We start from the raw sequence: 100,126 nt of genomic DNA, 5'->3' as shown, positions 1-100,126 counted from the left end.
CCGCTGCCGCCGGCACCGCCACACCCGCTGCCGGCGGCGCCAAGCGCGGCCGCAAGCCCAAGGCCGCGGCCGCCAACGAAGCCCCTGCGAGCGACGTCGACCTGTCGGACATCGAAGAAGACCTGGCGGGCGACGAACCCGTGGCGACCGAAGAAAAGGTCAAGCCGCTGCGCATGAAGATCAGCAAGGCGAAAGAACGCGCCTTGATGAAGGAATTCGGTCTCGACGAGACCGTCCTGTCCGAGGAAGACCTGGCCAAGCGCCGCTCCCGCCTCAAGACCCTGATCACGCTCGGCAAGACTCGCGGGTACCTGACGCACGGCGAAATCTCCGATCACCTGCCCGACAAGCTGGTCGACGCCGAAACGATGGAAGTCGTGGTCACCATGCTCAACGACATGGGCGTGGCCGTCTACGAGCAGACCCCCGACGCAGAAACCCTGCTGCTGAACAACACGGCCCCCACCGCCACCACGGTGGAAGAAGCCGAAGAAGAAGCAGAAGCCGCGCTGTCCACCGTCGACAGCGAATTCGGCCGCACCACCGACCCGGTGCGCATGTACATGCGCGAAATGGGCACGGTCGAGTTGCTGACGCGCGAGGGCGAAATCGAAATCGCCAAGCGCATCGAAGGCGGCCTCATGGCCATGATGGAAGCCATCTCGGCCTCGCCCGCCACCATCGCCGAAATCCTGCGCCTGGCCACGGACATCCGTGAAGGCAAGGTCGTCATCTCCACCATCGTCGACGGGTTCTCGAACCCGAACGAGGCCGACGACTACGTGGCCGAAGAAGACTTCGACGAGTTCGACGAAGAAGACGACGACGACGGCAAGGGCGGTTCGAAGGCCCTGACCAAGAAGCTCGAAGAACTGAAGAACGAGGCCCTGACGCGCTTCGACCGCATCGCCGGCCTCTTTGAGAAGGTCCACAAGGTCTACGACAAGGAAGGTTACGGTACGCCCACGTACCAGAAGTCGCAGCACGCCTTGTCCGAAGAGCTGATGACCATCCGCTTCACGGCCCGCACCATCGAACGCCTGTGCGACCTGGTTCGCACCCAGGTCGACGACGTGCGCAAGAAGGAGCGCGAACTGCGCCGCATCATCGTCGACAAGTGCGGCTTTCCGCAGGAGGAGTTCATCCGCGACTTCAGCGGCTACGACAAGAACGGCCACCGCGTGGCGTCCAACCTGCTCAACCTCAAATGGGTCGAGAAGCAGTCCGCGGCCGGCAAGCCCTGGAGCGCCGTGCTCGCGCGCAACATTCCGCCGGTGCAGGAACTGCAGCAGAAGCTCACCGACATCCAGTCGCGTGTGGTCGTGCCGCTGGCCGAGCTCAAGGACATCAACAAGCGCATGAACGAGGGCGAATCGTCCTCGCGCGATGCCAAGAAGGAAATGATCGAGGCCAACCTGCGCCTCGTGATCTCCATCGCCAAGAAGTACACCAACCGCGGCCTGCAGTTCCTCGACCTGATCCAGGAAGGCAACATCGGCCTGATGAAGGCGGTCGACAAGTTCGAATACCGCCGCGGCTACAAATTCTCGACCTACGCGACGTGGTGGATCCGCCAGGCCATCACCCGCTCGATCGCCGACCAGGCGCGCACCATCCGCATCCCGGTGCACATGATCGAGACCATCAACAAGATGAACCGGATCAGCCGGCAGCATCTGCAGGAGTTCGGCTTCGAGCCCGATGCCGGCATCCTGGCCGCGAAGATGGAGATCCCGGAAGACAAGATCCGCAAGATCATGAAGATCGCCAAGGAGCCGATCTCGATGGAAACCCCCATCGGCGACGACGACGATTCGCACCTGGGCGACTTCATCGAGGACAGCAGCAACACGGCCCCCATCGAGGCCGCGATGCAGGCCGGCCTGCGCGACGTGGTCAAGGACATCCTCGACAGCCTGACGCCGCGCGAAGCCAAGGTGCTGCGCATGCGCTTCGGCATCGAGATGTCGACCGACCACACGCTCGAAGAAGTGGGCAAGCAGTTCGACGTGACGCGCGAGCGCATCCGCCAGATCGAGGCAAAGGCGCTGCGCAAGCTCAAGCATCCTTCGCGTTCCGACAAGCTCCGCAGCTTTATTGATACCCTCTGATCCCTGGCGGATCAGCACACATGCCCGCTTGCCTCACGGCAGCGGGCATTTTCTTTTCCGTGCACGACAAACACTCGAACAAGCAAGACCGGAGACTTCTCGCATGAACCCCGACGCCGACAAACTCTGGCACGCGCCGCGTTGGGCGCTCGCCGTGCTGTTGGCGGTGCTGGGCATGCTCGGGCCCTTCTCCATCGACACCTACATCCCGGCGTTCTCGGGCATCGCCAGCAGCATCGGTGCGACCCCGGCCCAGATGCAGCAGACGCTGTCGGCGTACTTGTTCGGCTTCGCTTTCATGAACATGTTCCACGGTGCGCTGTCCGACAGCTTCGGGCGCCGGCCGGTCGTGCTCTGGGGCCTTGCCGTCTTCACCATCGCATCGCTGGGCTGCGCGCTTTCGCAGACCATCGCGCAGCTCGTTTTCTTCCGCGCCTTGCAGGGGCTGTCGACAGGCGCCGGCATCGTGGTGTCGCGCGCGGTCATCCGCGACATGTTCCCGCCAGCCGAGGCGCAACGGGTGATGAGTCAGGTCACGATCTACTTCGGCGTCGCGCCGGCCATCGCGCCCATCATCGGCGGCTTCCTGTTCGTGCACTTGGGCTGGCACAGCGTGTTCTGGTTCCTGGTGGCCGTGGGCGTCGTGCTGTTCGCCGCCAACTACAAGCTGCTGCCCGAAACCCTGCACCAGAGTCAGCGCCAGCCTTTCGAGGTGCGGCACCTGATGCGCGGCTACTGGAACCTGTGTTCCGACCCGCGCTTCCTGCTGCTCGCGCTGGCCAGCGGCGTGCCCTTCAACGGCATGTTCCTTTACGTGCTCGCCGCGCCCGCCTTCCTGGGCGACCACCTCGCGCTCGCGCCCACCCAGTTCTTCTGGTTCTTCCTGCTGACCATCGGCGGCATCATGGCCGGCGCGTGGGCCAGCGGCCGCATGGCGGGCAAGGTGGCACCCAAGCGGCAGATCCGCGACGGCTTCCTGATCATGCTGTTGACCTCGGTCGTCAACGTCATCGCCAACGCGCTTTTCACGCCGAACGTCTACTGGGCGCTCTGGCCACTGGCGGTGTTCGCCTTCGGCTGGGCGCTGATGGTGCCGGTGATCACGCTGCTCGTGCTCGACCTGCACCCCGCACGGCGCGGCATGGCGTCGTCGTTGCAGGCCGTGATCGGCTCCACTGCCAACGGCATCGTGGCCGGCATCGTCGCGCCGCTCGTCATGCATTCCACGCTGGCCCTGGCCCTGACCTCGATCGTGATGATGGGCGTGGGCCTGGTGGCCTGGGTCTGGCTCCATGCGCGCTGGCCGGAAGTCGGCCGTCGCGTCGCCGGAGAGCCTGCGTGATGGCTGCGCGCGAAGCGCTGCGCACGTTCGCCCGCTCCTGGCTGCCGGGCCGGACCAACGTCGATGCGCGCGAACGCCTTCGTGCCGTCACCGGTGCCGGCCTGGGTCTGCTCATCACCTCGCTGATCGTTCAGCTCGCCGGCGGCGGCGCCGACGGCCACTGGCTGATCGCGCCGCTGGGCGCGAGTGCCGTGCTGGTGTTCGCGCTGCCGGCGAGCCCGCTCGCGCAGCCGTGGCCGGTGGTCGCGGGCAACATGTTCTCGGCGCTGGTCGGCGTGGCCTGCGCGCGGTGGATGCCCGAAGGCCTGTGGGTCGGCCCGGCCGCGACCGCGCTGGCCATCGCGCTCATGTTCGGGCTGCGCTGCCTGCACCCGCCCGGCGGCGCGGTCGCGCTGCTGGTGGCCTTGAACCACACGACCCACTTCCCCTTTGCGATCCAGCCCGTGCTCTTCGACTCGGTGCTGCTGGTGCTGGCCGGCGTGCTCTACAACACGTTGACCGGTCGGCGCTATCCCCACGTGCAGCTGGCGCCCCGGGCACCTGCCGCCGATGCGCGCTTCAGCTCGGCCGACGTCGATGCGGTGCTGGCCCGCTACAACCAGGTGCTCGACATCAGCCGCGACGATCTGGAAACCCTGATCCGCGAGACCGAGGTCGAGTCCTACCGCCGCCGCCTCGGCACCGTGCAATGCGCCGACGTGATGACCCGCGATCCGGTGGTCGCCGAGTTCGGCACGCCGCTGCAGGAGGCCTGGGCCCTGATGCAGGCGCGCCGCATCAAGGCCCTGCCGGTCACCGACCGCACGCGCCGCGTGGTCGGTATCGTCACGCAGGCCGACTTCTTCCGCCACATCGACCTGGAACACCACGAGGGCTTGGGCGGTCGGCTGCGCGATTTCATCCGCGCGACGCGCACCGTGATGTCGAGCAAGCCCGAGGTGGTGGGCCAGATCATGACGCGCCAGGTGCGCGTGGCCAGCGAAGACCGGCCGCTCGTCGAGCTGGTGCCGCTTTTCTCGGAAGGCGGGCACCACCACATCCCGATCATCGACGCCGAGCGGCGGCTGGCCGGGATGATTACGCAGTCCGACTTCGTGCGTGCGCTGTACCGCGCCGTGGGGCCGGAGGACGCGCCGGCGGCCAGTGCGCCGGGTCGCTGAAGCGTTCCACCAGAAAGTCCAGCATCGCGCGCAAGGCGGCCGGCATCTGCCGGCGCGAGCTGTAGACGCCGTACACGCCCAGCGGCTGGGGCTCCCAATCCGTCAGCAGCGGCACCACCAGCCCGCTCGCCACCAGCGGCGCGGCCGAATACACCGGCTGCATCGCGATGCCCGCCCCCTCCAACGCGGCCATCAGCAGCACCCGCGATTCGTTGGCGCTCAGCCGGCCACCCACCGGCACCGCAACCTGTTCGCCACGCCGGTCGAACTGCCACAGGCTCTTGCCGAAGTACGAATGCGTCAGGCAGTGGTGCAGCGCCAGCTCCTGCGGCGTGCGCGGTGTGCCGTGCGCAGCCAGGTAAGCCGGTGTGGCGCACACCACCGAGGGGCACTTGGCCAGCGGCCGCGCGATCAGGTTCGGGTCGAGCTCGTTGGTGATGCGGATCGCCAGGTCGATGCGTTCCTCCACCAGGTTGACCATGCGGTCGTTGACCTGCAGGTCCACCGAAGTCTGCGGATGCCGGCGCAGAAAGGTCGCCACCGCCGGGGCGATGAAGTCCTGCGCCAGCGATTGCGCGCAGCTCAGCCGCAGCAGGCCGCGCGGCTCGTCGGGGGCGGCGTCGGCGGCGACCGGCATCTGCCCGGCGATCTCCAGCATCTGGCGGCAGCGCGCCAGGGTTTCCTCGCCGGCCGGCGTCAGGCTGATGCGGCGCGTCGTTCGGTGCAGCAGCCTGACGCCGGCCCAGGCTTCCATGTGCGCGAGGTAGCGCGTGACCATGGCGCGGGACATGTTCAGGGCCTCGGCGGTGGCGGTCATGCTGCCGCGGTCGGCGACGTTCATGAAGACTTGCGAGGCGGTGATGCGGTCCATTGGGGCAAGCGCTTGATTCGATCGTTCAGTGCAACAAACCATTGCATCGTAGGCGGTTTTTCGATCGGATCAAGAAACATACGATGGCTTCATCCCATCCAGGATTCACCAGGAGTCAAGCACCATGAGCCACATCGCCATCCTCGGCATCACCGGCCGCGCCGGTTCCCGCATCGCCACCGAACTGCTGCAGCGCGGCCACACCGTCACCGGCATCGCCCGCAACACCGACAAGGCAGAGCCCCGTCCCGGCCTGAGCCTGAAGCAGGCCGATGCCACGCAGCTCGCCACGCTCGTGCCGCTACTGCGCGGCCACGATGCCGTGATCAGCGCCACCCACTTCAACGGCGGCATCGACGCTGCCACCGCCGTCACCGCCACCAAGGAAGCCGGCGTGCCGCGCCTGCTGGTGGTCGGTGGCGCCGGCAGCCTGGAAGTCGCGCCGGGCCGCGCCCTGGTCGACACACCCGAGTTCCCGGACGCGTACAAGGCCGAGGCCCTGGCCGGCCGCGCCTTCCTGCAGACGCTGCGCGCCGAGAAGGCGCTCGACTGGACCTTCCTATCCCCGTCCGCCCTCTTCGAGCCCGGCTCGCGCACCGGCGCTTATCGCCTGGGCGGCGACCAGCTGCTGGCCGATGCCCAGGGCAAAAGCTGGATCTCGATGGAGGACTATGCGATCGCATTGGTCGACGAAATCGAGCGCCCCGAGCACCCGCGCCAGCGCTACACCGTCGGCTATTGAACCGATTGAACAGGCGATGAAGAAGACGCCTCGAGCGTCCTTTTCATCGCCCGCATGCCCTCGTCGATCATCCCGGCGATGGGCGCCGCCATTTCATTCGGCAGCAGGTCGGCGATCCATACGAGCCGGCTGCGCCCGCCGCCTTCGTCGAAGACCTGCAGCGATGCGTTGTGATGCGTGAGCCGCCCGCCGCTGGCCGACCACACCACGCGCCGCGCGGCGTCGTCCACGTCGACGATCAGTTCGCGCGCCACGATGCCGTTGCCGAAGGTGACGATGCGCGCGTCGCCTTCCAGCTTGCAGTCGGTGACGAAGCCGGGTACGAGCCGGCGATGGATCGCGCCGATGTCGCGCACTGCGTCCCAGATGGCGCCGGCATCGCCGTCGACCTGCATCTCGCGTCGAATGGTGGCCATGTGCTGCTCTCCTTGGCTTTTTGGTCGGCCAGTGTAGGCCTGCCGAACCGCCGCGCTTCAGCGCGACACGCCCAGCAATCGCTCCAGCACCTCGGGCTGCGCCTTCAACGCGGCCGCCCTGTCGGCATGCACCACCGTGCCATGGTCCAGCACCACCGCTTCGTCCGAAATCGCGAGGATGGCCTGCGGATGCTGCTCGACGATGATCGCGGCCAACCCCTCGTCCTGCGTGATGCGGCGAATCGCGCGCAGCAGCTCTTCCACGATGATGGGCGCGAGCCCCTCGAGCGGCTCGTCGAGCAGCAGCAGCCGCGGGTTCAGCACCAGCGCGCGGCCCACGGCCAGCATCTGTTGCTCGCCGCCCGACAACTGCGTGCCCAGGTTGCGCCTGCGCTCGGCCAGGCGCGGGAACATCTCGTACACCCGCTGCGGCGTCCAGCGGCCGGGCCGCTCCACCGCGCTCAGGTTCTCGTGCACGCTGAGCGACTTGAAGATGTTGCGCTCCTGCGGCACCCAGCCGATGCCGGCCGCGGCGCGCTGATGCGACGACAGCCGGTGCAGCGCCACACCGCCGAGCGAGATGCTGCCGCCGTGCTGGCGCGTCGCGCCAGCCAGCGTGTTGATCAGCGTGGTCTTGCCGGTGCCGTTGCGGCCCAGCAGGGCCAGCGTCTGGCCTTCGCCCAGTGCCAGCGACACGTCGTGCAGGACCACGGCCTCGCCGTAGCCCGCGCTGAGCTTGTCGATGCGCAGCAGCTCAGACATGCTCGGCTCCCTGGCCAAGATAGACCTCCTTGACCTTGGGATCATTGGCGATCGTGTCGGGATCGCCTTCTGTCAGCAGCGCACCGTTCACCAGCACCGTCATCCGGTCGGCGAAGCTGAACACCAGATCCATGTCGTGCTCGATCAGCAGCACCGACACATCGGCCGGCAACGCCGCCACCGTCTGCAGCAACTCCTCGCGCTCGCCGGCCGGCACGCCGGCCACCGGCTCGTCGAGCAGCAGCACGCGCGGCTCGCAAGCCAGCGCGATGGCGATTTCCAGCAGCCGGCGCTTGCCGTAAGCCAGCTGCCGCGTGGGCTGACCTGCCACGTCGGCCAGATGAAACTGCTCCAGCAGTTGCGCCGCCCGCTCCGTCACGCGGGCCGACGACCCCAGCGGCCGCCACCACTGCGCGCCCAGGCCCGTATGCTGCGACACCACCAGCGCCAGCGTCTCCAGCGGCGTCATCGAATCGAAGAGCTGGTTGATCTGGAAGGTCCGCACCATGCCGCGCGCCACCCGCGCATGCGGCGCCATGCCCGTGATGTCCTCGCCTTCCAGCACGATGCGGCCCGCCGTCGGCGTCAACACGCCCGTCAGCAGGTTGACCAGCGTCGTCTTGCCCGCGCCATTTGGCCCGATCAACGCGTGGCGCGCGCCGCGCCGCAGGTTCAGCGTCACGTTGTCCGTGGCCACGATGCCGCCGAAGCGCTTCACCAGGCCCGTGGCCGAAAGCACCGTGTCGGTCACAGAGGTACCGTCGCCTTCGGCTGCGGTATTCGCCTTGGGAACGGCCCGGCGGCTCATGCCCCGCTTCCCTTCCGCGCCCCGAACCAGGCCCAGGGCTTCAGCAGCCGATCGCGCCCCACCAGCACCAGCAGCACCAAGATCAGCCCGATCCAGAACATCCAGTACTGCGGCGTCACGGTCGACAGCATGTCCTGTAGCAGCTTGAAGACGATCGCGCCCGCGATGCCGCCGTAGAGCCAGCCCACACCGCCGATCACCAGCATCAGCAACACGTCGGCCGATCGGTCGAAGGCCAGCACGTCCAGCGAGGCGAAGCCGGTGGTCTGCGCCAGCAGCGCGCCGGCCGCACCGGCCACCGCGGCCGCCACCGTGTAGATCACCGCAATGCGCGACACCACCGGAATGCCGATCGCCATCGCACGCAGCCGGTTGTCGCGGATGGCCTCGAGGGTCGCGCCGAAGGGCGAGTGCACCAGCCGCCGCATCACGATGAAGACCACGAGCAGCACGGCCATCGAATACCAGGCCGCCGTGCGCCCGTAGAGGTCGAACTCGAACAGCCCCAGCACCGGCCCCATCACCACGCCCTGCAGGCCGTCAGCGCCGCCGGTCAGCCAGTCGAGCTTGTTGGCCAGCTCCAGCAGCAACAGCGCCGTGCCCAGCGTCACCATCAGCCGCGTCAGGTCGCTGCCGCGCAGGATGGTGATGCTGGCAAGCGCACCCAGTACACCCGACGCCAGCACGGCGACCAGCAGGCCGACCGTCGGATCGGGCAGCACATGCTTGGCGAACAAGGCGGCCGTGTAGGCACCGAACCCGAAAAAGGCCGCATGGCCCAGCGAGACGATGCCGGTATAGCCCAGGATCAGGTCCAGCGAGAGCGCGAACAACGCGATGATCGCGATCTCGTTGATCATCAGCGCCTTCGAAGGCAGCAGCGCCGGCAGTATGAAGACCAGCGGCCAGAACACGAACTCCAGGGGCCGCCAGCGCGCATTGCGCAGCAGCGTGTCACGCGCATCCATCGGCTAGCCGCCTCCCCGGCGCGTGAAGAGCCCTTGCGGCCGCCACATGAGAATCAGGATCATCAGCAGGTAGACCGTGAAGGCCCCCATCTTCGGGATGAAGTACTTGCCGGCCACGTCCGCGATGCCCAGCAGCAGCGCGGCCAGCAGCGGCCCGGTGATCGACGAGGTGCCGCCGACCGACACCACGATCAGGAAATAGATCATGTACTTGAGCGGGAAGGTCGGGTCCATGCCCAGGATCTCCGCGCCCAGCGCACCGCCCAGGCCGGCCAGCCCCGAGCCGACCGCGAAAGTCAGCAGGAACACCATGTTCACGTTGATGCCCAGGCCCGCCGCCACGCGCGGGTCGTCCACCGCGGCGCGCAGGCGGCTGCCGAAGCGCGTCTTCGACAGGATCAGTTGCAGCACCACGGTCAGCAGCGCGCAGATCACGATGATGAAGATGCGGTAGTGCCCCATGCCCAGCATCAGCGGGCCGTCGCCGATCTCGGTGCGGCCGCGCAGCCACTCGGGCAGGTGGATGTTCTGCTGCGACGAGCCCACGAAGTAGTCGACCGCCGCCACTGCCATGAAGGCCAGGCCGATGGAAAACAGCACCTGGTCGAGGTGCGGCTTGCCGTACATGGGCCGGTAGAGCGTGCGCTCGAGCAGCGCGCCGAGCAGCCCCACACCCACGAAAGCCAGCGGCAGGCAGACGAGGAAAGGAACGCCCGCCTTCTGCATCGCGAACACGGTGAGGTAGCCGCCCGCCATCGCGAAGGCCCCGTGCGCCAGGTTGATGAAGTTCATCAGCCCCAGCGTCACGGCCAGCCCGACGGCGAGCACGAACAGCAGCATCCCGTAGGCGATGCCGTCGAAGAGGATCGTCAGCATGCCGTGATCGGGACGAGTGGGTGGCCGCCGCCGGGCCGCCCCAAGGCGGCCACGCCCCCCACTCGGGGGGTGGAGTTACACGTCGCGAAGCGACGTGAAAAGCCGGGGGGCATATTCACTTCGCCTTGCCCGGGTCCTTGACCGCCTTGATGACGTCGAACTCCACGTTGTAAAGCTGCCCGTCCTTCTTCTCCACCTTGCGCAGGTACACGTCCTGCACGATGTCGCGCGTCTGCGCGTCGATCAGCACCTGGCCGCGCGGGCTCTCGAAGATCTGGCCTTTCATCGCGGCCAGAAGCGCGTCGCCGCCGCCCTGCCCCTTGGTCGCCTTGAGCGCCTCGTAGATCACGCGCATGCCGTCGTAGCCGCCCATGGCCATGAAGTTGGGCCGCATGTTCTTGTTGGCCTTCTCGAAGGCCTCGACGAACTTCTTGTTGGCCGCCGACGGATGCGCCGCCGAGTAGTGGTGCGAAGTCACCACGCCCATCGCGCCGTCGCCCATGTCGTTGAGCTGGTCATCGTCCGTCACGTCGCCTGTGGCGATCAGGCGGATGCCGGCCTTGTCCATGCCGCGCTCGAGAAACTGCTTCATCACCGCCGAGCCCGCGCCCGAGGGCACGAAGACGAACAGCGCATCGGGCTTGGCGTCGCGCACCTTTTGCAGGAAAGGCGCGAAGTCGGGGTTGCGCAGCGGCACGCGCAGCTTGTCGAGCACCTTGCCGCCGTTGAGCTGAAAGCGCTCGGCGAAGAACTTCTCGGCATCGTTGCCCGGCCCGTAGTCGGTGACCAGCGTCACCACCGACTTGATGCCGTTCTTCGGCGCCCAGTCTCCCATCGCCACCGACACCTGCGGCAGCGTGAAGCTGGTCCGCACGATGTATGGCGAGGCCTCGGTGATGCTGGACGTGGCCGCCGCCATCACCACCATCGGCGTCTTAGACTGCGTGGCAATCGGCGCCGTGGCCATGGCCGACGGCGTGATGCCGAAGCCGGCCAGCACGTTGACCTTGTCGTTCACCACCAGTTCCTGCGCGAGGCGCTTGGTCACGTCGGGCAGGCTGGTGTCGTCCTTGACGATCAGCTCCACCTTCTTGCCGGCGACGGTGTCGCCGTTCTGCGCCATGTACAGGCGCGCGGCCGCCTCGATCTGGCGGCCGGTGGTGGCCTGCTGGCCCGTCATCGGCAGCACCAGGCCGATCTTGAAAGTGTTGCCCTGGGCCTGCGCCAGCGGCATGGCCAGGGCGAAGGCCGCGAGGCCGGCGGCCTGGACGAGATGGCGACGTTGCATGGATATCTCCTTTATTCGTTGGGATGCGAGACGGACAACTGAAAAGCAACCGTGATTGTGAACAAGCGAAACAGCGCTGGCGCCCGAGGCAAACACCTAGCGGCGGCTTTCCACCCTGCAAGTTCTGCGCGATAAACCGATCCGGCGCGCGATCATCGCGCAAGCGGCCCGGGCAGTTTCACGGCGCATCTGGACGCCAGGCCGAATCGATGGTGAGCGTGCCGACGGCCCGCGATACGCAGGCGCAGATGCGGCGGCCCTCGCGCTTCTCGTGTTCGGCCAGGAAAACGTCGCGGTGGTCGATCTCGCCGTCGACGGCCAGCACGTCCATCGCGCACAGGCCGCATTCGCCGCGCCGGCAATCCCACAGCGCCTGTACGCCGGCGGCTTCGAGCGCTTCGAGCAGGCTGCCGTCGGCCGGCACGGTGATGCACAGGTCATGGCGCGGAATGCGCACCTCGAAGGCTTGCGCAGGCAGCCGGCCGCTGCTTCCGAAGGTCTCGAAGCGCAAGTCTGCGGCAGGCCGGCCGGCGGTGGTCCAGGCGCGGCGCACCGCTTCGAGCATCGGCACCGGACCACAGGTGTAGAGCTGGCCACCGGGCGGCAGCGCTGCGATCGCGGCGGCGAAGTCGATGGGCGCTGCGCCCACGTGCGCTTCCACGCCCTCCCCCAAGGCCTTCTGAAGCTGCGGCAGATAGGCCAGCTCATCCCGGCTGCGCGCACCGTAGAGCATGCGCACCGGCACGCCACGGCGCGCGGCGAGGCCGCCCAGCCGCTGCGCCATCGACACCAGCGGCGTGATGCCGATGCCGCCGGCCACCAGCAGGTAGCCGGGCGCGCCGGTGTCCAGGCCGAAATGGTTCTGCGGCTGCGCCACCAGCAGGCGGTCGCCGGGCGCCAGGCGCCACATCGCGCGCGAGCCACCGCGGCCGTCGTCCAGCCGCTTGACCGCGATGCGCCAGGCGCTGCCATCGGGTTCGCCGATCAGCGAGTAGTGGCGCGTCTGCACGCGACCGGCGCCGGGCTCGCCGATCAGCACCTGCACCTGCAGATGCGAGCCGGGCTCGTAGGCGCTCGCATGCCCCGACTCGGGCACGATCTCGAACTCGCGCACCGTAGGCGTCAGGTCGCGGCAGGCCGCGATGCGCGCGGGCATCCAGTGAATGTCGCTTGTCATGGGTCGTCGTTCTTCAGGCGCGGCGGCGGATCAGCTGAACGCCGGGCAGCGAGTGGTCGTGTGCGCCGTGCAGCGCCTCGCGCAGGTTGCGCTGCGCGAGCCGGCTGTGCTCGCGCATCAAGGCCTCGGCACGCGCGCCTTCGCGGTTCTCGATCGCGTCGAGCACCTGCTCGTGCTGGTCCTGCGCGATCACCAGCATGTCGCGCGCGGCCGGCGAATTGGCCTGCACCACCACGAAAGCCGAGGGCGAGGCGAAGGGCAGGTTCACCACCCGCTCCAGCTGCTTTGCCACCAGCGTGCTGCCCGCCATCTCCGACAGCAGCCGATGAAATTGACCGTTGAAGTCGACGTAGCGCGAGAAGGCCGCGTCGTCGAGCGCCGGTTGCCGCAGAAGCTCGTCGATGCGCCGCAGGCAGGCGCGCGCCTCGCGCAGCACCACCGGCGCGGCGCCCCGCTCGGCCGCGAGCCGGGCCGACAGGCCTTCGAGCGTGCCGCGCAGCTCGATCGCGTCGGCCACGTCGCGCTCGGAAAAGGTCCGCACCGCGAAGCCGCCATTGGGCAGCGATTCGAGCAGGCCCTCTTGCTCGAGCCGCATCAGCGCGCTGCGCACCGGCGTGCGCGAGATGCCGAGCTGCTCGGAGATCGCGACCTCGGCGAGCCGCGTGCCGCCCGGCAGCTCGCCGGCCAGCACCATCTCGCGCAGGCGCAGCTGCGCCTTGACGGCTTGCGAGCCGCCGGCTTCGTTCGGCTCGTTCGCGCTCATGCGTGCGCCATCGGTTCGGGCCGGATGGGAATCGCGGTCATGGTCGGCCGCTCCTTCGCGATCATTCCGTCGATCAGTCGCCGGGCCCACATCGCACCCGCGTCGATGTTGAGGTTGTGGAACTCGCGGCCTGGCCGGTCGTCCATGGCGCGCTGCTGCGCCTCCAGCACCAGTTCGTCCTCGCGGAAGATGCCGGCCACGCCCTCGCGCAGCTCGTGCGTCAGGCGCTGCTCGCCCACGCAGTAGTTGCGCGCGAAGGCCCAGAAGTACAGGCAGGTGGTGTCGGTTTCGGGCGTGATGGTGTTGAGCACGTAGCCGTTGACACCGCCGCTGCGGTCGCCGGCATCGCCCTCGCGCGGCACCGCGCCGCTGCCGGCCGGGGCCACGCCCACATCGATGTTGACCGTGCAGGGCCCCTCGAAACGGATGATCTGCCAGCGGTCGACCTTGCCTTCGTAGCCGCGGGCATGGCGGATTTGCGCGGCCCAGAAGGGCGGTGCATCGATGTTCTCCATCCAGCGCGTAACGGTGGCCGAGCGGTCGCCGTGCGTCGCGACGAAGGGCGCCTCGGCCACTTCCCGGTTGCCGATGGAGGAGCCGTGCACGAAGGTCTCGTGCGTCAGGTCCATGAGGTTGTCGACCACGAGCCGGTAGTCGCAGGCCACGCGGATCATCTTGCCGTCGCCGGCCCAGGCCGGGTCGTCGTTCCAGTGCACGTCGGGCACCAGGGCCGGGTCGGCCAGTGCCGGGTCGCCCGGCCACACCCACACGAAGCGGTGCTTCTCCACCACCGGGTAGGCGCGCACGCAGGCCGATGGGTTCAGCGTCTCCTGGCTCGGCATGTGCGTGCAGCGGCCCTGGCTGTTGTAGACCAGACCGTGGTAGCCGCAGACGAGTTCGTCGCCCTCCAGGCGGCCGAGCGACAGCGGCATCAGGCGATGCCAGCAGGCGTCTTCGAGGGCCGCCACCTGGCCGTCGCCGCGCCGGTAGAGCACGAGCTTCTGGTTGCAGATCGTGCGTGGCAGCAGGCTGTGGCGGACTTCGACGTCGTAGGCCGCGGCGTACCAGGCGTTCAGAGGAAAGGGTCGGCTAGTGGGCGTCATGGAATACGCAATGTATTCATTGATACCCTGAAAGCCAACTGAAATAGCACTAATTAAGGGTAAACACGCATATCGATGTATCCATTGCCGATCATCCCAGTGCGTTTACGATCGACCGTTCTTTTCCCGACTCCACGGAGCAACCATGTCCCAGCACGCCCGCCTGCCTGCCCGTTACGACCACGTCGGCAGCTTCCTGCGACCCAAATACCTGCTCGAAGCGCGCGAGCAAAAAGCCAAGGGCGAGATCACGCCCGAGCAGTTGCGCGAGGTCGAGGACAAGGCCATCACCGAGATCGTGAAATTCCAGGAAGACATCGGCCTCAAGAGCATCACCGACGGCGAATTCCGCCGCACCTACTTCCACATCGACTTCCTCGAACAACTGGGTGGCGTGAAGACCGACATCCCGGTCACCATCCGCAAGCCCGACGGCACCGAGGAACTGGCCCCGCCCGTGATGCGAGTCATCGACAAGGTCACCCACGCCAAGGCCATCCAGCTGGCCGACTTCGAATACCTCAAGAGCCAGGTCTCGGCCGGCCGCACGCCCAAGGTGACCATCCCTTCGCCCACGATGCTGCACTTTCGCGGCGGCCGCGCCGGCATCAGCAAGGAGGCCTACCCCGAGCTCGACCCGGTGTTCTACGACGACGTGGCCCGCGCCTATGGCGACGAGCTGCGCTCGCTGGCCGCCGCCGGCTGCACCTACGTGCAGATGGACGACACCAACCTCGCCTACCTGTGCGACGAGCGCATGCGCGAGGCCGCCCGCCAGCGCGGCGACGACCCCAACGAGCTGCCGCACCGCTACGCCGCCTTCATCAACAAGGTCGTCGCGCAGAAGCCCGAGGGCATGACGCTGGCCATGCACCTGTGCCGCGGCAACTTCAAGAGCACGCACGCCGCGGCCGGCAACTACGAGCCGGTGGCCGAAGCCCTGCTCAAGGAGATGGACCTCGACGCCTATTTCCTCGAATACGACGACGCCCGCTCCGGCGACTTCCGCCCGCTTCGCTACTTGCCCAAGGGCAAGACCGTGGTGCTCGGCCTGGTGACCACCAAGTTCGGCCAGCTCGAAGACAAGGACGAGCTCAAGCAGCGCATCGAGGCCGCAGCCAAGTACGCCCCGCTGGAACAGCTGGCGCTCTCGCCGCAATGCGGCTTTTCCAGCACCGTGCACGGCAACAACATCGCCGTGGACGACCAGCGCAACAAGCTGCGGCTGGTAGTCGAAACGGCGCAGGAGGTCTGGGGCTCGACCTGATCCAACGGGCCGGTGAAGTGGCATCATCGCCACCAGCATGAAGCTCTACACCGGCCCCCTCAGCATGTTCGGAGCCAAGGCACAGATCGCTGCGCTCGAAAAAGGCATTGCGATCGACGCCGAGATGGTGCCCTTCGACAAGGACGACAACTACCTGCCCAAGCACCCCGAGGTGCTGCGGATCAACCCCAAGCGCCAGGTACCGGTGCTGATCGACGGCGACGTCGAGCTCTTCGACTCGACCCAGATCTTCGAGTACCTCGAAGACAAGGTGCCCTCGCCGCCTTTGTGGCCGCGCGACGTCGCCGGCCGCGCACGGGCGCGCCAGCTGGAGCACCTGTCGGACGAGGTGTTCTTCCCACACGTGATCCGCCTGATGGGCCTGCAGCACGACATGGGCAGCGAGGCCGCGGTGACCGCCTGCACGGCCTGCGCCCATTTCTACGAGCGGATGGACGAGCGCCTTGCCCGCGCCGATTACCTGGCCGGCGACTACTCCTTCGCCGACATCGCCTTCTACATGGCGCAGGTCTTCGCCGACCGCAAGGGCGCCGGCATGACCGACGCGACGCCGCATCTTCTGGCATGGCGCGAGCGCGTGGGTTCGCGCCCTGCCGTGCGCGCCGTCGTCGGGCCGATGATGCGCTTCCTGGCCTCGCAGGGCCGGGGCGTTCCCGTGTCACTTCAGTCGCACCTGGCGTGAACCGCATCGACGACTGGCTGGACTGGCTCCCCTCGCCGGCGCAGCACCTGCTGGTCGTCACCGTCGCGCTGCTGGTCTACGTGCTCAGCACGCGGGCCCGACGCGAGCAGCGCGCCCCCACCACCGCCATCGCGTGGGTCATGGGGCTGGTGCTGCTGCCCTACTTCATGCTGCCGATGTACCTGCTGTTCGGCCAGCGCAAGCTGCGCCCCGCTGGCTCGCCGCGGCCGCCGCGCTCGCTGCCGGCAGGTCATTGGGCGGCAGACCTCATCGAGAGCTTCGGCCTGGCCCCGCCCGGCCCATGCAGCGTGCGCTTTCACGCCGACGGCGGCGTGGCGCGCGATGCGCTGTGGCAGGTCATCGAAGGCGCGCGGAAGCGCATCGACGTCTGCACCTTCATCATCGGCGACGACGCGCTGGGCCACGAGGCCATCAACCGCCTGTCGCGCCGCGCGCGCGAGGGCATCAAGGTGCGCGTGCTGCTCGACGGCTTCGGCGCGCTGTCGCTGCCGCGCCATCACTTCGAAAGCCTGCGCGAGGCCGGGGCCGAGGTCGCCGTGTTCCGCCCCTTCTTCACCCTGCGCCGCGCCGGGCCGCGCAACCTGCGCAACCACCGCAAGTTCACCATCGCCGACGACGGCTGGCTCTGGTCGGGCGGCCGCAACCTGGCCGGCGAGTACTTCCTCGGCAACGACGAGTACCCCGAGCCCTGGCGCGACCTCTCCTTCGACCTGCGCGGCAGCGTGGCCGTGGCGGCAGCCCGCCAGTTCGACCATGACTGGGCATCCGTTCGAGGCCGGAAGCCGCGCACCATCGCGGCCGAAGCGCCGGAAACGGGCGGCCTCGCGCAGTTTCTCCCCAGCGGCCCGGACCAGACCGAAGACACGGCCCACGCGCTGCTCATCGACGCCTGCTTCCGCGCCGAGCACCGCCTGCTCGCCGTCACCCCCTACTTCGTGCCCGGCGACGGCCTGCGCGATGCGCTGCGGCTCGCGGCCCGCCGCGGCGTCCAGGTCACCATCGCCATGCCCGCGGTGTCCAACCACCGCCTCGCCGACTTCGTCCGCGCCCGCGCCATGCGCGACCTGGCCCGCGCCGGCGTCACCTTTCGCATGCTGCCTTTCATGGTCCACGCCAAGGCGGTGGTCGTGGATGAAGAGCTGGCCCTCTGCGGCTCGATCAACCTCGACATGCGCAGCCTCTTGCTCAACCATGAAGCGGCGGTCGTGTTCTATGGCGCGGAAGACATCGACTGGCTGGCCCAGTGGATCGAGACGACGGCTTCGGCGGGCGAGACCTATCGCGCCAGGCGGCCGGGGCTGGTGAGGGACATTGCCGAGGGGCTGCTGTTGACGGTGGCGTTTCAGCTGTAGCGCGTCGAACCGAGCCACGGCTGACTATGGAACGCGTCGTCACTCATGGCGACAAAGAGGCCAGTGCATTCACGCGTCCTACCTCTTCGGTCACGCGCGGCTCGATTCAGGGCTTGGGCTTGTTGGTGTAGCTCACATTCCCCAACCCCGTCCCGATCGTCAGCACCGCCCACCGCTTCACGTCTCGCATGAAGGGCAGTTCGCTCAAGCCTTGCACGACCGCATCGTTGTGCATCAGCACCATGGTCGGCACGCCGCGGATGGTCGGGATCTTCTTGCGCAGTTCGGTGGGCAGGTGGAAATGCTCGCTGGTCCAGTCGCCCGGCATGTTCTGCGCGCCGCGGGCGATGGAGCCATCCTTGCGGATCAACCCTGGGCAGCCGATGCCGACGAAAGGCGCGAGGCGGATGCCCTTCTTCTTGCAATAGGCCACCTGCTCCTCGAGCATTTCGGCCAGCCGGGTGACCAACAGGCGGCGGTTGGGGCCGTCGTCCTTGTGGCGCCACTTCTCGCGCCGAAGCACCTTCGCCTTCGACAGGTCCTTCGCACGATCGAGCCTCAGCTTGACGATGCCGCAGCGCACGTTGGTGCCGCCGATGTCGAGCGCCAGGATCGCGTCGTAGTGCTCAAGCAATTCGGGCGGCGCCAGGTGCACCCAGCCCAGCAGGCCGCCGTCGTCGGTGTCGTGGCAGATGCGGGCCAGCGGCACTTTCTCGCCCAACTCCTGCAGGATGGCCGTGGCCTCCAGCACGGCGCGCTCGCCGACGTCGCTTTCGGGAAAGCCACCGCCGATCACGATGCGCTCCACGCCTTTCCATGAGGGCTGCCGCATGAAGCCGCGGATCACCTGGGCCAGCCCCAGCGCGAATTCCTCGATGGCCGCATGCACGATGTCGGTGGCCTCGGAGGCCTTGCCCGACTTCAATGCCGCGTCGAGCGTGCCCTTGGCCAGGTCCTTCGAATGCTTGTCGCCCAGCGGGTCTTTTTTGCCCTTGCGGCGATGGCGCCGGCGCCATTGCTCGAGCAGTTCGCGAAAGGCCGTCTGGCTGGCCTGGTCGCCGAGAAACCCGCCCTCGTCGCGCAGTTGCAAGCTGTAGCCCTCCACCAGCACGGTCGGCAGCTCGCGCGCGCCGTGGATGTCGTGGACGGGCGCCGCTTCGTGCTCGTCGCTCTTCTTCTGCTTCTTCGATCGCTTCTTCGGGTCGTCTGATGCCATGGGTTCCTTCTCTTGGGGCGCCGTTCAATCGGCGGTGGCTTCGAGGATAAGCCGGGTCGTTTCATCCGGCGCATCCCAATGCGGATAGTGGCCGCACTGTTCGAACCAGTGCAGCCGCGCCTCGGGAAACAGCTTCTGCACGCGGGCCGCCTGGCGGGGCAGGCAGATGCGGTCGAGCCGCCCCCAGCCGATCACCAGGGGTCGTTGGAGCCCGCCCACGGCGATGCCGAGCGGCGCGGGCCCGCGGATCAGTGCACGCAGCACCACGTCGAAAGAAGGCGAGGCGGCGCGGCTGCGCATGTCTTCCAGCACGAGCGCGGGGGTGAGCGAAGCCGATTGCGCCGACAGCTGCGCCAGCAGCAATCGGCGCGACCAGGCATGCGAAATGATGGCCGGCATCGCGAACTGCAGCGCCCGGACCGCACGCACCGAGCCGCAGGTCGACACCTGGAAGAGCGCGCGTTCCCAGCCCTTCCAGAAGCCTCCCGGGCCCAGCGACACCACCGCGCCCACTACGCCGTCGCGGCGCGCGAGTTCCAGCAAGAGCTGGGCGCCGATCGAGCTGCCCACCGCGTCGGTGCCGACGAGTTGATGCTCGCGCAAGAACTGCGCGACCGCGTCGGCCATCGTCTCGACCGACACGGTGCCATCGAGCGGAGGACTCTTGCCGAAGCCCGGCAGGTCGATCGCGATCACGGTGCGCTGGGCCGCGAGCGGAGCGATGATGCCGCGCCACGAACGCCAGTTGCTTCCGAGTCCATGCACGAGCAGTAGCGATTTGCCTTGACCCCGTCGGATGTAGTTGATGAGCACGGTCGCCAATGTGCCCGGCCCTTTCTCATGGCCGCATCAGCTTCGCGCACCAACTGCTGTAGGAGCGCGACGGGTGCCGGCCGCGCGCATGGCCGCGCCTATACACTGCGCCGGATGCACTGCCTGCGACGCCTGTGGCCCACTGCCCTGTTCTGCTTCGGGCTCCTGTGGACCCTGCTGCCCGCGCAGGCGCTGGCACAGGATCAAAGCGGCGCCCTGCGCGTCGGCTCGAAGCGCTTCACCGAGTCGTACATCCTGGCCGAGGTGCTGGCGCAGACCGCAGCGCCGCAGCTCAAGTCGCCACCACAGCTGCGCCAGGGCTTGGGCAACACCGCGATCGTCTACGAAGCGCTCCGCTCCGGCAACATCGACCTCTATGCCGAATACACCGGCACGATAGCCCTCGAGATCCTCAAGAGCCCGCAGCAGATGACGCGCGAAGCCATGAACGCTGCACTGGCGCCGCTGGGCCTCGGTATCGCGATTCCGCTCGGCTTCAACGACGGCTACGCGCTTGCCATGCGCGCGGCCGATGCCGACAAGCTCGGCGTTCGCACCCTGAGCGACCTGGCCCGCCATCCCGATCTGAAGCTCGGCTTGTCGAACGAGTTCATCGGCCGCGCCGACGGCTGGCAAGGACTCGCCGCGCGCTACGGCTTCGCGCAAAAGCCCACCGGCCTCGACCACGGCCTGGCCTACGACGCCATCTCGGCCAAGCAGATCGACGTGATCGACATCTACACCACCGACGCCAAGATCGACCACCTGGGTCTGCGCGTGCTCGAAGACGACCGCGCGTACTTCCCGCGCTACGACGCCGTGGTGCTGCACCGCCTCGACCTGCCGACGCGCCTGCCGCAGGCCTGGGCCGCGCTTCAGAAGCTCGACGGCCGCATCGACGAGCGCGCGATGATCGCGATGAACGCGCGCGCCGAGTTGCAGGGCGTCGCCTTCGACGTGATCGCGCGCGACTTCCTCGCGTCGCAGCGCGGCGGCGCCGCCCCGCCGTCCGGCAGCGAGGCTGCGCGCGGCTTCGTCGGCAAGCTCTTCGGCTCGGACCTCGGCCGGCTCACGCGCCAGCACCTGCTGCTGGTGGCTGTGTCGGTCGGCCTCGCGATCGCGATCGCGCTGCCGCTCGGCATCCTCGTCTTTCCGCATCTGCGGCTGCGCGCCTTCGTGCTCGGGCTCGCCGGCCTGCTGCAGACCGTGCCTTCGCTCGCCATGCTGGCCGTGCTGATTTCGCTGATCGGCGCCATCGGCACCCTGCCGGCGCTGATCGCGCTCACGCTCTATTCACTGCTGCCCATCATGCGCAACACCGTCACCGGCCTCGCCGAGGTGCCTGCCGGGGTGCGGCAGGCCGGCACGGCGCTGGGCATGACCGACAGCCAGAGCATGCGGCTGGTGCTGCTGCCGCTGGCGTTGCCCACGCTGCTGGCCGGCGTGCGCACGGCCACCACCATCGCCATCGGCACGGCCACCATCGCGGCCTTCATCGGTGCGGGTGGCTACGGCGAACGCATCGTGACCGGCCTCGCCCTGAACGACCGCGAACTGCTGATCGCAGGCGCCTTGCCGGCGGCCGTGCTGGCGCTGCTCAGCGAAGCGTTGTTCGAGCTGATCGAGTATGGGATGCGCCGAAGCCGGGCCGCCTGATCACTTCGCGTGGTCAGGCTCAATGCGCCCGCACCCCACCACTGACCTGCTCTCCCCTGGCCTGCGCCAGTTCTTTCGCCGCCACACCCAGGGCCCGTATCCCCGCCACGATCTGCCCCGACGGAATCGACGACAAGCGCAGCCTGAAGAAGGGGCACGGATACGGCGGCTTGCCGAAGAACACGTCGCCCGCTTCGATCAGCACGCCGTGGTTGCGCGCCATCAGCGCCAGCTCGCCGGCATCGACCCACGACGGCGCTTGCACCCAGATCGAGGCACCGCCCGAAGGCAGCCGGAACTCGAAATCAGGCAGGTGGTCGCGCAAGGCCTGCGCCGCCAAGGCCAGGCGTTCCTGCATCGCATGGTTGACCCGCCGCGCATGCGACTCGTGATGGCCCAGCGATAGAAAGAGCGCGTAGGCCTGTTGCAGGAAGGCGCTGGGGTGCCGCAGCATCGCGTGCCGGATCACGCGCAGTTCCTTGATCAGCGCGCGCGGGGCGACGATGAAGCCCAGCCGCAGCGCCGGCGACAGGCTCTTCGACACCGAGCCGACGTAGATCACCCGGCCGGTCTTGTCCAGGCTCTTGAGCGCGGGCATCGGCGTGCCCTCGTAGAGGTTCTCGGCCTCGTAGTCGTCCTCGATGATCACGAAGTCCTGCAGCTCGGCCTTGCGCAGCAACCACTGGCGCCGCTCCAGGCTCAACGTGGCCGTGGTCGGGCTCTGGTGCGAGGGCGTACAGAAGAGGTAGTCGGCGGCCGGCAGCGCGTCGACCACCAGCCCGTCTTCGTCGACGTCGATCTCCACCCACTTCGGGTTGCGCAAAGCGAAGCTGTTGCGGGCATGCGGATGGCCCGGCTCTTCCAGGCCGACGCGCGTTTGCTCGTCGAACAAGGCCTCGGCCAGCAGGTAGTAGGCATGCTGTGCGCCCAGCGTGACCAGGATCTCTTCCTTCAGCGCGAACACGCCGCGCTTGGGCAGGAGGCGTGTGCGGATCTGCTCGACCAGCTCGGGCACGTCGTCGGTCTCGAAATCCGGCGTCCAGGTCGGCAGCTGCGAGCGCGCCAGGCTGCGGGCGCAGCACTCGCGGAAGTCCTCGGTGGGAAACAGCTGCGGATCGTAGGTGCCGTAGACGAAGGGATAGGGGTAGTCGCGCCAGCGTTCGGGCTTGGCCAGCGTGGGCCGGTCGATCAGCGAGCGCCGCACGCGCGCCGCCCACTCCGGCGGCTGGCCCGATTGCCCGCTGCGCCCCACCAGCGGCTCAGCCGGCTCGGCCGAGAGCGGCCGGGCGTTCTGGGCCACGAACACGCCGCTGCGCGGGCGCGCTTCGAGAAAGCCCTCGTCCATCAGCTGCAGGTAGGCCGAAGTCACGGTGTTGCGGCTCAGGCCCAGCAACGTGGCCAGCTCGCGCGACGAGGGCAGAGGCGCACCGGGGCTCAGGCGGTCTTCGAGGATGGCCTGCACCACTGCGGCACGCAGGCGGCCCTGCAGCGGCAGGCCGGGTTGCTCGGGCAGCGCGAAGAGCTGCGCCCATTGGATCGATCGTGGGTGGGGCATGTCGCGGGCAGTTTAGACCTTCGATGCCGACGCGGCCCCTGCGGTTTGCGCTCGCCCGGCCCACTGGCTCGGTCGAATCTCCGCATCTGGCCCTATCGCCGCCCGCGCCGGCTCCTTACGCTGTGGCCCATCGAACAAGGACAGGAGTTTCGCGTGACCGCAGCCGTATCGCCCGCCCCCGTGACCGTCGCCACCCTCGAGGCCTTCAGCAACGCCTGGAACCGCCACGACATCGATGCCCTGATGGGCTTCATGCACGAAGATTGCGTGTTCCAGACCGCCGCCGGCAGCGAAGCCTGCGGCACCCGGCACAGCGGCACCGCCGCCGTGCGCAAAGCCTTCGCCGCGGCCTGGGAGACGGTGCCCGACGCGCAGTGGACCAAGGGCAAGCACTTCGTCTCGGGGGACTTCGGCACCTCGCAATGGACCTTCACCGGCACCGCCGCCGACGGCAGCCGAATCGAAACCGACGGCATCGACGTCTTCAGCTTCAAGGACGGCAAGATCGCCCTCAAGAACGTGTTCCGCAAGGCCCGCCCCAACCTGCCGGCCGCCAAGTAGCCCACGCGGCCGACCGACACGCCATGACGACCAGCACCGCAGGCACCGCGCAGTTCACGGCCGCAAGCCCCTCCGCGCCGGCGCGCAAGCCCTACGACCCGCGCTACGACCCGCTGCTGGCACCCGACCCCGGCGCTGGCCGCGCCTACGCCCCCACCTGGTGGGTGGCCAGCGCGGGCACGCCGCCCGAGGACGACGGCCCCGTCACGCGCGACATCGACGTCGACGTGGCCATCATTGGCTCGGGCGCCACGGGTCTGTCGACCGCGCTCTACCTGGCGCAGGAGCACGGCATCCAGGCCACGGTGCTGGAGGCCAACCAGGCGGCGTGGGGTTGCTCCAGCCGCAGCGGCGGCCAGGGCCAGAACGCGAGCGGCCGGCTCAAGCGCTCGCAGTGGATCGAGCGCTGGGGCCTCGACACCGCCAGGCGGCTCGATGCCGAGATTCGCACCGGCTTCGAGAACTTCCGCCAGCTCACCACCGAGATCGACTGCGACGCCTTCGACGGCGGCCACCTCTACCTGGCCCACCGGCCCGAAAAACTGCCCGGCCTGGAAGCCGAAGCACGCCTGATGCGCGAGAAGTTCGGCTACGCCACCCGCATGCTGAGCGCCGAGGAAGTGCGGCGCGACTACTGCGACGAGCGCGAGGCGGTCGGTGCGATGTTCGAGGCCGAAGGCGTGGGCATCCACCCGCTGAAGTTCAGCTTCGGCCTCATGCGCAAGGCCCGCGCCCTGGGCGCGAAGATTCACACCTCCAGCCCCGTGCAGGGCTGGGAAGCCATCGACGGCATCCACCACCTGCGCACCCCCGGCGGCACGGTGCGCGCGCGGCGCGTGGCGGTGTGCACCGGCGGCTACACCGGCCAGGCGCTCAACCCCATGCTGAAGAACAGGATCATGCCGATCCTGTCGAACTCGGTCGTCACCCGGCCGCTGACCGATGCGGAGCTCCAGGCCACCAACTTCAAGTCGCTCACCTTCCTGACCGACACCCGCACGCTGCGCTTCTACTACCGGCTGCTCAAGGGCAACCGCCTGCAGTTGGGCAGCCGCAGCTCGGTCAGCGGCGCCGATGCCGAGGGCGCCGTGCACCTGAAGCTGCTCACCGACGCCATCGCCCGCAAGTTCCCGCCGCTGGCCGGCATCCAGATCGACTATTCCTGGTGGGGCTGGGTCGACGTGAGCCACGACATGATGCCGCGCATCACGCAGCCGGAGGCCGACAAGAAGATCTGGTACGCCGTGGGCTACGGCGGCAACGGCGTCTCGTTCTCGACCTGGGCCGGCAAACGCCTGGCCGAACGCGTGGCCGGCAAGGACGGCGGGCGCGAGGTCTTCGAACTGCCCATCTACCACTCGCCCCTGCCCTTTCCCAATGTGATGGGCCTGGTCGAATCGCCGCTGTTCGCGCCGTTCCGGCGGATGGGGCAGCGGGTGCTTTACAAGTGGTATTGGTTCAGGGACGAGAAGTAGCGGGCTTCAACGCTCGCCGCTGCGGCGGATCTCGGCCTGAAGCACCGGGCTGCAGATGTCGTCCAAGTCGCGGAATGCAGAGGCCAGTTGATCCATGAGGCGGCCCGGTGCGCGCCATGCGTCGAGGTGCGTCTTCCATTGGCGTACCTCGCCCCACACGCGGCGCAGGATGCCGAGGGCATCGGCACGTTGCGGCATGCTCGTCGGTCCTCTCAAAACAAGCACACCGGGCGACTTCGAAACTCTCGTTGCGCTATGTCAGAAGTCCAGCTGTCGGAGTTCGGCATCAGACAAACGACGCACGCGCTTCGTCGCCTCGCGCTCCGACAGCGCTTGAAGCGACGGGTCCTTGTCCAGCATCAGGTCCAGCAGGGTCTGACCGGGTGCGATGGCGTGCAGGTAACGCAGAAGCTGGGCGAGTGTGCGCCCGGGGTCGCCCTGCTCGATCAGCACAGCGGTAGAACGCGAAATGCCAGCAAGCTCGGCCGCGTCCTGCTGCCGAAGGCGACGTGCCTTGCGCAGTCGCGCGAGCTTGCCGCCAAGGGTTGCCGCGTCGGCCAAGCTCTCGAAGGACAGAAGCGGGGTTTCATCGTACTTCATGTCCGTATTATCAAACATTAACCACTTAATGTCTTTGATTACGGTCATGACGACTCAAGCCCGCCCGACTGTCGCGGTACTGCAGGCTGCTAAGTCGACCGCTGCAGCCGCATCGACACCGCGAACCGATCCGCCGGATGCACCGTGACGCTGGCCTCGAACAGTTCGCCGTCCTTGTCCAGATAACGACGCACGATCTTCAGCGCCGCGGTGCCGGTCGACACGCCGAGCGCCTTGGCCGTGGCCTCGTCGTCGATCGAAAACGCCCGGATGTCCTGCCGGATCTCCGCGATCTGGCGGCCGTAGCGGGTTTCGATCAGCGCGCTGATCAGCACGTCGGGTGTTTCGCGAACCAGCTCGCCGATGTCCTTGTAGGCCGGGTCGACGTAGACGTCCGTCCAGCCGATCGGTGAGGTCTGCGCGTCGCCCACCAGGCGCAGGCTGGAGATGCGCAGCCAAGGCGTGCCGTCGCGGCAGCCCAGCTCTTCGGCCAGCCCGCCGGCCGCCACGGTCTCTTCGATGCGCTGAACGGCGCGCAGGTGCTCGGCGCCGAACTGCACGAGGTCGTCCACCGAGGCCAACGATGGCCTGAAGCCGCTGCGCGGCTTGGCCGCGATCACGCGCGTGCCGACGTTCTTCGTTCGCGACACCAGCCCCAGCTGCTGCAGCTCCGCGAGCGCCGCGCGCACGGTGTGGCGGCTCGTCGCGTAGTGCTTGCACAGCTCCAGTTCGGTTGGCAGCAGCTTGCCGACGGCGAAGTGGCCGGAGGTGATCGCATCGACCAGGTGCCGGGCAATGTTCGTGAAGTTCGGCCTCGGGGCCGTGGGTTCGATCGGGTCCAAGGGTTCCAGGCTTTCGGCAGGGGCGTTCATGGGCTCAGGGTTAACCCCTGCTTGTGGTTATGTCCGAACATATCTACAGTCCGTCTCGGTCCAATATGTTCGGACATATTAATGTTCGCGGCAACAAACTCAAGAGGCTATATGACTTCCCCTGCGCTCCCCCTCTCCAGCACCGTCGTCGATTCGATCCTGTTTCGCGATGCATTCGGCACGCAGAAGATGCGCGACATTTTCTCGGATGGCGCGCTCATTCAGCGCTACATCGACGCCGAGATCGCGCTCGCCAAGGCCGAGGCGCGGGTCGGCATCATTCCTGCCGATGCGGCCGAGGTGATCGCGCGCGAATCGCGCATCGAGCGCATCGACTTCGACCACATGCGCCACGAGACCGACATCGTCGGCTACCCCATCCTTCCGCTGGTGCACCAGCTGGTCGAGATGTGCGGCGAGGCCGGCCGCTACGTGCATTGGGGCGCGACCACGCAGGACATCATGGACACGGCCGTGGCCCTGCAGGTGCGCGACGCCATCGACAGCGTGGCCGACGACATCCGCGATCTGCGCGGCATCCTGCGCGACCTGGCGAAGAAGCACCGCGACACGCCGATGGCCGGCCGCACCCACCTGCAGCAGGCGCTGCCCGTCACCTTCGGCTACAAGGTCGCGATCTGGCTGGCGATGTTCGACCGCCACCAGCAGCGCTTGGCCGAGCTGCGCCCGCGCGTCGCCGTGGTCGAGTTCGCCGGCGCCGCCGGAACGCTGGCCTCCATCGGCGAAGCCGGCTTCGCGGTGCAGAAGGCCATGGCCGAAGAGCTGGGCCTGGGCGTGCCGGCCACCACCTGGCACGTGGCGCGCGACGGCTTCGCCGAAGCGGTCAACCTGCTCGCGCTGGTCACCGGCTCGCTCGGCAAGATCGCGCTGGACATCATGATCATGGCGTCCACCGAGTTCGCCGAGGTGTACGAGCCCTTCGTCAAGGGCCGCGGCGCATCGAGCACGATGCCGCAGAAGCGCAACCCGATCTCCAGCGAACTGATGCTGGCGGCGTCGAAAGCTGTGCGCCAGCATGCCGGCCTGATGGTCGATGCGATGGTGCAGGACTTCGAGCGCGCCACCGGCCCCTGGCATGCCGAGTGGATCGCAATTCCCGAAAGCTTCATCCTGAGCTCCGGCGCACTGCACCAGGCCAAGTTCGCGCTCGGCGGCCTGATCGTCGACGAGGCGCGCATGAAGCACAACCTCGGCATCACCAAGGGCCTGATCGTGGCCGAGGCCGTGATGATGGGCATGGCCCCGCACATCGGCCGCCAGCAGGCCCACGACGTGGTGTACGACGCCTGCCGCACCGTCAACGACAAGGGCGGCACGCTGGCCGAGGCGCTATCCGCGCTGCCGGCCGTCACCGCGCATTTCGACCGCGCCACCATCGACCGGCTGACCGATCCGGCGAACTACCTGGGCCTGGCGCCCGCGATGGTCGACCGCGCGCTCGCGCTGTCCGTGGAAGTCAGCGCCTGAAGCGGGCCGGAGAGAGACAACCATGACAAGCGCTCCGTTCACCCCATCCGCCCCGGCGTCCGTCGACGCCGCCACGCCGGCCCGCAAGCTGCCCTGGTACCGCAAGCTCGGCATGCAGGTGCTGGTCTCGCTCGTGCTCGGCATCGTCGTCGGCTTCGTGTTCCCCAAGTTCGCATCGCAGCTCAAGCTGCTGGGCGACATGTTCCTGTCGCTCATCAAGGCCGGCGTCGCACCGCTCGTGTTCCTGACCATCGTGCACGGCATCGCCTCGGCCGGCGACGTCAAGAGCGCCGGGCGCGTCGGCTGGCGGTCGATCGTCTACTTCGAGGTGGTCTCCACCATCGCGCTGCTGGTCGGCCTGCTGGCCGGCAACCTGATGGAAGTCGGCAAGGGCATGACCACCGTGGCCGCGGGCGCCGCGGCACCGGTCGCGAAAGCCGCCGCACCGCAGGGCTTCCTCGAGTTCATGGCGCACATCGTGCCCGACAACTTCGTCGGCGCCTTCGCCAAGGGCGAGTTGCTGCAGGTGGTGGTGCTGGCGGTGATGGTCGGCATCGGCATCCTCGCCATTCCCGAGGGCCGGCGCGTCAAGGTCAACGAAGGGCTGGACTACATCTCGGAGGTGCTGTTCTCATTCATCAACCTGGTGATGAAGCTCGCGCCCATCGGCACGTTCGGCGCGGTGGCCTACTCGGTGGGCAGCAACGGCAGCGCCGTGCTCATCGCCCTGGCCCAGCTGGTGCTTAGCTTCTACGCCCTGGTCGCGCTCTTCATCGTGGTGGTGCTCGGCCTGATCACCCGGCTGGCCGGCTTCAGCCTGTGGCGCTTCTTGCGCTACATCAAGGACGAGATCCTGATCGTGCTCGGCACCGCGTCGTCAGAAAGCGCCCTGCCGCGCCTGCTCATCAAGCTCGAGCGCCTCGGTTGCGCCAAGCAAACCGTCGGCCTGGTGCTGCCCACCGGGTACGCCTTCAACCTCGACGGCACCTCGCTGTTCATGGCGATGGGCGTGATGTTCATCTCGCATGCCTACGGCGTGCCGCTGTCCATCGACCACCAGATCGGCATCCTGCTGCTGATGCTGCTCACGTCGAAGGGTGCGGCCACGGTGTCGGGCGGCTCGTTCGTGGTGTTCGCTGCCACAGTCACGTCGACCGGCATGCTGCCCGTCGAAGGGCTCGCGGTGATCTTCGGCGTGTACCGCTTCCTGTCGATGGCCATCTCGACCTGCAACACCATCGGGAACAGCGTGGCCACCGTCGTCGTCGCCAAGTGGTCGGGCACCTTCGACCGCGCCGTCGCCGAGCGCCACCTGTACCCCGAGCGCTTTCCGCAGACCGCCGACGCCGACGCGCAACTGGCAGACGGCAACCTGCTGCCCGAAGACACCAGCGACGCCAATCCGCACCCGACCGGCATCGCCATGCATGCGCCCTCCGCGGCGCACTGACCCGACACCCCAAGCCAACCGAACCCAAGGAGACTCTCATGAAACTGACGTTCTGCAAGAACGCCTTGGCCGCGCTCGCCCTCGTTGCCGCCGGTGCAAGTGCCTGGGCCCAGGCCTATCCGACCAAGCCGATCACCTGGATCGTGCCCTTCGCCGCCGGCGGCCCCACCGATGCGCTGGCGCGCAGCATCGCCGAGCGCGTGGCGCGCGAAGTGGGGCAGCCCATCGTCATCGACAACTCGCCCGGCGCCGGCGGCACGGTCGGCGCGGCCAAGGCGGCCCGCGCGGCGCCCGACGGCTACACCATGCTGGTCGGGCACATGGGCTACATGGGCGCGGCGCCGGCGCTCTACAAGAAACTCAACTACGACCCCGTCAAGGACTTCGCGCCCGTGTTCCGCTTCCCCGACACGCCGCTGGTGCTGATGGTGCGCAAGGAACATCCGGCCAAGGACATCAAGGCGCTGGTCGACTTCGGCAAGGCCAACCCCGACAAGCTCTTCATCAGCAATGCAGGCATGGGCTCGAGCTCGCACCTCATCGCCGCGCTCTTCGCCACCTCGGCCGGCATGAAGGTCTCGCTGGTCCCCTACAAGGGCGCCGGGCCGGCGCTCATCGACGTCATCGGCGGCCAGGTCGACGGCATGTTCGACCAAACCAACACCGCGCTGCCGCAGATCACCGAGAGCAAGGTGCGCCCGCTGGCCGTGACATCGAAGGTGCGGCTGCCGCAGCTCAAGGACGTGCCCACGCTCGCCGAAACCGTGCTGCCGAATTTCGAAGCCAGCACCTGGTATGGCATCTACGCGCCCAAGGGCACGCCGAAGGAAGTGCTCGACAAAGTGCAGGCCGCCTACCTGAAGGTGATGACCGACAAGGCCTTCACCGACAAGATGGCGAGCCAGGCGATTCAGATGTTGCCGACCGACCAGTACACCGGCGCCGCGCTGGGCAAGCACACCGAGGCCGAAGTGGCGCGGTGGAAGGTCGTGGCGGCGAAGACGAGCATTTCGCTGGACTGATCCGCCCAAGGCGCGCAACGCGCCCGCGTGCCAGCTTGGGGCACGTGCCTTCACCTGGTGCACCCCCGGACAAACCCGCACATTCTGGCCCTGCAATTCGCCGCCCCGTGGCTCTTCGCCGCGGGGCGGCGTTTGCCTATCTTCGACCTCGGGGCCGGCAACGGCCCGAAGACTTTTCTGTCGCACATCACGAGGTCACGCATGCTCCCCTTTTCGTTCACGCGCCGCGCCGCCATGCTGGGCTCGGCCCTGCTGGCCGCCGGCACCCTGGTCGCACTGCCCGCCGTTGCCGACGAAGCGCCCAAGCGCGGCGGCACCCTCGTCATCGGCAACACGCAGACGCCGCGCCACCTGAACGGCGCCGTGCAGTCGGGCATCGCGACAGCCATGCCTTCGACCCAGATCTTCGCGAGCCCGCTGCGCTTCGACGACAAGTGGAACGCGCAGCCCTACCTGGCCGAATCGTGGAAGCTGGCCGAGGACGGCAAGTCGCTCACGCTCAACCTGCGCAAGAACGCGGTGTTCCACGACGGCAAGCCCGTCACCTCGGCCGACGTGGCCTTCTCGATCATGGCCATCAAGGCCAACCACCCGTTCACGACCATGATGGGCCCCGTGGAAAAGGTCGACACGCCCGACCCCTACACCGCCATCATCCGCATGAGCACGCCGCACCCGGCGATCGTGCTCGCGATGTCGCCGGCGCTCTGCCCCATCCTGCCCAAGCACATCTACGGAGACGGGCAAGATCTCAAGACCCACCCGCGCAACAGCACCGACGTGGTCGGCTCCGGCCCCTTCAAGGTGACGGAGTTCAAGGCCGCGCAGCGCATCGTGCTCGAGCGCTTCGACAAGTTCTTCCTGCCCAACAAGCCCTACCTCGACAAGGTGATCATCAACATCACCCCCGACATGGCGAGCCTCATGCTCGGCCTGGAGCGCGGCGACGTGCAGATGCTGCCCTTTGCCAGCGTGCCCACCGACCTCAAGCGCCTGGCCACCAACCCGCAGGTGACGCTCACGCCCAAGGGCTACGAGGGCATCGGCGCGCTGAACTGGCTGGCCTTCAACCTCACGAAGAAGCCGCTGTCGGACGTGCAGGTGCGCAAGGCTATCGCCACCGCCATCGACAAGAACTTCATCGCCAAGGCACTGATGGGCGGCTTCGCCACGCCGGCCGACGGCCCCATCGTGGCCAGCAGCCCCTTTGCCGTGACCGACCTGGTGCGCTACCCGGTCGACCTGAAGAAGGCCGGCGAGATGCTCGACGCGGCCGGCTACAAGGCCGGCGCGGGCGGCGAGCGCTTCAAGCTCACCATCGACTACCTGCCGGGCGCCGACGACCAGCAGAAGACCGTAGCGGAGTACATCCGCGGCCAGCTCAAGAAGGTCGGCATCGCGGTCGAGGTGCGTGCCTCGGCCGACTTCCCGGCCTGGGCCAAGCGCATGGCCTCGCACGACTTCGACATGTCGATGGACCTGGTCTTCAACTGGGGCGACCCGATCATCGGCGTGCACCGCACCTACCTGTCGAGCAACATCAAGCCGGTGGTGTGGACCAACACGCAGAGCTACAGCAACCCGAAGGTCGACGAGCTGCTCAACACCGCGGGCGGCATCATCGACCCGACCAAGCGCAAGGCCTACTACGCCACCTTCGAGAAGATCGTCACCGACGAGCTGCCGATCGTCTTCATCAACCAGGTGCCGTACCACACGGCGGCCAGCAAGAAGCTCGTGAACGTGCCGGCCACCATCTGGGGGCCGATGTCGCCTTTCGACGAGATCTCGTTCAAGTAAGCACCGCAAGACGAAACGAAAGGAGCACGGCATGCCGCGCTACATCGCATCGCGCCTGCTGCAGGGCCTGGCCCTGGTACTGGCGGTGGTGGTTCTGAACTTCGTGCTGGTGCACGCCGCGCCCGGCGACCCGGTGGAAACCATCGCCGGCGCCAGCGGCGGCATGTCGCCCGAACTCATGGCGCAGCTGCGCACGCAGTACGGGCTCGACAAGCCGCTGCCCGTGCAACTGGGCGTGTACCTGGGCAAGGTGCTGCAGGGCGACCTGGGCTACAGCTACTTCTTCAACCTGCCGGTCACGTCGATGATTCTCGAGCGCGTGCCGGCCACGCTGCTGCTCGTGCTCAGTGCGGTGCTGCTGGCCTTCGTGGTGGGCACGGCCCTGGGCGTGCTCAGCGCGCGCAAGCCCAACGGCATGCTGTCGCAGTTCATCACCGTGCTGTCGATGGTGGGCTTCGCGGCGCCGGTGTTCTGGGTGGGGATCATGCTGGTGATCCTGTTCGCATCGATCTTTCCGATACTGCCCGTGGCCGGCATGCGCAGCATCGACTCGACCGGCGGCGGGCTCAAGGACGTGCTCGACGTGGCGCATCACCTGGTGCTGCCCACCGTCACGCTGGGCCTGGTGTACCTGGCGCAGTACAGCCGGCTGTCGCGCTCGTCGATGCTCGACGTGCTGGGCTCCGACTTCATCCGCACCGCGCGCGCCAAGGGCCTGGCCGACCGTGTGGTGCTCTACAAGCATGCGCTGCGCAACGCGCTGCTGCCGGTCGTCACGGTGCTGGGCCTGCAGTTCGGCAACGTGCTCGCCGGCGCGATCTTGGTCGAGACGGTCTTCAACTGGCCCGGCCTCGGCCGCCTGGCCTTCGACTCGGTGCTGCGCCGCGACTACCCGACCATCCTCGGCGTGCTGCTGTTCTCGTCCATCGTGGTGGTGGTGATGAACCAGGTCACCGACCTGTGCTACCGCTTCATCGATCCGCGCATCAAGACATCATGAGCAAGACCGCCACCCTCCCCGCCACGGCCCTGCCGGTGGCCCGCACGCTGCCGCGGGTGGAGCACCCGAGCGCCGAGGCCCTGCGCATGTTCATGCGCAACCCCTCTGCCATCGCCGGCATGGTGATGCTGCTCGCGATTCTGCTGATCGCGATCGTCGGCCCCATGGTGTACCCGGCCGACCCCTTCGAGATCCGCTCCGCCCCGCTCACCCCGCCCTTCAGCGAGGACGCCTGGCTGGGCAGCGACTACCTCGGCCGCGACGTGCTCACCACGCTGGTCTACGGCGGCCGCGCCACGCTGCTGGTGGGCGCGGTGGCCGCGCTGCTGTCGGTGGCCATCGGCATCACGCTGGGTGCCTTTGCCGGCTACTACGGCGGCCGGGTCGACGCTGCGCTGATGCGCCTGACCGAGTTCTTCCAGGTGCTGCCCGCGCTGCTGTTCGCGATGGTGGTCGTCACGCTGTTCTCGCCCTCGCTCGTCACCGTGACGCTGGCCATCGGCATCGTCAGCTGGACTTCGACCGCGCGGCTGACACGCGCCGAGTTCATGAAGTACCGCGGCCTCGAGTTCGTGCGTGCCGAGCGCGCCATCGGCGCCAGCGACGCCCGCATCATCTGGAAGGTGATCCTGCCCAACGCGCTGCCGCCGCTGGTGGTCTCGGCCACGCTGGCGGTGGGCGCGGCCATCCTGTTCGAAGCCGGCCTGTCCTTCCTGGGCCTGGGCGACCCGAACCAGATGAGCTGGGGCCTGATGATCGGGTCGAGCCGGCAGTACGTGCTGTCGTGCTGGTGGGCGGTGGCCTTTCCCGGTGCGGCGATCTTCCTGACCGTGCTCGCGGTCAGCCTGATCGGCGATGGTCTCAACGACGCGTTGAACCCCAAACTGCGGGAAAGATGAAGCTCTCCCCCAGGCTCCCCCACTTCGTGTGGTCCGCCAACCCCCTCACCGGGGGCAACACCAGCGGCCCGGCAAAGCCGGTTCCGCGGTGTTCCCCGAAAGAGCCACTGACATGAGCCCAAGATCCACTTTGCTGAAGGTCGAAGACCTGCACGTCGAATTCAAGACCCGCCGCGGACAGGCGCAGGTGCTCAACGGCGTGGACTTCGAGCTGTCGGCCGGCGAAACGCTGTGCGTGGTCGGCGAATCGGGCTGCGGCAAGAGCATGACCGCGCTGGCACTGCTGCGCCTGATCCCCTCCCCGCCCGGCCGCATCAGCGGCGGCCGCGTGATGTTTCAGGACGAAGACCTGGTGCAGGCCAGCGAGGCGCGCATGCGCGAGGTGCGCGGCAACCGCGTGTCGATGATCTTCCAGGAGCCGATGACGTCGCTGAACCCGGTGTTCACCGTGGGCGACCAGATCGCCGAATCGCTGCAGCTGCATGCCGGCCTCAACGTGCATGCGGCACGGCTACGGGCCATCGAGATGCTGAAGCAGGTCGGCATTCCGGCGCCCGAGCGGCGTGTCGACGAGTACCCGCATCAGCTGTCGGGCGGCATGCGGCAGCGCGTGATGATCGCGATGGCGCTGGCCTGCCGGCCCGACATCTTGATTGCCGACGAGCCCACCACCGCGCTCGACGTGACCGTGCAGGCCCAGATCTTCGACCTGCTGCGCGACCTGCAGCGCGAGAAGGGCACGGCCATTTTGCTCATCACGCATGACATGGGTGCCGTCGCCGAAATGGCCGACCGCGTGATGGTGATGTACGCCGGCCGCGTGATCGAGCAAGGCAGCACCGAGCAGGTGCTCGGCAACCCGGGCCACCCCTACACCCGCGGCCTGATCGACTGCCTGCCCGAGCTGGGCAGCAGCAGCCTGGGCGAAGACCGCGCAGAGCTGCCCGAGATACCCGGCGTGGTCCCTTCCATCTGGGAGCTGGGCGCCGGCTGCGCATTTCGCGAGCGCTGCCCGCAAGCCATGGCCCGCTGCGCGACCGAAGTGCCGCCGATGTTCGACCTGCACGCGCCCGCCATTCCGCTCCACCCCGGCATGCGCCATGGCGCGGCCTGCTGGCTGCATGCCGAGCATGCGCATGAACTCAAGGAGGCCGCATGAGCATCCGCGAAACCGACACCCTGCTGACCGTCAACGACCTCAAGGTCCACTTCCCGCGCGGCAAGGGCGGCTGGCGGCGCGGCACCGAGGTGGTGAAGGCTGTCGACGGCGTGTCCTTCCAGGTTCGCCGCGGCACCACGCTGGCCGTGGTGGGCGAATCGGGCTCGGGCAAGACCACCACCGCGCTGTCGGTGATGCGACTCGCGCCCATCACCGGCGGCCACGTGCAGTTGGGCGACACCGACCTCGGCGCGCTCGAAGGCGAAGCATTGCGCCAGGCCCGCTCGCGCATGCAGATCATTTTTCAGGACCCGTTCTCGTCGCTCAACCCGCGCGAGCGCGCTGGCGCCGCCGTGCGCGCGCCGCTGGAGCTGATGAAGATCGGCACCCCCGCCGAGCGCGAGGCCCGCGTGGCAGAACTCTTCGAAGCCGTCGGCCTGCGGCCCGAGCAACAGCAGCTGTTTCCGCACCAGTTCTCCGGCGGCCAGCGCCAGCGCATCAACATCGCACGCGCGCTGGCCACCAACCCCGAGCTGGTGGTCTGCGACGAGCCGGTGTCGGCGCTCGACATCGCGATCCGCGCGCAGATCCTGAACCTGCTCGCGCGCCTGCAGCGCGAGCTGGGCCTGACCTACCTCTTCATCTCGCACGACATGGCCGTGGTCGAGCACCTGTGCGACGACATCGCCGTGATGTACCTGGGCCAGATCGTCGAGCGCGCCCCGCGCCGCGCCTTCTTCGCGCGGCCGCTGCATCCCTACAGCGTTGCGCTGATGTCGGCCGTGCCCACCGTGGCCGGCGGCCGCCGCCGCGCGGCGCAGCGCATCAAGCTCACAGGCGACCCGCCCAGCCCCATCGACCCGCCGCCCGGCTGCCGCTTCGCCGGCCGCTGCCCGGTGGCCGAGCCCGCCTGCAAGGCCGAGCTGCCACCGCTGCGCGAGGTCGCGCCGGACCACTGGGTGCGCTGCCGCCGCGTCGACGTCGTCGACGGCCAGCCCCAGCCGCCCCTGCGCATGCAGGTGGCTTGAAACCGGCGCACCATCCGCCTTCTGCTCTTCGTTCTTCTTCCGACGACCCATGACCCCGACCAACGCCATCACCGTCTACGCCGCCCGCAAGATCATCACCATGAACCCGATGCAGCCCGAAGCCACCCACGTGGCCGTGCGCGAAGGCCGGGTGCTCGCGGTCGGCACGCTGGACGAGATCCGCGGCTGGGGCGCATTCACGCTCGACGAACGCTTTGCCGACCAGGTGCTGATGCCCGGCCTGGTCGAAGGCCACTGCCACCTGAAGGAAGGCAGCATGTGGGACTGGACGTACCTCGGCTGGTTCGACCGCCGCGACCCCGAAGGCCGGGTGTGGAGCGGCCTGCGCTCGATGGACGCCGTGGTCGAGCGCCTGGCCGAAGTCGCTCGCAAGATGGACGAAGAAGGCAAGCCGCAGAGCGAGCCCCTCATCGCCTGGGGCTTCGACCCCATCTACTTCGGCGGCGAGCGCATGACCGTCGCGCACGTCGACCGCGCGAGCGCCACCCGCCCCATCGTCATCGGCCATGCCAACGGCCACCTGATGAACGTCAACACCGCCATGCTGTCGCTGGCCGAGATCACCCGCGACAACGAGGTCGAAGGCGTCGTCAAGTTCGCCGAAGGCGGCCCCACGCCCGGCGAGCCCACCGGCGAGCTGCAGGAGCCCGCCGCCATGTTCCTGGTGCTGCGCAAGATCGGCAACGCCGGCCTGCTCGCACCCATGACCGCCGACGGCATCCGCTCCTTCGGCCGACTGGCCTGCATGCAGGGCGTGACCACCGCCACCGACCTGGTCAACAAGCTCACCGAAGAAGACCGCAGCGTGCTCGAAACCGTGACCGGCGAAGACGACTGCCGCGTGCGCATCCTCCCCGCCTTCCAGGCCTTTCACGGCACGCATGGCGCGCCGCAGGGCGCAGAGCACGTGCTGAGCCTGATGCCGCGCAACACCGACCGCCTGCGCTACGGCCTGGTCAAGATGATGCTCGACGGATCGATCCAGGGCTTTTCAGCCAGGCTGCGCTGGCCCGGCCACTTCAACGGCGCGCCCAACGGCATCTGGGTGACCGCGCCCGCGCAGTACGAAGCCGACTTCGAGGCCTACCACCGCGCCGGCCTCACCATCCACACGCACACCAACGGCGACGAGGCCAGCGAGGTGGCCATCGACGCCATCGAACGCGTGCTGGCCCGCGCCCCGCGCCCCGGCCATCGGCACACGCTGCAGCACGGCCAGATGATCGATGCGCCGATGTTCCGCCGCATGGCCGCGCTGGGCCTGAGCGCCAACCTCTTCGCGAACCACATCTGGTACTGGGGCGATCAGCACTACGAGATGACCATGGGCCCCGACCGTGCGCATCGGCTCGATGCCTGCGGCAGCGCCCTCGCCGCCGGCGTGCCGCTCGCCTTCCATTCCGATGCACCCGTCACGCCGCTCGGCCCCTTCTTCACCGCCTGGTGCGCCGTCAACCGCATCACGCCCAAGGGCCGCCTGCTCGGCCCCGCCGAACGCATCAGCGTGCCGCAGGCGCTGCGCGCCATCACGCTCGGCGCGGCATGGACGCTGAAGCTCGACCACGAAGTCGGCAGCATCGAATGCGGCAAGCGCGCCGACTTCTGCGTGCTCGACGACGACCCGCTGGCCATCGACCCGATGAAGCTCAAGGACGTGCGCGTGTGGGGCACCGTGCTCTCGGGCCGCGTGTTCGAGGCCGGCCGCGGCTGAGGCAGGCACCGCATGGTGACCCGGCCTGCGGCACGCATTCCGCTCACCGTCATCGGCGGGTTTCTGGGCGCGGGCAAGACCACCCTGCTCAACCGCTGGCTGCGCGAGGCCAAGGGCCGGCGCATGGCCGTGCTGGTCAACGACTTCGGCGCACTCAACATCGATGCGGCGCTGATCGAGGGCAATGGCGCGAACGGCGACACCATCGCCCTCACCAACGGCTGCGTCTGCTGCCAGATCGGCGACGACCTGACGCGCGCGCTGATCCAGGTGCTGGAGGCGCCCGTGCCTTTCGAGGCGGTCGTGATCGAGGCGAGCGGCGTGTCCGACCCGTGGCGCATCGCGCAGATGGGCATGGCGGCGCCCGAGCTGGTGCTCGAAGGCGTCATCGTGCTGGTGGATGCGGGGGCGGTGTTGGCGCAGGCGCGTGATCCGTTGTTGACGGATACGTTGGAGCGGCAGGTGAAGGCTGCGGACCTGGTGGTGGTCAACAAGGTCGATCGGGTGGATGAGGATGCGCTGGGGCGGGTGCGTGAGTGGGTGACGGGGATTGCTGGGAAGACGCCGCAGATCGAGACTTTGCAGGCGGAAGTGCCGATGGTGTTGCTTGAGGGGCTGTCGCTGGCTGGGGTGCGTGAGCCTGAGGGCTGTGCGGTGTCAGGGTGCGCGCATGGACACGATGCCGACGATCACGACGATCATGGTCACGGTCATGACCACGGTGCGCTGTTCGACACGTGGTCTTGTCGGCCTGAGCGGGTCTTCGATGCGAGTGAACTGCGCGCGTGGCTGCGTGATGCGCCGGGTGGGCTGCTTCGGTTGAAGGGGCTGGTCAGGACTGGCGACGGTGAATGGTCGGAGATTCAGTTTGCGGGGCGGCATGGGGCGGTGCGGAAGGCCGCAGTTCCCCACGACGGGGCCGCGGTGGTGGCCATTGGGTTGAAAGGGGCGCTGCCCGAATCCGCGTTGCAAGCTGCGTTCGGTCTGTAGGCCGTGGCTCAAGCTGGATATCCCAGTTTGGGATATTTCCGACCGCCGCGTAGTCTCGTCGGATGTCCCAAGAATCACCGCTTCCTCGTTCCGCCATCACGCTGCTGCACTGCATCGCCCACGAGCGTTTTCCATTCACGCTGCTCGACGACCGTGACTTTAAGGACGCCAGCTTTCTCGTCCATGCCGGTCTCGTAGAAGCGATCGTCAAGGTCGTAGTCGATCCACTAGGCGGACTCCCTCAGCCGGGAGTTGTGGTTCGTGAAATCACTCAGGCGGGTTGGCAGGTACTTGAACGCAGGGGGGGTTCGATGCACAGCCGATGCTGAAACAGCACAAAAAGGGGCAGCAACTGCTTGCATTGATTTAATTATCCAACTATCTTTGAACTATGGAAGCAAATGAAGTTGTTCGATCCCTCGCTGCGCTGGCTCAACCCGTACGCCTGCAGGTATTCCGGTGCTTGGTCGTCGCGGGTCCCGAAGGATTGACGCCGAGCGCTTTGGTCGAGGCGATTGCCGTTCCCTCCACCAGCCTGTCATTCCATCTCAAGGAGCTGATGCATGCGGGCCTGGTCTCACAGGAGCGCCAGGGGCGAAACCTCATCTACCGCGCCGCCTTCGATCGCATGAATGCGTTGCTCGGTTACCTCACCGAGAACTGCTGCCAGGGCGAAGCCTGCTTGCCTACCACCGCTAACGATTGCGCCTGCTGAAGGCGACATCATGAAGCGCTTCCACGTCCATCTGCATGTCGATGACTCAGGCAAGAGCGTCGCGTTCTACTCCAAGCTCTTCGCGACAGAGCCCGCGCGTATCGAGGCCGACTATGCGAAATGGATGCTCGATGACCCTCGTGTCAACTTTGCAATTTCGACGCGTGGTTCAGACCGCGGCGTCGACCATCTCGGCTTCCAAGCCGAGGACGAAGCCGAACTCGCCGAGTTGAAGGCGCGTGCCCAGTCGGCCGACCAAACGCTGCTCGATGAGGGCGAGACGGTTTGCTGCTACGCACGCAGTGAAAAGCACTGGGTCACCGACCCACAAGGCATTGCGTGGGAACACTACCGGACCCTTGAACGCGCTGAGATCTACGGTGAGTCTCGCCCGGCCGCCGCGGCAGAGGTGACTGGCGGCGCCTGCTGCGCGCCATCTGCCCCTCGCGTCAACGCTCATTCCATCCCCGCCAAATCTGCATCGGCCTGCTGCTGAGAACTCCATGACCCACACCATCCACAACGTGCTCTTCATCTGCACGGGCAACTCGGCACGCTCCGTGCTCGCCGAGGGCCTGCTGAACCAGCTCGGCAACGGCCGATTCAAAGCCTTCTCCGCGGGCAGCCATCCGAGAGGCGAAGTGCACCCTCTTGCACTCGCAACCCTGCGCAGCATGCACATCCCAGACGTCGGCTACCGCAGCAAGAGCTGGGGCGAGTTCGCCAAAGACGGAGCCGCGTCCATGGACTTCGTCATCACGGTCTGCGATCAGGCCGCCGGCGAGGTCTGCCCCGTCTGGCCTGGCCAGCCAATCACCGCGCACTGGGGTCTGCCCGACCCTGCCGCGGTCGAAGGCACCGACGAAGAGAAAAAGCGCGCCTTCATGGACACCGCGGTGACGCTCAAACGCCGAGTGGAGTTCATGTTGTCCCTGCCAATGGCCAAGCTGGAACGCATGGCGATCCAGCATGAAGTGCGCGAGATCGGAAAGCTCAAGTGACGACGAACATCCTGATCCTCTGCACGCACAACTCGGCGCGCAGTGTGCTCTCCGAGGGCATGCTGAACCACTGGGCGAAGAAGCTCGGCAAGGACGTCCGGGCCTTCAGCGCCGGCAGCAGCCCGAGCGGGCGTATCAACCCGTTCGCAATCGAAGCGCTGCAGGGGGCAGGCGTTGACACTTCAAGCTACCGCAGCAAGAGCTGGGACGAGTTCGCTTCGCCTGATGCACCCCAGATGCGCGCCGTCATTACCGTGTGCGACAGCGCGGCCGCGGAAGTCTGCCCCTACTGGCCCGGCACCCCGGTCAAGGTGCACTGGGGATACCCCGATCCTTCGAACGCGACGGGGGGTGACGAGGCCAAGCGGCAGGCCTTCGAGCTGACCCGCCAAGCCCTGGGCTACCGCATGCTGCAGTTGGTCCAGCTCGACCGCCTGGACGAGATGAGCAACGACGAGTTGCAGGCTCATCTGCAGCGAATTTCCTCGAACTGATAGCCGCCAATGAGTGCCGTGATCGACAGCAAGCCCGCACGCGTGGCTTCCATGAGCGTCTTCGAGCGCTACCTGACCGTCTGGGTGTTCCTGTGCATCGTGGTCGGCATTGCGCTCGGGCAATGGCTGCCCAACGTCTTCCAGGCGGTGGGCCGGCTGGAGGTCGCGCGGGTCAACATCCCGGTGGGCTTACTCATCTGGGCCATGATCATCCCGATGCTGCTGAGAGTCGACTTCGCGGCCCTCGCGAACGTCGGGAACCACTGGCGCGGCATCGGCGTCACGCTCTTTATCAACTGGGCCGTCAAGCCATTCTCGATGGCGTTCCTGGCTTGGCTCTTCGTGCGCCAGGTCTTCGCGGGCCACCTGCCGGCCGAGCAACTCGACAGCTACGTCGCAGGCCTGATCCTGCTGGCCGCCGCGCCGTGCACCGCCATGGTCTTCGTGCGGAGCCGGCTGACCGGCGGGGATCCCGTCTTCACTCTGTCTCAGGTGGCACTCAACGACGCCATCATGGTGTTCGCCTTTGCGCCGATCGTGGCCCTGCTGCTCGGCATGTCCGCGATTGCCGTGCCCTGGGACACACTGATCACCTCGGTGGTGCTCTACATCGTGCTGCCGGTCATCTTTGCGCAGCTCTGGCGTCGGCGACTGCTGAAAGCAGGCCCTGCCGAATCCGAACGCGTGATGCATCGCATCGGGCCATGGTCCATCGCGGCACTGCTGCTGACGCTCGTGCTGCTTTTTGCATTCCAGGGCCGCGCGATCATCGACCAGCCGCTCGTCATCGCGATGCTGGCCGTGCCGATCCTGATCCAGGTGGTCTTCAACTCAGGGCTGGCCTACTGGCTCAACCGCAAGGTGGGCGAGAAGCACAGCATCGCCTGTCCTTCTGCGCTGATCGGCGCATCCAACTTCTTCGAGCTGGCCGTGGCTGCCGCCATCAGCCTCTTCGGCTTCCATTCGGGTGCCGCGCTGGCGACCGTCGTGGGCGTGTTGATCGAAGTTCCCATCATGTTGGCGGTAGTGAAGGTGGTGAATGCATCCCGTGATTGGTATGAATCCTGAGCTGCCAAACGTCGACGAGGCTCTTCTTCAAGTTCCCACTGTTGGCAAACTGATCCCGGCGCATCGCCCCACTCACCCGCCGAGAATCCTGCTGTTGTACGGCTCCGCGCGCGAGCGTTCCTTCAGCCGCCTGCTGACCGAAGAAGCAGCCCGCCTGCTGCACGCCATGGGTGCCGAGCCGAGGGTCTTTGACCCCCGAGGACTACCGTTGCCCGATGACGCGCCCGAGAGTCATCCCAAGGTCCAGGAACTGCGCGCGCTGGCGCAGTGGTCAGAAGGCATGGTCTGGACTTCGCCCGAACGCCACGGGGCGATGACGGGGATCATGAAGGCGCAGATTGATTGGATTCCGCTGTCCGTCGGCGCGGTTCGCCCAACGCAGGGGAAGACGTTGGCCGTGATGGAAGTATCGGGAGGCTCCCAGTCATTCAACGCGGTAAACCAGTTGCGCGTGCTTGGCCGCTGGATGCGCATGATCACGATCCCCAACCAGTCGTCGGTCGCCAAGGCGTTCCTGGAATTCGACGAGCAGGGACGCATGAAACCCTCTTCGTTCTACGACCGGGTCGTCGACGTGATGGAAGAGCTGGTCAAGTTCACACTGATGACGCGAGGATCGGCCGCCTATCTGGTGGACCGGTACAGCGAGCGCAAGGAGAGCGCAGAGCAGCTTTCGAAGCGGGTCAACTTGCGCTCGGCCATCTGATGCCTCTCTCGAACCGTTCCAGCGTCGTTGTGGCGCTCGGCACCACGCAGACGCTGGCATGGGCGTCGTCGTACTACCTGCCCGCCATGCTGGCCGCGCCGATGGCGACGGACCTCGACCTGCAGACGCCCACGGTCTTCGCCGCGTTCTCCTTCGCGTTGGTCATTTCTGCGCTGCTCGGCCCCTATGCAGGGCGATGCATCGATCGATGGGGCGGCCGGCCCGTGCTGATGACAACCAATCTGGTCTTCGCCGCCGGCCTGGTGCTCCTTGGGTCGGCGAACGGCATCGTCGGGCTTCTGCTCGCCTGGGCGATCCTGGGGGTCGGCATGGGAAGCGGGCTCTACGAAGCCGCCTTCGCGGGCCTGGTGCGGCTCTACGGCCGGGATTCGCGCGGTGCGATTACCGGCATCACACTCATCGCCGGGTTCGCCAGCACTGTGGGATGGCCTCTTTCCACATTCCTCGAGTCGCAGTTTGGATGGAGGGGCGCATGCTTCGGATGGGCCGCGCTGCACGTCTTCCTTGCGCTGCCGTTGAACTGGCTGCTGCCAACAGCTGCCGCGGCGCCGAGCGCAGACAGTGACCCGATCGCCAGCGTCGGGAAATACTCGAACGCGAGCAGCCCGCTCAAGGCATCGCTGCTGCTCGCCGTGGTGTTCGCCATCACCTGGTTCATCAGCACTGCGATGGCTGCACACCTCCCCAGGCTTCTGATGGCCGGCGGGGCCACGCTCGCAGCGGCCGTGGCCTTCGGCGCGTTGGTCGGCCCAGCCCAAGTCGGCGCGCGAATCCTGGAGTTCAGCGTGCTGCGGAAAGTCCACCCGCTTCTTTCCGCGCGCTTGGCGACGCTCATGCACCCTGCAGGCGCTGCGCTCCTCGCGCTGGCCGGTGCGCCAATGGCGGCTGTGTTCGTGATTTTCCACGGTGCGGGCAATGGCATCCTGACGATTGCCAAAGGCACCCTGCCCCTGGTGCTCTTCGGGCCGCAGGGCTACGGAGCGAGGCAGGGGCTGCTCATGGTTCCTGCCCGGATCGCACAGGCACTGTCGCCGTGGCTTTTCGGGCTTTGCCTGGACCGATGGGGCGCCGGCGCACTCTGGCTTTCTGGCGGCCTTGGCGCTATCGCCTTCGCCGCGCTGATGATGCTCCGGGCGGGTGAAGACGAGGAACGGCTGCACGCCCCGCGCGGCGCATCCAGCAACTGAAGCTGCTCTAGCTTCGCCTCTTGCCACTCCTGAAGATCGGAGTCGGCATTGGGTAGACACGATACTGGTGTCGCGCAAGCGGGACCAGCCCATCGAAAGAATGACAGTCGGCGAGGACAGCCTCACGACTTGAATGGCGTTGGGGTGAAGCGATTCCTCGTTGTCAGGCCTAGGATCGTCATTCCGTGCCTCGCCTCCCTTCGATTGATGAGGGGAAAGCCCGAACCCTTGTCGCTTCAGCCTTGTATAGGCTCGCGTGTGACTCATCCCGTGCGCGCACGGAACGGCTCAGCGTTCAATCAGAGTGCACGGCGGCAGTGTCAACCGGTTCCGCCACTGGAGGCTTCGAGATGAAAGAACAGATCAAGCGCATCAAAGGGCTTTCCGTCGCCGGGCTCGTCATCTTCTTGACGGCCATCACCCTTACTGCCGGGCCAGTTCGCTTGGCCAAGACCATTGAGGACATCGAACGGCGCGCATTCGTTGCAGCCTTGATCAAAGCGGAGTTTGGAAATGATGGCCGCCTCGGCGGCCAGCACCAAGCCAAGTTTGATCTTGCACCCATGATGGCACCGAGGAGCGGCTCGATTCTTGGTGTGATCAGGGACGAATTCAAGGGAGAAGATGTCAGAGGCGGGGTGCTTACATCGGCTGATCAAGTCTTCTCGTTTACGCGAAACAAGGAGCCTTCTGCAAGCGAGGCGAGCTTGATTGAAAAGCGGTTGGCTTGGGAGAAGTTGTACACAGGAGCCAACGCCACAACTTATCAAAGTTACTCGCTAGAGTCGCTGGCTCGCCCTGGCATTGTGTATCGAGTCCTCTTGGCCGATGGTGAAACCAAATGGACTGGAGTTGCAGAGAAGACCTCCAAGAAGTGGATCCTCGTTCAGCAGAATGCAGAGAAGCCTGACGAACCAGTCGAAGAGAACGGCTCGTTGGATCTTGCGGCAGTTGAGAGTCAGTTGATCTATCTTGCGTCGCCGTGGCTCGTGCCTGGCGACAAAGCAGAAGGCGTCTATGGAAAGGTCCTGAAGATCTTTCGTGAGCAAGTTATCAAGATCCCAGTGCTTCAGGTGGAGGTGCTTTCGCCTTGGGTCGGCATTGCGATCGGGATACTGGCGCTGTATGTTGCTGTGAGTCTGGCTCACGCCATTTATCAACTCCGAGATGCCAAGATTGACGACTCCGAGCCATGGATCGCCTACCAGTCCTGGAAAACAAGGAACCGTCTTGAGGCGTGGATTTTCAGAGCGTTCGCAGCGTTCGGTGCTATCACCACAATCGCCGCCATCGTTCTTCCTCTCGGCAGCGTTTTGATTGTCCAAGCCCTCTTGGACAATCGAATACTGATGCCGTTGCTTGTCCTGATAGCGATTGCGGTCGCGATTACCTTGGTGGAGTTTGTTCGCCTGCTGAGGAACGGCAGTTTGAGTGGCCTAGAGAGAGCATCTGGTGGGGCGGGCGGAGGCTGAAGAATCCGTCGCTATCGCTTCGACGACCCATTGAATCCTTTTCGACCAAACGCCCCTCCTTGTCTACGATGCTCGCTGTGATCGGGCAGTTCGGGGTGACGAGATGTTTTACCGCAAGAACGTGGGTCTCAAGGAACGCTGGGCGCGGGTGATCGGTGGTGCGTTGATGGTGGCCTGCTCACTCACGCAGATCGGTCCGACGTTGCTCGGCCTGGTGTTTGCTGCGAGTGGCGTGCTGACGGCGCTGACCGGGCTGATCGGCTTCTGTCCCGCGTGTGCCATGGTGGGCCGCAAGCTGTTGGAAAGTCCAAGGTGATCCGGGTCGATGCAGCCCTGTTTGCCGCCGCCCAGGCCGGCGATCCAGTCGCTCTGGAGAAGATGCTGCGCGAACTGCAACCCGACATCCGCCGCTATGCCAGGCACCAGTGCCATCGCACGACGGCCATTGAGGACGTCGTTCAGGAAGCGCTGATCGTGCTTTATCGCCGCCTGGGCAGTGTGCGCGATCCTCTGGCCATCGCGGGCTGGATATTCCGTGTGGTCACCCGGTTGTGCATGCTCCCAGCGCTGGCGCTGATACGGGGTGCGGAAGAACTGACGGAGCGACACGAGGCCGAGCACTTTGCGCAGGTGCCGAAGGACGAGTTGCGCATCGACGTCGTCCATGCGCTGGAGTCGCTACCGGAGATCTACCGTGAAGTGATCCTGCTGCGCGACATGGAGCAGCTGACCATCGCCGAGGCGGCAAATCGCTTGCGAATCACCCGCGAGGCATGCAAGAGCCGTATTCATCGCGGTCGGGCTCTCTTGCGCGAATACCTGCAAGGCGATGAATCGCGCGGAGGTGAAAAGTGAAGCAGTTTCTAGCAAGAGCCCATCGTCGAAACCATTCGGCAACGGGAAGCTGAGCCGTTCTGTCCAAGGAGGTCGCCATGAACTCGCATCGACGAATGTCGGGAACCGCCATGCGGCGATCCATCGCCGTCCTGGGCTCGGCGGCTTTCTTCGTCGTCGCCCCGTGTACGCTCGCGGCGCTCGTTCCATGGTCGATCACAGGTTGGCAGATCCAGCCGCCGTTCCTGGGTCTGGAGCCCATACGCGGCCTCGGCGCGATGATGATTCTGGCCGGCGTGCCTGGGCTCGTTGACGCATTCGCGCGGTTCGCGCTGCAGGGTCTCGGCACCCCCGCGCCCATCGCGCCGCCCCTGAACCTCGTGGTGACCGGGCTCTACCGTTATGTGCGCAATCCGATATACGTCGCGGTCATTGCCATCATTCTGGGTCAAGCGTTGCTGTTGTGCGATTCGCGACTCATCGGGTATGGGGCGCTGCTCTGGCTCTTGTTTCACGTCTTCGTCTTGGCATACGAAGAACCCATGCTCGAGCAGACGTTCGGAAAAGAGTACGAGGCCTTCCGCGCCGCCGTCCCGCGCTGGATACCGAGGATGAGCCCGTGGCGGCCGGAATGATTCACTGAGCGTACGCTTCTGGCCAATGCCGGTGGTCCAGGCGCGCTGCAATGCGGGCATACGGCGCGATGCCTGCACCCCCGCTTCATGCTCGTACTACATCGCCCGACCAAGCACGGCAACGACAAACACCAACACGCCAAGCCCAAGATTCACTGCCACCAGCTTGCGAATGCTCCCCAGTTGCGCAGCGGCAAGCGGCCATTCACTGGCCGCAACGGCGCGGCGCAGCCTCGGATAGGGCGCGAACCGGATGTGCAGGAACAGAGCCATCATGAGCAAGCCGATCCCAAACATCGCATGCACGCTCCAGTGCACACGGCCGAAGCCGCCGGCGAGCATCACCATCCAGAGGCCGCTCGCGAGCAACACGACGATCGACACGGACACGCCGACGAAGAACCGCGAGAGCGCGCCGACCATGAAGCCCAGTCGCTTCGGCGGTTCGAGCATCTCGACGGCGGCCGGGCGAACGGCGAAATGCATGATGGCCATGCCGCCGACCCAGAAGGTGGCGGCAAGAAGATGGAGGAGGAGTAGGACGGAAGGGAGGATGGGCATGCCGCAGCGTAGTCGACTTCGGGGCCGTCGCGACGCAAGAATGCCGCATGACTTCCCGAAGATCCCTAAACGACAGTGCCGAAGAGATCGCGCGGCTCCAACATGCACGCGCGCAATGGCGCCATGTGGGCGATGCCCGCCCACCCTTCGCGGAAACGCCGGGCCCCGGCCAGGAATCGGTGTGGGACTATCCGCGCCCGCCGCGCATCGAGGCCGACCGGCGCGAGATCGTCGTGCGCAGTGGCGATGTAGAGATCGCGCGCACCCGCAACGCGTTGCGCCTGCTCGAAACCGCCAGCCCGCCGACCTTCTATCTGCCGCGAGCCGATGTGCGACCCGATGCGTTGACCGCGGCAGCAGGCACTTCGCATTGCGAGTGGAAAGGCGAGGCGCACTACCTGACGGTCATTGCCGGCAAGCAACGCTTCGAAGCGGCGGCATGGTTCTACCCTCAGCCTGAACTGACCTACGCGGCATTGCGCGACCACGTCGCGTTCTATCCGCAACAGCTCGAGTGCCTGGTCGATGATGTTCGCGTGTTGGCGCAGCCGGGTCGCTTCTACGCCGGTTGGATCACGCCCGAACTCGTCGGCCCGTTCAAGGGCTCGCCCGGCTCGGCCGGGTGGTGATGCGCAGCGTTCCTTGTTCGGCGAATCAGCGCGAAGGCCGCTCATAGCCGCCTTCGATCCAGGCGGAAGCGGTGTCCGCGTTCAGCTTGAAGGTCGGCGGCACGCGCACTTCGCCGAGCGTGTCGCCCGATTCGTCGACCGCGCTCAAGATGGCATGCGGGTTGTCCTCATCAGGAACGATCTGCAAGGACACCCGGACGCGCTCCGAGCCCGCACCGACGCTCACGCTCTTGTGGAGCCGCGCATGCAGTTGCTGCTCGTGGCGGCGCAGCACTTCGGTGGCGGTCTTGACCAGTGTGTGAAAGGCAGGCGCGTCGAGCGGCTTCGGGTTCTTCTTGTCGCGGCCCATGGTCCACGGGCCGACCAGCGCAGGCTCCGGGTCGCCATGCCGCGTCATCGACACCGCCCATCCGTCGTCGTCTTCGTTCTTGATGACGCGCGCGGTCCAGCGCTCGTCGCTCCATAGCGTGGGTTCCTGGATGGGGGCAATCGGTTCGGTCATTGGCAAGGGTGGGACTGAAAAAGGAAGCGCTTGCGCGCGTCGCGAAGAGTTCGAGTTCCCGAGGGTAACGGTTCGGGGACATCGCCCCGAAGTGCATGTGGCGCATAGCTTGCCTAGCCGCGAGCGAACGGAGTCTTCACCACGGCAGGCGCTCACCGTCGTAAGCCCAGAATCCTCCGCTGTCCGCCGGGCTCAACCTGTCGAGCACGGCGAGGAGATCGTTTGCCGCAAGCTCGGCAGGCCGCCCGATCTGCGCGCCGCGAAACGGCGCCGAGAGGCGGGAGTCCACGGTACCCGGATGCATCGCAGCGAGCACGGCGCGGGGGTGGGTGCGAGCCATCTCGATCGCTGCCGTCTTGATCACCATGTTGAGCGCCGTTTTGGAGGCACGATAGCTATACCAGCCGCCCAGCCGGTTGTCGCCGATGCTGCCGAGCTTGGCCGACAGCACGGCGAACACACTGCGCTCGTCGCGCGCCAGTTGCGGTGCCAAGTGCGCCAACGCCAGCGCCGGCCCGATCGTGTTGACCGCGAAGCTCGCGGCCATGTGCTGCGCGCCGACATCGCTCAAGCGCTTCTCAGGGCTGCCCGTGGGGCCTTGCAGCATGCCGGTGGCCACCACCACCAGGTGCCACGGGCCCTGCGCGCTCAGTGCTTGCGCGGCTTCGGCGATGCTGGCTGGGGACTCGAAGTCCAGCGCTGGCGCGCTTGCCCGCCCCAACGCGAGGACAGAGCCGCAGCGCGGGTCTGCGCGCAACGAGGTGACCAGGGCGCCACCGATGGCGCCCGAGGCGCCAATCACGAGGGCGCGGTAGGCAGATGGCAGTGATTGCATGGGGTTGACGGCTTGTCGCGCGCAGAGCCCGGTCACGGCGACGCGCTCGGCGGCTGCGAGTTGGCGCGGTTGCGCCGGCAGCGCTCGGAGCAGTATTTGACTTCGTCCCACACACTGGCCCACTTCTTACGCCAGCTGAAGCGCCGCCCACAGCTTGGGCAGGTTTTTTCGGGAAGGTGCGGTTTGCGGTGCATCGGCTCGGGAACTCCGGCCCTGAAGACTATCCGACAAGTACGCGGTTCGCGCTGATGATCGAATCGCAGCTTCTGCCCATCGGACTGCCGCAGTCCACCGATGCGCTCACCGAATCAACCGTGGATTCAAACGCTCCCATTCCGCGAGCACCGGATGCCTCTCTTCCTCCACACGATCGTTGGCCGCAGGGTTCAGGTAGTTGATCAAGCTGGCTTCGAGCGTGTGGATGTCAGCGGGGCTTGCGCCGTATTCCACCCATTGGACGTAGATGCCGTGGTCACCTGACCTTTGGCGTGCTTCGAGGATGAAGGCCTTGCCCTTGTGTTGCCGGCCGCGCGGGCCCGGCCTGCTTCGGAAGTCGGTCAAGTAAGAAGCGACGCGCCTGCGGAGAGACTGGCGCGCCGCCTCTCCGACATACAACACGCGTCCCGGGGCAACAGGCACCTTGCCCACGGTGAAAACGTAGCAGCCTGTGAATTCAGGCACCTGCGCGCGGTTCTCGTTGAGGGCCGCGACGTGCACCCCGCCCTGCCATGCGAGTTGTTTGAACCATGCCGGTTGATCCATCGCGTGTTCCCCGCACTTTGCCAATGCCCGAGCCGGACGGCGGGCGCCAGGCAATGCTATCGCCAGGGGCCACGGATGTGTCGGTGAGAAGCGCGATTCATCCCCACATCTGACGATGGATGCGATCGCCGTTCGGCGCCATCATGAAAATCTTCCGGCTCGTGCTTTCGAAGAGGGATGTTCGTCGACCCTCAACGCACCGACACGATCACGTACCCCCGGTTCTCCAAGGTGTCGAAGGTCCTCATCCCCCGCACCAACGTCGCCGTCGGCATCCACACCCAGCTCGCCGCCGCCGGATTCACGTCGAGCACGAGGAAGGAGTCCGAACCCTTGTCGTACGCACCAAGCGGCGAAATGTGCCCGCCGCCCTTTTGCCCCACGGCCTCGCGGCGGTAGTTGATGACGGCGTAGGTGTCGGGCCGGTTCAGCGCGGCGATGAGTTCCGCTCTGATCGTGGCTTCGGGCATGCGGTCGTCGACGACCACGGCACGGGTGACGAGGCCGTTGCCGCGCAGCATCTCGTCGAACTGGCGGAGTTGATAGCCGAAGTCGCGCTTGCTCTGGCCGTTGATCAGCATCGGCTCGCCGAGCACCTGCGCGCGGGTCTTCGCGCCCTTGGGGATCACGTTGTCCTGGGTGTAGCGCGGCACGATCAAGTCGGCGCCGGGCGGCAGGTTCTTCAGGTCGCCGTCACGCAGGCGTTCACGGTCGCGTGGCAGGTCGGCGCTGCGGGTGTGCACGGCATTGAGCACGATGGCCGCCGTGGTCGGGCCGCAGAAGGTTCCGTTGATCTGGGCTTCGAACTGGTTCGCGAGCGCTGCGAAGTTGCGCTTGGCGTCGGCGCTGGCCAGGCGGCGCAGGCCTTCGTCGGATGCGAACGGCAGCAGCGCGGCTTGGGCCGCCGGTGCGTCGATCGGCGGCGTGCTCGCTGCGGTGGGCGGCGGCGGTGCCGACTGGCATCCCAGAATCGCCGCCGAGAGCAGCGCGAGAGCGAAGCGCGTCAGTGTGTTCATGGCTGAATGTCGCTGCTCGGCAGCGGCCCTGTGCTTGGATTCTGCGAGGTCGCAGGCAGCACAGTCTAGTGGCGGCGCGCCTCCCCTGCGCCGCGCTCCATCGCACCTGGCGCGCGCACAGGGCAAGCGAGGCCTCGCACCCCGCGCCGTCTCGCCCGAAGCAGCGGCTGCTTGCGGGCGCTAGCGAACTTCGCAGTCCACGCCGTTGGACTTCGCCGGAGTGCCGCTCGCAGTGGGTGCCGCCTGCGCGTTGAACGCCGGCGGAGGCGTGAACTGCAGGCCCGGGTTCTGCGGCACCACGACCGGCGGCGTCATCGGACTCGGAGTGAAGCCGAACTGCCCTGCCGCGAAGCTTTGCGCGCCACCGGAGTTGGACACGCTGATGAGGCCGTCGAGCACGTGTACGTAGAGCCCGGGTGGCATCGCGGCCGTCGGCGGCGGCGGTGCCGAGGTGGGCGCGCCGGACTGCGGCATGAACACGGTGGCCATCGCCGGCGCCGTGGTCCCCAGCGTCGACACCAGCGCGATCAGCAGTAAAGACTTCTTCATGGTTGCACCATCACGTCGAGGGTTGCGGCGCCTTGCAGGTCGCCCTTGGGGGTCTTGATCACCGTCGAGGCGGGGCTGCGCTTGCCGAGCGCGCCCGGCGTGCTCACGAAGCCGCCTTGGCCCAGATGGATCTCGGAGCGGTCGAGCTGCGGCTGCGCCGGGTCGTAGCTGTAGCGCGTCACCGCCACCACCGAGTCCGGCTTCATCATGAGTTCGGCGCCGTCGCTGAACTTCAGCAGCGCGTAGCCGCGGGCTTCGGTCGTGAGCGTGTCGCCCTGGTTGACCTTGGAGTCGACGGCGAGCAGCCGGGTGGCGCCTTCCGGGCTCCGCGCGGCCACCAGGCCGGCCAGGTGGGTGATGGCGCCGACCACCTGGGCCGACGCGGACGCGCCGGTCAGCGACAAGGCCAGCCACAGTGCGAGTTGGGATGTGCGTTTCATCGGTGGTCTCAGTTGCAGTACATCTTCTTGACGGTCTGGTTGGTCGGGCCGGCGGCGGTCTTCGAGTCGACTTCCTTGGAAACCGCGAGCGCGATCTCGTCGGTCGTTTTCACGTCGGTTGCCGCAGGCGTGGTGGTCAGGACGTTCAACACGTCGGCCGCTGCCCTGACGACCGGCATCACCGGCTCGGACGCCGTCGGGGGCGACAGCACTTGGCACAAGGCCGAGTTCGGCGCGATGGCACAGATGTCGGCCGAGGGCGGCGGTGACGGCGTCGGCGTGGGTGTCGGCGTGGGTGTCGGCGCGGGTGTCGGTGCAGGCGTCGAGGATGGCGGCGGCGGCGCAGGCGTGATGGGCGGCAGCGCCACCACGGTGGGCGCCGTCGATGCCTTCACCTGCGCCACCGTGTCGCCCGATGCCGGATAGAGCACCGACAACGTGCCCGTCGTCGCCGAGGTGATGATGGCAGGCGCGTTGACTTGCGAGAAGGCACCCGTGGCGCCGGCACCGCTGGTCACCAGAAAATCGGCGACGGCGCCATTCGTCGGCAGGCCGCCGCTGGGCGTCGAGAGATTCACCGTGCCCGCCAACCGCACCGCACCCACGACGCGGAGCACATCGGCACTGCCGCCCGCAAGCCGAACGTTCAGCGCGCCTTGCGCGTCCTGCGTGAAGTTGCCGTTGACCGTCAGCGTGCCGACCTGGTCCGATCCGCCGGGCGCCACGACGCCGCTGTTGACCAGCGTGGCACCCGGCCCCCCGCCGAGTTCGACGCTGCCCGTGCCGCGGATCGTTCCGGTGTTGTGAAGGTCGACGCTGCTGTGCAGCGCCGCGCCCGAGGCGATCTCGACCGTGCCCGCATTGGCGTTGGCTTCCGAGAACGTGACGCCGAAGCCGCCCTCGTCGATCTTCAACACGCCGCCGGCCAGGTTGGTCAGCGTGGCCGGCGTCGTACCAATGCCCGTCTTCACGATCGTGCCGGCGTTGATGAGGCGACCCTGGTAGCCGCCGCTGAAGCTGTTGGTCTCGGTCGAGGCGACGCGCAGCAACGCGCCGGCGTCGTTATTGATCGTGGTCTGGGTCGACAGCTCGAGGCGCGAACCGTCCTTCACGTCGACGACGCCGCCGGCCCGGTTGTTGAAGATGGCGTTGGTGTTGAAGGCCAGGTTGCCCATCTGCGCCTGGCCCACGGTCACGATGCCGTGGTTGTTCCAGACCATGTCGCCGTCGAGCACGAAGGTGCCTTCGATGCCGACGCTGTTGCGCGTCGTCAGCTGGTAGCCCGGGCCACGCACCAAGGTCAGTCGCGTGGGGTCGTTGGTCAGGGTCGGCCCGTTCGCGCCGATCTCCACGTCGCCCAGCAGCGTGACGCCGCCTGCCCACTTCATGCCGCCCGGGCCTGCGAACTTCGTGCCGCCGGCGATCTTCGCGCCATCGAGCACCACGCTCGCTCCCGCGGCAACGACCACGTGGCCACCCACCGTCGAGTCGCCGACCGTGAGCCTGCCCGCGTCGACCTGGATGCGGCCGGCCGCGCCGCTGCCGATGTACGTCAATTGCTGGTCGCCGCCCGAGGTCTTGGCGATCGTGCCGTTGTTGGTCACGCTCTGGCCATCGCTCACACCGCTGATTCCGAAGAAGCCGGAGCCTGTCAGGTTGATCCGGCCGTTGTTGACCAGGCTACCGCTCACGTTCAGCGCGCCGTCGCCGTCACGCAGTTCGATGACGCCGTCGTTGACCCAGGCGCCTTGAACCCATTGGCTGTTGCCGATCGACAGGTTGCCGTTCGCGCCCACGTTGACCGTCGCGGCCTGGATGGCTGCGTTGCCGTCGAGCCGCGTGGTGCCGCCGACGATGTTCAGGATGCCGTTGCCCAGCGCCTCGCCTTGCGAGACTTCGAGCACACCGCCGTTCAGGTTCAGGTTGGCGTTGACGGTGGCCGCATGGCCCGGGTCTGCCGGGTTGCCGTAGAAGTTGGTCTTCAGGCCCAGGTCCAGCGCGCCGCTGCTGCTCGTGATCGGCGCGTTGATCGTGATGTCGTTGTGCGCCCTCAACGTGAGGCGCGCGTCTGCGCCGCCGGTCTTGTCGATCGCCGCGTTGACGACGATGTTGCCCTGGCCCGTGCCTGCGTTGCCCGTGGCCAGCACCACGCTGGCGCCGCTGTTCAGTTGGTCCGTGATGACGCCCGCACCGATCGTGGTGCCGTTGACGGTCGACACGATCACGCCGTTCTCGACGCTGGCGCTGCCGCCCGCGCCGGCCACCACTTCGAGGTCGCTCGGGTCGATGAGCCACTCGCCGCCCCTGCCCACGGTCGGCGCATGCTTCACGTTCAGCGTGATGTGGCCCGAGGTGTCGACGAACCCGCCCGGCCCGCCGCTGCCGGTGGCGGAGATGCGCCCATCGATGTCGGCCCGGTCGGCGGCCAGCACGACGTTGCCGCCCGAGCTGCCGTTGGCGTGGATGTTCGAGGTCGCGCTCGTCTTGAGCTCGGTGGCGCGCAGGAAGATGCGGCCGCCTTCGCTCACGGCGCTGCTGGCGCTGATCTCGCCCGCGTTGGCGACCAGCGCACCGCCCAGGCCGATGCGGCCGGCCTCGGCCACGATGCGACCCAGGTTGCGCACGTCGCCGCCGGCGCCCGAGAGTGCGATGGATACGCCCGGGTGACCGGTGTCCACGAGCTGCACGTTCTGCGCTGCAGCCAGCAGCACTTCGCCACCGGGCGCGTTCAGGGTGCCCGTGTTCTCGATCTTGGGCGCCACCAGGTAGATGCGCCCGCCGCCGCCGGCGGCAGTGATGGTGCCCGCGTTGCTCAGCGCGCCCGCGCCGCCCGGCGACGTGAAGGTCAGCCGGCCGGCCAGGAAGTCCGTGTCGCTCACGTTGAGCGTGCTCGCGATGAAGCTGCCCACGTCGATGCGAGCGCCCTGCCCCACCATGATGCCGGCCGGGTTGATGAGCCACAGCGCGCCGTCGGCCTTGATCTGGCCGTATATCTGCGACGCGTCCTGCCCGGTCACGCGGGCCAGCAGCGCGGCGGCCGCGCCGGGCTGGCGGATGTCGACCAGCGCACCCGAGCCCACGTTGAAGCTCGAGAAATTGACCAGTGCCCGCGCCGAGGTCTGCGTAATGGCGAGCGTCGTGCCGTTCTGCACGATGGAGGCCTGGCCACCCACCACGGTGCCACCGGTGGGCAGCGCGCCCGGGGCCAGCTGCGCCAGCGCGGCGCCGGTGCCGACCGCGCAGATGGCCGCGACCACCCAGGGCAGGAAGCGAAGCTCGAAGGATTTCGTTGTCATCGGAGTTCTTCTTCTGGTTGTTCAGAACGCGAACATCGCGCTCAGGTGCGCGCGCCAGTCGCCACGCTTCTCGGTGGTGGAGCTGCCGGACTCGATCACGCGCGCCACGTCCAGCCGCACGCTGAGGTCGCGGCTCAGGCTGTAGCGCACGCCCACGCCGGTGCTGGCCACGTGGGTGTGGCTCGGCAGGTAGGTGCCTGCGGCCCGGCGGTTCGCGCCGTAGCCGGCGTCCACGAACACCAGGCCGCGCAGGTTGCCCGGCACGCCCAGCCGCGCGCTCAGTTCGGGCGTGTAGAGCTCGGCATTGAGCACGAGGCCGCTGTCGGCCGCCACGGCGCGCTCGTCGAAGCCGCGCACCGCGTTCGAGCCGGTCAGCCCGAACTGCTCGCTCGCCACCAGCGGCGTGTTCGTGAGCTGCGCGTTGCCGGCCAAGCGAAGCTGCCAGCCGCTGTCGAGGCCCTGCAGCAGCGACGCACCGCCGCGCACCACCATGAAGTCGTCGCGCGACCGGCGATTGCCCGGCGTCAGGTACGAGTAGCGATCGGTACGGCCGTCGAGGTTCGTGTAGCGCGAGCCGCTCGCGATGTTGCGCGCAATGCCCACGCTGTAGCCGAGTGCCTGGTCGACGCCGTCGCGCTGGCCGCTGTAGGTGATGCTCACCGGCGTGGTGGTGTACGGCACGCACGCGGAAATGGGAGGCGTCGGGCCATCGATGGTGATGGTGGTGCCATCGATGTCGCAGCGCGAGTCGATGTTCTTGCGGTCGATGCCGAACACGAGCTTCGAGGCCGTCTCGCCCGAGCGCCCCAGAAAGTGGTTGTAACGCAGCGCCCAGGTCTCGCCCTTGCCGGTAAAGCCCAGCACGCCGCCCAGCGTGGGCGAGCTCGAAGGCGTGTTGACGCTGGAGCGGCCGTAGATGGCATCGATGCTGTCGCCCAGCGAATAGACCGGAATCCGATAGCCAACCGAATAGACGTTGAGGTGCTGGCCCGACGGGCCATCGGGCGTCGTGGTGTAAGCGAGGGTGCCCACGTGGTCCAGGCCGAAGAGGTTCGCATGCTGCACGGCGATGCCGGTGCGCCAGTGGCCGCTGGCCGCGGTGCCGGTGTTGTCGAGGGTCGCGATGAAGCGCAGCGGGTCGTGGTCGGTCACCGACACCGTGGCGTCGACCGTCCCCGGCAGGCGGCCTTCGGCCATCGACACCGACACTTGCTTGGCCGGGTTGTCGTTGGCCAACTGGATCGAGGCCGACAGCGCACGGAGGCGCGGCGCTCTGCCCGTCTGCAGGTTCGGCAGGCTGGCCTTGACGTTCTCGGCGCTGAAATGCTGGTTGCCGCCGACGGCCACCGAGGTCAACACCGCTTCGACGACGCGGATCCTGACCGTGCCGCCGGCAAGCTCCTGCTCCGGCACGCTGACCTTGACCGCGGAGTACCCGAGGTCGAGGTAGGCGCGCTCGATGGCCTCCACGGCGCGCTGGACGTCTCCGAACTCGCGCTGCGGTCCGGTGAGCGGCGCGACGGCGCGGGCGATGACGTCGCTGGACACGAGGCTGTTGCCCTCGACCTCGTAGCGCGAGATCTCGAACCTCGGCACGGATGCAGGCGGCGCTGCGTGTGCGGACTGCACCAGCAACCCGGCGAGCGCGCAGAGGGCCAGTACCGTCGGTCGTGACACCGACGGTGAACTGCGTGAATTCATTGAAACCTCGGGGATGGCCGCGCGACAGGCGTAGCGGCACGTTTACGCTTTTATTGAAGTCGACTGCTGGTCCACGCGGCATGTCCAAGTCGACATCTCGATGTCGGCCCATCGACCCCTGCGGCGCTTCAATGAAGGTAACACCCGGGCCGTGCGCTTTCGCTGGCAGAGGCAGGCACTGCGGCGTCCACGCAGACTTTTCTCACGGTTGAGCCGCTCGCTGATTGCTCGCCGACCCGGCAGCCCGGCCGCCCGCCAGAGCGAACGGCCTACCTGAACTGCATCAACAGTTCCTGCCGCGTGCCGTCCGTGAGCTCCAGCGCGAGGCGGCGGCAGGTGCGCGACCACGACGGGTCGGTTGCCCAGGCGTAGGCGTACACGCCGGTTTGGGCGTCGTAGCGCAATCGCCCCGGTGTCGCCGTGCTGCGCGGCAGGTCCGGCGTGCCCATCGGGATGGCGGTGGGGCACACGATCTGTTCGGACGTCGGCGAGCCGGCCGCCAGCACACCGAGCCCTTGATCGCCGCCGAGCGAGAAGCGCAGATCGACCGCGCTGCCGGCCGTCATGGCGTTCAAGTCCGGCGCGCGCTTCAGCGGCGACACGGTCTCGATGTAGATCGGACCATGCGGCTTGCCCTGGATGATGAAGCGGCCGAAAGCGAAGCCGTTGGCGCCGATCGGCACGGTGGCCACGGTCAGCAGGCTGGCCACCTTGATGGCCTGGACGCTGTGATCGTCTTCGTTGACCACGTAGGCGAACTTGCCGTCGGGCGTGAACGCGACGGACATCGGCTTCTTGCCGGTGGGGATGGTCTGCACGACCTTGTGCGTGGCGGTGCTGATGATCGAGATCGTGTTGTCCAAGGCATTGGCCACCCACACGGCGCTGCCGTCGGGGCTCGCAGCCGGAGACCAGGGGAACTGGCCGGTCGTGATTTGCTGCGCCGTGTTGGTCACGTTGTCGAACAGCGTGGCGCCCTTGCCTTCCCAGGTCGCAACGTAGACCTGATTGCCGTCGGGCGTCACCGTCACACCCTCGGGCAACTCGCCCGTCACGGCCTTGGCGACCAACTTGAGCGTCTGGGTGTCGATCTTCGACAGCCTTCGATGGGTCTCGCTCGCGTAGTAGACGAAAGCGCCATCGGGAGACACGGCCACGCCGCTGCCGGTCGTTTCGCCGGCATACGAGGCCACCACCTTGCGCGTGACGGTGTCGATGACCAGGAGCGGATAGGTCTTGTGCCACTGGGTCACATACAGCTTCTTGCCGTCCGGGCTCACGGCACCGCTGCTGGGCATTCCCTCGAGTTCGATCGTCGCGACGACCGTGTGCGTGGCGCCTGACACGACCGAGATCGAGTGGCCGGAGAAGTTCATGATGTAGATGAAGTCGCCGGTCGGGCTGATCGCCACGCCTTGGGGGAAGTCGCCCACCGGCAGAAACTTGACCACCTGGTTGGTGGCCACGTCGATGATGGCCAAGTCGTCGTTGTAGGGCCGCGGTACATAGGCGAAGGGCGCGGCCAACACGGCCGTCGATGCCAGCGTCGCGACGAAGAGCAAGAGGCCTCGAGCCCAGTCGACAGCCGTGCGCGCGTGCACGCCGATGGCTTTGCAAAGCACCCGGGCAAGGATGGCCATGGCGACAACCTCCGATTCGCTGGCCGGCCTGGTACAGGCCGACGCACGTGCCCAAGATAGCGCTTACGGGCCCGGGGTGGAATCCGACAAACGAACTACGGCGGCGGTTCTTAGTGATGTCCAGGCCGTTCGCCTGGGCATCGTCACGAGCCGCCCTGCTTCAGTTGCCGCAGTTGTTCTTCGGCGCGGCCCAGTGCGGTGCGCAGTTCCCGGATTTCCTGCTCCAGCTTCTCGACACGCGCCGCCCGGCTCTGCACTGGTGCGACGGCCTGGCACCGGGCGTGCAGGGCTGCCAATTCCTCGGCGAGCTGCCGCCGGCGAAGCATCTGGCCCTTGGAGCGGGCGATGTCGATGTCTTGCTCCAGCGCGTCTTCCTCGGCCTTGCAAACGGTGGTGTCGATCGGCGGTGCGGGCTGTGCCATGGCGGGGGCCGCCACTGCCAGCATGATGGCCAGGAAACAGGCTTTGATTCAGCGCTCCAGAAGAAAGTTGGGCAGCAGCTCGGCGGCACCCTGCAAGAGCGCGAACTCCTCTTGCGAAAGCGGCAGAGGCGCCATGTCGAAATGGCTCAGCGTGCCCCACAGCTCGCCGGTGTCGCTCACCAGCGGAACGCTGTGATACGACACGACCACGCCTTGGTAGGGATGGCCTTGCAGGCGCGGGTCGACCGACGAGTTGTCCGTGCGAAACGCGCTGTCTCGGCGAACGTACTGGCAAAAGCTCTGATCGAAGGGCACCGTCGCCAGGAACGCCGGCCGCATCTCGCCCGCCTTGTCGTGCAGCAGCACGTTCTGAAGCTTGAGGCCTGCGAACCGATAGGCCGCGCTGTACCGATGGGGCACACCTTCGTTGAGATACGCAAGCGCCGCCGCCGGACCGTCGGCGCGCAGGACGGCCGAGAACGAATCCAGAGTGCGGGGCAATGCCATGGCCCGATTGTGGCGCCGCTCTCGACAGCGGGAATGATGAATACCCCGAAGCCGCAAGGGACGTGGGGCAAAATCGCCGCGCCGCTGGCACTCGTCTTGCGTGTGCAAGGGTGCTTCGCCGACAATTTTCTTCGGGGCGCGCGTGCGCCCTCGAACCGCATGGAAAGCAATCGTCCGCCATGGGCCCGCCTGCAGGGCCCGTCGATCGGCCCGCGCGCGCTGGCGTGCGTGGGTGTCGCTGCGGCAATCTTCGGTTGGAGCGCCGCGATGGCGCAAGCGCTGCCCCAGGGGCCGCTGACGCTGGTGGTGCCCTACCCGCCCGGTGGCGTTTCGGACGTGCTGGCCCGCGGCTTCGCACCCGCCTTCGGGCACCTCGTGGACCGGCCCATCATCGTGGAAAACCTCAGCGGCGCGAGCGGGTCGATCGCGGCCACCCGGTTCCTCGGCGCAGTGCCCAACGGATCGCAGATCCTCGTCGGCTCGCCGACCGAGACCGTGCTGGCGCCCCTCACGATCAAGTCGCTGAAGTACCGCGCCGCCGACTTCAGGCTGCTGGGCGTGCTCTACAGCGCCCCGGTGGCGCTCTACGTGCGGCCCGACCTCGATGCCCGCACGGTCGACGACCTGGCCGACCCCGCGCGTCGCGCCGGCAAGCCGCTCAACTACGGCAGCCCGGGCAGCGGCTCGCTGTATCACATCGTCACCGAGAAGCTGCGCAGCACCATGGCGATCGAGGCCGTGCACGTGCCTTATCGCGGTGGCGCACCGATGCTGCAGGACCTGATGGCCGGCACCATCGACTTCACGATGCTGCCGCAAGACAACGTGCTGGGCGCATTGGTCGACACCGGCAAGCTCAGGATGCTCGGCGTGGCCGCCGACCACCGCAGCGCCCGCCGCCCCGACGTGCCCACCTTCGACGAAAGCGCGCGTGCCAAGGGCATCGGGCGCCCCTCGGTGTGGGTGGGCCTGTTCGTGCCCCGAACGATGCCGCCGCAGCTGGTCGCGCAGCTTCACCAGACCATCGTGCAGGCCCTGGGCCAGCCGCAGACCCGCCTGGCGCTGGAGGCGACCGGCGGCGCGGTGCCCGCGGCCATGGGCCTGCCCGAGGCCGAGGCGTTCTATGCGCGCGAGATGCGCATCCTGCAAGACCTGGCGAAGGCCGCCGATGTGCAACCCAACTAGCGGCGGCCCGTCCACGCGCAGGAGGCCGCGGCATGCCGCCTGAGCCGTCGTCGCCCGCCGTTCCGCACATCCACTTCGACTCGCGCGCCATGTCGCCCGCCGGGGCCGTGGAGCAATGGCGCGAGTCGCTGTCGCGCAGCTGGGAGATGGAGATCGACGCGCAGCACGTGCCGGCCTTCGAGGCAGAGGTCTCTTTGTGGAAGCTCGACCCGCTGATCGTCGGCCACAGCACCTTCGGCCCCATGCAGACGCGCGTGCGGCGCGACAAGAACATCCGCATGGACCAGCTCGACCACTACCGGCTGATCCTGCTGCGCGAAGGCGAGTTTCATTGCGATGCCTCCGGCAACCACGTGTCGCTGGCGCCGGGCCGCTTCGTCCTCACCGACATGGCCCTGCCCGAGACCAACGCATCCTGCTGCAAGAGCACCATCCTGTACGTGCCGCGCGACCTTCTCGAAGAAGCGCTGCCGCGGCCCATGAACCTGCACGGCGCATCGCCGATGAACGCCTGCGCCGGGCTGGTGGCGAATCATCTGTCGTCGCTCATCGCCGGCCTGCCGTCGCTGTCGCCCGAGGAAGTGCCGCACATGATGAAGGCCACCGTCAGCCTGCTGGCCGCAAGCGTCGCGATGAGCCCCGCGACCCTCGATGCCGCGCAGCCCGCCATCGACTCGGTGCTGCTGCGCCGCGCGCGGCAGTACGTGGAGCAGCACTTGAGCGAAGAGAGCCTGACGGTCGATCGGATGTGCGCGCACCTTCGCATCTCGCGCTCGACGCTCTACCGCCTGTTCGCCGACCTGGGCGGCGTCGCCAACTACATCAAGGAGCGCCGGCTCGCGCGCGTCCACGGCATCCTGAGCGGCACGCGCGAACGGCAGAACATCGCACGGCTCGCCGAAGAACACGGCTTCAAGAGCGCCACGCATTTCAGCCGCGCGTTCAGGGAACAGTTCGGGTATAGCCCGCGTGAGGCGACGGGGGCGGCACAGACGGCTGTGCGGGCCGAGGAGGTGCAGGGGGCGAGTGGGTTCGGGAAATGGTTGGAGGCGTTGGAGAACTGATCGCCTGGTGCGCGCGCCTGGCGGCGGCGTCGAGGGCGGCGTGTCTCAGGGCCGGCACATTCAAGCCCTTGGCTGTGACGAGGCCCATGCGACTGCCATTGCTGCCCAACGAGGCTTGCTTCTCAACGCCCGCCGGCTGCATGCAGGCTTGGCTACGATAGTCCTCCCCGTACGGCCAACGGCGGCCCCACCAATCTGTCGTCACGTGCACAAGGCACCCACATGTCCGACATTCGACCCATCGATATGCAGGCGCTTCGGATCTTCCTGGCGACCGCCCAGGACTGCAACATGTCCAAGGCGGCCGAGCGGCTCGGCATCACGCAATCGGCGGTCTCGCAATCGGTGCGCCTGCTCGAGGACAACCTCGGAACGCCGCTGCTCAATCGCTCGGCCCGACCACTGACACTCACCATCGCCGGCGTTGCACTCGCGAACCGCGGCGCAACCCTGCTCGACCAGGCCATGAACCTGCGAGGCGCCGTGATCGAAGCCAGCAAAGGCATCAGGCCGAACTTGCGCGTCGGCTTGGTGGACTCCTTCGCCGCCACCTGCGGCACACCTCTGGTTCAGCAATTGCTGCGCGGCACTGCCCAGCTATCGGTGCGCACGGGTTTGACGCCCAACCTGACCGAAGCACTTGCCCGGCGCGAACTCGACTTGGTGATCTCCACGCGCTCACTGGACTTGGACGGGATGGCGAACCACCTGCTCCTGTCGGAAAAGCTTCTCGTCATCGCGCCCAAAGGGCAGGCTTCGGCATGCCGCAGCGTGGCGGACCTTGTCCATCTGTCGAAACAGTTGCCGATCGTCCGCTTCAACGTCCAGTCGCACCTCGGCGAACAGGTGGAACGCGCGCTGCGCCGAGTCGGCCTCAACCCGGCACGCCGCCTCGAGGTGGAAACTGCCGACACCCTCACCTCCATGGTGGCCGGCGGAATCGGCTGGGCCATCACGACCCCCCTGTGCCTGCTGCAGGGCGCGCGCTCAGCCAACGCGGTGCGGCAGGACTTCGTACCCGAGCTTCATGCGGAACGGCAAGTCTTCTTGCACGTCCGCAAGGGTGAGTACGACGAACTCGGAAAGCAGACCTTCGAACTCGCGAGCCGTCTTTTGGACGGGCATGTCAGAAACGAACTGAAGGCCATCCATCCGTCTTTGCCAGAACTGATCGAGATTCACCCTTGGACCGAAGCCCATGTCGAGACCTCGGCCGGCTCGCCTCAGAACACCGGCAAGGACGCCTTCTGAATGGCCGCCAGGGTTTCTTGCTTGGTCAGAATGCCCGACTCGCCCAGGATGTCCACCAGCGAGCGCTCTTCAGTCACGGACTGACGGGCCAGCTTGCTGACCTTCGCGTAGCCAAGTTGCGGCACCAGCGCCGTCGCGACTGCCATCGATTCCAGCAGATGGCTTTCGTTGCGCGCGCGGTCCGCAGTGATCCCGGCCACGCATTTCTCGTTGAACCGCCGAATGCCATGGGTCAACAGGTGGATGCTGTCGAACACCCGCGATGCCACCACGGGCTCGAAGTGGTTGATCTCCAGCTCACCGTACTGGACTGCCTGAGCCACGGCCACGTCGTTGCCAACGACTGCAAAACTCAGCTGGATCATGGCCATCGGCAATACCGGATTGACCTTGCCAGGCATGATGGACGAGCCGGCCTGCGCCTCGGGAAGCCGGAGCTCTCCAAGGCCGCCCACCGGACCCGACGACAGCACCGTCAGATCGCGAGCGATCTTTGCCAGCGCGGTGGCGCACGTGCGAAGTTCCGCAGATACCCGCGAGAACGTGTCCATGTTCTGCATCGCGTCGAACGAATCGTCAGGGGCGACATAGTCGGCGCCAGTCAGCGCACGCAAGTAGCCGTACACCGCGGCACGGTAGCCTTCTGGCGCACCGAAACCCGTGCCGATGGCAGTCCCGCCCAACGGGAGGGTCAGCAGCTTTGCACGCACCGTCGTCATCTCTGCTTTCAGGCGATGTGCCAGAGCGGCATAGCCTCCGAACACATGACCCAGACGCATCGGTTGCGCGTCTTGCAAACACGTTCGACCGAGGTGAAGAACCTCGGCGAACTCTTGTGACTTTCGGTCGAAGGTCGCGGCAAGTTCGCCCAGCGCATCGATCAGCGGCTCGAGCATGTCGTAGGTCGCGATCTTCTGTGCCGAAGGGTAGGCGTCGTTGGTCGACTGCGAACGGTTCACATGGTCGTTCGGATGCACGACTTCGTAAGAGCCGGCCGGGCAGCCCAGGATCTGCTGCGCCCGGTTGGCGATGACCTCGTTGAAGTTCATGTTCGTGGAGGTGCCGCCCGAGCCCTCCATCAAGTCGACGATCAGCGAGTCCTCGAACTTGCCATCGATCAAGTCCTTGCACGCTTGCGCGATGGCGTCGCACACCTTGGCGTCGATCACGCCGCGATCGCGGTTCGCCAGCGCCGCGGCCCACTTCACGTGCGCGAATGCCTTGATGAACTCCGCGTAGTGGCCCACGGTCTGGGTCGAGACCGAGAGGTTGTCCTGCCCTCTCGCACTGTTCACGCCATAGAGCTTGTCGCGGGGAATGCGGACCTCGCCTACGTAGTCTCTCTCGGTCCTTGAAGATTCGATGCCAGAAGACTTTTCCATGGCCGTGTTCCTCGTACTTTCAAAATGGTGAATCGAATGCCCCGGGCCGCCGCACTTTCGCGGACGGAGGCGCACGTGGTCATTGGGGTTTGATGCCTCGTTCCTGGACGATCCTGGCGAACTTGTCTCGCTCCTTTTGAACGAAGGCGCCCACTTCGGTGGGCGACTTCGAAGCGTCGGCCTCGATACCGAGATTGGCCAGCTTCTCGCGCACCTCAGGCGACGAGACGACGTCCCGCAACGCCTTGTTCAACGTGTCGATGATGTCCTTCGGCGTACCGGCGGGCGCCTGGATGGCTTCCCATTCCACCAGTTCGTAGTTCGGCAGTCCCGACTCCGCGACGGTCGGAACGTTGGGGAAGGCTGCAACCCGCTTGGCACTCGTGACGGCGACCGCACGCACCTTGTTCTCCTTGGCGACACCGACCGCGGCGGTGACCGTCGAGAGCATCATCGACACTTGGTTGCCCATCACATCCACCAGTGCGGGACCTGACCCTTTGTACGGAACGTGGATCATGTCGACGCCTGCCATCGACAGAATCAACTCGGATGCAATGTGGCCCGCACTCCCCGCGCCGTAGCTCGCATAAGACAGCTTTCCCGGCTGCGCTTTCGCCAAGGCCACGACGTCGGACACCGACTTGGCTTGCACCTGGTTGGGCGTCACCATCACGAGCGGGATGACCCCGAGCAGGGCCACGGGAGCGAAGTCGGTCGCGATGTTGTAGTTGAGCTTCTGCAGCGAAGGGTTGATCGCGAAGGAGGACTGCGCTGCGAGCAGCGTGTAGCCATCGGCCGGCTGGCTTTTGACGTACTGCGCGGCGATCACCGTGTTCGCACCAGGCTTGTTGTCCACGATGACGGGCTGTCCAAGCTTCGTGCTCAGCGACGCGCCCAGCAGGCGAGCCGTTGCATCCGACGAGCCACCGGGCGGGAAGCCGACCACCAATCGAATAGGCCGATTGGGATAGGAACCGGATGCCTGCGCCTGGACGGCCTGGGCGCCACCAAGCAAGGCCAGGGCTGCCACCGCGAAGTACTGGCGACGATACGAATTGGGGATACTCAGCACGCGCATTTGATGTCTCCTGTATGGATCTGAACGGGCGAACCGCACAGTGAGCGATTCGCGGGCCGAGGGAAGTCTAGGGTTGCAAACTCGATTCCTGGGCAGTGCTTGCGCCACCATTAGGAAGACTGATCGTGGACAACGGATCTGACTTATCCAGGCATCAAGATTGCGCTTGGGTCGTCGGTCCTCGTGGCGCCATGGACCATCGACTGTGCTCACGCAAGATGCGGAAGTCGACATTCGCAGTCCCATGGGCCGGGCCGAGCCCTGCCAGGGAACGGCGCGTTACGATCACCCATGAACAAGTCATTCTCGAAGCATCTCGACGGCAAGAAGCCCGATCGGATGCTTGATGCGGTCAGGTGCGAAGGTCGAACGTACGTCCTGCTCGAACGACGGCGCGACCTGCCCGAAGGCACGGACCTGCGGCACAAGAAGTTGAGCGGCACCGCGTCATGACGGGCATCCAGGCCAAGCGAAGGTTCATCGTCATCGCACTGCTGTGCGCGGCGCTCGGCGGTGCGCTGCTGCGAGCGCTCTCCGAGCCCGGGTCGACGGCCCGCGACGTCGGCACCTTGTTGATGCTGTTGTGGCTGCCGATCATCGGCAACGTCATCGCCTGGCTCATTGCCAAGCTACGGCGGCCGGTGACCGCGGAGCCGACGGGTTTCGAGGCCGGCAACGCATTCCGACCCCACGCCCTCGTCGAGCTCACGCTGCGAGCGCCCCAACTCCCCTCCGAAAACTCGCTGATTGGCGAAGGCGAGCACCACTGCGCACTCGTCGTGGACAACGAAGGCTTTTCGGCACGCTGGGTCGTGCCGCCGGGCAAGGCGTTTCGGCGCGGAACGCCGCAAACGCTTCAGGTCGAGTTCTTGAAGCCGGCGATCGCACTGCCACGGTTCCCGCGTGATACGGAATTCCGAATGCTCGTGGCCGAATCTTTCGTGGGCGATGGCCGGGTGTTGCAGCTCCTTGGACACGACTGACGCCTGGCTCGGAGCCATCTCCGCGCCGCACCTGCGCGAAGTTCGGCTGATCTACAGCCTGATAGCGGCTGCAAATGAGCTCACGCGGGCCTGTCCTCACCACGCGAATCGGCCTTTCGCCGCTCAGGTGCCGAGCACCACACGATCAACGCCAGCAACGCCACTTGGATCGGCAGCCGGAGCCACAGCGCCCAGACCGGCACCGGAAACAGCTCGGGTCGCTGCAACATGTAGACATGGCACGGCGTCACGGCCAGCGTGAGTGCGAACAGGCCGATCCCTGCGGCACGGCGCGTCGGTCGCCACAGGAGGCCTGCTGCACCCAGCAGCTCGAAGACGCCGCTCACCAGGACGGCTGCGCGCGGCCAGGGAATGTAGGGTGGAACGATCTTCATCTCGGCCTCGGTTGCCACGAAGTGCGCGATGCCGCCGATGAAGAACCAGACGAACACGAACGCAACTCCGGCTCTTTTGAATCGTGTACGTGATGTCATTCGATGTGAGCGAAGTTCGGCGCAAGCATGAGGGATATGGACTGATCATTGTCCAGCCCGACCAGGTCGCTGCCCATTTCCGATCACGTGGTGTCTCCGAGCCCTTATATTCGTCGGCGAAAGGTCGGCGCCCCATTGGAGGTTCGCCGCTTGCGATGTATGGAAAACGAGGCGTGCCCATTTGAGAACCAAACTTAAGAAGCACGGCCAGATCAAGCTCGTTTGCGTCACCATTCTCCTGACGCTTGCGGCGACGCTGCTGGTCCTCAATCTCACGAGCGGAGAGAAGCGGCTCGACGAGCAGATCAAGCGCGAATACGCGATGCACGACGCGCAGTACCAGCGCACGCTCGGCGTGATGCTCGGGTCGCCCATCACGGAAGGCAATCGCTTCGAGGCACTGTTCAACGGCGACCAGATCTTTCCGCCGATGCTGGCGGCGATTCGCTCGGCGCGCACGACCATCACTTTCGAAACCTACATCTACTGGTCGGGCGAGATCGGGCAAGCATTCGCTGCAGCGCTCGCCGAGCGAGCACGCAATGGCGTCAAAGTCCACGTGCTGCTGGACTGGGTCGGAAGCGGAAAGATGGAGCAGCGCTTCATCCAGGAAATGGAGGACGCCGGCGTCCAGGTGCGGAAGTTCCACAAGCCGAGCTTCTACGACCTCTCACGCATGAACAATCGCACGCACCGCAAGCTGCTGATCGTCGATGGACGGGTCGGCTTCACGGGTGGCGTGGGGATTGCGACCGAGTGGACCGGCAACGCGCAAGATCCGAAGCATTGGCGCGACTCGCATTTCAAGGTCGAGGGACCCGTGGTGGCGCAGATGCAGTCGGTCTTCATGGACAACTGGATCAAGGCATCGGGTGACGTGCTGCACGGCGAGGCTTACTTCCCGGCAATTGCAGCCCTTTCAGTGTCACAGGGGCAAGGCAAGGCACAAACCTTCAGCAGCTCGCCGAGCGGTGGCAGCGAGTCGGTGCACCTGATGTACCTGCTGTCGATCGCCGCGGCGGCGCGCACGATCGATCTGTCGAGCGCCTATTTCGTCCCGGACGACTTGACCGTCGGCGCGCTGGTCGCAGCCCTGCGCCGCGGCGTGCGCGTCCGGATCATCACGCCCGGACCGATCATCGATTCACAGACCGTGCGCGCCGCATCTCGGTCGGCATGGGGTCCGCTGCTGGAAGCGGGCGCGCAGATCCACGAATACCAGCCGACGATGTTTCACGTCAAGGTGTTCACGGTCGACGACCTGTTGGTATCCGTCGGCTCCACGAATTTCGACAATCGGTCGTTCAAGTTGAACGACGAAGCCAACCTCAACATCTACGACGAAGCTTTTGCGCGCGCTCAAACTCAGCAGTTCGAGAAAGACTTGTCGGTGTCCAAGCGCATCACCTTCGAGCAGTGGCGCGACCGTCCGATCTGGGAAAAAGTGACGGAGCGCTTCGCGGCATTGGTTTACAACCAGCTCTGACCGCGCGCTCGGAGTCCTACAGCGCGTCGAGCGAAATCCGCTCGCCCCGCACTCCCCCCGCTCCTTACACCCCGGAAGGACAGAGTCCAGCGACTCGTGCGCTGACGCGCAGCAACGTCTCGAACACCGGAGCAACAATGGCCAGTCGAAGAAAAAGCAAGCGCGGCCTCTACGCCAACATCCAAGCCAAGCGCAAACGGATCGCCGCAGGCAGCGGCGAGAAGATGCGCAAAAAGGGCGACAAGGGTGCACCAGCTTCAGATGCCTTCAAGAAGTCGGAGAAGACTGCAAAGAAGAAGGCACGCAAAGGCGGTGCTGGCAAGAAGGCGAGCAAAGCTGCGAAGAAGCAGGTGAAGAAGAGCGAGAGAACAAAAAAGACGAAGAAGACGAAGAAGACGAAGAAGGCGAAGAAGGCGAAATAGACCCGGCCAAGGCGACGCCAACGGCGCGCTCAACCCAACTCGATGACTTGCGCCAGCAACCCTGTCTGCGCAGCACTCGGCCCCACGAGGATCTCGACCTGGCCCGCCACGAACAGGGGCGCCAGGTCGGGCCCCAGATAGCGCAGGTCGGCCGCCGGCACCTCGAGCTTCACCGACCCTGTTTCCCCTGGCTTCAGCCGCAATTTTGCATACCCCTTCAGCTCCAGCATCGGCCGCGTCACCAGATTTCGCTTGCCGCGAACGAACAGGAAGACCGTCTCTTCCGCTTCATGCGCGCCCACGTTGCTGAGCTTCACGCTGACGGTCAGCGTGTCCTGCTCGCGCAGGCGCGCCGGCTCGACCTGAAGCTCGTCGTAGCTGAACTGCCCATAAGTCAGCCCATGTCCGAAGTCGTACAACGGCGTGTTGGCCACGTCCAGGTATTTGCTCGTGAAGTGATCCGCAGGATTCATCGGCCGCCCCGTGGGACGTTGCCCGAAGAAGATCGGCACCTGCCCAAGCGCACGGGGCCAGCTCATCGGCGTGCGGCCGCTGGGCGAGATGCGGCCCGTGATCACGTCGGCGATGCCGTGGCCCGCCTCGACGCCGAGGAACCACGCGGCCAGCAGCGCATCGGTGTTCTCGGCCAGCCAGGGCACGACGAGCGGCCGGCCTGAAAAGAGTACGACGACAACCGGAATGCCGAGCGACCGCGCGCGGGCCACCACCGCCTCGGCCAGCGCCTGCTGCCGCCCCGGCAGCACGGGCGCGGCGCGGCTGGCCGCCTCGCCGCTCATGGTCGCGCGTTCGCCGAGGCACAGCACCACCGCATCGGCACCGTCGCACAGTGCCACGGCCGCATCGATGCCGCTGTCGTCGTCGTCCACGATCGGCACGCCGGCGGCGTGGCGGATGTCGGTCTGCGGCAGCGCGGCGCGCAGGCCGGCCAGCACGCTGACGGCCGGCTCGTGTTCGCCGGCGCCCCACCACGGGCCCTTCATCTCTGTGCTGGCGTCGGCCAGCGGGCCGATGACGCACAAGGCCTTGGCCGTCGAGGGCAAGGGCAAGGTGTCGCGCTCGTTCCTGAGCATCACGATGGATTTGCCCGCGACCTCGCGCGACAGCGCGTGGCGCTCCGCGATCACTGCCGAAGCCTCTTGCGCCGTGCCGCGGCGATAGGGGTCGTCGAACAGGCCGAGTTGTTCCTTGAGCCGCAGCACGCGGCGCACGCACACGTCGATCTCTTCGATGGTCACCCTGCCCTGCTCCAGCGCGATGGGCAAGCCCTTGCGGTAGGCATCGGCCATCATGTCGATGTCGACGCCGGCCTTGAGCGCGAGCACGGCGGCATCGGCCAGGTCGGCGGCCACGCCGTGCTTGATGAGTTCGGCGATCGCGTTGTAGTCGCTGACGATCACGCCGTCGAAGCCCATCTCGCCGCGCAGCCAGTCGCGCAGCAAGGGGATGTGAGCCGTCATCGGCACGCCGTTGAGATCGGTGAAGGCCGGCATCAGCGTCGCGACGCCGGCGCGCACGGCCGCGGCGAAGCCCGGCAGGTGCAGCTCGCGCAGCGTGCGTTCGGAAATGTCGACCTCGGCGTATTCGCGCCCTGCGTTGACGCCGCCGTAGGCGACGAAGTGCTTCGCGCAGGCAGCCATCGATTCGGCCGACGACAGGTCGGCACCCTGGAAGCCGCGCACCTTGGCCTGCGCGATGCGCGTGTTGAGCCAGCCGTCTTCGCCCGGGCCTTCGGCGGTGCGGCCCCAGCGCGGGTCGCGCGACACGTCGAGCATGGGCGCGAAGGTCATGGCCAGGCCGTCGGCGGCGCCTTCGCGCGCGGCCTCGCGGGCCGTGCGCTCCCACAAGTCTTCGTCGAACAGGCCCGCCTCCGCGAGCGGAATCGGGAACAGCGTGCGGTGGCCGTGGATGATGTCGAGGCCGATCAGGAGCGGGATGCCGAGCCGCGACTTCTCGACGGCCAGCCGCTGCATCTCGTGCGTGGGGCCGGGGCCGACCATGTTGAGCAGGTTGCCGACGGTGCCGTCGACGATGGACTGCGTGGAGTCCCCCGCCAGCACCGGCCCGGTGACCGTGTAGCTCGAGGCCACCATCGTGAGCTGGCCCAGTTTTTCGGCCAGCGTCATGCGGGCCATGAGGGTATCGATACGGCTCATCAGGGATTTCGAATGGAACCCAGGGGGCCTAATGATGGCATGCTGCGGGGAGCCGTCGGCCGCATGGCGCCGGCGACGCGGTGAAACCAAACGTGACACCTGACAAGACAATCGAAGTGACACCCGAAACGACAACGAAAGGAGCCGTTCGTGTTGAAGAAGGATGACAGGACCCCGAAGGCGCTAGCAGCCCTGCCCGACGACGAATTGATCGAGGCCGTGCAGCGCCAGACCTTCCGCTATTTCTGGGATGGCGCCGACGCCGCGAGCGGCCTGGCGCTCGACCGCCGCACCCTGGTCGCCGCCACGGGCGAAGACGTGGCCGACCCGCGGGTCGCGATCGGCGGCACGGGCTTCGGCATCATGGCGATGATCGTCGCCGTGGAGCGCGGCTGGATCACGCGCGACGCGGCGCTGGAGCGGCTCGGCCGCATGCGCGACGCGCTGCTTCGCGCCCAGCGCTACCACGGCACCTTTCCGCATTTCATGGACGGCGCAAGCGGCAAGACCTTTCCGATGAGCCCCAAGGATGACGCGGGCGATCTGGTCGAGACCTCGTTTCTCTGCATGGGCCTGCTGTGCGCGCGCCAGTACTTCGACGACGACACGGCCGCGGCGCGCCAACTGCGCGCCGACTTCGACACGCTGTGGCACGAGGTCGAATGGAGTTGGTTCACCCAGGGAGGGCAGGACGTGCTGTATTGGCACTGGAGCCCGAACCACGGCTGGGCGATGAACCACCAGATCCACGGGTCGAACGAGTGCCTGATCACCTACTTTCTGGCCGCTGCCGCGCCGCGCCATGCAGTCGATCCGCGGGTGTACCACCGTGGCTATTCGTCCGGGCCCGACTTCGTCAACGGCAAGAACTACTACGGCATCGACATGCCGCTGGGCTCGGCGTACGGCGGCCCGCTGTTCTTCACGCACTACTCCTACCTGGGCCTCGATCCGCATGGCCTGAAAGACCGCTACGCCGACTACTGGGACCTGAACACCCGGCACGTGAAGATCAACCGCGCGCACTGCATCGCCAACCCGCGGGGCTTCAAGGGCTACGGTGCGTCGTGCTGGGGCCTCACGGCCAGCGACGACCCCGACGGCTATCTGGCGCACGACCCGAGCAACGACAACGGCACCATCTCGCCGACGGCCGCGCTGGCCAGCCTGCCTTATGCACCGGCCGAGGTGCTGCAGGTGATTCGGCATTTCCTGACCGTGCATGGCACCAAGGTGTGGAAGGACTACGGATTCGTCGACGCGTTCAACGAAAGCCGCGACTGGTTCGCCGAAACCTACCTGGCCATCGACCAGGGCCCGATCGTCGTGATGATGGAGAACCATCGCACGGGCCTGCTGTGGAAGCTGTTCATGAGCGTGCCCGAAGTGCAGGAAGGGCTGCGCCGGCTGGACTTCGGCAGCCCGTACCTCGCGCAATCCGACGCATGAGTTCCGACGCGACGCGCCCGCAAGACCAGGCCTTCGAGTCCTGGCTCGCCACGCAGCTGGGCCACTCGGCGCGCGCGATGCTGGCCAGCATCTCGCCGCTCGCGATCGTCAAGCATCGCACCGGCTTCGGCCAGACCGTGCGCCCGGTCGCGGGGTCCATCGTCGCATCGCCCGTGCTCGGCAACTACGACCCGGACCCGGACTATTTCTTCCACTGGTTTCGCGACTCGGCCGTCGTCATCGACGCGCTGCGCCTGCTTCACGCCGACGGGCGCATCGGTGACGAAGCGCTGCAGCACCTGCGCGACTTCACGCGCTTCAGCCTGGACCTGAACCGGCTCGACGGCCGCGTGAACGCCGCCGAGCCGGGCCGCCGGGAGCGCGTGGAGCCTGGCCTGCTCCAGTACCTGCGCGACGACGACGACCTGTCGCACGCGCATGGCGACGCCGTCGTTGCCGAGACGCGGGTGAACCCCGACGGCACGCTCGACATCCTGAAATGGGCGCGCCCGCAGCACGACGGCCCGCCGCTGCGCGCGATCGCGCTGCTGCGCTGGGTGGCCGGCGGTCGGCTCGACGCCGCGCTGATGGCCGAGGTCGCCGCCCTGATCCGCTTCGACCTCGACTTCACGCTGCGCCACTGGCGCGAGCCCTCGTTCGACATCTGGGAAGAGGAAAGCGGCCACCACTACTACACGCTGCGCGTCTCGGCGGCCGCGCTGGCCGATGGCGCGGTGTGGCTCGATGGACTCGGCGACGCGACGCTGGCGCAGCGCTGCCGCGACGCATCGCGCGACGTGTTGGCGATGCTCGACGGCTACTGGGTCGACGAAGGCGTGGACGAACAAGGCGCCGCACACGGCTACTACCGCTCGCGCGTGCTGGACGACGACGAGCCGAGCCCCAAGGCGCTGGACATCGCCGTGATCCTCTCGGCGATCCACAGCCTCGACGCCGCCACCACGCACTGCCCGGCCGACCCACGCATGCAGGCCACGCTGGCGCGCCTCGACGCGTTGTTCGACGCGGCCTACCCGATCAACCACGACCGCGCCCCGGGGCGGGGCACGGCGATGGGCCGCTACCCCGGCGACGTGTACTGCTCGGGCGGTGCGTACTTCTTCTCGACGCTCGGTGCCGCCGAATTCTGCTTCCGCGCCGCGGCTGCGGGCGGCGACGCGGCGCGTCGCTGGTTCGACCGCGGCGGCGCCTATCTCGCCACCGTGCGCGCCTACACGCCAGCCGCCGGCGACCTGTCGGAACAGTTCGACCAGCGCAGCGGCGCCCAGACTTCGGCCAAGCACCTGGCCTGGAGCTACGCCGCCTTCATTTCGTGTGTCTCGGCGCGCCGCACCGCGGCCGCAAGCCAGGCACCGCGGGGTTGATGGACGCATCGACACCGAGCCCCGCCGAGCCGGCGCTGAAGACCGGTGTCTTCCGCCAGGTCGGCGACCTGCTCGGCGCCCTGCGCAAATCCGCGGTCATCAACACGCTGGCCGCATTGGCGGCCGGCATCGTCGTCGTCGTCGCGCTCACGGCCTACGGGCAGATCGAGCTCAACAGCTGGAACAAGCCCTTCTACGACGCGATCTCGCGCCGCGACCTGGGCGACTTCATCGACCAGCTGATCATCTTCGCGATGATCGCTGGCGTGCTGCTGGTGCTGAACGTGGCGCAGCGCTGGCTCAGCGAGACCTTGCAGCTCAAGCTGCGCCAGGCGCTGGTGACCGACCTGGTGGGCCTGTGGATGCAGCCGCGCCGCGCCTTCTGGCTGCAGGGCAGCGGGCCGATGGGTGCGCATCCGGACCAGCGCATGCACGACGACACGTTGAAGCTGTGCGACTTGTCGGTGGCCCTCGGCGTGGGCCTGCTGCAGGCCGCGATGCTGTTCGGCAGTTTCGCGGGCGTGCTGTGGGTGCTGTCGAAGGACTTCAGCATCTTCTACGACGGCCGGGACCATGCGCTGCCGGGCTTCATGCTGTGGGCTGCGATCCTCTATGCGATTGCCGGGTCGCTGATGACCTACTGGGTCGGCAAGAGCCTGATTCCCCGCAACGCCGAACGCTACGCACGCGAAGGCGAAATGCGCTTTTCGCTGACGCGCATCAGCGAGCACCTCGACGGCATCTCGCTGGCCGGCGGCGAGGCCGACGAGAAGCGCCGCGTCGCCCTGCATCTGGGCGAGGTGCTGCAGGCCACGTCGCGCGTGGTGCTGGGCTTGACCAACCTGACCTGGGTCACGGCGGGCTTCGGCTGGGTCACCGTCATCGCGCCGATCCTGGTGGCCGCGCCGCTGTACTTCTCGGGCAAGGTGTCGTTCGGCGGCTTGATGATGGCGGCCGCCGCGTTCACGCAGGCGCAATCGTCGCTGCGCTGGTTCGTCGACAACTTCAGCCTCATCGCCGACTGGCGGGCCACGCTGCTGCGCGTCGCCGGCTTGCGCCAGGTGCTGACCTCGTCCGAACTCGAAGCCCAGGCGGGCGGCAGCCGCATCGCGTACGAACAAGGCGAGTCCGGCGCGCTGGCGATCGAGGCGCTCGAAGTCCGCGCCTGGACCGGCCACGATCGACTGGACGCCACCGATCTCGTGGTCGAGGCCGGCCAGCGCCTGCTGATCCTCGGCACGCCGGGCACCGAGAAGACCCTGCTGTTCCGCGCGCTCGCGGGGCTGTGGCCCTGGGGCGCGGGCACCGTGCGCCTGCCCCGCGGCGAGACGATCCACTACATGCCGCGCGGCACGCCCTACCTGCCCCGCGGCACGCTGGCCGAAGCGCTGACCTATGCGATGGAGTCGGCCAACTATCCGCGCGAGGCCATGGTCGCGGCGCTGGCGAGCGTGGGCCTGCAGCGGCTGGCGCCCCTGCTCGACACCACGGGCCGCTGGGAGCGCGAACTGAGCATGGACGAGCAGCTGCTGCTGGGCTTCGCCCGCGTGGTGCTGCAGAAGCCGCCGTGGCTGGTCATGGACGAAGCCTTCGGCGCATTCGACGACGACACGCTCGAAGTCATCATCGAGCTCCTGGACGGCCAGCTCGCGCAAACGGGCATCGTCCACATCGGCTCGGCCGGCGAGGCGCACAGCCGGCTGTTCACGCAGGTGGTGCACCTGGTCAAGGCACCGGAAGCCGCGCCGGAGGACTTGCCGCCATGAGCCTTCATGCCCGTCGCGCGCTGTTGTTGCTGCTGGTGCTGATGCTGCCGGCCTGGGTCTGGGCGCAGAACTTCGGCTTCAAGCCGCCGCGCGACGCCGACGACGCCGCGGCAGTGGAGGTGATGCGCGACCTGGCGCAGCGCATCGTGCCGGTTTACCGCGACAACGACAACGACGTCTTCCTCACCAACCTGACGGCCTTGCAGATCGTCAGCGGCACCTACCGTGCGGCCAACGACAGCAACAAGTCGCTGCGCGCCCGCTACCAGGGCAAGCCTTTCAACGGGCCGGCCGAGCGCGCCGTGGTCGAAGGCATCTATTCGAATGCACGCGCCATCGAGACGAACGAGCGCATGGGCTTCCCCAAGGCCTTCACGCGCTCGTTCCAGGAGTTCATGACGCCGCTCGACAACGTGCAGGCGGCCGCCGTCATGGCGCGGCTGCAGATGCCGCCTGCAGCCTTCAAGCCGCCCGTGCAGCAGGAGTTCGACCGCTGGCGCGCCAAGGGCAGCATTCCGCAAGCGGAAGCGATCGAGCTCGTGCGCGCCTGGCTGGCCTTCGACTCGCGCCGGGCCTACAACGTGCTGCTGCCCGAGCTGGTCGCCGCGGAGAACCGCGCCCGCTACGTGGCGGAAAACGACATCCGCATTCGCGTGCGCGGCGCGACGATCTACGCCAGCATCGTGCGGCCGGGCCGGGCGCAGGGGCCGCTGCCCGCGGTGCTGCGCTTCACGCTCGACCCCGCCGAGGACGACGCGCACCGCAGCGCCGTCAAGGGCTACGTCGGTGTCACGGCCTTCGTGCGCGGACGCACGCCCGACGGCAAGGGCGCCGTGCGGCCTTTCGTGCGCGACGGCGAGGATGCGGCGGCCGTCATCGAATGGATCGCGAAACAACCGTGGAGCGATGGCCGCGTGGCCATGCTCGGCGACGGCTACTCGGGCTTCGCAGCCTGGGCCGCCGCACGCCGGAAGCCGTCCGCCTTGAAGGCCATCGCCATCACCGCGCCGATGGCACCGGGCATCGACTTTCCGATGGCCGGGCAGATCTACCGCAACTCGATGGTGCGCTGGATGCAGGACCACGCGATGGCCGGCGCGGTGCGCGCGGATGCCGATGCCACCGGAGACGCCGGCCCCGATGCGGGTGCCGGTGCCGCTGCTGATGCGCGCTGGCAGGCGCTCGACGAGCGCTGGTACAGGGGCCGCCGCCCTTACTGGGACATCGACCGCATGCTGCTGGGCAAGCGCAACCGGCTGGTGCGAAGCTGGCTGACGCATCCCAGCCACGATCGCTTCTGGCGCAAGTTCCTGCCGGCGCCGAAGCAGTTCGCGCAGATCGACATTCCGGTGCTCAACATCGCCGGCTACTACGGCGCCGAAGCGGGCGCGCTGTACTACCACCAGGAGCATCGCCGGCACCGGCCGGAGGCCGACTCGACCCTGTTGCTCGGCCCCTACGACGCGAACTCCATCAAGCTCGGCACCGCGGCGCAGCTGCGCGGCTACACGCTCGACCCGGCGGCACGCATCGACCTGCCCGACCTGCGCTACCAGTGGCTCGACCACGTGTTGAGGGGTGCAAACAAGCCCGCGCTGCTGCAGGACCGCGTCAACTACCAGGTGATGGGCGCCAACGAGTGGCGCCATCGGCCCGCGCTGGACGCACCGGACCGCACGCGCATGCGCCTGTACCTCGACCCGCGCGAGCAGGAAGGCGCGCACCGCCTGGCGAACGCGCAGGCCGAAGCGGCCGGCAGCGCGCGGCTTTCGGTCGACCTGGCCGATCGGCGTGACGGGCACGAGCCTTGGCCGGATTCGCTGCGCTCGAAGTTGCTGCCGATGCGCAACGCCATCCGCTTCGTCAGCGAGCCGCTGCAGAAGGACACCGAAGTCGACGGCATGCTGCGTGGCGTGTTCGACATCACGCCGTCGCGGCAGGACGTGGACCTGAACGTGTCGCTGTACGAGCAGACGGCCAGCGGCGACTACCAGCTGCTCTTCGACACCTACGACTTCCGTGCCAGCTACGCGGGCCACCGCACCCATCGCCGGCTGCTGCGGGCGGGGGTGAGGCAGCAACTCGCCTTCACGACCGAACGCGCCACCGCGCGCAAGCTGGCGGCGGGCAGCCGCATCGTGCTGGTGCTCGGCATCAACAAGCGGCCCGACCGGCAGATCAACTACGGCAGCGGCAAGGACGTGAATTCCGAGACCATCCGCGACGCGAAGCGGCCGATGCGCGTGCGCTGGCACGAGCGCAGCCACATCGAGATCCAGACCGGCGGGCCTTGACCGAGCTGCGCGATGTCAGCGCTCGGCGATGTAGTGCTGCATCGTCACCGTCTCGCCTTCGCGCAGGAACATCCGCACGCGCGCCTCGACCTCCTGGTCGGCCAGCGTGGCGCGCGCCCGCTGGTGCAGGTAGTCGGCCCACGACGCGACGATGAAGCGCTCGACGTAGCGCGACGGATCGCCCAGGTCGCGATAGACGCGCCACAGGGTCGCGCCGTCGCGGCGCCGCGAGGCACGCAGCTGCGTCGCGGCATTCAGGAACTCCTCGGCTTCGCCGGGGCGGATGCGATAGCCGATCTCGACCGACACCGGGCCGTCGTCCGGCAGCGGCTGGTTCTTGATGAAGAGGTCTTCCCACAGCGACACGGGCGTGACCTCCTGCGAGGCGCCCATGCGCAGCGGCAGCCAGCGGGCCAGGAAGATGCCTGCCGCCATCGCGACCGCGGCGACGCTCAGCGCGATCGGCAGCCCGGTGATGCCCGACACCGCGCCCCAGAAGGCCGAGCCGATCGCGAACGAGCCCAGCGCGCTGACCGTGTGCAGCGCCACGGCCCGCGACCGTACCCATGGCGGCGCACTCGACTGCGTGGCGGTGTTGAAGGTGGCCATGACCGCCATCCACGCCGCGCCGCCGAAGGCCAGGGCGACGAAGACCACCGTGGGAATGCGCACGAACGCGGCGACGAGCATCACGATCGCGAAGACGAGGCAACCCAGCGCGACGAGCCGCTCGAGACCCAGGCGCGCACGCAGCTTGCCGAGCACCAGGCCCGTCGCCACCGCACCCGTGCCCAGGCAGCCCATGAGAAAGCCGAAGCCCGTGGCGCCCAGGTTCAACTGCTGCGCCGCGATGGCCGGCAGCAACGCCCACAGTGCCGAGCCGGTGCCGCTGTAGGCCACGGTTCGCACCAGCTGGGCCAGGATCATCGGCGAGTGCCTGGCGTAGCGCAGGCCCGCGATGGTGCCGCTCCACAGCCGCTCGGCCGGCAGCGGCGACTTCGCGTGCGGTGCAGGGGGCCAGCGCCGCACGGCCTGCATCATCACCAAGGCGCTCATCACGGCGACCACGAACACCCAGCCCGCGCCGAGCCATGCGAACACGAAGCCGGCGATCGACGGCCCCAGGGCCCGCGCGCTGTTCCACGCGATCGACATCGCGGTGATGGCCTGCGGCATGTCTTCGCGCGGCACGGAGTCGGCCACGCTGGTGTTCCAGGCGGGCGAGAGCAAGGCCGTGCAGCAGCCGGCGGCGAAGGTGAAGAGCAGCAGGGTCGCCGGCCCGGCCCATCCCGCCATGGCGAGCAGCGACAGGATCACGACGATGACCACCTGGACCGTCAGCGCCCTCAGGATCAGTTGCCGACGATCGGTGGTGTCGGCCAGCACGCCCGCCGGCAGCGCCAGCAGGAACATGGGCAGGAATACGGCCGTCTGCACCAGCGCCGCAAGAAAGGACGACCCCGTGAGCTCCACCATGAGCCATGAAGCGGCCATGACCTGCATGGCGTTGCCGGTGAAGTAGATGGCACTGCCGGTCCACAGGCCCCGAAAGGCGGGCAGGCGCAGCGACGACCAGAGGGAATTGGATGCGGAGGACATCGGGGGAGGTTCTGCCCGATTATGTCGGGCGTCCGTGACGGGCCTCCCCTGCCCGGCCATCAGGCCGGCGCGCTCGCGAAGACCAGGCCTTCGAGCGGCCGCAGCATCCGCCCTTCGTGCAGCGACGCTTCGCCGTCCGCATGGGTGGACGCCAGCAGCTCCGCATCGACTCCGAGCAGTTGCGACGGAATGGGCGCCGGCGTCGCGCCGAAGTTCAGCAGCACGACCAGCCGCCGCGCACCGTGGGCTCGGGCGTAGGCCAAGACCTCGGGCCCTGCAGCGAGCGGCGCGTAGCTGCCCTCGTGCAGCGCGGGTTCGCGTCGCCGCAGCGCGATCAGGCGCCGGTAGAGCGTCAACATCGACGATGCGTCTTGCGCCTGCGCCTCGACGTTGCCTTCGGCCCAGCCTTCCCCCAGCGGCAGCCACGGCGTGCCCGTCGTGAAGCCGGCATTGGGCTCGCCGCTCCAGCGCATGGGCGTGCGCACCGGGTCGCGGCCGAGGCCCTTGCCGGGCACGTTCTTCTCGGCCGGGTCCTGCACCCGGTCGGGTGGAATCGGCACGTCGGCCATGCCGAGTTCGTCGCCGTAGTAGAGCGTGGGCGTGCCGCGCAGCGTCAGCAGCAGCATCGCGGCCAGCCTGGCGCCCTGCGGGCCGACGCGGCTCGCGATGCGTGGCTTGTCGTGGTTGCCCAGCACCCAGTTCGGCGCGGCGCCCGGCGGCAGTGCGGCTTCGTACTCGCGCACGATGCGGTCGATTTCGGCGGGCAGCCATTTCGCGCCGACCAGCTGAAAGTTGAACGGCAATTGCACGCCCTGCAGCAGGCCTTCGGCATTGCGGCCGTAGTAGTGCATCAGGCGCGGAAGCGGAAGGTACAGCTCGCCGATCAGCACGCGGCTCGACGCCGGGTCGCTGAACGCATCGGTCACGCGCCGCATCTCGAACACGATGTCCTGCATGTCCGGCTGGTCGGTGTTGTGGATGGGCAGCAGCTGCAGCAAGGGGTTTTCGCCGGGCACGAAGGCCGGGTTGGCGGGGTTGTCCCGGAACAGCTCGTCCTTGATCAGGTCCGACAGCACGTCGACGCGGAAGCCGTCCACGCCGCGACGGAGCCAGAAGCGCAGCACCTCGAACATCGCTTCGCGCACTTGCGGGTTGCGCCAATTGAGATCGGGCTGCGCCTTCAGGAAGGAATGGCAGTAGTACTGCCCGCTCGCCTCGTCGAGCGTCCAGGCCGGCCCGCCGAAATGGCTGAGCCAGTTGTTGGGCGGCCCGCCGTCGGGCGCCGGGTCGCGCCACAGGTACCAGCCGCGCTTGGGGCTCTCGCGTGCGCTGCGGCTTTCGATGAACCACGGGTGGCGGTCGGACGTATGGTTGGGCACGAAGTCCAGAATCAACTTCAGGCCGCGGGCCCTGGCATCGGCAGCAAGCGCATCGAAGTCGGCCAGCGTGCCGAAGCGCGAATCGACGTCGCAGTAGTCGGAGATGTCGTAGCCGAAGTCGGCCATCGGCGAGGGATAGATCGGCGAGATCCAGATCGCATCGACACCGAGCGCCACCAGGTAGTCGAGCCGGCGCCGGATGCCGGCGAGGTCGCCGATGCCGTCGCCGTCGCTGTCCTGGAACGAGCGCGGATAGATCTGGTAGACGATCCCGTTTTTCCACCAAGCGTCGGCCGACATCGAAGTCCTTTGTTCTGGGGCTGGGTTTCGGGAAGTATGGCGGACCGCCTTCATTAGTTTCGCTGTGCCCCGCATCACTATTAAGAGTTTGCCCGGCTCCGAGCACGACCGTGAGAATCGTCGGCACCATGCCGCATCTCAGACACTTCGCCCGCGCTGCGCTTCTCGCGCTGACCTGCTTCGCAGCCACCGTCGCCAGCGCCGACTGGCCCGAGAAGCCGATTCGACTGATCCACAACGGGCCCCCGGGCACCACCGCGGACAACATCGCGCGCCTGGTCGCCGACCAGCTCTCCGCGCAGTTCCAGCAGCCCGTGGTGGTCGATGCGAAGCCGGGAGCGAATGGTGCCATCGCGGCGGACGCCGCAGCGCGCTCTGCGCCCGACGGGTACACCCTGTTCCTCGGGACCAACCCTGTCTTCGCGGTCAACCCGCACCTCTACGACATCCGCTACGACCCCTTCAACGACTTCGTGCCGATCTCGCAGGTCGTGGTCGCCCAGAACATGCTGGTGGTGCGGTCATCGCTGCCGATCAAGAACGTGGGCGAGCTCGTCGCCTATGCCAAGGCGAACCCGGGAAAGTTGTCCTATGGATCGTCGGGCACCGGAAGCATGATGCACTTGAGCGGCGAACTCTTTCAACGCGCCACGGGAACCGAGCTCGTCCACGTGCCCTACAAGGGCGGCCAGCCGGCACGCATGGACATGCTGGGCAACAACCTCGACCTGATGTTCGGCGACCTCGGCGCCATTCCGTTCGTCAAGGACGGCCGGCTCCGTGCGCTCGCCACCACCGGACCCACGCGGGAAGAGGCCATGCCCGACGTGCCGACCTTGCAGGAAGTCGGCTTGAAGGACTATTCGGTCACCGGCTTCTACCTGCTCGTCGCCCCGCGCGGCACGCCTGCACCGATCGTCACCCGTCTCAGCAATGCGGTCGGCACGATGCTGCGCCAACCCGACGTGCGGCAGAAGATCGTGGCGATGGGCAATCAGCCGGCCGGCGATGCGAGCCCCGCCTATCTGGCTGCCGCGCTTCGCGCGGACCATGCGCGCTGGGGCAAGGTCATCAAGGACGCGGGCATCTCCGCCAAATAGCCGAGCGAGAGAATGCGCCGGCGCTCACCGCGGCGCTAGACGGCGGTGAAGCCTTCCTGGTCGAAGTAGGCGTCGCGCCGTTCCTTGAATTGGCGGGTTTCGTCCAGCAGCCAGCGCTGGATGGTCGACAGCTCGGGATGCGACGAACTGCCGACGAACCAGTAGGCGGCCCGCGCGCGCACCCGCTTGCGAAACGGCGCCACCAGGCGCCCTTGCAGCAGATAGCCCTGCACGAGCGCGAGCCTTCCCATGGCGACGCCTTGGCTGCCGAGTGCCGCTTGCACTGCCAGCAACGACAAGTTGAACTGGGTGCCCTGGCGCAATTGCTCGGCCGGCAAGTCGACGTGCGCGGCGCGAAGCCACTGCGTCCATTCGTCGGTCAGGGCCGGCACCTCGAACGGGTCTGCGGCGTGCAGCAGATGCGCGCCGCGCAGGTCTTGCTCCGTTCGCAACTCGGGATGCGCCTCGATGAATGCCGGCGACGCGACCGGCACGAGCCATTCGTCGAGCAGGTCGACGCCATCCGCATGCTTGTCGTCGCCAGGCCCGAACCGGATCGCCGCTGCGACGCCTTCGCGGGCCATGCGCTTCAAATCGATGCCATCGGACTCTCCCACCACGCGCAGCGCCAGATAGGGGTGTGCGCGGTACAGGCTGCCCAGGCGCAAGGTCAGCCACAGCATCGCCAGCGACGGGGAGCAACTGATGTTGACGGGCTCGCCGGTGCTCGATGCGTGCAGACGGCTCAGCGCGAGTTCGAGGCCGCGAAACGAATCGCGCGTGGCCGAGACGAGTTGTTCGCCCGCGGGCGTGAGCGTGAGCCCCGAAGGAACGCGCAGGAACAGGGCGACGTTCAAGCGCTCTTCGAGCTTCTTCACTTGTTGGCTCACCGCCCCTTGCGAGACGTGGAGTTCCTCCGCGGCGCGGGTGAAACTGCCGCAGCGTGCGGCGGCGTCGAAGCAGCGCAGCCACGCGAGCAGTGAGGGGGAAAGAAAGGAAGACGGCGCGGGACTCATTACTTTCACTGGGGGTTGCCGCACTATAAATCCGTTGTGCCGCGCTTCTCGTGGGAGAAGAATGCCCCTCAACCAAACTGATGGGATCTTCTTCGATCATGCGAGTCTTCGTCGCCGGCTTCAAACACGAAACAAACACCTTTGCGTCCAATCGCGCCGACTGGGCGGCGTTCGAACGTGGCGAGAGCTTTCCCAAGCCCACGCATGGCCTGGCCACGCTGGAGATGATCTCGAAGGTGGACGTGTCGGCCACCGGCTTCGCGCGCGTGGCGAAGGAGCTTGGCTGGACGTTGGTGCCCAGCCTGTGGTGCGGCGCGGTGCCCTCGTCCTACGTCACGGACGCGGCGTTCGAGAAGATCTGCAGCGCCATCCTGCAAGACGTCGCCAAGCTGGACTTCGATGCCGTGTACCTGGAACTGCATGGCGCGGCCGCCACGGAATCGCTGGACGATGCAGAGGGCGAGTTGCTCCGGCGTGTCCGCGCCGCAGTGGGGCCGCAGATGCCCATCGTCGCGAGCCTGGATCTGCATGCGAACGTCACGCGAGCGATGCTGGAGCACGCCGATGCGCTCGTTGCATTCCGCACCTATCCGCACATCGACTACGTCAAGACGGGCGAACGCGCAGCCGAACTTCTGCAACGCATGGCGCGCCAGGGTGAACGCGAGCCGCTGGCGTTCGCGCGACTGCCGTTCCTGATTTCCGTGAGCGTACAAAGCACGTCCACCGAACCTGCGCACCGCTGCTACGAATTGCTGGAAGAACTCGACGCGCGCAATGGCACCGTGTCGTCGTTCTGCATGGCCTTTCCTGCCACGGATTTCGACGAGTGCGGCCCGACCCTCTGGTCCTACGGCGCGAAGGCACAGGAGACCGTCGCGGCACTCAACGCACACGTCGCCGAGCCGACACAGTGGCGCCTCACCGCCCTCGGTGCACGCGAAGGGGTGGACTACGCCTTGGAGCGTGCCCGCCGAAGCGCGCGAACCGCCGTCGTCGCCGACATGCAGGACAACCCTGGCGCGGGCGGCACGGCATCCACCACGGGCATGTTGCATGCGCTGCTCGAGGCCAAGGCCGGCGAAGCATTTCCGGGACGCGTCGCGCTCGGCGTGCTGTACGACCCTGATGCGGCCAGGCTCGCGCATGAGGCTGGCGTGGGGCGGACGATACGATGCGGCCTCGGCGAGTCGCTCGACACGCCCACGGGGCCGAGCGAAGCGCCGGTCGAAGGCGAGTACACGGTACGCGCCCTGTCCGACGGCGTCACGGTCTTCAAGGGCCCGAAGATGACCGGGTTCCAGACCCTGCTCGGCCCGAGCGCATGCCTGGAGATTGCGGGCGTTCTCGTCGTCGTCTCCAGCGGCCGGATCGGCACGCAGGACCGCGAACTGTTCCGCATGGTCGGCATCGAGCCCGAGACCATGAAGATCGTGGTGGTGAAAAGCTCGCACCACTTTCGCGCCGACTTCGAGTGCCTGGTCGAAGACCGCGCCAAAGACATCGTGATCGCCCATGCGACCGGGCTCTTCCCCGCAGACCCCGGATTGCTGAACTGGAAGAAGCTGTCGCCGGACACGCGCACCCGGCCCTGATGCGGCGTCGGGCTGCTGCAGCCGCGGCGGCCACTGATCCGAAAGCACGCGCCGCGCGTAGAAGAAGCTGAACATGCGTGGCAGGGCCACCCCAGGCACCCCCGCATCCGGCCGTCTCGCCTGGAGCATCCTTGATCCTCACCGCATTCTTCCGCGCAGCACGACTGATGCTGCCGGCCGCCCTCGGCCTGTGCATCGCCGGCTGCTCCGCCGTCGGCACCCTCAACGCCTTGACGCCTTCCGATGGCGCAACCGTCCGCAAGGACGTGGCCTATGGCGCCTTGCCGGCCCAGCAACTCGACATCTACACGCCGCCCGGCCAGGCGCCGGCTGCCGGATGGCCCGTGGTCGTGTTCTTCTACGGCGGCTCGTGGAACTCCGGCTCCCGCGCCGACTATCAGTTCGTCGGCAAGGCCATGGCCGCGCGCGGCGTGCTGACCCTGATCGCCGACTACCGGCTGTACCCGGCCGTGCGCTATCCGGAATTCCTGCGCGACAGCGCGCGGGCGCTTGCGTACGGATTCGAGAAGGCGGCCGCCCTCGGCGGCGACCCGAAGCGGGTGTTCGTCATGGGCCACAGCGCGGGCGGCTACAACGCTGCCATGCTGGCGCTGGACCCGCGCTGGCTCAAAGACGCCGGCCATTCGCCGGCGGAGCTGGCAGGCTGGATCGGGCTGGCGGGGCCCTATGACTTCTTCCCCACCGACAACCCCGACGCGCAGCCCGTGTTCTTTCATCCGAACTATCCGCCGAACGCACAGCCGATCGAGTTCACGCCCTCCAACGCACCGCGGAGCTTTCTGGGGGCGCCTACGGAAGACCGGCTCGTGAGCGTTCAGCGCAGCACGCTGCAGCTGTCGGGCAAGCTGCAGGCAGCGGGCGTGCCGGTGACCTTGAAGCTGTACAGGCGCGCCAGCCACACCACGCTCATCGGCGCCTTCGCTTCACCGCTGCGATGGGTGGCACCCGTGCTCGACGACGTGGTGGACTTCGTCGACGGCCGGGCGACTCACTGAAGCACGGCTTGCGCGTCGCGTTCACGCACGCGCATCGTCAACCCGACCGGCCCCATGGCGAGCTGCAGCAACTCGCGCGGCTCCTGGCCATCGGCCGTCGACACGTCCTCGATGTCGAAGCGGCCGAGCAGCGTCGCCATCGCCATCTTGATCTCGACCAGCGCCAGGTAGCGCCCCGGGCAGATGCGCGGACCGGCGCCGAAGGGCATCGAGATGCGCTTGGCATCGCTGGCGTTCTGCCGCGCCGGGTTGTCGGCCAGCCAGCGCTCGGGGTTGTAGCGCGAGGCATCGCGAATGTGCGCCTCGCTGGTCGCATCGCGCCGCATGACGGCAATGACGAGCGCGCCTTCCGGAACGAGCACGTCGCCCAGCGTGGTGTCGCGCAGCGCCTGCATGGTGTTCTGCGGCGCCACCGGCTTCAGGCGCATGGCTTCGTGCGCGCAGGCTTCCACGTAGTCGAGCTGGCCGATCTGGTCGATGTCGGGCGGCTCGCCGTCGGGGCACACGCGGCGCACCTCGGCGGTGGCCCTGGCCAACGCCTGCGGGTTCTGCCACAGCAGGTGGATCATCCAGGCGATCGTGTTGGCGGTGGTGTCTTCGCCCGCCAGCAGCATGGTGAGCACGTTGCCCGCCACCTGCCTGTCGTCCATGCCGCTGCCGGGCTCTTCCGACGCGACGAGCATGGCTTCGAGCAGGTTGCCCGGATGCTCGCGCACGGTCGGGTCGGCTTGCAGCCGCGCGCGCCCCTGCGCGATGAAGCCGTCGACGGCCGCGTTGACTTCGGCCACGCTGCGCACCAGGGCGCGGTCTTCGGCCGACGGGAACCAGCGCCAGAGCGGGAGCGGCGCGAAAATCCGCTTGAACACGGCCGGGAAGATGCGGTTCAGATGCGCCTGGATCACGTCGCCATCGCTTTGCAGCGTGTTGACCTCGGCGCCGAACGCCAGGCCGGCGATCGCGTCGACCGTGAAGCGCATCAGGTCGGCCCGCAGGTCGATGGCGGTGCCCTGCCGTGCGGCCTGCTGCCAGCGCTGGGCCAGACGTTGCGCGACGCGTTGCAAGGCGGGGTGATAGCGCCGGACGTGCCCGGGATCGAAGCCCGCCATGACCATGCGCCGCTGGCGCCGCCACATGTCGCCATTGGCACCGAAGACGCCGCCCATGAGCCCGAGTTCGGTCCACACCTGTTCGAGCTTGGAGGTGCGGCGAAAGCCATCGGGCCGGTCGCGCAGCGCGCTGGCGATCAGTTCGTGGTCGCCCACCACCACGGCGCGTCGCGGGCCCAGCCGCAGCTTGTAGATGGGGCCGTAGGCCTTGCACCAGTCTTCGAGCTGCAGGTGCAACCGCGTGGAATCGACCTGGAGCAGATTGCCGAACACCGGCACGCCGCGGGGGCCCGGCAGGTCGTCGAACTGCCGCAACCGGCTCGCGACGGCGCTCATGGCGATCCCATCCGCTTGTGGCTGGATGATCGAAGGTCGAGATGCATGGCTGCCTCCATCCGATGGTGCCGTCGGGGTGGTCTGCGCGCGCCACGATCGGCGCTCGAAATCATAGGAGCACGCGTGTGCCCTGTCACGCGGCGGCGTGGTGCGGCGCCCGCCATGCCGCTTGCGAGGCCTTGTCCTACCTCGTTGCGCACCCCGCGCCCCGCGCGCGCGGTGCCGTAGGCCATGGATAAGGCGATCCATGAAGATTTTCAAGACGACAAACATCGTGGCTGCCGCGGCGGCTTGCATTGCTGTTTCGGCCGCGTCGGCCGCACAGGTCCAGGCCAGCGGCAAGACCTTGGCCAGCTCGCAGCTCGCGACCGACGTGCTCAACAAGATCGCCGAGTACGTGAAGACCAGCGGTGGCTGCGCCGCGCTCGACGCGGTGAACATGGAAGTGCTGCCGCGCAGCTACGTCCCTCGGCAACCAACGATGCCTGCAACCGCCCGCGGCGGGCATTTCGAACGCTGGAGCATCGACGCGTGCGGTAGCCGGCAGCAGTTCCAGGTTGGCCTGTGGCCGTCGCCGCAGGGCGGCAGCGACTTCGCGGTGACGCCGCTCTCGGCCCGCGCGCCGGCGGCACCCACGGCCGGCGCCGCGCAAGCGCCGCCGCTGTCGGCCTGGCACGGCCGCTATGTGTGGGAAGAAGCGCTGGGCCGTGTCGGTGGCTCGTCGCCGACCGACAGCGTCGCGATCTTCATCACCTACACGCTGTCGCTCGGGCCCGGCAATGGCTCGACCGGCTGCACGCTCGACGCCGAGGGCTACCAGACCAACGAGCGCATGCTGTGTACGGCGACGCCTTCGGGGCCGTCGCTGGTGGTCAAGTTCTACAAGTTCGGGCCCGACAACGTGCGCGGGCGCCACACGACGGGCGAGCGCCTGTTGACGCTGACGCGCGATGGCGGCGGCATCGCGACGCAGCTCGAAGGACTGAAGCCCGCCAGCGATGCGTCGGCGCGCAAGGGGCGGCTTTTCAGGAAAGTAGGTTGACGGGGAACATGCGACGGGTTCCTGCGTTGCCGCAGGAACATGCCGGCGCGGTCCGCCATTCGCTTCGGCGCGCGTCCGACATGGCGCGGTGGCCGACGCGAGCAGGCTGTTGCCACCCCAAATCCATGTCTTTGCGAGGGCGAGCACCATGATCCGCAAGCTGGCATCAGGCCAATTCCGCCTGTATTCGCGCAAGGTCGATCCCAAGACCGGCAAGCGCCGCAACCTCGGCACCTTCGACACGCGCCCGCAGGCCGAGCAGCACGAGCGCGAGGTGCAGTACTTCAAGCGCCACGCTTGATGGCATGACGGTGCATTGCCATGTCGACGCCAAACGCTTCACGCCGCCTCGCTGCGCTGTCGCTGACCATCGCAGCCGTGGCTTCCGGCTGTGCCTTCGCCCCTACGCCGCGTGATGCGGCGCCGCAGGACGCAGCCCCTGCGTCGTCACCGCCCTCCGCCACGGTGACGCCGACGCCCAAGTCCTCGTCGGCGAGCAAGTCGAGCAACGAGGGCGGCGGCGGCAAGCAGGTCGGCAAGGCGTCGTTCTATGCCGACAAGTTCGCGGGCCGCAAGATGGCGGACGGCACGCCCATGGACCCGAAAGACAACAACGCCGCGCACAAGACACTGCCGCTGGGCTCCACGGCCAAGGTGACCAACCTCGAAACGGGGCGCAGCGCGGTCGTCACCATCCAGGATCGCGGCCCGTTCGTGAAGGGCCGCATCGTCGATCTGTCGCCTGCCACGGCAAAGGAGATCGGCTTGTCGAAGGAAGACGGCGTGGCCAAGGTCGAGGTCACGCCGCTATCGACGCCACCGGCCGAAGGCACGAAAGCTGGAGGCCCTGCGAGGTAGGAGGCGAAGGAGGAGGCGAAGACCCCATCGAGGCGCGCCCTACTTCAGCACCTGGAACAAGTTGTTGAAGTCGTCCGTCCACGGCCTGAGCCGCTCTCTCGGCTCGAGGCCCGCAGTGGCGCCGCGCAGGGGCTCGCGCAACAGCACGCGGGGGTCGCGGGCCACGATCACCCAGTCGCTCGAATCCAGGCCCGTCAGCCTGCTGGGCGCATCGTCGACCAGTGCCGCGTACAGGCCCTTGGCCTGCGCGATGCGCTCCACCACGGGGGCAAGTTCGAGGTAGCGGTTGCTGACGTGGAAGGCGATCACGCCGTCGGGCTGCAAATGCCGCAGGTAGACGTCCATCGCCTCGGTGGTCATCAGGTGGACCGGAATCGAATCGCCCGAGAACGCGTCGACCGCGAGCACGTCGAAGCGCTGCGGCGGCTCGGCCTGCAGCGACAGCCGGGCATCGCCGAGCACGCGCTCGATGTGCGCGGCGCTGTCGGCGAGAAAGCTGAACTCGCGATCGGCCAGTTGAAAGACCGCGGGGTTGATCTCGTAGAAGCGGTAGACGTCACCGGGCCGGCCATAAGCCGCCAGCGTGCCGACACCCAGGCCGATGAGCCCCACGCGGCGCGGGCCCAGTGGCGCGGCGGCGATCGCGCGGCCGATGCCGGAGTTGCGGCCGTAATAGCTGGTGGGCTCGCGGCGAAGATCGGGCGCGAGAAACTGCTCGCCGTGCTTGGTGGAGCCGTGGTACATCTTGCGCGACGGGCCCTTGACGCCGGCACGCGTCTCGCTGGTGAGCAGCGCGCCGTAGAAGTTGCGCTCCATGCGCCACTGGCCCCGCATGTCGTTCTGCACCTGCTTCGACAGGAACCACGCGCAGCAGCCGGCCACGGCCAGCGAAGCCACGATGCCGATCGGCCTGCGCCGCCACAGCACGGCAGCGACCATGCCGCACAGCACCAGCCCGATGCCCAGTTCGTAGTAGGCCGGCAGCACGTGCGGCGCGACCAGCCCCACGCTCACGCCGCCGATGGCGCCGCCCAGCGAGAGCATCAGGTAGAAGCGGGTCAGCCAGGCGGGTGCAGGGCGCAGCCGGGCCATTTCGCCATGCAGGAACATGCACAGCGCGAACAGGCCGACCACGTAGATCGGCAAGGCGAACTTGATGTCGGCGCCCACGCGGTGCTGCAGTCCGAAGGCGCACAGCACGAGCATCGCCGCCGCGAGCGGTACGAACACGGCCCGGCGGTACCACCGGTCGCTTTCGAAGCTCAGCACGAAGCTCAGCAGGTACACCGACAGCGGCAGCACCCACAGGAAGGGCACGGCCGCCACGTTCTGCGTGATGTGGTTGGTCATGGCCAGGAGCAGCCAGGAGCCGAGCGCCGGCAGCGCCAGCCACAGCAGATAGTCGGTGCCGCGCGGCTTGACCGCCGGCGGCGTCGGCGCATCGGTTGCGGCCGGTGCGGGGGCAGCCCAGTGGCGCGCCATGTACAAGGTGGTGCCACCGCACAGAAGCACGAACGCGACGTAGGCCGCCGACCAACCCCAGGCCTGCTGCAGCACCGAACTCCGCGGCTCCACCAGCAGCGGGTAGCACAGCAGCGATGCCAGCGAGGCCAGGTTCGACAACGAGAAGTAGCGGTACACCTGCGCGCCCCACGGCGTGCGAGCGACCCACGACTGCACCAGTGGCCCGGTGGTCGACAGCAGGAAGTACGGCAGCCCGATCGTGACGGCGAGCAGCGCCAGGATCCACAGCGCCGGATCTTCGGCGCCACCGGGCTTCCAGCGCGCGCTGGCGACGATCGGCAGGAAGGCCAGACTCGCGAGCAGCAGCGCCACGTGTACCCGCGCCTGCGTGCGCACGCGCAGCCGCCGGGTGGTCCAGTCGGCATAGGCGTAGCCGGCGAGCAGCACGACCTGGAAGAAGACCATGCAGATCGACCACACCGCGGCCGAGCCGCCGAACCACGGCAGGATCTGCTTGGCGATGAGCGGCTGCACCAGGAACAACAGGAAGGCGCTGGTGAAGATGGTGGCGGCGACGAGGACCTGGACGTGAACGGGCTTCATGCGGGGGCCTGGACGGCGGCGATGCAGTAAGGGTGATCGCTTATACGGCCGCGCCGCGACCCCGCTTGCAGGAATTCATCCAGCCCTGGCCCGCTGACGACGCCGTTCACCTGCCATCCGATAGTGGGATATAAACCGCGAACACCATGCACACCGATGGCCTCGTCAGCGCCAAGATCCAGGCACCTCGCTTTCGCAGCGGCTTGATCGACCGCCGCGCTCTGGAGGAATCGCTCGACGACGCGCTCGCGAACTGCCGCCTGGTCCTGCTCGTGGCGCCGGCAGGCTACGGCAAGACGGCCGCATTGTCCCGGCAGGTGCGGCGCCTGCCGGCAAGCCACGCAGTCGCCTGGATCTCCGTCGACAAGGATGATGATCTTCGCCGCCTGCTCGGCTACCTCATCGAGGCACTGGACCCCATGGACCCGCCATGGCGCGTGGCGCCCGAGGCCTTGTTCGACCTTCTGGCGCAGCACAAGCTCAAGGACGCAGTGGCGGCCTTGGCCAGCACGCTGCAGGCCACCAGCACGCCCTTCGGCGTGATCGCGCTGGACGACCTGCATGCCGTGGCCGACCCTCTCGTCGTCGAGTTTCTCGATCGGCTGATCGAGCAGCTGCCGCACAACTGGACGCTCGTGCTGTCCACGCGCCATGAGCCGAAGCTGTCCCTGGGTCGGTGGCTGGCTCGCCGCGAGCTGGCGATCTTCGACGAAAGCGCGCTCGGTTTCTCCGAAGACGAGGTGCGCGACCTGTGGCGCAGCACCACCGGGCAAGATGATCACGAGCAGGCGCAACAGCTGTTCGAGCGAACCCGCGGCTGGCCAGCCGGCCTCTGCCTGAGCCTCGATACCTCGAGGCGATCGGCCGATGGCGCGCCGAAAGGCACCTGGCAAAGCCGACGGAACCTGTTCGACTACCTGGCCAGCGAGGTGCTGGCGAATCTTCCGCAGGACATGCAGCAGTTCCTGCTGCGCTGCTCCGTGCTGGCCGAACTCACCGCGCAGCGCTGCGAACGCGTCAGCGGGCAGCCGCGCGCGAGCGCGCTGCTGGAAGAGATCGAGCGCCGGAGGCTGTTCGTTTCCGTGCTCGACAGCGAGCCACTGACGCTGCGCCTGCACGACCTCTTTAGAGATTTCCTCGAAGAACGGCTGCGCCGCGAGTTCCCCGACGAGTTGCCGGCGTTGCTCTGCCTGGCGGCGCAAGGCGAACCCGACCCGGTGCGGCGCACCCTCACCTACCTGCGCGCAAATGCGTGGGGCGAGGCGCAACAGAGCCTGGCCGACGCCGCGCCCGACATGATCATCCGCGACGAGGGCGTGCAACTGACACGCATGATTGCGCAGTTCCCCGGTCACATCCAGACAGGGTCGCCGCAGCTTGCCTTCGCGCGCGGCCTGCATGCGTTGCGCCACGACCAGTACCACGCAGTGCGCTCGGACATGGCGTTTGCGGCCGCCGGTTTCGAGTCGGACGGGCGGCCTGGCGAGGCCCAGCGCGCGCGGGCCATGCAAGCGCTGGCCACGATGTTCTGCGGCGATTTCGAAGAAGCGCGGCGCCTGGGCCAGGAGGTGCGCGCGCAGGCCATGGACCTCGAGGCCGAGACGATCAGCGAACTGCTCGACCTCTGGTACGAGGGCTATCACGGCCCGCACGATGGGCCGAGCCATCGGCTCGCGAGGGTGATCGACCTGCTCTCGCAACAGAACAGCGCGGAGCTGTGGTCACGCTGCCTTCCCAACATCTTCCCGTTCATCGCACATCCTGGCATGGGCGCGCAGGTCCGGCGCATGGTCGACGGCGCCAAGCTGGCGGCCGTCGACGGGCATGAATCGCTGCGAGCAACTGCGAACGTCACCGAGGCTTGGCGGCTTCTGTTCCTGGGCGACTTTCCGGCGTTGGAATCCTTGATCCGCACGATCGAGGACGACGTTCGCTGGCTGTGCCAGCCTCCTGGCCTGCAAGCGCGACTGCTCAACGTGATGATCGCGTACCACGTGAGCCGCGACGACAAGGAAGCCGTAAGGGCGACTTTCGACGCCATCACGTCCCGGATCGCGCAGATGGACCCGTCCAGCGCCTTGCCCGTGATGCTGCTTCGCCTCGCCTTGAGGGCGCTGGCTGCCGCCGGCGACTGGCAACGGGTGCGCCAGCATCTGGCCACGCTCGAGCATGCGGACGACCACGGCGACCTCCAGGTCCGGCCCTTGGTCGGAACCATCCATGCCCAGCTGGCCCTTCAGGAAGGACGCCTGGCCGAGGCCCTGGCCGGCTTTCGCGAACTGGCCGACAGCACCGTGCTGCCGGAGCCGACATTGCTCAAGATGCTGATCCGAACACGGCTGGCACTCGCCGAACTGGAGAACGGCTCGCCTTCGGCAGCGTGGCAGGTGCTCGAGCACGTGATCGACCAGACGGCCGAAAGCGGCAACGTCGGCCAGTTGCTGGCCACGGGCATACCCACGCTGGAAGCGCTTGCGCACGCCGGATGGAGTGGCGTGGCTTCCGAGGAAAAGCTCGCATCATTGCGGCAATGGATCGGCACCGCGCGCCAGTTCAAGACCGGTTCGGCGACCGCCGAAGCGCCTCACGCGCCAGCGAGCAACGACGCCAGCCTCAGCCCCAGGGAGTTGGAGGTTCTCGAACTGATCGCCGGTGGCCAGAGCAACAAACTGATCGCGAAGCGCCTCGACCTGAGCCCGCACACCGTCAAGCGCCACGTGGCGCGCATCCTCGATCGGCTCGATCTGGAGTCGCGGCTGCAGGCGGCCAACTGGTACCGCGCGCACATCGCGGCCTGAACACGGGCGCGCCAGCGTGCGCTGGCGACGATCGGCAGGAATGCGAGGCTTGCCAAGCCAGGCGATTCACCGCTGCGTCTGCAGAAAGCCGAACAGGTAGTTGCTGATCGTGGCCATGCGCACGTCGTTGCTCCTGCTGGGCGGCGGCGGGCCGGCCGGCGCGGTGAGCCTGGCACCCGTGACGCCCTGCACGTCGCCTGCCGACTTGCCGTACTTCATGAACTTGCTCGACAGCGCATTGCGAGCCGAAGTGCGGAGGTTGGTCGACCTCGGAGCCGCCGAGATGTACTCGACGATGCCCATGCCGGCTTCCTTGGTGGCGATCTTGATCGGGCTGTCGACACCTTTGGCCTGGGCACTGTTGGTGAAGGCGGCCAAGATCAACTTCTGATCGTCGTTCACCATGCCGGACGCCTTGGATGAATTCTTCACCCAATGCTCGAAGATGTCGTTGCGCTTGGACAGCGCATTGGCGTCTCCGCAGGCCTTGGCCTTGGCGAGCACGGCTTCGATCTTCTTGACGCGAACTTCGACGCCGGGAGAGCGGCCCACCACGGCGCCCGGCTTGATGACCGCATCGCACCAATCCAGATAGGCCTGCTTCATCCGTTCGGGCGCACCCGTCCTCGCGAGGGCGAGACGGCCGTCTCTCGAATCCCAGCCTTGAGAGAAGACTTCGTTGAAGCTGCTGCCGTCCTGCAGCTTGATCTGCCGAAGCCGATTGACGTCATTCTTGGCGGATTCGGTCGACGCCAGTCCGTTGGGAAGCGAAAGGCCTGTCACCTTCTGATAGTTGGCGCCAGCGGAGGGATCGCTGCGCGCCCAGTATTGCTTGCAGTTGCCCGAGAACACCGCCCGGATCAGGCCCGCGCACATGTTGCACGGCTTGAGTGTCGAAAACAGCATGGCGCGGCCGGGCACCAGCCCCTTGATGGACAACAAGGCACGCACTTCAGCGTGGCCGCAGCCGTGTTCGCCATGCGACTTCTTGCCCATGGCGACGATCAGGCCGCGCTCGTTCGCCACCAGCGCGACGACGGACGCGTTGGCTTTTTCTTCCAGGACCAGCGCAGCCATCAAGTACAGGCGCGGGATGTTGTGATAGCCCCTGCTGTTGGGCGCGAAGATGTCACCTGCATCGAGCGGGCCCGGGCTGTCGGGCGGCGGTGCACCGGCCAGCGAGACCTCGTGAAGGTTGCCCCGCAATCCGCCTGCCTTGGCAGCCGAGGTCTGCTGCCAGATCGACGTCTGGAAACTTCCGAGCGCCGATGAAGCCAGGCTGATCAACCCGCTGGCTGCAGTCATCCACGACTGATCGAGCTTGTAGCTGCTGTGGACTGCGGTCTTGTCCCAACCCTGATCGAAGGCGTAGGCCAGCATCAGGTAGGCGGGGTCGATGTTGCCGTTCTTGGCCTTGTCCTGCACGGCAAAGTATCCGTCGCCGAAGGGCGAGGTCACCCATGCATGGGCCGCGCTCGGAAGGCCCGTGGCTTTGCTGACGTTGAACATCGTCTGCCTCCTGTGGACGCATTTGCGGGCGAAATCATAGACCCGCAACGCCCCGTCGGCAGTGAACTCTTTCAGCCCATGCGACAGCGCCCTCGAAGAGGGCGCTGCCGTCAGCTGAGCACACGCCCCTCGAGGCGTGTGCCACGCCGCAGATCAGTAGCGGTTGTTGCCGCCGCGGTAGCCGCCGCCACCGCCGTCACCACGGCCGCCGCCGTAGCCGCCGCCCGAACCGCCCGAACGCGATTCCATCGGGCGAGCCACGTTGACCGTGAGTGCGCGACCGTCGAGGTCCTTGCCGTTCAGGCCTTGAATGGCGGCTTGCGCTTCTTCGGCCGAGCCCATTTCGACGAAGCCGAAGCCCTTGGAGCGACCCGAATCGCGTTCCATCATGACCTTGGCGGAGTTGACGCGGCCGAAGGCTTCGAAGCGCTGCTGCAGCGAGTCGTCGCGGACGGAGTAGGAGAGATTGCCGACGTAGAGTTTGTTGTCCATGAGTGTTCCTGGTGAGGTGTTCAAGCCCGGAGGGGCCTTGTTGAAGAAGGGGTGGATATGGATAGGGGCAGCCGGCTAGGCCAGCTGGTTGCTCAGCACGAAGTGGCGGCCGTTGGCCAGGGCATAGCGCGCGGCTCGCGCCGCGCTGCTGAAGCTGCCCTTGAGCCGATAGACGCGATCGTGCATGCCGCGGCGAATGGATACCGACGCGGCGTACTGGCCAGCCTCGGTGACTTTCGTCATCGGTGTGACGAGGTATTTGCCCACCTCGTGGGCTTCGAATGGTTGCATGTGTCCTGAAACGACGGCCCGCTCGCGCGGTGACCGAAGACGCAACTGCAGCAGCTCGATGAGCCAGCAGGGGCGCTTGATAAAACGGGGGAAGGAGATCGGTCCGGGTTGTTTTTTGAAGAACGGACCAACGACGACGCTCGTCAAAAGGGATGTGACGTTCGGCCGGCAGGAGGGAAACTGCGAGGCCGGGACCTGTATGGCCAGCGGCTGATGCGAGGTGTCAATCAAGGACTGAGGCAACGAGCACGCCGCAGTCGATCGGGGGAGTGTAGGTGATTTATCGGTGCAGTGCCGTTTTGCGTTGCATCCGTGCCGATTTGCCGCCGAATGCGCGGCAGGCTATGCGGGCCCGGCCGCCCGCGAAAACATCTGCGCCCCCTGTGAGCGAAGCAATCCGAGCAGGCGCTGCGCGGCCGGCGACAGGTAACCCTCTTTTCTGTAGGTCACTCCGAGGAGGCGCTTCAGGGTCGTCTCTTTCAGGGCCACCTCGCGCAGCGATCCGTATTGGCCACCGGCTTCCAGGTTGTGCCGCGACAGGAAGCTCAGCATGTCGGTGCGTGCGATGAGGCGCGGCAGCAGCGGAATCGAATTGGCGTTGAGCTGAACCGTCGGCGCGGGCAAGGCGCGCGAGCGAAAGGCCGCGTCGAGCCACTGCCGGCTGGGGATGTTGTCGCCCGGCAGCACCCAGCGCCACTGCAGCAAGGTCTTCATGCTCACGCGCTTGTGCGCGAACACCGGGTGCTCGCGGCGCGCCGCGACGACCACCACGTCCTCGACGATCGGATGCGTCACGAACGCGGGGTCCGCCTCGGGCATCAGGCCGATCAGCAGGTCGATGACCCCCTCGCGCAGCTGCTCGCGCAGAGCCATGCTCGGCGCGATCGTGATGTCGATGGTGGTGTCGGGCGCCTCGGCCAGCAGCAGGTTGCAGACCTCGGGCAGCACGTGGTCGGCCGCGATCGGCCCGCTGCCGATGCGCACGTGCCCCGCGTTGCCGCGCGCGAAGTCGCTGACTTCGCGCAAGGCCTCTTCCGTGGCGCCGCGCAGCTGGCGCGCACGCGCGAGCAGCACCTCGCCGACCGGTGTGAGGCGGATGCCGCGCCCCCGGCGCTCGAACAGCGCGCTGCCGAAGGACTCCTCCAGCCGCTGCACCGCCTTGGTCAACGCGGGCTGCGTGCGGCCCAGCCTGTCGGCCGCCTGGCCCACATGTCCCATCTCGGCCACGGCCTCGAAATAGCGAAGATCGCGCAACTGCAGGTCCATTCATAGCTCCGAGGAATCGAAAGATGAACATTATCGAATGGACGGAATGAATGCGAGTTTTCAGAATCGCGGCAACCCATTCAACAGGAGACCGAACATGCATTCCAGCCGACGCACCTTCGTCGCCCTCGCAGCCCTCGGCGCGCTGGCGCTGACCACCACCGGCGTTGCCGCGCAAGCGACCTTCCCCGCCAAGCCGATCAAGCTGGTGGTGCCCTTCCCGCCCGGCGGCGGCACCGACTTCGTCGCGCGCCTGCTGGCCGAGAAGCTCACCAGCCAATCGGGCTGGACCGTGGTGGTGGACAACAAGCCGGGCGCGGGCGGCAACATCGGTCTCGATGCGGTGGCCAAGGCCGCGCCCGATGGCTACACCATCGGTTTGGGGCAGACGGCCAACCTGGCCATCAACCCCTGGCTCTACCCCAAGATGCCTTTCGACCCGCTGAAGGACTTCGCGCCGATCGGCGCGGTGTCGGCGCAGCCGGTGGTGCTGATCGTCAACGCCAGTTCTCCGCACAAGACGCTGGCCGACGTGGTGGCGGCTGCGAAGGCGAAGCCCGAATCGTTGCGCATCGGTCTGGCGGGCAACGGCACGGTGGGCCACCTGGCCGGCGAGATGCTCGAGCGCCGTGCCGACATCCGCATCCTGAACGTGCCGTACAAGGGCGCGGGCCCGGCCATGACGGACCTGCTCGGCAACCAGGTCGAGCTCAACTTCGCGAGCACGGCCGCGGCGATTCCGCAGTTGACCGGCGGCAAGGTGCGCGGGCTCGCGGTGAGCAGCAGCAAGCGCGTCACCAACGTGCCCTCGCTGGCCAACGTGCCGACGGTCGCCGAGTCGGGCTACCCCGGCTTCGATGCGATCACCTGGACCGGACTCGTCGCACCGCCCGGCACGCCGGCGGCCGTGGTCGAACGCATCAATGCCGAAGTGCAGAAGGTGCTCCAGCTGCCCGACACCGTGCACAAGCTCGCGCTCGAAGGCAGCGTGCCGACCGGCGGCAGCCCAAGCCACTTCGCGGGCTACGTGCGCGAGGAGCACAAGAAGTGGGGCACGCTGATCCGCGAGGCCAACATCCGCCTCGACTGAGCCCTGCCCTCGCTTCGATCCTGAAAGAACGCCCATGAGCTTCACCGTCTTCGTCACCGCGCCCCGGCTCGCCGCCCCGGGTGCCGCCCTGTTGGCCCAGCAAGGGGCGCGCGTGCTCTACCTCTCGCAGGCCGACGACCCGATCGAGGTCGAAGGCATCCTGGCCGCGCAGCCGGTCGACGCCGTGATCTCGCGCACGGTCGCGCTGTCGTCCCGCGCCATCCGGTCGTGCCCCACGCTGAAGGTCATCTCCAAGCACGGCGTCGGCGTGAGCAACATCGATGTCGAGGCGGCCAGTGCGCGCGGCATCCCGGTCTACGTGACGCCGGGCACCAACGCGCAGTCGGTCGCCGAGCTGACCCTGGGCCTGATGTTCTCGGCCGCGCGCCGCATCGCATGGATGGACGCCGAGCTTCGCGCCGGCCGCTGGACGCGCGCGCAGGACGGCGTGGAGCTGTGCGGCCGCACGCTCGGCCTCGTCGGTTTCGGCCAGATCGGCCAGCGCGTGGCGCGCGTGGCGCAAGCCCTCGGCATGGAGGTCGTCGCCTTCGATCCGATGCTGGCCGGCAAGCCGAGCCCGGTCGAGGGCGTCACGCTGGTGGACAGCCTGGACGCACTGCTGCCGCTGGCCGACGTGCTGAGCCTGCACGTGCCGCTGAACGGCCACACGCGCGGCATGCTGGGCGAGGCGCAGTTCGCGCGGCTGCCGCACGGCGCGATCGTCATCAACACCGCGCGCGGCGAGGTGATCGACGAGCCCGCCCTGGTCGCGGCACTGCGCGACGGCAAGCTGGCGGCCGCGGGCCTGGAC

General features: G+C 67.2%; 94 protein-coding genes. 52 read left to right on the top strand and 42 right to left on the bottom strand.

The genetic code is table 11. From position 1 onward, the window contains the following. The 3 genes from rpoD to B0W80_RS10505 all read left to right on the top strand — a co-directional run. The coding region (gene rpoD, locus B0W80_RS10515) for an RNA polymerase sigma factor RpoD (protein WP_076999074.1) at window positions 1-2,111 on the top strand (2,111 nt) is incomplete at its 5' end. Between the two features lie 103 nt (window positions 2,112-2,214). Beyond that, on the top strand, window positions 2,215-3,453 hold the full coding sequence (locus B0W80_RS10510; protein ID WP_076999073.1) for a multidrug effflux MFS transporter: 1,239 nt from the start codon (window positions 2,215-2,217) through the stop codon (window positions 3,451-3,453). Further along, a complete protein-coding gene (locus B0W80_RS10505; protein ID WP_076999072.1) occupies window positions 3,453-4,613 on the top strand; it encodes an HPP family protein in 1,161 nt (386 codons plus the stop codon). Before B0W80_RS10510 ends, B0W80_RS10505 begins: the two co-directional genes overlap by 1 nt. Here the strand turns inward: B0W80_RS10505 and B0W80_RS10500 are convergent. After that, window positions 4,531-5,484, bottom strand: coding sequence for a LysR family transcriptional regulator (locus tag B0W80_RS10500; RefSeq protein WP_083745292.1), 954 nt, complete (start codon window positions 5,482-5,484; stop codon window positions 4,531-4,533). The genes B0W80_RS10505 and B0W80_RS10500 overlap by 83 nt on opposite strands. 124 nt (window positions 5,485-5,608) lie before the next feature. Between B0W80_RS10500 and B0W80_RS10495 the strand changes: the two genes are divergently transcribed. Then, window positions 5,609-6,226, top strand: coding sequence for an NAD(P)-dependent oxidoreductase (locus tag B0W80_RS10495; RefSeq protein ID WP_076999071.1), 618 nt, complete (start codon window positions 5,609-5,611; stop codon window positions 6,224-6,226). On the opposite strand, the gene B0W80_RS10490 is transcribed toward B0W80_RS10495, so the two are convergent. From B0W80_RS10490 to B0W80_RS10450, 9 genes are all read right to left on the bottom strand, one after another. Beyond that, window positions 6,220-6,642, bottom strand: coding sequence for an SRPBCC family protein (locus B0W80_RS10490; protein WP_076999070.1), 423 nt, complete (start codon window positions 6,640-6,642; stop codon window positions 6,220-6,222). The two genes, B0W80_RS10495 and B0W80_RS10490, sit on opposite strands and share 7 nt — an antisense overlap. A gap of 57 nt (window positions 6,643-6,699) precedes the next feature. Then, a complete protein-coding gene (locus tag B0W80_RS10485) occupies window positions 6,700-7,404 on the bottom strand; it encodes an ABC transporter ATP-binding protein (protein WP_076999069.1) in 705 nt (234 codons plus the stop codon). Continuing rightward, entirely contained in the window at window positions 7,397-8,155 is a 759-nt protein-coding gene (locus tag B0W80_RS10480; RefSeq protein ID WP_076999086.1) for an ABC transporter ATP-binding protein, read from the bottom strand. The genes B0W80_RS10485 and B0W80_RS10480 overlap by 8 nt, the downstream gene beginning before the upstream one ends. A 53-nt stretch (window positions 8,156-8,208) precedes the next feature. After that, complete coding sequence (locus tag B0W80_RS10475) at window positions 8,209-9,180, bottom strand: branched-chain amino acid ABC transporter permease (RefSeq protein WP_076999068.1); 972 nt, start codon at window positions 9,178-9,180, stop codon at window positions 8,209-8,211. A gap of 3 nt (window positions 9,181-9,183) precedes the next feature. Further along, complete coding sequence (locus B0W80_RS10470; protein ID WP_076999067.1) at window positions 9,184-10,056, bottom strand: branched-chain amino acid ABC transporter permease; 873 nt, start codon at window positions 10,054-10,056, stop codon at window positions 9,184-9,186. Window positions 10,057-10,171: 115 nt separating this feature from the next. Continuing rightward, window positions 10,172-11,344, bottom strand: coding sequence for an ABC transporter substrate-binding protein (locus B0W80_RS10465; protein WP_076999066.1), 1,173 nt, complete (start codon window positions 11,342-11,344; stop codon window positions 10,172-10,174). A gap of 178 nt (window positions 11,345-11,522) precedes the next feature. Beyond that, on the bottom strand, window positions 11,523-12,521 hold the full coding sequence (locus tag B0W80_RS10460; RefSeq protein WP_076999065.1) for a PDR/VanB family oxidoreductase: 999 nt from the start codon (window positions 12,519-12,521) through the stop codon (window positions 11,523-11,525). 13 nt (window positions 12,522-12,534) lie between these two features. Beyond that, window positions 12,535-13,284 (bottom strand): GntR family transcriptional regulator, encoded by a 750-nt coding sequence (locus B0W80_RS10455; protein WP_076999064.1) that lies wholly within the window; start codon window positions 13,282-13,284, stop codon window positions 12,535-12,537. Continuing rightward, a complete protein-coding gene (locus B0W80_RS10450) occupies window positions 13,281-14,387 on the bottom strand; it encodes an aromatic ring-hydroxylating dioxygenase subunit alpha (protein WP_076999063.1) in 1,107 nt (368 codons plus the stop codon). The genes B0W80_RS10455 and B0W80_RS10450 overlap by 4 nt, the downstream gene beginning before the upstream one ends. Before the next feature lie 145 nt (window positions 14,388-14,532). Between B0W80_RS10450 and B0W80_RS10445 the strand changes: the two genes are divergently transcribed. The 3 genes from B0W80_RS10445 to B0W80_RS10435 are packed head-to-tail and all read left to right on the top strand — an operon-like array spanning window position 14,533 to window position 17,730. Further along, window positions 14,533-15,654 carry a 5-methyltetrahydropteroyltriglutamate--homocysteine S-methyltransferase gene (locus B0W80_RS10445; RefSeq protein WP_076999062.1) on the top strand — a complete coding sequence of 374 codons (1,122 nt, stop codon included), beginning with the start codon at window positions 14,533-14,535 and terminating at the stop codon, window positions 15,652-15,654. Window positions 15,655-15,691: 37 nt separating this feature from the next. Further along, window positions 15,692-16,357, top strand: coding sequence for a glutathione S-transferase family protein (locus B0W80_RS10440; RefSeq protein WP_076999061.1), 666 nt, complete (start codon window positions 15,692-15,694; stop codon window positions 16,355-16,357). Next, window positions 16,354-17,730, top strand: a complete 1,377-nt coding sequence (locus B0W80_RS10435; RefSeq protein WP_256856537.1) for a phospholipase D-like domain-containing protein — start codon at window positions 16,354-16,356, stop codon at window positions 17,728-17,730. The genes B0W80_RS10440 and B0W80_RS10435 overlap by 4 nt, the downstream gene beginning before the upstream one ends. Before the next feature lie 106 nt (window positions 17,731-17,836). Here the strand turns inward: B0W80_RS10435 and B0W80_RS10430 are convergent, their stop codons facing one another. Both B0W80_RS10430 and B0W80_RS10425 read right to left on the bottom strand, forming a co-directional pair. Continuing rightward, on the bottom strand, window positions 17,837-18,946 hold the full coding sequence (locus B0W80_RS10430) for an ROK family protein (protein WP_256856536.1): 1,110 nt from the start codon (window positions 18,944-18,946) through the stop codon (window positions 17,837-17,839). Window positions 18,947-18,970: 24 nt separating this feature from the next. Further along, entirely contained in the window at window positions 18,971-19,711 is a 741-nt protein-coding gene (locus B0W80_RS10425) for an alpha/beta fold hydrolase (protein WP_218668882.1), read from the bottom strand. Window positions 19,712-19,873: 162 nt separating this feature from the next. Between B0W80_RS10425 and B0W80_RS10420 the strand changes: the two genes are divergently transcribed. After that, window positions 19,874-21,415 carry a glycine betaine ABC transporter substrate-binding protein gene (locus tag B0W80_RS10420; protein ID WP_076999060.1) on the top strand — a complete coding sequence of 514 codons (1,542 nt, stop codon included), beginning with the start codon at window positions 19,874-19,876 and terminating at the stop codon, window positions 21,413-21,415. A gap of 19 nt (window positions 21,416-21,434) precedes the next feature. Here the strand turns inward: B0W80_RS10420 and B0W80_RS10415 are convergent, their stop codons facing one another. Next, entirely contained in the window at window positions 21,435-22,970 is a 1,536-nt protein-coding gene (locus tag B0W80_RS10415) for a PLP-dependent aminotransferase family protein (RefSeq protein ID WP_076999059.1), read from the bottom strand. Between the two features lie 153 nt (window positions 22,971-23,123). Between B0W80_RS10415 and B0W80_RS10410 the strand changes: the two genes are divergently transcribed. After that, the gene (locus tag B0W80_RS10410; protein ID WP_076999058.1) at window positions 23,124-23,531 is read left to right on the top strand and encodes a nuclear transport factor 2 family protein; all 408 of its coding nucleotides are present in this window, start codon (window positions 23,124-23,126) and stop codon (window positions 23,529-23,531) included. Window positions 23,532-23,554: 23 nt separating this feature from the next. Next, window positions 23,555-25,006 carry an FAD-binding oxidoreductase gene (locus B0W80_RS10405; protein ID WP_076999057.1) on the top strand — a complete coding sequence of 484 codons (1,452 nt, stop codon included), beginning with the start codon at window positions 23,555-23,557 and terminating at the stop codon, window positions 25,004-25,006. Window positions 25,007-25,012: 6 nt separating this feature from the next. Here the strand turns inward: B0W80_RS10405 and B0W80_RS10400 are convergent, their stop codons facing one another. Genes B0W80_RS10400 through B0W80_RS10390 form a run of 3 tightly spaced genes read right to left on the bottom strand, consistent with a single transcriptional unit; the run spans window position 25,013 to window position 26,478 of the window. Further along, entirely contained in the window at window positions 25,013-25,204 is a 192-nt protein-coding gene (locus B0W80_RS10400; protein ID WP_076999056.1) for a hypothetical protein, read from the bottom strand. 60 nt (window positions 25,205-25,264) lie between these two features. Next, a complete protein-coding gene (locus tag B0W80_RS10395) occupies window positions 25,265-25,654 on the bottom strand; it encodes a helix-turn-helix domain-containing protein (protein WP_256856535.1) in 390 nt (129 codons plus the stop codon). 41 nt (window positions 25,655-25,695) lie between these two features. Continuing rightward, a complete protein-coding gene (locus B0W80_RS10390) occupies window positions 25,696-26,478 on the bottom strand; it encodes a GntR family transcriptional regulator (protein ID WP_076999055.1) in 783 nt (260 codons plus the stop codon). A 111-nt stretch (window positions 26,479-26,589) separates the two neighbouring features. Here B0W80_RS10390 and B0W80_RS10385 point away from each other — a divergent pair, with 111 nt between their 5' ends. The 21 genes from B0W80_RS10385 to B0W80_RS10285 all read left to right on the top strand — a co-directional run bounded on the left by B0W80_RS10385 (window position 26,590) and on the right by B0W80_RS10285 (window position 47,179). Further along, entirely contained in the window at window positions 26,590-27,966 is a 1,377-nt protein-coding gene (locus B0W80_RS10385) for an adenylosuccinate lyase family protein (RefSeq protein WP_076999054.1), read from the top strand. Window positions 27,967-27,988: 22 nt separating this feature from the next. Then, window positions 27,989-29,416 (top strand): cation:dicarboxylate symporter family transporter, encoded by a 1,428-nt coding sequence (locus B0W80_RS10380; protein ID WP_076999053.1) that lies wholly within the window; start codon window positions 27,989-27,991, stop codon window positions 29,414-29,416. 38 nt (window positions 29,417-29,454) lie between these two features. Continuing rightward, entirely contained in the window at window positions 29,455-30,438 is a 984-nt protein-coding gene (locus B0W80_RS10375; RefSeq protein ID WP_076999052.1) for a tripartite tricarboxylate transporter substrate binding protein BugD, read from the top strand. Window positions 30,439-30,639: 201 nt separating this feature from the next. Then, window positions 30,640-32,238 carry an ABC transporter substrate-binding protein gene (locus B0W80_RS10370; RefSeq protein ID WP_076999051.1) on the top strand — a complete coding sequence of 533 codons (1,599 nt, stop codon included), beginning with the start codon at window positions 30,640-30,642 and terminating at the stop codon, window positions 32,236-32,238. A gap of 31 nt (window positions 32,239-32,269) precedes the next feature. Further along, window positions 32,270-33,238: an ABC transporter permease gene (locus B0W80_RS10365; RefSeq protein ID WP_076999050.1), complete on the top strand. Its 969-nt coding sequence runs from the start codon at window positions 32,270-32,272 to the stop codon at window positions 33,236-33,238. Continuing rightward, window positions 33,235-34,137 carry an ABC transporter permease gene (locus B0W80_RS10360; protein WP_076999049.1) on the top strand — a complete coding sequence of 301 codons (903 nt, stop codon included), beginning with the start codon at window positions 33,235-33,237 and terminating at the stop codon, window positions 34,135-34,137. Before B0W80_RS10365 ends, B0W80_RS10360 begins: the two co-directional genes overlap by 4 nt. A 112-nt stretch (window positions 34,138-34,249) precedes the next feature. Next, window positions 34,250-35,296, top strand: coding sequence for an ABC transporter ATP-binding protein (locus B0W80_RS10355; protein WP_076999048.1), 1,047 nt, complete (start codon window positions 34,250-34,252; stop codon window positions 35,294-35,296). Continuing rightward, window positions 35,293-36,324, top strand: coding sequence for an ABC transporter ATP-binding protein (locus B0W80_RS10350; RefSeq protein ID WP_076999047.1), 1,032 nt, complete (start codon window positions 35,293-35,295; stop codon window positions 36,322-36,324). Before B0W80_RS10355 ends, B0W80_RS10350 begins: the two co-directional genes overlap by 4 nt. 49 nt (window positions 36,325-36,373) lie before the next feature. Beyond that, a complete protein-coding gene (locus B0W80_RS10345; RefSeq protein ID WP_076999046.1) occupies window positions 36,374-38,056 on the top strand; it encodes an amidohydrolase in 1,683 nt (560 codons plus the stop codon). A 12-nt stretch (window positions 38,057-38,068) separates the two neighbouring features. Continuing rightward, the gene (locus B0W80_RS10340) at window positions 38,069-39,046 is read left to right on the top strand and encodes a GTP-binding protein (protein WP_076999045.1); all 978 of its coding nucleotides are present in this window, start codon (window positions 38,069-38,071) and stop codon (window positions 39,044-39,046) included. 391 nt (window positions 39,047-39,437) lie between these two features. Next, window positions 39,438-39,761 carry a helix-turn-helix transcriptional regulator gene (locus B0W80_RS10335; protein WP_076999044.1) on the top strand — a complete coding sequence of 108 codons (324 nt, stop codon included), beginning with the start codon at window positions 39,438-39,440 and terminating at the stop codon, window positions 39,759-39,761. A 10-nt stretch (window positions 39,762-39,771) separates the two neighbouring features. Next, a complete protein-coding gene (locus B0W80_RS10330) occupies window positions 39,772-40,257 on the top strand; it encodes an ArsI/CadI family heavy metal resistance metalloenzyme (RefSeq protein WP_076999043.1) in 486 nt (161 codons plus the stop codon). 7 nt (window positions 40,258-40,264) lie between these two features. Next, a complete protein-coding gene (locus tag B0W80_RS10325) occupies window positions 40,265-40,762 on the top strand; it encodes an arsenate reductase ArsC (RefSeq protein WP_076999042.1) in 498 nt (165 codons plus the stop codon). Continuing rightward, entirely contained in the window at window positions 40,759-41,256 is a 498-nt protein-coding gene (locus B0W80_RS10320) for an arsenate reductase ArsC (RefSeq protein ID WP_076999041.1), read from the top strand. The genes B0W80_RS10325 and B0W80_RS10320 overlap by 4 nt, the downstream gene beginning before the upstream one ends. 9 nt (window positions 41,257-41,265) lie before the next feature. Continuing rightward, on the top strand, window positions 41,266-42,324 hold the full coding sequence (gene arsB / locus B0W80_RS10315) for an ACR3 family arsenite efflux transporter (protein WP_076999040.1): 1,059 nt from the start codon (window positions 41,266-41,268) through the stop codon (window positions 42,322-42,324). Continuing rightward, window positions 42,296-43,030 carry an arsenical resistance protein ArsH gene (arsH, locus tag B0W80_RS10310; protein WP_076999039.1) on the top strand — a complete coding sequence of 245 codons (735 nt, stop codon included), beginning with the start codon at window positions 42,296-42,298 and terminating at the stop codon, window positions 43,028-43,030. The genes arsB and arsH overlap by 29 nt, the downstream gene beginning before the upstream one ends. Then, window positions 43,030-44,238 carry an MFS transporter gene (locus B0W80_RS10305; RefSeq protein ID WP_076999038.1) on the top strand — a complete coding sequence of 403 codons (1,209 nt, stop codon included), beginning with the start codon at window positions 43,030-43,032 and terminating at the stop codon, window positions 44,236-44,238. Before arsH ends, B0W80_RS10305 begins: the two co-directional genes overlap by 1 nt. Before the next feature lie 350 nt (window positions 44,239-44,588). Next, window positions 44,589-45,710 carry a hypothetical protein gene (locus B0W80_RS10300; RefSeq protein WP_076999037.1) on the top strand — a complete coding sequence of 374 codons (1,122 nt, stop codon included), beginning with the start codon at window positions 44,589-44,591 and terminating at the stop codon, window positions 45,708-45,710. 103 nt (window positions 45,711-45,813) lie between these two features. Continuing rightward, window positions 45,814-46,026: a DUF2892 domain-containing protein gene (locus B0W80_RS10295; RefSeq protein WP_076999036.1), complete on the top strand. Its 213-nt coding sequence runs from the start codon at window positions 45,814-45,816 to the stop codon at window positions 46,024-46,026. Continuing rightward, window positions 46,023-46,565, top strand: a complete 543-nt coding sequence (locus tag B0W80_RS10290; protein ID WP_076999035.1) for an RNA polymerase sigma factor — start codon at window positions 46,023-46,025, stop codon at window positions 46,563-46,565. The genes B0W80_RS10295 and B0W80_RS10290 overlap by 4 nt, the downstream gene beginning before the upstream one ends. 77 nt (window positions 46,566-46,642) lie before the next feature. Beyond that, a complete protein-coding gene (locus B0W80_RS10285) occupies window positions 46,643-47,179 on the top strand; it encodes an isoprenylcysteine carboxylmethyltransferase family protein (protein ID WP_143684551.1) in 537 nt (178 codons plus the stop codon). Window positions 47,180-47,275: 96 nt separating this feature from the next. Here the strand turns inward: B0W80_RS10285 and B0W80_RS10280 are convergent, their stop codons facing one another. After that, entirely contained in the window at window positions 47,276-47,740 is a 465-nt protein-coding gene (locus B0W80_RS10280) for a CopD family protein (RefSeq protein WP_076999034.1), read from the bottom strand. 47 nt (window positions 47,741-47,787) lie between these two features. Here B0W80_RS10280 and B0W80_RS10275 point away from each other — a divergent pair, with 47 nt between their 5' ends. Then, a complete protein-coding gene (locus tag B0W80_RS10275; protein WP_083745290.1) occupies window positions 47,788-48,369 on the top strand; it encodes a DUF427 domain-containing protein in 582 nt (193 codons plus the stop codon). Window positions 48,370-48,394: 25 nt separating this feature from the next. On the opposite strand, the gene B0W80_RS10270 is transcribed toward B0W80_RS10275, so the two are convergent. From B0W80_RS10270 to B0W80_RS35410, 12 genes are all read right to left on the bottom strand, one after another. Continuing rightward, window positions 48,395-48,871, bottom strand: a complete 477-nt coding sequence (locus tag B0W80_RS10270; protein ID WP_076999032.1) for a hypothetical protein — start codon at window positions 48,869-48,871, stop codon at window positions 48,395-48,397. Between the two features lie 136 nt (window positions 48,872-49,007). Then, window positions 49,008-49,706: an SDR family NAD(P)-dependent oxidoreductase gene (locus tag B0W80_RS10265; RefSeq protein WP_076999031.1), complete on the bottom strand. Its 699-nt coding sequence runs from the start codon at window positions 49,704-49,706 to the stop codon at window positions 49,008-49,010. Window positions 49,707-49,738: 32 nt separating this feature from the next. Continuing rightward, window positions 49,739-49,900, bottom strand: a complete 162-nt coding sequence (locus tag B0W80_RS10260) for a DUF2256 domain-containing protein (protein WP_076999030.1) — start codon at window positions 49,898-49,900, stop codon at window positions 49,739-49,741. Window positions 49,901-50,006: 106 nt separating this feature from the next. Then, window positions 50,007-50,468, bottom strand: coding sequence for a hypothetical protein (locus tag B0W80_RS10255; RefSeq protein WP_076999029.1), 462 nt, complete (start codon window positions 50,466-50,468; stop codon window positions 50,007-50,009). Window positions 50,469-50,659: 191 nt separating this feature from the next. Continuing rightward, window positions 50,660-51,484, bottom strand: a complete 825-nt coding sequence (locus tag B0W80_RS10250; RefSeq protein ID WP_076999028.1) for a phytochelatin synthase family protein — start codon at window positions 51,482-51,484, stop codon at window positions 50,660-50,662. Window positions 51,485-51,664: 180 nt separating this feature from the next. After that, entirely contained in the window at window positions 51,665-52,033 is a 369-nt protein-coding gene (locus B0W80_RS10245; RefSeq protein ID WP_076999027.1) for a hypothetical protein, read from the bottom strand. After that, window positions 52,030-52,473, bottom strand: coding sequence for a FecR domain-containing protein (locus B0W80_RS10240; RefSeq protein WP_076999026.1), 444 nt, complete (start codon window positions 52,471-52,473; stop codon window positions 52,030-52,032). Before B0W80_RS10240 ends, B0W80_RS10245 begins: the two co-directional genes overlap by 4 nt. A gap of 8 nt (window positions 52,474-52,481) precedes the next feature. After that, window positions 52,482-55,769, bottom strand: coding sequence for a filamentous hemagglutinin N-terminal domain-containing protein (locus B0W80_RS10235; RefSeq protein WP_076999025.1), 3,288 nt, complete (start codon window positions 55,767-55,769; stop codon window positions 52,482-52,484). A 21-nt stretch (window positions 55,770-55,790) separates the two neighbouring features. After that, window positions 55,791-57,470 (bottom strand): ShlB/FhaC/HecB family hemolysin secretion/activation protein, encoded by a 1,680-nt coding sequence (locus B0W80_RS10230; RefSeq protein ID WP_083745289.1) that lies wholly within the window; start codon window positions 57,468-57,470, stop codon window positions 55,791-55,793. Window positions 57,471-57,739: 269 nt separating this feature from the next. Then, window positions 57,740-59,110, bottom strand: coding sequence for a PxKF domain-containing protein (locus tag B0W80_RS10225; protein WP_076999024.1), 1,371 nt, complete (start codon window positions 59,108-59,110; stop codon window positions 57,740-57,742). Between the two features lie 143 nt (window positions 59,111-59,253). Then, complete coding sequence (locus B0W80_RS10220) at window positions 59,254-59,532, bottom strand: DUF1090 family protein (RefSeq protein WP_256856533.1); 279 nt, start codon at window positions 59,530-59,532, stop codon at window positions 59,254-59,256. A 48-nt stretch (window positions 59,533-59,580) separates the two neighbouring features. Continuing rightward, window positions 59,581-60,039, bottom strand: coding sequence for a GAF domain-containing protein (locus B0W80_RS35410; protein WP_076999022.1), 459 nt, complete (start codon window positions 60,037-60,039; stop codon window positions 59,581-59,583). A gap of 159 nt (window positions 60,040-60,198) precedes the next feature. On the opposite strand from B0W80_RS35410, the gene B0W80_RS10210 reads away from it, so the two are divergent. The 3 genes from B0W80_RS10210 (at window position 60,199) to B0W80_RS10200 (ending at window position 63,539) form a co-directional block, all read left to right on the top strand. Then, window positions 60,199-61,224: a tripartite tricarboxylate transporter substrate binding protein gene (locus B0W80_RS10210; protein ID WP_179106872.1), complete on the top strand. Its 1,026-nt coding sequence runs from the start codon at window positions 60,199-60,201 to the stop codon at window positions 61,222-61,224. Between the two features lie 32 nt (window positions 61,225-61,256). Continuing rightward, window positions 61,257-62,288 carry a helix-turn-helix domain-containing protein gene (locus tag B0W80_RS10205; protein ID WP_076999020.1) on the top strand — a complete coding sequence of 344 codons (1,032 nt, stop codon included), beginning with the start codon at window positions 61,257-61,259 and terminating at the stop codon, window positions 62,286-62,288. Window positions 62,289-62,510: 222 nt separating this feature from the next. Beyond that, a complete protein-coding gene (locus B0W80_RS10200) occupies window positions 62,511-63,539 on the top strand; it encodes a LysR family transcriptional regulator (RefSeq protein ID WP_076999019.1) in 1,029 nt (342 codons plus the stop codon). On the opposite strand, the gene B0W80_RS10195 is transcribed toward B0W80_RS10200, so the two are convergent. Both B0W80_RS10195 and B0W80_RS10190 read right to left on the bottom strand, forming a co-directional pair. After that, a complete protein-coding gene (locus tag B0W80_RS10195; protein WP_076999018.1) occupies window positions 63,512-64,921 on the bottom strand; it encodes an aspartate ammonia-lyase in 1,410 nt (469 codons plus the stop codon). The two genes, B0W80_RS10200 and B0W80_RS10195, sit on opposite strands and share 28 nt — an antisense overlap. Window positions 64,922-65,000: 79 nt before the next feature. Next, on the bottom strand, window positions 65,001-66,002 hold the full coding sequence (locus B0W80_RS10190) for a tripartite tricarboxylate transporter substrate binding protein (RefSeq protein WP_076999017.1): 1,002 nt from the start codon (window positions 66,000-66,002) through the stop codon (window positions 65,001-65,003). A gap of 291 nt (window positions 66,003-66,293) precedes the next feature. On the opposite strand from B0W80_RS10190, the gene B0W80_RS35405 reads away from it, so the two are divergent. After that, window positions 66,294-66,455, top strand: coding sequence for a DUF6172 family protein (locus B0W80_RS35405; RefSeq protein ID WP_179106871.1), 162 nt, complete (start codon window positions 66,294-66,296; stop codon window positions 66,453-66,455). Beyond that, window positions 66,452-66,985 carry a hypothetical protein gene (locus tag B0W80_RS10185; RefSeq protein WP_076999016.1) on the top strand — a complete coding sequence of 178 codons (534 nt, stop codon included), beginning with the start codon at window positions 66,452-66,454 and terminating at the stop codon, window positions 66,983-66,985. Before B0W80_RS35405 ends, B0W80_RS10185 begins: the two co-directional genes overlap by 4 nt. An 80-nt stretch (window positions 66,986-67,065) precedes the next feature. On the opposite strand, the gene B0W80_RS10180 is transcribed toward B0W80_RS10185, so the two are convergent. Next, on the bottom strand, window positions 67,066-67,437 hold the full coding sequence (locus B0W80_RS10180; RefSeq protein ID WP_256856532.1) for a hypothetical protein: 372 nt from the start codon (window positions 67,435-67,437) through the stop codon (window positions 67,066-67,068). A gap of 253 nt (window positions 67,438-67,690) precedes the next feature. Here B0W80_RS10180 and B0W80_RS10175 point away from each other — a divergent pair, with 253 nt between their 5' ends. Both B0W80_RS10175 and B0W80_RS10170 read left to right on the top strand, forming a co-directional pair. Next, a complete protein-coding gene (locus tag B0W80_RS10175; protein WP_076999079.1) occupies window positions 67,691-68,965 on the top strand; it encodes a phosphatidylserine/phosphatidylglycerophosphate/cardiolipin synthase family protein in 1,275 nt (424 codons plus the stop codon). Between the two features lie 137 nt (window positions 68,966-69,102). Then, a complete protein-coding gene (locus tag B0W80_RS10170; protein WP_076999014.1) occupies window positions 69,103-69,387 on the top strand; it encodes a hypothetical protein in 285 nt (94 codons plus the stop codon). 29 nt (window positions 69,388-69,416) lie between these two features. On the opposite strand, the gene B0W80_RS10165 is transcribed toward B0W80_RS10170, so the two are convergent. Then, the gene (locus B0W80_RS10165) at window positions 69,417-71,561 is read right to left on the bottom strand and encodes a glycoside hydrolase family 3 N-terminal domain-containing protein (RefSeq protein WP_076999013.1); all 2,145 of its coding nucleotides are present in this window, start codon (window positions 71,559-71,561) and stop codon (window positions 69,417-69,419) included. Between the two features lie 150 nt (window positions 71,562-71,711). Here B0W80_RS10165 and B0W80_RS10160 point away from each other — a divergent pair, with 150 nt between their 5' ends. From B0W80_RS10160 to B0W80_RS10145, 4 genes are read left to right on the top strand one after another with little or no spacing between them, the layout of a single operon-like run. Beyond that, window positions 71,712-73,010: a glucoamylase family protein gene (locus B0W80_RS10160; protein WP_076999012.1), complete on the top strand. Its 1,299-nt coding sequence runs from the start codon at window positions 71,712-71,714 to the stop codon at window positions 73,008-73,010. Continuing rightward, window positions 73,007-74,395, top strand: a complete 1,389-nt coding sequence (locus B0W80_RS10155) for a glycoside hydrolase family 15 protein (protein WP_076999011.1) — start codon at window positions 73,007-73,009, stop codon at window positions 74,393-74,395. The genes B0W80_RS10160 and B0W80_RS10155 overlap by 4 nt, the downstream gene beginning before the upstream one ends. Then, window positions 74,395-76,161 carry an ABC transporter ATP-binding protein/permease gene (locus tag B0W80_RS10150; RefSeq protein WP_076999010.1) on the top strand — a complete coding sequence of 589 codons (1,767 nt, stop codon included), beginning with the start codon at window positions 74,395-74,397 and terminating at the stop codon, window positions 76,159-76,161. Before B0W80_RS10155 ends, B0W80_RS10150 begins: the two co-directional genes overlap by 1 nt. Further along, window positions 76,158-78,455, top strand: a complete 2,298-nt coding sequence (locus B0W80_RS10145; protein WP_076999009.1) for a CocE/NonD family hydrolase — start codon at window positions 76,158-76,160, stop codon at window positions 78,453-78,455. Before B0W80_RS10150 ends, B0W80_RS10145 begins: the two co-directional genes overlap by 4 nt. Before the next feature lie 15 nt (window positions 78,456-78,470). On the opposite strand, the gene B0W80_RS10140 is transcribed toward B0W80_RS10145, so the two are convergent. Together B0W80_RS10140 and B0W80_RS10135 are read right to left on the bottom strand one after the other, a co-directional pair. After that, a complete protein-coding gene (locus B0W80_RS10140; RefSeq protein WP_076999008.1) occupies window positions 78,471-80,054 on the bottom strand; it encodes an MFS transporter in 1,584 nt (527 codons plus the stop codon). Between the two features lie 59 nt (window positions 80,055-80,113). After that, window positions 80,114-81,733, bottom strand: a complete 1,620-nt coding sequence (locus B0W80_RS10135) for an alpha-amylase family glycosyl hydrolase (protein WP_076999007.1) — start codon at window positions 81,731-81,733, stop codon at window positions 80,114-80,116. 128 nt (window positions 81,734-81,861) lie between these two features. Between B0W80_RS10135 and B0W80_RS10130 the strand changes: the two genes are divergently transcribed. Further along, the gene (locus B0W80_RS10130) at window positions 81,862-82,833 is read left to right on the top strand and encodes a tripartite tricarboxylate transporter substrate binding protein (protein WP_076999078.1); all 972 of its coding nucleotides are present in this window, start codon (window positions 81,862-81,864) and stop codon (window positions 82,831-82,833) included. Between the two features lie 35 nt (window positions 82,834-82,868). Here B0W80_RS10130 and B0W80_RS10125 read toward each other — a convergent pair whose 3' ends face one another. Continuing rightward, window positions 82,869-83,849 carry a LysR family transcriptional regulator gene (locus tag B0W80_RS10125; RefSeq protein ID WP_076999006.1) on the bottom strand — a complete coding sequence of 327 codons (981 nt, stop codon included), beginning with the start codon at window positions 83,847-83,849 and terminating at the stop codon, window positions 82,869-82,871. Between the two features lie 80 nt (window positions 83,850-83,929). On the opposite strand from B0W80_RS10125, the gene B0W80_RS10120 reads away from it, so the two are divergent. Together B0W80_RS10120 and B0W80_RS10115 are read left to right on the top strand one after the other, a co-directional pair. Then, window positions 83,930-85,444, top strand: coding sequence for a M81 family metallopeptidase (locus B0W80_RS10120; RefSeq protein ID WP_256856530.1), 1,515 nt, complete (start codon window positions 83,930-83,932; stop codon window positions 85,442-85,444). A gap of 167 nt (window positions 85,445-85,611) precedes the next feature. Next, on the top strand, window positions 85,612-86,460 hold the full coding sequence (locus B0W80_RS10115; RefSeq protein WP_083745293.1) for an alpha/beta hydrolase: 849 nt from the start codon (window positions 85,612-85,614) through the stop codon (window positions 86,458-86,460). On the opposite strand, the gene B0W80_RS10110 is transcribed toward B0W80_RS10115, so the two are convergent. Next, window positions 86,454-87,902 (bottom strand): cytochrome P450, encoded by a 1,449-nt coding sequence (locus tag B0W80_RS10110; protein ID WP_076999005.1) that lies wholly within the window; start codon window positions 87,900-87,902, stop codon window positions 86,454-86,456. The genes B0W80_RS10115 and B0W80_RS10110 overlap by 7 nt on opposite strands. Window positions 87,903-88,149: 247 nt before the next feature. Here B0W80_RS10110 and B0W80_RS10105 point away from each other — a divergent pair, with 247 nt between their 5' ends. From B0W80_RS10105 to B0W80_RS10100, 3 genes are all read left to right on the top strand, one after another. After that, the gene (locus B0W80_RS10105; RefSeq protein ID WP_076999004.1) at window positions 88,150-88,944 is read left to right on the top strand and encodes a DUF5991 domain-containing protein; all 795 of its coding nucleotides are present in this window, start codon (window positions 88,150-88,152) and stop codon (window positions 88,942-88,944) included. Window positions 88,945-89,092: 148 nt separating this feature from the next. Further along, window positions 89,093-89,245 carry a hypothetical protein gene (locus tag B0W80_RS34810; RefSeq protein ID WP_143684550.1) on the top strand — a complete coding sequence of 51 codons (153 nt, stop codon included), beginning with the start codon at window positions 89,093-89,095 and terminating at the stop codon, window positions 89,243-89,245. Window positions 89,246-89,265: 20 nt separating this feature from the next. Next, entirely contained in the window at window positions 89,266-89,802 is a 537-nt protein-coding gene (locus B0W80_RS10100) for a septal ring lytic transglycosylase RlpA family protein (protein ID WP_083745284.1), read from the top strand. A gap of 39 nt (window positions 89,803-89,841) precedes the next feature. Here the strand turns inward: B0W80_RS10100 and B0W80_RS10095 are convergent, their stop codons facing one another. Beyond that, a complete protein-coding gene (locus B0W80_RS10095) occupies window positions 89,842-91,869 on the bottom strand; it encodes a fused MFS/spermidine synthase (protein WP_076999003.1) in 2,028 nt (675 codons plus the stop codon). Between the two features lie 146 nt (window positions 91,870-92,015). On the opposite strand from B0W80_RS10095, the gene B0W80_RS10090 reads away from it, so the two are divergent. After that, window positions 92,016-94,667, top strand: a complete 2,652-nt coding sequence (locus B0W80_RS10090) for a LuxR C-terminal-related transcriptional regulator (protein ID WP_076999002.1) — start codon at window positions 92,016-92,018, stop codon at window positions 94,665-94,667. Between the two features lie 66 nt (window positions 94,668-94,733). On the opposite strand, the gene B0W80_RS10085 is transcribed toward B0W80_RS10090, so the two are convergent. The 4 genes from B0W80_RS10085 to B0W80_RS10070 form a co-directional block, all read right to left on the bottom strand. Continuing rightward, entirely contained in the window at window positions 94,734-96,176 is a 1,443-nt protein-coding gene (locus B0W80_RS10085) for a Bd3614 family nucleic acid deaminase (RefSeq protein ID WP_076999001.1), read from the bottom strand. A gap of 153 nt (window positions 96,177-96,329) precedes the next feature. Further along, complete coding sequence (locus B0W80_RS10080; protein WP_076999000.1) at window positions 96,330-96,668, bottom strand: RNA-binding protein; 339 nt, start codon at window positions 96,666-96,668, stop codon at window positions 96,330-96,332. Between the two features lie 75 nt (window positions 96,669-96,743). Further along, window positions 96,744-97,106 (bottom strand): hypothetical protein, encoded by a 363-nt coding sequence (locus tag B0W80_RS36405; protein WP_306171845.1) that lies wholly within the window; start codon window positions 97,104-97,106, stop codon window positions 96,744-96,746. Window positions 97,107-97,301: 195 nt separating this feature from the next. Next, window positions 97,302-98,225, bottom strand: coding sequence for a LysR family transcriptional regulator (locus B0W80_RS10070; RefSeq protein WP_076998998.1), 924 nt, complete (start codon window positions 98,223-98,225; stop codon window positions 97,302-97,304). Window positions 98,226-98,322: 97 nt separating this feature from the next. Here B0W80_RS10070 and B0W80_RS10065 point away from each other — a divergent pair, with 97 nt between their 5' ends. Both B0W80_RS10065 and B0W80_RS10060 read left to right on the top strand, forming a co-directional pair. Next, on the top strand, window positions 98,323-99,315 hold the full coding sequence (locus B0W80_RS10065) for a tripartite tricarboxylate transporter substrate binding protein (protein WP_076998997.1): 993 nt from the start codon (window positions 98,323-98,325) through the stop codon (window positions 99,313-99,315). 34 nt (window positions 99,316-99,349) lie between these two features. After that, on the top strand, window positions 99,350-100,126 hold a 777-nt coding region (locus B0W80_RS10060; RefSeq protein ID WP_076998996.1), incomplete at its 3' end, for an NAD(P)-dependent oxidoreductase.

The organism is Variovorax sp. KK3 (assembly GCF_001984055.1).
In the GTDB taxonomy this organism is placed as follows: domain Bacteria; phylum Pseudomonadota; class Gammaproteobacteria; order Burkholderiales; family Burkholderiaceae_C; genus Variovorax.
Note: the sequence above shows the minus strand (reverse complement) of the source record. Positions and strands in the feature narration are given on the sequence as shown.

What these genes read in the sequence shown, in the direction of transcription:
- B0W80_RS10510 (WP_076999073.1), top strand. Translation starts at nt 2,215, where the DNA reads ATGAACCCCGACGCCGACAAACTCTGGCACGCGCCGCGTTGGGCGCTC.
- B0W80_RS10505 (WP_076999072.1), top strand. Translation starts at nt 3,453, where the DNA reads ATGGCTGCGCGCGAAGCGCTGCGCACGTTCGCCCGCTCCTGGCTGCCG.
- B0W80_RS10500 (WP_083745292.1), bottom strand. Translation starts at nt 5,484, where the DNA reads ATGGACCGCATCACCGCCTCGCAAGTCTTCATGAACGTCGCCGACCGC.
- B0W80_RS10495 (WP_076999071.1), top strand. Translation starts at nt 5,609, where the DNA reads ATGAGCCACATCGCCATCCTCGGCATCACCGGCCGCGCCGGTTCCCGC.
- B0W80_RS10490 (WP_076999070.1), bottom strand. Translation starts at nt 6,642, where the DNA reads ATGGCCACCATTCGACGCGAGATGCAGGTCGACGGCGATGCCGGCGCC.
- B0W80_RS10485 (WP_076999069.1), bottom strand. Translation starts at nt 7,404, where the DNA reads ATGTCTGAGCTGCTGCGCATCGACAAGCTCAGCGCGGGCTACGGCGAG.
- B0W80_RS10475 (WP_076999068.1), bottom strand. Translation starts at nt 9,180, where the DNA reads ATGGATGCGCGTGACACGCTGCTGCGCAATGCGCGCTGGCGGCCCCTG.
- B0W80_RS10470 (WP_076999067.1), bottom strand. Translation starts at nt 10,056, where the DNA reads ATGCTGACGATCCTCTTCGACGGCATCGCCTACGGGATGCTGCTGTTC.
- B0W80_RS10465 (WP_076999066.1), bottom strand. Translation starts at nt 11,344, where the DNA reads ATGCAACGTCGCCATCTCGTCCAGGCCGCCGGCCTCGCGGCCTTCGCC.
- B0W80_RS10460 (WP_076999065.1), bottom strand. Translation starts at nt 12,521, where the DNA reads ATGACAAGCGACATTCACTGGATGCCCGCGCGCATCGCGGCCTGCCGC.
- B0W80_RS10455 (WP_076999064.1), bottom strand. Translation starts at nt 13,284, where the DNA reads ATGAGCGCGAACGAGCCGAACGAAGCCGGCGGCTCGCAAGCCGTCAAG.
- B0W80_RS10450 (WP_076999063.1), bottom strand. Translation starts at nt 14,387, where the DNA reads ATGACGCCCACTAGCCGACCCTTTCCTCTGAACGCCTGGTACGCCGCG.
- B0W80_RS10445 (WP_076999062.1), top strand. Translation starts at nt 14,533, where the DNA reads ATGTCCCAGCACGCCCGCCTGCCTGCCCGTTACGACCACGTCGGCAGC.
- B0W80_RS10440 (WP_076999061.1), top strand. Translation starts at nt 15,692, where the DNA reads ATGAAGCTCTACACCGGCCCCCTCAGCATGTTCGGAGCCAAGGCACAG.
- B0W80_RS10430 (WP_256856536.1), bottom strand. Translation starts at nt 18,946, where the DNA reads ATGGCATCAGACGACCCGAAGAAGCGATCGAAGAAGCAGAAGAAGAGC.
- B0W80_RS10420 (WP_076999060.1), top strand. Translation starts at nt 19,874, where the DNA reads ATGCACTGCCTGCGACGCCTGTGGCCCACTGCCCTGTTCTGCTTCGGG.
- B0W80_RS10415 (WP_076999059.1), bottom strand. Translation starts at nt 22,970, where the DNA reads ATGCCCCACCCACGATCGATCCAATGGGCGCAGCTCTTCGCGCTGCCC.
- B0W80_RS10405 (WP_076999057.1), top strand. Translation starts at nt 23,555, where the DNA reads ATGACGACCAGCACCGCAGGCACCGCGCAGTTCACGGCCGCAAGCCCC.
- B0W80_RS10400 (WP_076999056.1), bottom strand. Translation starts at nt 25,204, where the DNA reads ATGCCGCAACGTGCCGATGCCCTCGGCATCCTGCGCCGCGTGTGGGGC.
- B0W80_RS10395 (WP_256856535.1), bottom strand. Translation starts at nt 25,654, where the DNA reads ATGACCGTAATCAAAGACATTAAGTGGTTAATGTTTGATAATACGGAC.
- B0W80_RS10390 (WP_076999055.1), bottom strand. Translation starts at nt 26,478, where the DNA reads ATGAACGCCCCTGCCGAAAGCCTGGAACCCTTGGACCCGATCGAACCC.
- B0W80_RS10385 (WP_076999054.1), top strand. Translation starts at nt 26,590, where the DNA reads ATGACTTCCCCTGCGCTCCCCCTCTCCAGCACCGTCGTCGATTCGATC.
- B0W80_RS10380 (WP_076999053.1), top strand. Translation starts at nt 27,989, where the DNA reads ATGACAAGCGCTCCGTTCACCCCATCCGCCCCGGCGTCCGTCGACGCC.
- B0W80_RS10375 (WP_076999052.1), top strand. Translation starts at nt 29,455, where the DNA reads ATGAAACTGACGTTCTGCAAGAACGCCTTGGCCGCGCTCGCCCTCGTT.
- B0W80_RS10370 (WP_076999051.1), top strand. Translation starts at nt 30,640, where the DNA reads ATGCTCCCCTTTTCGTTCACGCGCCGCGCCGCCATGCTGGGCTCGGCC.
- B0W80_RS10365 (WP_076999050.1), top strand. Translation starts at nt 32,270, where the DNA reads ATGCCGCGCTACATCGCATCGCGCCTGCTGCAGGGCCTGGCCCTGGTA.
- B0W80_RS10360 (WP_076999049.1), top strand. Translation starts at nt 33,235, where the DNA reads ATGAGCAAGACCGCCACCCTCCCCGCCACGGCCCTGCCGGTGGCCCGC.
- B0W80_RS10355 (WP_076999048.1), top strand. Translation starts at nt 34,250, where the DNA reads ATGAGCCCAAGATCCACTTTGCTGAAGGTCGAAGACCTGCACGTCGAA.
- B0W80_RS10350 (WP_076999047.1), top strand. Translation starts at nt 35,293, where the DNA reads ATGAGCATCCGCGAAACCGACACCCTGCTGACCGTCAACGACCTCAAG.
- B0W80_RS10345 (WP_076999046.1), top strand. Translation starts at nt 36,374, where the DNA reads ATGACCCCGACCAACGCCATCACCGTCTACGCCGCCCGCAAGATCATC.
- B0W80_RS10340 (WP_076999045.1), top strand. Translation starts at nt 38,069, where the DNA reads ATGGTGACCCGGCCTGCGGCACGCATTCCGCTCACCGTCATCGGCGGG.
- B0W80_RS10335 (WP_076999044.1), top strand. Translation starts at nt 39,438, where the DNA reads ATGGAAGCAAATGAAGTTGTTCGATCCCTCGCTGCGCTGGCTCAACCC.
- B0W80_RS10330 (WP_076999043.1), top strand. Translation starts at nt 39,772, where the DNA reads ATGAAGCGCTTCCACGTCCATCTGCATGTCGATGACTCAGGCAAGAGC.
- B0W80_RS10325 (WP_076999042.1), top strand. Translation starts at nt 40,265, where the DNA reads ATGACCCACACCATCCACAACGTGCTCTTCATCTGCACGGGCAACTCG.
- arsB (WP_076999040.1), top strand. Translation starts at nt 41,266, where the DNA reads ATGAGTGCCGTGATCGACAGCAAGCCCGCACGCGTGGCTTCCATGAGC.
- arsH (WP_076999039.1), top strand. Translation starts at nt 42,296, where the DNA reads ATGCATCCCGTGATTGGTATGAATCCTGAGCTGCCAAACGTCGACGAG.
- B0W80_RS10305 (WP_076999038.1), top strand. Translation starts at nt 43,030, where the DNA reads ATGCCTCTCTCGAACCGTTCCAGCGTCGTTGTGGCGCTCGGCACCACG.
- B0W80_RS10300 (WP_076999037.1), top strand. Translation starts at nt 44,589, where the DNA reads ATGAAAGAACAGATCAAGCGCATCAAAGGGCTTTCCGTCGCCGGGCTC.
- B0W80_RS10295 (WP_076999036.1), top strand. Translation starts at nt 45,814, where the DNA reads ATGTTTTACCGCAAGAACGTGGGTCTCAAGGAACGCTGGGCGCGGGTG.
- B0W80_RS10285 (WP_143684551.1), top strand. Translation starts at nt 46,643, where the DNA reads ATGAACTCGCATCGACGAATGTCGGGAACCGCCATGCGGCGATCCATC.
- B0W80_RS10280 (WP_076999034.1), bottom strand. Translation starts at nt 47,740, where the DNA reads ATGCCCATCCTCCCTTCCGTCCTACTCCTCCTCCATCTTCTTGCCGCC.
- B0W80_RS10275 (WP_083745290.1), top strand. Translation starts at nt 47,788, where the DNA reads ATGACTTCCCGAAGATCCCTAAACGACAGTGCCGAAGAGATCGCGCGG.
- B0W80_RS10270 (WP_076999032.1), bottom strand. Translation starts at nt 48,871, where the DNA reads ATGACCGAACCGATTGCCCCCATCCAGGAACCCACGCTATGGAGCGAC.
- B0W80_RS10265 (WP_076999031.1), bottom strand. Translation starts at nt 49,706, where the DNA reads ATGCAATCACTGCCATCTGCCTACCGCGCCCTCGTGATTGGCGCCTCG.
- B0W80_RS10260 (WP_076999030.1), bottom strand. Translation starts at nt 49,900, where the DNA reads ATGCACCGCAAACCGCACCTTCCCGAAAAAACCTGCCCAAGCTGTGGG.
- B0W80_RS10255 (WP_076999029.1), bottom strand. Translation starts at nt 50,468, where the DNA reads ATGGATCAACCGGCATGGTTCAAACAACTCGCATGGCAGGGCGGGGTG.
- B0W80_RS10250 (WP_076999028.1), bottom strand. Translation starts at nt 51,484, where the DNA reads ATGAACACACTGACGCGCTTCGCTCTCGCGCTGCTCTCGGCGGCGATT.
- B0W80_RS10245 (WP_076999027.1), bottom strand. Translation starts at nt 52,033, where the DNA reads ATGAAGAAGTCTTTACTGCTGATCGCGCTGGTGTCGACGCTGGGGACC.
- B0W80_RS10240 (WP_076999026.1), bottom strand. Translation starts at nt 52,473, where the DNA reads ATGAAACGCACATCCCAACTCGCACTGTGGCTGGCCTTGTCGCTGACC.
- B0W80_RS10235 (WP_076999025.1), bottom strand. Translation starts at nt 55,769, where the DNA reads ATGACAACGAAATCCTTCGAGCTTCGCTTCCTGCCCTGGGTGGTCGCG.
- B0W80_RS10230 (WP_083745289.1), bottom strand. Translation starts at nt 57,470, where the DNA reads ATGAATTCACGCAGTTCACCGTCGGTGTCACGACCGACGGTACTGGCC.
- B0W80_RS10225 (WP_076999024.1), bottom strand. Translation starts at nt 59,110, where the DNA reads ATGGCCATCCTTGCCCGGGTGCTTTGCAAAGCCATCGGCGTGCACGCG.
- B0W80_RS10220 (WP_256856533.1), bottom strand. Translation starts at nt 59,532, where the DNA reads ATGGCACAGCCCGCACCGCCGATCGACACCACCGTTTGCAAGGCCGAG.
- B0W80_RS35410 (WP_076999022.1), bottom strand. Translation starts at nt 60,039, where the DNA reads ATGGCATTGCCCCGCACTCTGGATTCGTTCTCGGCCGTCCTGCGCGCC.
- B0W80_RS10210 (WP_179106872.1), top strand. Translation starts at nt 60,199, where the DNA reads ATGGAAAGCAATCGTCCGCCATGGGCCCGCCTGCAGGGCCCGTCGATC.
- B0W80_RS10205 (WP_076999020.1), top strand. Translation starts at nt 61,257, where the DNA reads ATGCCGCCTGAGCCGTCGTCGCCCGCCGTTCCGCACATCCACTTCGAC.
- B0W80_RS10200 (WP_076999019.1), top strand. Translation starts at nt 62,511, where the DNA reads ATGTCCGACATTCGACCCATCGATATGCAGGCGCTTCGGATCTTCCTG.
- B0W80_RS10195 (WP_076999018.1), bottom strand. Translation starts at nt 64,921, where the DNA reads ATGGAAAAGTCTTCTGGCATCGAATCTTCAAGGACCGAGAGAGACTAC.
- B0W80_RS10190 (WP_076999017.1), bottom strand. Translation starts at nt 66,002, where the DNA reads ATGCGCGTGCTGAGTATCCCCAATTCGTATCGTCGCCAGTACTTCGCG.
- B0W80_RS35405 (WP_179106871.1), top strand. Translation starts at nt 66,294, where the DNA reads ATGAACAAGTCATTCTCGAAGCATCTCGACGGCAAGAAGCCCGATCGG.
- B0W80_RS10185 (WP_076999016.1), top strand. Translation starts at nt 66,452, where the DNA reads ATGACGGGCATCCAGGCCAAGCGAAGGTTCATCGTCATCGCACTGCTG.
- B0W80_RS10170 (WP_076999014.1), top strand. Translation starts at nt 69,103, where the DNA reads ATGGCCAGTCGAAGAAAAAGCAAGCGCGGCCTCTACGCCAACATCCAA.
- B0W80_RS10165 (WP_076999013.1), bottom strand. Translation starts at nt 71,561, where the DNA reads ATGAGCCGTATCGATACCCTCATGGCCCGCATGACGCTGGCCGAAAAA.
- B0W80_RS10155 (WP_076999011.1), top strand. Translation starts at nt 73,007, where the DNA reads ATGAGTTCCGACGCGACGCGCCCGCAAGACCAGGCCTTCGAGTCCTGG.
- B0W80_RS10150 (WP_076999010.1), top strand. Translation starts at nt 74,395, where the DNA reads ATGGACGCATCGACACCGAGCCCCGCCGAGCCGGCGCTGAAGACCGGT.
- B0W80_RS10145 (WP_076999009.1), top strand. Translation starts at nt 76,158, where the DNA reads ATGAGCCTTCATGCCCGTCGCGCGCTGTTGTTGCTGCTGGTGCTGATG.
- B0W80_RS10140 (WP_076999008.1), bottom strand. Translation starts at nt 80,054, where the DNA reads ATGTCCTCCGCATCCAATTCCCTCTGGTCGTCGCTGCGCCTGCCCGCC.
- B0W80_RS10135 (WP_076999007.1), bottom strand. Translation starts at nt 81,733, where the DNA reads ATGTCGGCCGACGCTTGGTGGAAAAACGGGATCGTCTACCAGATCTAT.
- B0W80_RS10130 (WP_076999078.1), top strand. Translation starts at nt 81,862, where the DNA reads ATGCCGCATCTCAGACACTTCGCCCGCGCTGCGCTTCTCGCGCTGACC.
- B0W80_RS10125 (WP_076999006.1), bottom strand. Translation starts at nt 83,849, where the DNA reads ATGAGTCCCGCGCCGTCTTCCTTTCTTTCCCCCTCACTGCTCGCGTGG.
- B0W80_RS10120 (WP_256856530.1), top strand. Translation starts at nt 83,930, where the DNA reads ATGGGATCTTCTTCGATCATGCGAGTCTTCGTCGCCGGCTTCAAACAC.
- B0W80_RS10115 (WP_083745293.1), top strand. Translation starts at nt 85,612, where the DNA reads ATGCTGCCGGCCGCCCTCGGCCTGTGCATCGCCGGCTGCTCCGCCGTC.
- B0W80_RS10110 (WP_076999005.1), bottom strand. Translation starts at nt 87,902, where the DNA reads ATGAGCGCCGTCGCGAGCCGGTTGCGGCAGTTCGACGACCTGCCGGGC.
- B0W80_RS10105 (WP_076999004.1), top strand. Translation starts at nt 88,150, where the DNA reads ATGAAGATTTTCAAGACGACAAACATCGTGGCTGCCGCGGCGGCTTGC.
- B0W80_RS34810 (WP_143684550.1), top strand. Translation starts at nt 89,093, where the DNA reads ATGATCCGCAAGCTGGCATCAGGCCAATTCCGCCTGTATTCGCGCAAG.
- B0W80_RS10100 (WP_083745284.1), top strand. Translation starts at nt 89,266, where the DNA reads ATGTCGACGCCAAACGCTTCACGCCGCCTCGCTGCGCTGTCGCTGACC.
- B0W80_RS10095 (WP_076999003.1), bottom strand. Translation starts at nt 91,869, where the DNA reads ATGAAGCCCGTTCACGTCCAGGTCCTCGTCGCCGCCACCATCTTCACC.
- B0W80_RS10090 (WP_076999002.1), top strand. Translation starts at nt 92,016, where the DNA reads ATGCACACCGATGGCCTCGTCAGCGCCAAGATCCAGGCACCTCGCTTT.
- B0W80_RS10085 (WP_076999001.1), bottom strand. Translation starts at nt 96,176, where the DNA reads ATGTTCAACGTCAGCAAAGCCACGGGCCTTCCGAGCGCGGCCCATGCA.
- B0W80_RS10080 (WP_076999000.1), bottom strand. Translation starts at nt 96,668, where the DNA reads ATGGACAACAAACTCTACGTCGGCAATCTCTCCTACTCCGTCCGCGAC.
- B0W80_RS10070 (WP_076998998.1), bottom strand. Translation starts at nt 98,225, where the DNA reads ATGGACCTGCAGTTGCGCGATCTTCGCTATTTCGAGGCCGTGGCCGAG.
- B0W80_RS10065 (WP_076998997.1), top strand. Translation starts at nt 98,323, where the DNA reads ATGCATTCCAGCCGACGCACCTTCGTCGCCCTCGCAGCCCTCGGCGCG.